Below are 113,311 nucleotides of genomic sequence, written 5' to 3' on the forward strand. Positions count from 1 at the left end.
TTCATAGTGTTTCGGTGGTCATAGCGTGAGGGAAACGCCCGGTTACATTCCGAACCCGGAAGCTAAGCCTCACAGCGCCGATGGTACTGCAGGGGGGACCCTGTGGGAGAGTAGGACACCGCCGAACTCCTTTTACAGCTCCAGCTCTTGGGCACTGCCCAGGGGCCGGAGCTTTTTTGCGTTGAGGTAGGGTCAGGGGGCATCATCGGCTCGTTTCGCACAGGAGGCCCCCGGGTGGAGGTCCAGGAGACGCGTGTCCAGACGGACCGGGTCCTCACCATCCCCAACATCCTCAGCATGGCACGGCTCGTCGGCGTACCCGTCTTCCTGTGGCTGATCCTCAGGCCCGAGTTCGGGGGACCCAAGAGCGACGGCTGGGCTCTCCTCGTGCTGGCCTTCAGCGGGATCAGCGACTATCTCGACGGCAAGCTCGCCCGGCGCTGGAATCAGATCAGCAGTCTCGGCCGGCTTCTCGATCCCGCCGCGGACCGGCTCTACGTACTTTCCACGCTGGTCGGCCTCACCTGGCGGGAGATCCTGCCGCTCTGGCTGACCGCCCTCCTGCTCGCGCGAGAGCTGATGCTTCTGGTGATGGTGGGCATCCTCCGTCGGCACGGGTATCCGCCGCCCCAGGTGAACTTCCTCGGGAAGGCAGCCACCTTCAACTTGATGTATGCCTTCCCGTTGCTGCTCCTTAGCGATGGGAGCGGTTGGATCGCGTCACTCGGTGCTGTTTTCGGATGGGCGTTCGCCGGATGGGGTACAACGCTCTACTGGTGGGCAGGAGTGCTCTACGTGGTACAGGTCCGCCGTTTGGTTCGTGCGGACGCCATGGCCGATTGAGCTCGGCGATTGTCCGGACGTTACGCCTCGATGGCCCGCGGTGGAAAAGTGCGGGACAATCTGAACGGGTGAAGTCGGCTAGACCGTCGTCTCTTAGAGGAGGACGCTTCCGACATGAAGGCCGTCGTGATGGCCGGGGGCGAAGGCACTCGCCTGCGCCCCATGACTTCTAGCATGCCCAAGCCGCTCCTGCCCGTGGCCAACCGCCCGATCATGGAGCATGTGCTACGGCTGCTCAAAAGGCACGGGCTCACCGAGACCGTTGTCACCGTCCAGTTCCTGGCATCGCTCGTCAAGAACTACTTCGGCGACGGCGAAGAGCTCGGAATGGAGCTCACGTATGCCAATGAGGAGAAGCCACTCGGTACCGCCGGAAGCGTCAAGAACGCCGAAGAGGCGTTGAAGGACGATGCCTTCCTCGTCATCTCCGGCGACGCCCTGACCGACTTCGACCTCACGGAGCTGATCAATTTCCACAAGGAGAAGGGCGCGCTGGTCACGGTCTGTCTGACCCGGGTACCCAATCCGCTGGAGTTCGGCATCACGATCGTCGACGAGGAGGGCAAGGTCGAGCGTTTCCTGGAGAAGCCGACCTGGGGGCAGGTCTTCTCGGACACGGTCAACACGGGCATCTATGTCATGGAGCCCGAGGTGTTCAACTACGTCGAAGCCGATGTTCCGGTGGACTGGTCCGGTGACGTTTTCCCGCAGCTGATGAAGGACGGGAAGCCGATCTACGGCTTTGTCGCCGAGGGCTACTGGGAGGACGTCGGCACCCACGAGAGCTATGTGAAGGCCCAGGCCGATGTTCTCGAGGGCAAGGTCAATGTCGACATCGACGGCTTCGAGATCTCCCCTGGCGTGTGGGTGTCGGAAGGCGCCGAGGTGCACCCCGACGCCGTACTGCGCGGGCCGCTGTACATCGGCGACTACGCGAAGGTCGAGGCCGGCGCGGAGATCCGGGAGCACACGGTCGTCGGCTCGAACGTCGTCGTCAAGAGCGGTGCCTTTCTGCACAAGGCCGTCGTGCACGACAACGTGTACGTCGGGCAGCACAGCAATCTGCGTGGCTGTGTCGTCGGCAAGAACACCGACATCATGCGTGCCGCGCGGATCGAGGACGGCGCGGTCATCGGCGACGAGTGCCTGATCGGCGAGGAATCGATCGTTCAGGGCAACGTCCGGGTCTACCCCTTCAAGACCATTGAGGCCGGTGCCTTCGTCAACACCTCCGTCATCTGGGAGTCCAGGGGGCAGGCCCATCTGTTCGGCGCCCGGGGTGTGTCCGGCATCCTGAACGTTGAGATCACACCGGAACTGGCCGTGCGGCTGGCCGGCGCCTACGCGACCACCCTCAAGAAGGGCTCGACGGTCACCACGGCCCGCGACCACTCCCGAGGCGCCCGTGCGCTGAAGCGGGCGGTCATCTCCGCCCTGCAGGCGAGCGCCATCGACGTACGCGACCTGGAGAACGTACCGCTGCCCGTGGCGCGGCAGCAGACCGCGCGCGGCAGCGCCGGCGGCATCATGATCCGGACCTCGCCGGGTGTGCCGGACTCGGTCGACATCATGTTCTTCGACGGCAACGGCGCCGACCTGTCGCAGGGCAGCCAGCGCAAGCTGGACCGGGTGTTCGCGCGACAGGAGTACCGGCGGGCGTTCCCCGGCGAGATCGGCGACCTGTACTTCCCGGCCAGCGTCTTCGACTCGTACACCGGATCGCTGCTGCGGAACGTCGACACGACCGGGATCGCCGACTCCGGCATGAAGGTCGTCGTCGACGCCTCCAACGGCAGTGCCGGGCTGGTGCTGCCCAGCCTGCTCGGCAAGCTGGGCGTGGACTCCCTGACCATCAACCCCGGTCTCGACGAGTCCCGGCCCACGGAGACGGAGGAGATACGGCGCAAGGGGCTGGTGCGGCTGGGCGAGATAGTGGCGTCCTCGGGGGCCGCGTTCGGTGTCCGGTTCGACCCCGTCGGCGAGCGGCTGTCGCTCGTGGACGAGAAGGGCCGGATCATCGAGGACGACCGTGCGCTGCTGGTGATGCTGGACCTGGTGGCCGCGGAGCGGCGCAGCGGCCGGGTGGCGCTGCCGGTGACCACGACCAGGATCGCCGAGCAGGTGGCCGCCTACCACGGCACCCAGGTCGAGTGGACCACCACCTCGCCCGACGACCTCACGCGCGTCGGTGGCGAGGAGGGCACCATCTTCGGCGGTGACGGCAAGGGCGGGTTCATCGTCCCCGAGTTCAGCAGCGTCTACGACGGCACGGCGGCCTTCGTACGGCTGATCGGGCTGGTGGCGCGCACACAGCTCACGCTGAGCCAGATCGACGCGCGGATCCCACGGGCGCACGTCCTCAAGCGGGACCTGGCCACGCCGTGGGCGGTCAAGGGTCTGGTCATGCGGCGGGTGGTCGAGGCCGCAGGGGATCGCTTTGTCGACACGACGGACGGTGTGCGGGTCGTGGAGACGGACGGGCGCTGGGTGATGGTGCTGCCCGACCCGGCCGAGGCCGTCACCCATCTGTGGGCCGAGGGTCCCGACGACGCCTCGGCGCAGGCCCTGCTCGACGAGTGGTCGGCCGTCGTGGACAGCGCCGGACGGTAAGGGAGCACAGGCCGCACAACCCACGCACGCGCGCGTGCCGGACACGTGTCCCCCATGGGGGCCTGTCCGGCACGCCGGTGGGGCCATTCGGAGGTACTCCTCGCGACATGCGACGATGTGCGGCATGCCGCAGCAACCCGTTCGGAGCAGCCCCACCCGGGCACAGCGCCCGGACGCCTCCATGTCGTTGATCACCAACGTCATGGATCACAGCCTCGACGACGGGTACGCCGAGGCCGCCGCCCGCAAGAAGTCCCAGGGCGAGGGCGGGCTGCCCAAGACCCTCAGGGCGAAGCTCGGCCTCGCGGCGGGCCTCGTCCTCGCTGCGCTGGTCGTGACCGTCGGGGCGGCGCAGACGCACGCGGCGGCGCCCGTGGTGGCCAAGGAGCGGCAGGAGCTGATCGACCGCATCGACAGCGAGACCGCGAACGCGGACAAGCTGGAGGGCACGGTCGACAGGCTCCGGGACGACGTCAGTGCACGCCAGCGGGCGGCGCTGAAGTCGAGTGGCGGCAGCGCACAGGCGGACCTGGTGGGCGTGCTGTCGGGCGCCACGGCGGTCCACGGCCCGGGCCTCAAGATCGTCGTGAACGACGCCAAGGAGGCCAGCACCGGCGGCGACGGCACCAACCCGCGGGAGACCTCCGGGTTCTCCGACACCGGCCGGGTGCGCGACCGGGACATGCAGCGCGTGGTGAACGGGCTGTGGGAGTCCGGCGCCGAGGCCGTCTCCATCAACGGGCAGCGGCTGACCGCCCTGTCCGCGATCCGGGCCGCGGGAGACGCGATACTGGTCGACAACAGGCCGCTGGTGCCGCCGTACACGGTGCTGGCGGTGGGGGACGGGCAGCGGCTGAACTCCGGGTTCCAGAACAGCGCGGACGGCTTGTATCTGCACGCTCTGCAACAGAACTTCGGCATCCGCGCCACCATCTCTGCGGAGGGGGACGTACGGTTGCCCGCCGCACCGAGTGTGATCGTACGCACAGCACAGCCGAGCACCGAGAAGACTGAGAAGGGCACATCGTGATCGCCGTACTGGGCCTCGTCGTGGGAGTCGTGGCCGGCCTGTTGGTCCGGCCCGAGGTTCCGGCGGTCGTCGAGCCTTATCTGCCGATCGCCGTCGTCGCCGCGCTGGACGCCGTCTTCGGCGGTCTGCGGGCCATGCTCGACGGGATCTTCGACGACAAGGTCTTCGTGGTGTCGTTCCTGTCGAACGTGGTCGTCGCCGCGCTGATCGTGTTCCTGGGCGACAAGTTGGGCGTGGGTGCGCAGCTGTCCACGGGTGTCGTGGTCGTCCTCGGCATCCGGATCTTCTCCAACGCCGCGGCCATCCGGCGGCACGTTTTCCGGGCGTGACACCGATGAGCGAGCCGAACGAGCCGAACGAGCGGAACGAGCAGCCGGAGAACCCGGAGAAGCCGGAGAACAGGCTGCGCAGGGAACTGCCCGAGGAGGTGCCCGCGCGGTCACCGGAGCCGACGCCGCAGCAGCAGGCGGAAGAGCCGGTGACCGGCCGGCAGCGGCTGGTGAAGGGGCTGTGGCCGCCGCGTTTCACCCGGGCCCAACTCATCGTCGCCTTGCTGCTGTTCGGGCTCGGCTTCGGGCTGGCCGTGCAGGTGGCCTCCAACAGCGACACCGACAGCGCGCTGCGTGGCGCACGTCAGGAAGATCTTGTGCGCATCCTCGATGAACTGGATTCGCGTACTCAGCGTCTTGAGGACGAGAAGCAGGGACTCGAGAAGCAGCGGCAGGAACTGCAGAGCAGCTCCGACCAAGCGGCGGAGGCCCGCAAGCAGACGGCCGAGAAGGAGAAGCAACTCGGCATTCTGGCGGGCACCGTGGCGGCGCAGGGTCCCGGCATCACGATGACGATCGAGGACACGAAGGGGACGGTCAAGGCGGACATGCTGCTCGACGCGATCCAGGAGTTGCGCGCGGCCGGTGCGGAGGCGATTCAGGTCAACGGGGTCCGGGTGGTCGCGGGCACCTACTTCACCGACTCCGGCAAGAGCGTGGGCGTCGACGGGAACAAGATCAACGCCCCCTATCGTTTCAAGGTCATCGGCAAGCCGCAGGACCTGGAGCCGGCGCTGAACATCCCGGGAGGGGTGGTGCAGACGCTGGAGAAGGAGCAGGCCACGGTGTCGGTCCAGCAGTCGGACAAGATCGTCGTGGACGCCTTGCGACAGGCGAAGCGGCCTGACTACGCTCGGTCGTCCTCCCAGTGAACCGGCGGTGCATGGGGGACGTCCGGCAGGGGCATGAGGTTGCGGGGGGTCGGCGCACCGAAGGGGTGGTGCGTGGTGGAAACTGTCTGGTGGTTACGGACGTTGTGAGAATGTCCGGCTCGGCCGGTGTAGGCAATCAGGGTTCGTCCTGCCCCACGGGCGGGTCTGTTTCGGTCAAGGGGAATCGCCCGTGAAGTTGTTTGCGAAGTTGTTCCGCAAGAGCGCGCGAGAGGGTAGCGACAACGCGACCGCTCGTCACCGCGCACAGCCTGACGCGGACGGTCAGCGCCCGCTGTTCCGGGACCAGGTCGCTGGTCCGGGCGGTGACATTTCCGGAGGTCAGGGCGGGGCGTCGGTTGACCCTGCCCAGTCCGGCGGCATAGGTTTCGGCCAACCGTCAACCTCAGGTGCGGGCGGAGGGTTCGCCCCCGGTCCGTACGCGTCCAACGCCCCGGCGGGGCAGCCGCAGGAGGATCCGTCCATGTCGGTCCTGGTGTGTACGAGGTGCGGTAACCGCAATGCGGAGAATGCCCGCTTCTGCTCCAACTGCGGCGCGCCGCTGCGCCCCGGAGTGGCGCCGGAACGTGCCTCCGAGACGACGTCCACGATCTCGATCTCGGGTCTCGAGGCCTACGACGCCGAGGTGACCGGTCAGACGCCGGTGCCGATGCTGTCGCCCGAGGCGCAGGCCGCGGTGGACGCGCTGCCGATGGGCTCGGCGCTGCTGGTGGTGCGCCGGGGACCGAACTCGGGCAGCCGCTTCCTGCTGGACAGTGACCTGACCACGGCCGGCCGCCATCCGCAGAGCGACATCTTCCTGGACGACGTCACGGTCTCGCGTCGGCACGTGGAGTTCCGGCGCCACCCGGACGGCTCGTTCACCGTGGCCGACGTGGGCAGTCTGAACGGCACGTACGTCAACCGCGAGCGGATCGACCAGGTCGCTCTGTCGAACGGCGACGAGGTGCAGATCGGCAAGTACCGGCTGGTGTTCTACGCGAGCCGGCAGGGCATCTGACCCGCCCCCGGACCGGCGTCCGGGGGGACCCCAGGGAAGGTCCATGCTTCAAACACCGAGCGGCGGTGCCGGAAGCGGTACCGCCGCCAGGGACAGTGGGCTGATGAGCATCGGCACGGTGCTGAACGCGCTGCGCGACGAGTTCCCCGAAGTCACCGTCTCCAAGATCCGTTTCCTGGAGTCGGAGGGGCTCATCGAGCCGCAGCGGACCCCTTCGGGGTATCGCAAGTTCAGCGCCGGGGACGTCGAGCGCCTGGCGCACGTGCTGCGGATGCAGCGGGACCACTATCTGCCGCTCAAGGTGATCCGCGAGCATCTGGACGCCATGGAGCGGGGCGAGGCCGTCCAGCTGCCCGTCGTGGGCCGTCAGCGCAGCGCCGAAGACGTGCCGGAGCGGGCCGCGGCGCCCACGGTGGCCCGGGTCGGCAGGGCCGAGCTGATGGCAGCCGCGGAGATCGACGAGGGCGACCTCAAGGAGTGGGAGTCCTACGGGCTCATCGCCCCTCTGGAGGACGGGGCGTACGACGCCGAGGCCGTCACCGTGGCCTCGCTCGTCGCCGAGCTGGGCCGGTTCGGGATCGAGCCGCGCCACCTTCGGGTGATGAAGGCGGCCGCCGACCGCGAGGCCGGACTGGTCGACCAGGTGGTGGCCCCGCTCAAGCGGCACCGCAACCCGCAGACCAGGGCCCATGCCGAGGCCCGTACGAAGGAGCTGGCGGCGCTCACGGTGAAGCTGCACGCGGCACTGGTCAAGACCGCTCTCGGGGTGCGGCTGCCGTGAACCCCCGAGGCCGCCGGCGGCCGGATCGGGCACCTGTTCCCGGCCCGACTACCCAAACGTCCCGAGCACGGCCTAGGGTTGCTGTGTGAACGAGCTCGATGTCGTAGGTGTCCGGGTCGAAATGCCCTCCAACCAACCGATCGTGCTCCTGCGCGAAGTGGGAGGCGACCGTTACCTCCCCATCTGGATCGGGCCGGGGGAGGCGACGGCGATCGCGTTCGCCCAGCAGGGCATGGCCCCCGCCAGGCCGCTGACCCACGACCTGTTCAAGGACGTGCTGGAGGCCGTCGGACAGGAGCTGACCGAAGTACGCATCACCGATCTGCGGGAAGGCGTCTTCTACGCGGAGCTGGTCTTCGCCAGCGGGGTCGAGGTCAGCGCCCGTCCCTCCGATGCCATAGCGCTGGCCCTGCGCACCGGAACGCCGATCTACGGCAGCGACGCGGTGCTGGACGACGCCGGCATCGCCATTCCGGACGAGCAGGAGGACGAGGTGGAGAAGTTCCGCGAGTTCCTCGACCAGATCTCGCCCGAGGACTTCGGCACCAGCAGCCAGTGAGGCCGAACGGGCGATGAGCATCGGCGCCCCGCGCGCGGGCATTTGCCACCGGCCATTGAGAGCGTCCTACGGCTTCCCCCGAACGCATTCGGCTACCCTTTCCCCGCGGTGGGACACGGGAAACCACTCCTAGGGTGATTATCACTCGGCGTGCCGAGTGTGGCGATCGTTGACGCACCCCTGGTGACTGCCTACCGTCGTGAAGGCAGGTCAAGGACGGAGGTCGGCGTGAGAACCAGCGGCGACGGTACGGCTGGGGGTGCTCCTGTGCGTGGTTTCGGGGAGAGCGGGCCGTACCCGGTTCACAACAGCGCGGTGGATCACGCTCCGCAGCGGCCGACGGTCGTGCCGAACGGCGGAGGGGCGGCTTCCATGACGTCGGAACAGATCGGCTACCGGGGACCCACGGCCTGCGCGGCCGCGGGCATCACCTACCGGCAGCTCGACTACTGGGCCCGCACCGGCCTGGTCGAGCCCAGCGTGCGGCCCGCGTATGGCTCGGGCACGCAGCGGCTGTACAGCTTCCGTGACGTCGTCGTCCTGAAGATCGTCAAGCGGTTTCTGGACACCGGCGTCTCGCTGCAGAACATCCGTACGACCGTGCAGCACCTCAGAGAACGCGGTTTCCGGGACCTGGAGCGGATGACCCTGATGAGCGACGGCGCCACGGTGTACGAGTGCACCTCGCCGGACGAGGTCCACGCCCTGCTCCAGGGCGGTCAGGGCATCTTCGGGATCGCCGTCGGCGTGGTGTGGCGTGACGTGGAAAGCGCACTCTCCCAGCTGCACGGCGAGCGCATCGACACCGGGGAGACGCTGGTCGGGCACAACCCCGCGGACGAGCTGGCGCGGCGGCGCAACCGGGCGGTCTGAGGGCGGCCCGACCCCGGCGTGCTCCGGGCGCCGGCATTGTCAGTGCCGTGGTGCAGCATCGGAGGTGTGAGAAACGCGCCCACGATCCTGCATCTCGACATGGATGCCTTCTACGCCTCGGTGGAGCAGGCATCCAAGCCGAGCCTGCGCGGGAAGGCGGTCGTCGTGGGCGGGCTGGGGCCGCGCGGGGTGGTGGCCACAGCGTCGTACGAGGCACGCGTCTTCGGGGTCCACTCGGCCATGCCCATGGCCCAGGCTCGCCGACTGGCACCCAACGCCGCGTATCTGGTGCCGCGCTTCGCCCTGTACCGGGCGATCAGCGAACAGGTGATGGCGCTGCTGCGAGAGCTGTCGCCGCTGGTGGAGCCGCTCAGCCTGGACGAGGCGTTCGTGGACCTGGAGGCCGGGGGGACGGCCTGGGACCGGGAGTCGGCGCGGCTGACCGGGATCAAGCTGCGCGCGGACATCCGGGAGGTCACCGGGCTGACCGGGTCGGTGGGGCTCGCCGCCTCCAAGATGCTCGCCAAGATCGCCTCCGAGCAGGCCAAGCCGGACGGCCTGGTGCTCATCGAGCCGGGGTCCGAGCGGGCGCTGCTGGGGCCGATGCCGGTGCGGACCCTGCCGGGGGTCGGGCCGGCCACCGGGGACCATCTGCGCCGGGCCGGGATCACCACGGTCGAGGAGCTGGCCGAGGCGGGCGAGGACGAGTTGGTCCGGCTGCTCGGCAAGGCGCACGGGCACGCGCTGTACGCGATGGCCCTGGCCCACGACGACCGGCCCGTGGTGGCCGAGCGTGAGGCGAAGTCCGTGTCGGTCGAGGACACCTACGACGTGGACATCCATGACCGGCTGCGGATCGGGCTGGAGGTGCAGCGGCTCGCCGACCGGTGTGTGGGCCGGCTGCGCGGCGCCGGGCTGTCGGGGCGGACGATCGTGCTGAAGGTGCGCAGATACGACTTCTCGACCCTGACCCGCTCCGAGACGCTCAGAGGGCCCACGGACGATCCCGCGGTCGTGCGGGAGGCGGCCGCGCGGCTGCTGGACTCCGTGGACACCACGGGCGGCGTACGGCTGCTGGGCGTGGGCGTCTCCGGGCTCGCCGACTACACCCAGGAGGACCTGTTCGCGCAGGCCATGCCCGCGCGGACGGCGGAGACGCCGGAGGAGATCGGGGCTGAGGTTGTTGTCGAGCGGCCGGAGCCTGCCGAGAGGCACTGGCGCGCGGGGCAGGACGTCAGGCATGCGGAGTACGGGCACGGGTGGGTGCAGGGGAGTGGGCTGGGGCGGGTGACCGTGCGGTTCGAGACGCCGCAGTCCCCTCCGGGGCGGGTGCGGACGTTCTTCGTCGAGGATCCTGCGCTGGAGGCTGCTGATCCGTTGCCCTTGGTCTTGGATCTTGCCCACCCGCCCCCGACCCCCGAGGAATTCGTCGATCAGGTCTCCTCCGACCCCGCCAGCTTGCCGAAGTCGTGGTCCGGGGCCGAGGAAGGCGATGCCACGTCCAGACCGTAGTGGTGGTAGAGCTGGAGTTCCTGCTCGGGGGAGAGATGACGGCCCACGCCGAAGTCGGGGGCGTCCTTGATCAGGGCGCGGTCGAAGGGCACATGGAGGGAGCCCTCGATCAGTTCGCTCGGCTCCAGGGGGACGAAGGCGTCACGGGAGAACAGGCCGGTGCGTATGGCTGCCCACTCGGGCACTCCGGTCGCGTCGTCGAGGTACACCTCGTCGATGGTGCCGATCTTGGTGCCATTGCGGTCGAACGCCTTGCGGCCGATCAGGTTGCGCGGATCGATCTGGGTCTGCACGGTCCCTCTCCCTCCACGTGGTCGCAACACATCCGTAAGCACTACGAAAGAGCACATTCAGGGAGGCGGCCACTCGAGGGCCCGGGCGTTGAGCTCGCTGGTAGGCTGACAGCGGCTGCTGACCCCGTGCGGGAGAGTCCTCCGACCACTTCGGAGGCGCCGAAGGAGCAAATCCTCCCCGGAATCTCTCAGGCCCACGTACCGCACGGACGAGGTCACTCTGGAAAGCAGGGCGGGTGTCGACGGCTCCCGCCCTCACCGACGGTGAAAACCGGCGTCCCACAGGGCGTCCGGTGAAGCTCTCAGGTTGAGATGACAGAGGGGGAGGCCGTCGGGGCACCCGCGCCGTGGTGCCCTTCGAAGGTCGCGTCAGACCAGGAGGCCTCCGCAATGACCGTCCACCGCATTCCGCTCTCGGAGCTCGAAGCGGGCATCCCGTTCGAGCAGCGCCACATCGGGCCCGACCAGGAGGCGCGGGCCAAGATGCTCGCGCACGTCGGCTACGGCTCGCTGGACGAGCTGACCGCCGCGGCGGTCCCGGATGTGATCAAGAACGCCGACGCCCTCGACCTGCCGGGCGCCCGCACCGAGGCCGAGGTGCTCGCCGAGCTGCGCTCGCTCGCCGACCGCAACCAGGTCCTCGACTCCATGATCGGCCTCGGTTACTACGGCACCTTCACCCCGCCCGTCATCCTGCGCAACGTCATGGAGAACCCGGCCTGGTACACGGCCTACACGCCCTACCAGCCGGAGATCTCCCAGGGCCGGCTCGAGGCCCTGCTGAACTTCCAGACCATGGTCGCCGACCTCACGGGCCTGCCCACCTCCGGCGCCTCCCTCCTCGACGAGGGCACCGCCGCCGCCGAGGCCATGGCGCTGTCCCGGCGCATGGGCAAGAACAAGAAGGGCCTCTTCCTGGTCGACGCGGATGCGCTGCCGCAGACCATCGCCGTCATCCAGACCCGGGCCGAACCGACCGGTGTCGAGGTCGTCGTCGCCGACCTCGGCGACGGCATCCCGGCCGACATCGCCGCGCGTGAGATAAACGGCGTGCTGATCCAGTACCCGGGCGCCTCCGGTGCCGTACGCGACATCAAGCCGGTCATCGACCAGGCGCACGAGCTCGGCGCGCTCGTCACCGTCGCCGCCGACCTGCTCGCCCTGACCCTGCTGACCTCGCCGGGCGAGCTGGGCGCCGACATCGCCGTCGGCACCACCCAGCGCTTCGGCGTGCCGATGGGCTTCGGCGGCCCGCACGCCGGCTACATGGCGGTGCACGAGAAGTTCGCGCGCAGCCTGCCCGGCCGTCTCGTGGGTGTCTCCGTCGACGCCGACGGCAACAAGGCCTACCGGCTCGCGCTGCAGACCCGTGAGCAGCACATCCGCCGGGAGAAGGCGACCAGCAACATCTGCACCGCGCAGGTGCTGCTCGCCGTGATGGCCGGCATGTACGCCGTCTACCACGGGCCGGAGGGCCTGCAGGCCATCGCCCGGCGGACGCACCGGTACGCCACGATCATCGCCGAGGGCCTGAAGGCCGGCGGGGTCGAGATCGTGCACGGCGCCTTCTTCGACACCCTCACCGCGCGCGTGCCCGGCAAGGCCGCCGAGGTCCTCGCCGCCGCCCGGCACAACGGCGTCAACCTGCACCTGCTCGACGCCGACCACGTCTCGATCGCCTGCGACGAGACCACCAAGCGGGCACAGGTCGCCGCCGTGTGGTCCGCCTTCGGTGTCGAGGGTGACATCGAGGCGCTCGACGCCACCGCCGAGGAGACCCTGCCCGAGGCGCTGCTGCGCACCGACGCCTACCTCACCCACCCGGTCTTCCACCAGCACCGCTCCGAGACCGCGATGCTGCGCTACCTGCGCAGGCTCGCCGACCGCGACTACGCGCTCGACCGCGGCATGATTCCGCTGGGCTCCTGCACCATGAAGCTCAACGCGACCACCGAGATGGAGCCGGTCACCTGGCCCGAGTTCGGCCAGCTGCACCCCTTCGCCCCGGCCGAGCAGGCCGAGGGCTACCTCACGCTCATCCGCGAGCTGGAGGAACGTCTCGCCGAGGTCACCGGCTACGACAAGGTCTCGCTGCAGCCGAACGCCGGCTCCCAGGGCGAGCTGGCCGGCCTGCTCGCCGTACGCGGCTACCACCGCGCCAACGGCGACGAGCAGCGCACCGTCTGCCTCATCCCGTCCTCCGCGCACGGCACCAACGCGGCCAGCGCCGTGATGGCCGGCATGAAGGTCGTCGTCGTCAGGACCGCCGAGGACGGCGAGATCGACGTCGAGGACCTGCGCGCCAAGATCGAGCAGTACCGCGACGAGCTGGCGGTACTGATGATCACCTACCCGTCCACCCACGGCGTCTTCGAGGAGCACGTCGCCGACATCTGCGCCCAGGTGCACGAGGCCGGCGGCCAGGTCTACGTCGACGGCGCCAACCTGAACGCCCTGGTCGGCCTCGCCAAGCCGGGCCACTTCGGCGGCGACGTCTCCCACCTGAACCTGCACAAGACCTTCTGCATCCCGCACGGCGGCGGTGGCCCCGGCGTCGGCCCGGTCGCGGTCCGCTCGCACCTGGCGCCGTACCTGCCGAACCACCCGATGCAGCCGGCCGCGGGGCCGGAGACCGGCGTCGGCCCGATCTCGGCGGCTCCCTGGGGCTCCGCGGGCATCCTGCCCATCTCCTGGGCGTACGTCCGGCTGATGGGCGGCGAGGGCCTGAAGCGGGCCACGCAGGTGGCCGTGCTGTCCGCGAACTACATCGCCAAGCGCCTGGAGCCGCACTACCCGGTGCTCTACACCGGCCCGGGCAACCTGGTCGCGCACGAGTGCATCATCGACCTGCGCCCGCTGACCAAGGCGACCGGCGTCAGCGTGGACGACGTGGCCAAGCGCCTGATCGACTACGGCTTCCACGCGCCCACCATGTCCTTCCCGGTGGCCGGCACGCTGATGATCGAGCCGACCGAGTCGGAGGACATCACCGAGCTGGACCGGTTCTGCGACGCGATGATCGCCATCCGCGCGGAGATCGAGAAGGCCGGCGCCGGTGAGTGGCCGGCGAAGGACAACCCGCTGCGCAACGCCCCGCACACGGCGGCCGCTCTCGGCGGTGAGTGGAAGCACGCCTACAGCCGCGAGGAGGCCGTCTTCCCGGCCGGTGTCTCGGCCGCCGACAAGTACTGGCCGCCGGTGCGCCGTATCGACCAGGCCTTCGGCGACCGCAACCTGGTGTGCTCCTGCCCGCCGCTGGACGCGTACGAGGACTGAGCAGGTGGCGTCACAGGGCCCCGTCCGGTTTCCGGGCGGGGCCCTCGGCATGTCAGGCCGTCGCCAGGGCCACCTCGGTCGCCTTGATGAGGGCGATCACGTCGGAACCCACGAAGAGGCCGAGATCGGAGACCGCGTCCTTGGTGATCGCTGCGGTCAGCTCTCCGCCGTCGACGGTGATCTTGACGGTGGCCATGACGGCGCCGGTGGTGAGGCCGGTGACCGCGCCGGGAAGCTGGTTGCGGATCGACAGGCCGTGGACCCGTTGGGTGGCCAGGGAGACCTCGGTCGACTTCACCAGCGCGCGCACGGGCGTGCCGGGGGCGAGGGAGAGGTCCTCGGCGGACTCCTTGGTGATGGCCGCCATGAGTTCCTGGCCGCCGTCCAGGCGGAGTCTGACGGTGGCCATGGCCTCGCCCGGGTGGACCTCGGTGACGGTGCCGGGGAGCTGGTTGCGGATGCTCAGGGTCATGGGCACTCACGGTAGAGCGCCCGGCCGTTCACGCCGGGTATGCGTGCGTCTGCGTCGCTTTGACCGTCGCCCAGACAGCGGCGCCCGGATGCAGGTCGAGCTCGGCGGCGGCGACCGTTGTGAGGTCGGCGGCGAGGGGAAGCTCGCCGGTGAGGTCGGCGCGGATCTGGTCGCCGTGCGTCTCCAGGCCGGCCACCTCGCAGCGCCAGAGGTTACGGGCGCTGGCGCCGGTGGGCCGGTCCCGGAACAGGGTGACCGCGGACGGCGGGAACGCCACGAAGGCCGGGCCGGACAGCTCCTCGGTGGTCGTGATCGCCGGGCCCGCGTCGAGTCGTACGGTGTGCCCGTCCGCCTGGCCGCGGTAGAGGTTGAGGCCGACGAGCTGGGCGATGTAGTCGGTGCGGGGGTGGCGGGCGATGTCGGCGGGACCGCCCTCCTGGACGATCCGGCCGTGCTCGATGACGACCAGCCGGTCGGCAAGCACCATGGCGTCCAGCGGGTCGTGTGTGACGAGTACGGCTACGGCCTCGAACTCGGCCAGGTGGCGGCGCAGTTGGGCGCGGATCTCCAGGCGGGTACGGGCGTCCAGCGCGGCCAGCGGCTCGTCCAGGAGCAGCAGCCTCGGGTGGGTGGCCAGGGCGCGGGCGAGGGCCACGCGCTGGGCCTGGCCGCCGGACAGACGGCGCGGCTTGGCGCCCGCGTGGGCGGCGAGGCCCATGCGGTCCAGCCAGGCCGCGGCCTGTGCGCGGGCCTCGGCTTTGCCCGTGCCCCGGCAGCGGGGGCCGAAGGCGACGTTGTCCAGGGCGGACAGGTGCGGGAAGAGCAGATAGTCCTGGAAGACGACGCCGACCGGGCGGGACTCCGGGGGTGTGTGCTCCAGGGCGGTGCCGTCGAGGCGGAGGTGGCCGTCGGTGAGAGGGGTGAGGCCGGCGAGGGCGCGCAGGGCGGTGGTCTTGCCGGCGCCGTTGGGGCCGAGGAGGGCGAGGACGTCTCCGGGGGCGGCGGTGAGGGTGATGTCCAGGCGGAATGTGGTGCGGTCGATGACGAGGTGGGCGTCCAGGCCGGTGGTCTGGTGCGCGTGCGCGTGCGCGTGCGGGAGCGCGTGCGAGTGCCGGTGCGTGTGCGGGTGCGTGGTGGGGCGCCGGCCTTCGGCCGGCTTCGGGTTCCCACCGGCACCACCCGTGGGGCTTTCGTCGTCGGGTGCGCGTGGCCCCTGCGGGGGCTGAGCGCCGGCGGCGGCTGCGGGGGGAGCCGGTTGGGGCTGAGCGCCGTCGGTGGCTGCGGGTGGAGCCGGTTGGGGCTGAGCGCCGTCGGTGGCTGCGGGTTGTCCCTGGGTGGGGCGGGTGTTTGTCATGAGGGTGTCATCCAGCGGTCTCGCAACCCCGCCAGCACCGTGATCGACACCGCCAGCAGGACCAGGCTGAGGGAGATCGCGGCGTCGGGGTCGTTCTGCAGGGCCAGGTAGACCGCGAGGGGCATGGTCTGGGTGCGGCCGGGGAAGTTGCCGGCGAAGGTGATCGTCGCGCCGAACTCGCCGAGCGCACGCGCCCAGGCCAGGACCGCGCCCGCCGCGATGCCGGGCGCGATCAACGGCAGGGTGACCCGGCGGAACGCGGTGAAGCGGGACGCGCCCAGTGTCGTCGCCGCCTCCTCGAAGCGTGGGTCGGCCGCGCGCAGGGTGCCCTCGACGCTGATGACCAGGAACGGCATCGCAACGAACGCCTCCGCGATCACGACACCCGTGGTGGTGAACGGCAGCGTGATCCCGAACCAGGCGTCCAGCCACTTGCCGATCACCCCGTTGCGGCCGAGGGCCAGCAGCAGGGCCACACCACCGACCACCGGCGGCAGGACCAGGGGGAGGGTGACCAGGGCTCGTACGAGACCCCGGCCGGGGAAGTCCGTACGGGCCAGCAGCCAGGCCAGCGGTACTCCCAGCACGAGGCTCACTGCCGTTGCCGCCGTGGCGCTGACCAGCGACAGCTGGAGCGCCTGCCACACCTGCGTGCTGGACAGCTGGTCCGGCAGGCTGCGCCAGGGCGCGCGGACGAGCAGCGCCACCAGCGGCAGCAGCAGGAACGCCAGCGCCAGCAGTCCCGGCAGCAACAGTGGCAACGGCACCCCGTGTCGGCCCCCCGCGCCGACACGGCGACGCCGCGGCCGGTCCGTGCGGGGGCCGGTCGCGGCGCCGGGCTCGTGGAGCGAGGTCACGGCTTGAGGAACCCTGCCTCGCTGAGTACCTTCTGCCCCTCGGCGGACTGCACCAGGGCGATGAACGCCTTGGCGGTCTGGGCGTTCGGCGCGTTCTTCAGCAGGACGATCGGGTAGTCGTTGATCGCCTTGGCGGACTCGGGGAACTCCACGCCCTCCACCTTGCCACCCGCGGACTTCACATCGGTCTTGTAGACGACCGCTGCGTCGGCCTCCTTCAGCTCCACCTTGTTCAGGGCCGCCTTGACGTCCTGCTCGTAGGAGACCGGGGTCAGCTTGAGCTTGGCTGCGTCCAGGGCCTTCTGCGCGGCGGCGCCGCACGGCACGGTCTTGTCGCAGAGGACGACCTTCAGGCCGGACTTGGTGAGGTCCTTCAGGGAGGCCAGCTTGTCGGGGTTGCCCGGCAGGGTGGCGATCTCCAACTGGTTGCGCACGAAGGTGGCCGGGATGCCGGCCGCGTCCTTCTTGTCCGTCACGATCGCCATGGTCTTGGGGCTGGCGGCGGCGAAGACGTCCGCCGGGGCGCCGCCGGTGATGCTCGCGGCGAGGGTGTCGCTGCCGCCGAAGTTGAAGCTGACCTTGGTGCCCGGGTGCTGCTTCTCGAACTGCTTGCCCAGGGTGGTGAAGCTCTCCTTCAGGGAGGCGGCGGCGAACACGGTGATGTCGCCGGACAACTTCGGGGAGGCGGAGTTCGACCTGCCCGACGTCTTGTCCGACGTCGCGTCGGACGAGCCCGAGGACGAGGAGCAGGCGCTGAGTGCCATCAGGGCGGCGGCTCCCGCACCGGCCAGCTGCAGCATCCGCCGGGTCCGGCGCACGGAACGGGTCTTCACGGTTGTACTCCTCGCGTTCTGTGGAACCACTGTCGCGCCCTGTCATGGCCGGGGAAACCGGCCGTTCGGCGATGATACTGCCGCATCTGCCAGCCGTACGTCTCCTGTCGCATCGCATGAGCTGCGAACTTGTGACGTGGAGCTTGCATGTGCGTTTGTACGGCGCACTCCGGCGGGTACCGTCCTGCGGGAGGTGGTCGCAGATGACGCTCGCGCAACTCACCCTGACCGGCGATCTGGCCCGGCCCGCCCGGCTGACCGTCCCGGACCTGCTCCGCTGGCCGCAGCACCGGGCGGATGTCAGCTTCGAGTGCGCGACCAGCGGCATCCAGCACCACCGGTTCGCCGGTCCGCGCCTGTACGACGTCCTCGCCGACGCGGGCCCCGGTTTCGACCCGGCGCGGCGCAAGGACCGGCTCCGCTTCCTCATCGCGGTCACCGGCACCGACGGCCACCACGCCGTGCTGTCCTGGGCCGAGATCGACCCGGACTTCGCTGATGCGCCCGTCCTGCTGGGCGTGCGCATCGACGACACCCCGCTGGACGCGGCCGGGCCCCAGCTGGTGCTCCCGCAGGACCGGTGCGGGGCCCGGCACATCAGCGGCATCACGGCGATCCGGGTCGACGGCGGCTACCGCTGTGGCGGTCCAGCGACCGTCACACCCGGTCACGCAGCAGCGGCAGCTCCGTGAACCGCACGCCCGTCGCGTCCCGCAGGGCGTTGGCCACGGCCGGCGCGAGCGGGCTGAACGGGCTCTCGCTCATCGAATTGGCGCCCAGCGGGCCGATCGTGTCGGCGGTCTCCATGAAGTGCACCTCGGTGCCCGGCACGGCGGCGTACTGCGGGAGCCGGTAACGCCGGAAGGCGGCCGTGTCGACCGCGCCCCGCTCGTCCAGCAGAACCCGCTCGAAGGCTCGAGGGGCGAGGGGGCCGGGGCGGTGGCGTTGTGGCGGGCACGCAGGCCGGCGGTGGTGGCGGGACCGGGAGTGCGCCGGCCCGGAGGCATCCGCCGCGGCGGCCGTCGTGGGAGGTTGCCGGACGGGTGCGCCTTCGCGGTGCCGTCCGGCGCGCCGGCCGGCTGGGCGGAAGACGTGTGGGCCGCTGTCGCCGGCAGCGCGCCCGAGGGCGGGTGGGCCGCGCTCGGGCATGCCGGTGAGGCACCCGGCGCGGAGGTGAGGTCACGTCGGGTGCGCTGTCCGCGGAACGGACGGCACGGTGCGCCCCGTCGTCTGCCGTCCGTCTTCGTCCACGGTCCGTCGCGTCCGCGACCCGGCACCCACGAGATGCGGTGTCGTGCTGCACGGCGGCCTCGGCATGCCCGCCGCGGCACCCGAGGGGCTGGGCGTCGCGCCGGCACGGGCCCGTTACGCCCTCACCTCGGCCCGCACCACGGCGCCCGACGCCTCCCGGCTGACCGACGCCGGTTCCCTCACCACAATCGACGCCCTGCTCACGGGGGTGCCGGCCGACGTGCGTGCCGCCTTCGACCGCAGGGTCCTCGGCCCGTTGCCTGAGGCCGACCGGCCCGCCACCGCAGTCCTGCTGAAGACGCTGGAGACCTTCCTGGCCTGCGACGGCCCCTGCGTGCGCGCGGCACAGGCGCTGCATCTGCACGTCGACATCTGCACGTCAGCACCGTGCACTACCGGGTGGAGCGCATCGAGCGGCTCACCGGCCGCGACCTGTCGCTGCTGCGGGACCGGTTCGACCTGTGGGCGGCGCCGCTGCCCCGGTGACGCCGGCGACGGCGGGGAGGTGACGGGTCAGACGCGGTCGATGTGCACGTTCGTGGACTTCACGCGCGCGGTGGCCTCCATGCCGACCTCCAGGCCCAGATCCTCGACGGCCTCCCGGGTCAGCAGCGACACCAGCCGGTGCGGGCCCGCCTGGATCTCCACCTGGGCGGCGACGTCACCGAGCTTGATCGCCGTGACGATTCCGGGGAAGGCGTTGCGGACGGAGGTGTAGGAGGCGTCCTCCTCGCCGCCGCCCGCTTTGGCCAGCTCCACCGAGAACGAGGCGAGGTCCCTGCCGTCGATGAGCCGCCGTCCGGACTCGTCGCGATGGGTCGCCACCCGGCCCGCGTCGGCCCAGCGGCGGGCGGTGTCCGGGCTCACGCCGAGCAGCCGCGCCGCCTGGCCGATCGTGTAGGACTGCATGCCGGTCACGATAGGGGCACGCCCTGGGAACCGTGGACATGGGGTTGGCCGTTGGATATAACGCGATATAGCGTCAGTCCGAGACGATGACCGCTGCGGGGACGTGCTGAATCGGGGTGAGGGTATGGCGGCCGAGCTGCTGCACACGGAGATGCCGGCCGGGCTGCGTGCCTCGCACGCGGACCGGGACCGGGTGGTGGACCTGCTGACGGGCGCCGCGGGCGACGGCCGGATCACGGCCGAGGAGCTGGACGAGCGCGTCACGGCCGCCCTGTCCGCCCGCACGCTCGGCGAGCTGGCGGCGCTCACCGCCGACCTGCCGGACGCGGGCGGTGCCGAATCGGCCAAGGACGTCGTGCGGATCGAGCAGCAGGGCGCATCGGCCGTACGCGCGGACGGCTGGGCGGTGCCGCGCCGGATGGAGATCGCGTCCGCCTGGGGAGATGTGACCCTCGACTTCTGCAGCGCGGTGATCAGGCACGACACCCTGCGCATCGACCTCGACTTGCGCGGCGGCACCCTTCGGCTGATCACCCGGCCCGGCGTCGTCGTGGACGCCGACGCGCTGGTGATCGGCTATGGCAAGACCAAGGTGCGGGCCGCCGTTGATCCGGGGGCGCCGACCGTGCTCCGGGTGGAGATACACGGCCGGCTCAGCTTGGGGCGGCTGGAGGTACGGCCGCCCAGGCGCTGGTTCGGCCGCTAGCTCGGCCTCGATGCGGCCCGCCTGGCGCCCCCCGTCTCAGCCGGTGTGCACCCGTGGCCGGCGTGCCCGGTTCGGTTCCGCCTCGCGCAGCACCTCTCGGGTGACCGGGGCGACCTCGCCCTGGCCGAAGAGGAAGAAGCGCAGGAAGTTGGCGAAGGGGTTGCCCTCGGTCCACTCGAAGTAGATGTGCGGGGTGCAGCCGGTCAGGTCGCGCACATGGAGCAGGAGCGCGGCGAGGGCGTTGGGGATGGAGGAGGACTCCAGGGTGAGCACCCGGTAGCGGTCGTGCAGGACCTCGCCGCGCACGGTCAGGCCCGCCTCGAACTCGGAGGGGTCGGTGACCGTGACCTCGACGAAGACGAAGTCCTCCTGCTCCGGCATGTCGTTGTCGGCCCGGATCTGCTCGACCTTGTCGCGGTACTCGGCCTTGTCCCGGCGGCCCGGCTCGTTGGCGATGAACCGGATCTTCCGGCTGGCGATGTCGCGGATGAATCGTTCCGCCATGTCGTCCAGCTCGACATGGGTGACGCGCAGCTCGAAGGCACGGGCCAGCCGGGACGCCAGGGAGACCAGGATGATGCCGACGATGAAGCAGGCGCCGATCTTCACGCCGTCCGGGCGCTCGACGACGTTCGCGGCGGTGACGTAGAGCAGGACGGCCGAGACGACCGCGAAGCCGATGGTCCAGCCGCGCTGGCCCGCCCTGCGGGCGGCGATGGTCACGGCGATCGCCGCGGAGGACATCAGGACCAGCACGCCGGTGGCGTAGGCGCCGCCCTGCGCGTCGACGTCGGCGTCGAAGATCCAGGTCACCAGGAAGGCGACCAGAGTGAAGACGATCACCATCGGGCGGACCGCTCGCGCCCAGTGCGGGGCCATGCCGTAACGCGGCAGGTAGCGGGGCATGAGGTTGAGCAGGCCGGCCATGGCGGAGGCGCCGGCGAACCACAGGATGGCGATCGTCGAGAGGTCGTAGACCGTGCCGAAGGCGTTGCCCAGGTACTCGTGCGCGAGGTAGGCGAGCGCGCGGCCGTTGGCCTGGCCACCGGACTTGAACTCGTTCGCCGGGATCAGCACCGTGGTGATGAAGCTGGTGGTGATCAGGAAGACGCTCATGATCAGCGCCGCGGTCGTGAGCAGCTTCTTGGTGTCCCGGATCCGGCCCTTCGGCTTGTCCGCGGTGTCGTCGGGGTCGCCCTGGACGTGGGGCATGACGGCGACGCCGGTCTCGAAGCCGGACAGGCCGAGCGCGAGCTTGGGGAAGACCAGCAGGGACACCCCGATCATGGCGAAGACGTTGCCGTGCTGGGTGGTCAGGGCACTGGACCAGTCGGTGACCACGTGCCCGGCGGTCAGCACATGCCAGAAGCCGACGGCCACGACCACGGCGTTCAGGCTGAGATAGGCCACGACCAGGGCGAACGCGACGCCGATCGCCTCCAGGAAGCCCTTGAGGAACACCGCACCCAGCAGCGCCACCAGCGCCAGCGTGATCACCATCTGCTGCCCGTGCAGCACGTTCGTCAGGTGCGGGTTCTCGATCAGGTGGGTGGAGGCGTCCGCCGCGGACAGGGTGATGGTGATCAGGAAGTCGGTGGCGGCGAAGCCCAGCAGCGTCAGGACGAACAGCTTGCCCTTCCAGAAGGACAGCAGCCGCTCCAGCATCGCGATGGAGCCCTCGCCGTGCGGGCTCTCCTCCGCCACCCTGCGGTACACCGGGAGAGCTCCCGCCAGGGTGACCAGGACGAGGACGAGGGTCGCGATCGGGGAGAGCAGGCCGGCGGCCAGGGCCGCGATGCCGGGCTGGTAGCCCAGGGTGGAGAAGTAGTCGACGCCGGTCAGGCACATCACCCGGTACCAGCGCTGGCCCTGGTGCGGGGGTTCCGGCTCGGCGTGCGGGCCGGTGTGGCCCCCGGCCTTGCCCATGTCGGACAGCCCCTCCAGCATCCAGGCGCGCAGACGGCTGGTACTGGGAGGCTGCTCGGTCGTGGCCATCAGTGGGGCTCCTGTATGCGGCTCAGCTCATTTCCGGCCATCACTCGGACGGCGGGCACCAGCGTATGCAGAGAGTGACGCCCGGGCCCACGGATCAGGGGCCGGCAGGCGTCAATCTTGCGTTAAGAATGGCGCGGGAGCGGCAGGGCCACATCAAGAAGGGGAGGCCGGAGAGGTATCCCGGAAGCACGGCCGTCCGGGGCGCCGGTCGGGCCCCCGACCTGCGGCGGCCACCGAGTGTCATGGTCTCAGGGCTCCGATCGCACCACCTCACTCCATGCCGGACGCCCGGAACACCGCCAGCGCCGTCTCGCGGTCGAGGCGGCGGGCGAGGCGGTGCAGGGCGGCCGTGCCGCACATCAGGGTGCCGGCCGCCTCGGACGCCCGGGCACCCTCGTCGAGCAGGTGCCACAGGCCCGGGTTGCGGATCAGGACCTCGGGGTCGATCTCGACCCGGTTGCCGAGGGCGTCGCGCAGGACCAGGCGCTGCGCGACCCCGTCCAGCGGGCGCACCGAGACCAGCAGATCGGTGCGGACCCGGCGGGTGCGCAGCGGACGGCGCGTGGCGAGCCAACCCGCACCGGCCGAGACCCGCGCCGGCAACAGCACCAGGAACAACAGCAGGGCGATGCCGGCCCACAGCACACCCCGCCACCAGATGAGGGTGCCGGCCACCCAGTCGATGAGGAGCAGCATCCCGAGCAGCACACCTGCGCACCGGATCGAGGTGCGCACGTCCGCTTCCCAGTCACGGTCGTACACCGGGCCGGCGGTGCCGGTCGGGTACGGGCCCGTGCGGCGGGCGTGGATGTCGTCGCGGTGCCTCATGTCTGAGACGGTAGGCAGTCCTGGGGCGGCCGGAGCGCGGCCGCGGTACACCTTGACGGTGTTCTGACGGCCGGCGGGCCGTTCTTGACGCGACACCAGCGGGTCCGGCGCACCGAGAAGTGCCCCGAGCCGAAGGGGATCGGGCTGTCGACGCGCCGGGTCCGGGCTCACAGGCCCCGGATGTCCATGCGCAGATGCCAGGTGTTGCGCCGGTGGACGGACAGCAGTTCCGACTCCAGCGGGGACGGGGGCACCGCGAGCACCGGGCAGACCGCGTGTGCCAGGCAGTGCCGGGAGACGCGGCCCGAGAAGGCGCGCTGCAGCCCGCGTCGGCCCGCGCCCACCACCAGGACGTCGTCCTCCCGGTCCGCGGTCGCCACCAGCGCCGGTCCGGGGGCGCCCCGCACGACGACGGCGTGCATCGGCACACCGGGGACGTCACCGCCGAAGATCTCCTCGAGCACCGAGGCCAGCCGCTGTCCGGCCAGCCGCTGCCAGTCCTCGACGAGCAGGCCGGCGGCGGGGGAGCGGCGCGCGGCGGAGTCCCCTCCCGGCGGCTCCCAGGCCAGCACCGGCCACAGTTCCGCTCCCAGTCGGCGGGCCAGCGCGGTGGCCCGCCGCAGGGCCGTGACGCTGCCCAGGGAGCCGCTCACACCGACCACCACCCGAGCGGGCGCCGAGGCGTCGTAACCGGACATCACTCCACCGTTCCTCGCGGGCGACGCCGGGGCGTCTCGCGCGCGGACGTGCCCGCCCTGCAAGGCCCTTGCTTCCTTCCATCCCACTCCCGTACCGGCGATTCGACCAGCCGGGCGGACGGTGTCTTCTCCTCGTCCTCGCCTCGGCGACCGGCATGCCCCACCGCTAAGATTCGACATCACAGTCGAAACTTTCGAGCATCCTCTTGGGGGCCCACCCGTGCGCACCTACGACAACCCCGTCCTCCCCGGCTTCCATCCCGACCCGAGCGTGTGCCGGGTCGGGGACGACTACTACCTGGTGTGCTCCAGCTTCGAGTACTTCCCCGGCGTCCCGCTGTTCCACAGCCGGGACCTGGTGCACTGGCGTCAGATCGGCAACGTCCTCGACCGGCCCGGCCAGTTGGCGCTGCCCGACGACACACCGGCCTCGGGCGGCATCTACGCGCCGACGATCCGCCACCACGACGGGCTCTTCCACGTCATCACCACGAACGTCAGTGCCGGAGGCACCTTCCTCGTCACCGCCGAGCGCCCCGAGGGCCCCTGGTCGGACCCGGTGTGGATCGACCTGCCCGGCATCGACCCCGACCTGGCCTGGGACGAGGACGGTTCCTGCTGGTGCGCCATGGCCGGGGTCACCGTGGCCCGGATCGACCCGCGCACCGGCGAAGTACTCGAAGGCCCGCTGCCGATGTGGTCGGGCACGGGCCTGAGGGACCCCGAGGCACCGCACCTCTACCGGATCGGCGACTGGTGGTACCTGCTGCTCGCCGAGGGCGGGACCGCGCTGGGCCACGGCGTCTCCGCAGCCCGCGCCCGCACGCCGCGCGGGCCCTGGGAACCGGCCCCGGGCAACCCGCTGCTGTCCCACCGCGGCACCGGTCTGCCGATCCAGTGCACCGGCCACGCCGATCTGGTCCAGGCGGCCGACGGCACCTGGTGGATGGTGCTGCTCGGCACCCGGCCGCGCGGCTACTTCCCCGAGTTCCATGTCCTGGGCCGGGAGACCTTCCTGGTCCCGGTGGAGTGGGCCGACGGCTGGCCCCGGGTGGGCCCGGTGCGCGAGCGGCATCCCGCGCCGGCCGCCTGGGCTCCCCTCGAACTGCCGCCGGTGCGCGACGACTTCACCTCGCCGGTGCTCGCCCCGTACTGGATAACCCCGCGCCGCAGGCCCGAGGGGTGCTGGTCGCTCAGCGAGCGGCCCGGCCGGCTCACGCTGACCGCCACCGGGGACAGCCTCGACCGGCCCGGGCACACCTTCGTAGGCCGCCGCCAGCAGCACCACGACTGCCGGGCCGCCACGCGGCTGGAGGACTGGACGGGCCGGGCCGGGCTGTCCGTCCGCCTCGACGAGGAGCATCACTACGACCTGGAAGTGGCCGCGGGTACCGCGGCCGTGATCGCCCGGATCGGCCCGCTGCGGCAGCGCGTCGCCGAACTCCCGCTGCCTGCGGGCCCGGTCACCCTGAGCGTCGACATCAGCGTGACCCGCGACCCCGGACCCACGAGCGGCCCCGACACCGTCGCCTTCTCCGTCGAAACCCACGAGGGATCCGTCCGCCTGGCCGAACTGGACGGCCGTTACCTGTCGACCGAGGTGGCCACCGGCTTCACCGGCCGTGTCATCGGTATGTACGTCACCGAAGGCCGCGCGGACTTCGACTGGTTCGACTACGCGCCCGCAACCTCCTGCACGACCCCTTGACGCTACCGACGCGCGTTTCTAGAGTCGCGGTTCGAACGATCGATCTTCGCTACGAATGTTTCGAAGCCCACCCCAACGGCTCGTCGACGGCCTCACCGGGGGCGCCACCCAAGGGCTGAAACACCTCTGAGAAACAGGAGTCGCACCATGCCCAGCAAGAGCACGCGTCTCAGACTCGCCGGCGCCCTCGCGGCCGCCCTCATGGCCACCGGACTCGCCGCCCCGGCCGCCCAGGCCCACGAGCGGCAGCCCACCCTCGCCGACCTCGCCGAAGGCCACGGACGCTACTTCGGCAGCGCCACCGACAACCCCGAACTCACCGACAGCGCCTACACGAAGATCCTCGGCAGCGAGTTCGACATGATCACGCCCGGCAACGGCATGAAGTGGTACGCCACCGAGCCCCAGCAGGGCGTCTTCGACTGGACCAATGGCGACCAGATCGTGAACCTGGCCCGGAAGAACCACCAGAAGGTCCGCGCCCACACCCTGGTCTGGCACAGCCAACTGCCCGACTGGCTCACCTCCAGGCAGTGGACCGCGAGCGAACTGCGGGCCGTGCTGAAGAAGCACATCACCACCGAGGTACGGCACTACCGGGGCAAGGTGTACTCCTGGGACGTCGTCAACGAAGCCTTCAACGAGGACGGCAGCTACCGCGAGACCCTCTGGTACAAGACCCTGGGTCCCGGCTACATCGCCGACGCGCTGCGCTGGGCCCACCAGGCCGACCCGCACGCCAAGCTCTACCTGAACGACTACAACATCGAGGCGGTCGGCCCGAAGAGTGACGCGTACTACGCGCTGGCCAAGGACCTCAAGGCCGAGGGAGTGCCGCTCGACGGCATCGGCTTCCAGACCCATCTGGCCCTGCAGTACGGCTATCCCAGCAGCCTGGAGGACAATCTGCGCCGCTTCGCCGGCCTGGGCCTGGACACCGCCCTCACCGAGGTCGACGTACGGATGCAGCTGCCGGCGACCGAGGAGAAGCTCGCCGAGCAGGCGAGCTGGTACGGGAACCTGGTCAAGGCCTGTCTGGCCGTCCGCCGTTGCGTGGGCGTGACCATCTGGGACTACACCGACAAGTACTCCTGGATCCCGGCCGTCTTCCCGGGCGAGGGCGCCGCCCTGCCGTGGGACGAGCAGCTGAACCCCAAGCCGGCCTACCAGGCCCTGCGGGACGCACTGCGATAACCCCCGCTTACGGACCGTAGCCGGCCCCGGACACACGTCGGGGCCGGTGCGCACCGGATGTGTGCGGCCGGCCCCTCAGGTCGCTCAGCGCGTTCCGCTCAGGCGGCCGTCATCACCTGGTCCGCACCGAGCGGGCGGTGCGGGGCGATGATCCGGCCGTCGGGCAGCAGCTCGCCGGTGTCCTCGAAGAGCAGGACGCCGTTGCACAGCAGACTCCATCCCTGCTCCGGGTGGTGCGCCACGAGACGGGCGGACTCCCGGTCGGCGGACTCGGCTGGTGGACACGGCGGCTGGTGCTGGCACATGGGTGGGATCTTTCGCTCTGTCGTGGTCATGGCCGTCCCCCGTGGTGATAAGTCGGTCGGAACCCAGTGTTGCCCTCTCGGCGTCGTTCCGCAGGGATTTCGCAGCACCGCTTCTCACAGGTTCATGACGCGTCACCCGCGCGGACGGTTCAGTCCAAGTGCACTGTCACTTCGGGTGGTTCGCAGTGGCCGGATCGGGCTAGTCCCGGCAGGCCACACCCCCCTGACATGGACGTACCCCGCTTCCCTCCCGGGTAAGCGGGGTACGCGGGCCGCCGGTCAGGCGGGCGAGCCCAGCACGGGTGGGCCGAGCAGGGGCAGCGGAGTGGCGCGATGGGTCAGGACCGGAAGCAACTCGGTGACCCGGCACGGGCGGTGTGCCGGGATGCCGGGCGGCGCCGGCGCCAGCGGGACGAGCAGATCGGTGCCGGCCGGGTGTCCCTCGGCTCCGTCGGCGGTGACGTCGCCGTGCAGCCACAGGGTGAGCATGTACAGACCGGGCACGGACAGCAGTCGGGCCTGGTACGGCTGTTGCAGCGCCTCCGCCTGCTGCAGGGCGCGTTCGGTGGAGGGGACGTACGGGCCCTCGAAGAAGTGCGAGAAGGCCCAGCCGTCGGGGGTGAGCATGGTCTCCGCCGCGGCCACCGCCCGGTCGCCACAGCGGATCAGGAAGCGCCAGCCGGCCAGCCGGGTCGCGGACAGGCCCTGTGCGGTGATGCGGTCCAGTACATGCACGGGCAGCGGGAGTTCGGGTGTCGTCGGCCCCTGCGCGGCGCGCAGGGAGGGGGTACGGGCCTCACGCACCGCGGTGGGGGAACCGAGGGCGGTGAGGACGGAACGCAGGGCAGGCGCGGGGGCAGGGGGCACGTGCAGCGGCATGTGGGTCGCCTCTCTCGTTCGACAGGCGCGACGGCGCGAGGAGGGGTGGGGCGGACGGCGCTGTCTGCTCACGGAAGGCCGGAAGGGTGAAGGCCCGGTCGGTAACATCGGTGCGGCTCGGCCTGCCGCCCGTCACCGGGACGGCCTGGACACGGCAGGGACCAGGACCGAGGCGTCAACCCTCCGCCTTGTGGGCGAAGTTTATATGACGCATGTTCGGCCGTTGTTTCGTCTATCCCATTTCGGGAAGTCGCGCAAGTCGGTAATGCGCCGACGATCTGCGGGGCTCATCCCGGTTTTCGGCCGTCACGCCACCGCTGACCTCGTCATACGCACCGGTAACGGTCGGCCGAATGTCGTCGGCGTTTTTCACGAGGTGCGATGGGAACCCGGTGGTGCGGGCTGACGCATGCCCCGTGAATGTGCCGCGGGGAACATTCCGACAGACTAGCGGGTGCCCGGCTCGCGCGGGGCGTTATCGATCGCTTTCACGGGGCATCATCCCCCCTGCACCCGGGAGAGCCCGGCGGCCGGATCGTCGGCCCGCCCATCCGAGGAGGGACACTTCGATGGGGGAGAAGGTCGTGGCGGGGCAGTTCGACCTGTCCGATCGCCAGCGCTACCGCGAAAAGCTCCAGAAGTGCCTCGCGGGACTGGAGCGACTGTTGCGGGAGAAGCGATTCGATCGTCCCAAGAACCTCATGGGAGTGGAGATCGAATTGAATCTCGCCGGGTCCGACGGTATGCCGAAAATGTTGAACGGGCAGGTGCTGGAACGCATCGCGAGCCGCGATTTCCAAACAGAACTCGCCATGTTCAACCTGGAAGTCAACATAGCCCCACATCGATTGGGTGGCCGGGTATTCGACCGGCTCGCCGAGGAACTGCGCACCTCGCTCGCCTACGCCGACCGCAAGGCCGGCGAGGTGGACGCCGGCATCGTCATGATCGGCATCCTGCCCACGCTGGACCGCGACGACCTGGTCTCCTCCAACCTCTCCGAGGTCGACCGCTACACGCTGCTCAACGACCAGATCGTGGCCGCGCGCGGCGAGGACTTCCGGCTCGACATCGAGGGCGTGGAGCACCTCGTCTGCACCTCCAAGTCGATCGTCCCCGAGGCCGCCTGCACCTCCGTACAGCTGCACCTCCAGGTCACCCCGGCCCGGTTCGCGGACGTGTGGAACGCGGCCCAGGTGGCATGCGCCGCGCAGATCGCCGTAGGCGCCAACTCCCCGTTCCTCTTCGGTCACGAACTGTGGCGGGAGTCCCGGCCCCCGCTGTTCCTGCAGTCCACCGACACCCGCCCGCCCGAGCTGCAGGCCCAGGGCGTACGGCCGCGCACCTGGTTCGGCGAGCGGTGGATCAGCTCCGCCCACGACCTGTTCGAGGAGAACCTGCGCTACTTCCCCGCGCTGCTGCCCATCTGCGACGACGAGGAACCACTGGAGGTCGTCGCGGCGGGCGGCACGCCCCGACTGGCCGAGTTGGTGCTGCACAACGGCACGATCTACCGCTGGAACCGGCCCGTGTACGGGATCGCCGACGGCGTACCGCACCTCAGGGTGGAGAACCGGGTGCTGCCGGCCGGGCCGACCATCACCGATGTGATCGCCAACGCGGCCTTCTACTACGGCCTGGTCCGCGCCCTCGCCGAGGAGCCCCGCCCGGTGTGGACCCGGCTGCCCTTCGCCGCGGCCGAGAACAACTTCGACACCGCGTGCCGGTACGGCATCGACGCGCGGTTCGTATGGCCCCGGCGCGGACGCTACGGCGGCACGGGCGAGGTCGACGCGGTCACCCTGGTCCGCGACGAACTGCTGCCGCTGGCCTCGGCCGGGCTGGACGCGTGGGGCGTGGAGCCGGCCGACCGCGACCTCTACCTGGGCGTCATCGAGGAGCGCTGCCGGCGCCGGGTGAACGGGGCGTCGTGGCAGGCGGCCACGTTCCACCGCTGCCTGGAGCAAGGTCTGTCCCGCGACGCGGCACTGGCCGCGACGACACGGCGCTATGCCGAGCTGATGCATGTGGGAGAGCCGGTGCACATGTGGCCGGTGGGGCTGCCGGAGGCGGTGCCGCTCGGTTGATCATCGGGCTGTACGCCGTCCTCACATCTCCTTCTGCGATCCTTGCCGGGCAGAGGTGGGCCAGGGGCCCATGAGCCGGATGGAGGCAGGGGTGCAGGTGGAGGCTGACTCGGTGGCCGATTCCGGCGCGCGCAGGCGCGACCCGCGGCGCATCCTGCGGGACGAGACGCTGCTCGTCCTGGCGCTGTCGCTGGGCGCGAGCGGGGTGTCCGCGCTGATCAGCTTCATCGGCGCGGTCACCAAGCCCGGGGGCCTGAAGGACCAGGCGGCCACCCTCAACGCCTCGGCCGCGCCCGGCCGCCCCTGGCTCGACCTGGCCTGGCAGCTGTTCGGCATCGCCTCCGCGCTGGTCCCCGTCGCCCTGGTCGCCCACCTGCTCCTGCGCGAGGGCGGCAGTCTGCGCACCCTCGGCTTCGACCGCACCCGGCCCTGGCCCGACCTGTCCCGGGGCGCCGGCGTCGCGGCCGTGATCGGCAGCACCGGGATCGCCTTCTACCTGGCCGCCCGCGGCCTCGGCTTCAATCTCACGGTCGTGCCCGAGGCGCTGCCGGACGTGTGGTGGAAGTTCCCGGTACTGATCCTTTCCGCCCTGCAGAACGCGATCCTCGAAGAGGTCATCGTCGTCGGCTATCTGCTGCGCAGGCTCGGCCAGTTGGGCTGGACCCCGGGGACCGCGCTGGTGGCCAGCGCGGTCCTGCGCGGCTCGTACCACCTCTACCAGGGCGTCGGCGGCTTCATCGGCAACATGGTCATGGGCGTGGTGTTCGTGTACCTGTACCGCCGCTGGGGGCGGGTCGGTCCACTGGTCGTCGCCCACTCCCTGCTCGACATCGGCGCGTTCGTCGGCTACGCCCTGCTCGCGGGCAAGGTGGGCTGGCTGCCGACGGCCTGAGCACCGGCCCACCGCCCCGCTCAGGCGTGCAGTTCGCCCTCGATGACCGTGACCGCACGGCCGGTGAGCAGGGTGCGCTCGCCGCGCAGGCCGGTGCGGACCAGGCCGGTGCGGCGGGAGGCCTGCAGCCCGGTGAGGTCGTCACGGCCGAGGCGTGCCGACCAGTGCGGGGCGAGCGCGGTGTGGGCGCTGCCGGTGACCGGGTCCTCGTCGATGCCGACGTTCGGGAAGAAGCAGCGCGAGACGAAGTCGTAGCCGCGGGACGGGTCGTCGGCGCGCGCCGTGGCGATGATGCCGCGCGAGGAGTAGGCGCCGAGGGACTTGTGGTCCGGCGCGAGGCCGAGGACCGTCTTCTCGTCGGCCAGCTCCACCAGCAGATCCCCGACGTTCGGGCCGGTGTCGAAGGCGGCGACCGGCTCCGCGCCGAGGGCCTCGGCGACCCCGGCCGGGATCACGGCCGGGGTGAGCGGGGCCGTCGGGAAGTCGAGGGTGATCGAGCCGTCGTCGCCGGGCGTGGCGATGAGCACGCCGCTGCGGGTGGCGAACCGCACCGGGCCCTCGTGGGCGCCGGTGGTGTGCAGGACGTGGGCGGTGGCGAGCGTGGCGTGCCCGCACATGTCGACCTCGGCGACGGGGGTGAACCAGCGCAGCGCCCAGTCCGCCGCGCCGCCCTCGGGCAGCCGGTGGGCGAACGCCGTCTCGGCGTGGTTGACCTCCATGGCGATGTTCTGGAGCCAGCCGTCGTCCGGGAAGACGTCGTTCAGGAGCAGGACTCCGGCCGGGTTGCCGGCGAAGGGGCGGTCGGTGAAGGCGTCCACGATTCGAATGCGCATGACGCCGACGCTAGTGCCGCGCCGGCCGCCCGCCCAAGGCCAATTCACGAACCCTGGCATGCGTCGCGCATGGCGGCGGCCCGCACCCTTGCCCACGGGGCGAGTTGGGCGAGGCCGAACGAGACCTCCAGGGAAGCCCCCCATGACGATCAGGGCGAAGGGCGAAGGGCGAAGGTTGAAGGTCAAGTCGAGCCGGCGGCGGGGGAGTGGGGATGCCTCATTCTGGTCGGCATGGAGAAGCTCGATGGTGCCTACGTGATCCGCCATGGCTGGACCCGTGACGGCGTCATGATCGTCGCAGGCATCGTCCTGTTCATCGGGGTGTTCTTCCTTCCGCACATGGAGCCGCCCGGCGACGATCACATCGAGTTGTTCATCAGCCCCATCGCCGTATGGATCGCGGCGATATCCTCCAGTCGCCGCAAGACCGTGCGCGTCGACAAGCAGGGCATCACGCTCTATCGCTTCGTTCGTTTCCGCCGGCCCGAGTTCGTGCCGTGGTCCGAGGTCGAGGCGGTGGAATGGTCGGCCGCGCGTCCGCCCTTCGGGCGCGGAAGCCACCTGGAAGTCCATCGGCGAAACCCCCGCCCGGCCCCCGCTCGGCCCCCGGCCGCTGCCGGGGTGGAGGCGCTCGACACCTACCTCGCCACGCAGGTCGACCCCGACTTCGTCGAGACGTTCCGGAACACCGTCCGGATCAGACGCGCCACGACCTTCTGCCGCCTCGACCCCGCCCGCCTGGCCACCGTTCTCTCCCGCCTCGCTCCCGGCGTCCGGCGCTTCGGCGACCTCGGAGACTTCGGCGATCCCGGAGTCCCAGGCCACTAGGCCGAGCCCCCCCGCGAGCCCCTGCTGCGGCGAAGGGCCTTGTCATGCGATCGGTTCCGATATATCGTTGAGCCATCGCGAAAGATACGCGATGCAGACGTGACAGATCACGATGGAATGGAGAGATCGCGATGCGTACGCACGGATTCGAGCACGGACATCGGCACGAGGGCCCCGGCCCGCGGGGCATGGGTGGATTCGACCAGCGGCGGGCCGCCTTCGGGCCCTTCGGTCCGGGTGGTCCCGGTTTCGGCCCCGGCGGCCCCGGTTTCGGAGCCGGCCCCTGGGGGCCCCGGGGGCGCGGTGGTCCGAGGGGCCGGGCGCGGCGCGGTGATGTACGGGCCTCGATCCTGGCCCTGCTCAAGGACCGCCCCATGCACGGCTACGAGATGATCCAGGAGATCGCCGAACGCAGCGGCGGCGCGTGGAAGCCCAGCCCCGGCTCGGTCTACCCCACGCTCCAGCTGCTGGAGGACGAGGGCCTGATCGCCAGCGAGAGCGAGGGCGGCAAGAAGCTGTTCGCGCTCACCGAGGACGGGCGCACCGCCGCCGACGAGGGACCGGAGGCCCCCTGGGAGGAGGCCTCGCGCGGGGTCGACTGGGAGGCCCTCGGCGAGATCCGCCAGGCCGGCTTCGGGCTGATGGAGGCCTTCAGCCAGGTCTGGAAGACCGGCAGCAAGGAACAGCGCGAGAAGGCGCTGGCCGTCATCAACGACGCCCGCAAGAAGCTGTACCTGATCCTCGCCGACGAGCACTGAGACTCGTACGACGGTCCGGGCGCCCCGCGGAGCACCTCCGTGGGGCGCCTTCCCGTGTCCCGGCTCAGGCGACCAGGCCGGCCAGCTTGCGCAGCGACTCGTTCAGCGCCGCCGTCGCCGAGTCCTTCAGCTTGCCCGCCATCAGCGACACCGCCGCGCCGGTGAACTCGCCGTCGATCCGGACGGACGTCGCGTCGCCGTCGGGGGTGAGGGTGTAGCGGGTGGCGACCGTCACCGCCATCGGGCCCTTGCCCCGGATGGCGAACACCCGCGCCGGCTCCAGCTCCTCGATGGTCCAGTCGACCTCGGCGGGGAAGCCCATCAGCTTCATGTTCTCCTGGAAGGTCCCGCCCACGGCCAGGGTCTCCGGTCCCCCCTTGGGGAAGCTGGTGTGGGTGGCGTTCCACTCCCCGTACGACGACCAGTCGGTGAGCTGGGCCCACACCTTCTCGGCCGGTGCCTGGATGCGTGCCTCCGCGCTGACTTCGGCCATGCGACCACCCTTTCGGATCGGGCGTAGCGGGCTACGGTGTCGCGGAACGTAGCCGCAGGGGCGCGAATATTCAATACTGATGAACCGTCAGAATCGCCGGCGGCGGGCGCGGTCAGCCCACCCGCCGTATCACCGCCGCGTCGAACAGGTCCCAGGCACGCGGGAAGGCGCTCTCGTCGTGGTGGTGCCAGGCCTGCCAGAACACGTCCGCGAGCAGGGCGTCCCTCGGCGCGTACACCCGGTACACGTACTGCCTGCCGTCCACCGCCGGCAGCGCCACCAGCCAGCACTCGCCCACGCCCTCCACGTCGGAGGGGGACGAGCGGGGGAGCGGAGCGGTTGCGCAGGAGGCGCACGGCAAGGCGGCGTGCGCCTCTCGGGCCGGACCGGCCGAATCTCCTCCGTAAGGATGAGATCTCGAACGCCCGGGTCCACTCTGTGTGGGACGCGAAGATGGTTCCGCTCGTGGATGACTCGGCCCGTTGAGGCTGATGGGGTAGGGGTTGTGCAACCCCGTGCAGCCCACTGGGCCGCCCATGACGAGGCGGCCGCGCACCTGGACGACGATGCCGTGCTCGGCGCCGAGCTGGCAGCGGTGGTCGCCGGTGCCCGCCGCAGGGCCGTCCGGGACGGGGACCGCCAGACCGACACCGCCCATCTGCTCCACTCCCTCCTCGAACACGACCCCGAGGTGCGCGCCACCGTCGGCAGCCCGCAGCAGCTCGCCCGGCTGCTCGGCTACCTCGTGCAGCGCAGCATCGGCTACGGGCTGCGCTGGCAGGGCAGTGTCGAGGACTCCGGAGCGCTCGCCGTCGTCCCCGCCGCGGCCGTTCCCCGCGCCCGCGAGCCGAGGGACACCGCCGGCTGGTCGCCCACGGCCGCCGTCGCCCTCGCCGCCGCCCGCGAGCGGGCCCGGCTGCGCGGCGAGCCCCGCGTCACCGGCCTCGACCTCCTCGCCGCGCTCATCGCGGACCCCGGTTCGCGGGCCGTCGAGGTCCTCGAACGCGGCGGCATCCGCGAGCTGACCACCCCGGTCGAACCCGGCCCGGACGACCGCGCCCGCGACGGCGGTCCGGCCCACTGACACCGGCGCACGTCCAGCCCCTGAGACAGGTTCAACGAGGATGACGCTCATGTCGCCGCCTGTCATCATGTGCCGGTGCAGACGACAGAGAGCAGCCAGGGCAGCCGCGGCAGGGGCGTCGGACTGGGCCTCGCACTCGCCTCGGCGCTGGCCTTCGGCGGGTCGGGAGTGGCGGCCAAGCCGTTGATCGAGGCGGGACTCGACCCGCTCCACGTGGTCTGGCTGCGCGTGGCCGGCGCCGCCGTCGTCATGCTGCCCGTCGCCGTACGGCACCGCGCGCTGCTGCGCCGCCGTCCCGCGCTGCTGGCCGGGTTCGGACTGCTCGCCGTGGCCGGCGTCCAGGCCTGCTACTTCGCCGCGCTGTCCCGGATCCCGGTGGGTGTGGCGCTCCTCATCGAGTACCTGGCGCCGGCGCTGGTGCTCGGCTGGGTCCGGTTCGTGCAGCGGCGGCCCGTGACGCGCGCCGCCGCGCTCGGCGTGGTCCTCGCGGCGGGTGGCCTCGCCTGTGTGGTGGAGGTCTGGTCGGGGCTGAGCTTCGACGCGCTGGGCCTGCTGCTCGCGCTCGGCGCCGCCTGCTGTCAGGTCGGCTACTTCGTCCTGGCGGACCACGGCGGCGACGCGGGCGACGAGGCCCCCGACCCGCTCGGCGTCATCGCCTACGGCCTGCTCTTCGGCGCCCTCGTGCTGACGCTCGTAGCCCGCCCCTGGAGCATGCGCTGGGCGGTGCTGACCGGCTCCGCCGACATGAACGGCACCGCCGTACCGGCCCTCGCCCTGCTGGGCTGGATCGTGCTGATCGCCACCGTCGTCGCGTACGTCACCGGGGTGCTGTCGGTGCGCCGGCTGTCGCCCCAGGTCGCCGGTGTCGTGGCCTGCCTGGAGGCGGTCATCGCGACCGTGCTGGCCTGGGTGCTGCTCGGCGAGCACCTGTCGGCGCCCCAGGTGGCGGGCGGCGCGGTCGTCCTGGTCGGCGCGTTCATCGCCCAGTCCTCGACCCCCGCCAAGGGTTCCGCCGAGCCGGTGGCCGCGGGCCTCGGTGAACGCGAGTTGTCGCCCCGTGGCACGACTGCATAAAGTGCCGGTCATGCCGTCGAACGCACTCGTCCTTCCGCCCCCGGCCGCCTGAGGCGGGCCTCCGGGACATCAGCCCCGCGCGTGTGCGCCGGGCCGGACGGTGCTGCCCGCAGACGAAGTCCGCGCGCCCCGCTGAAGCGGGCCGCCCTCGAACTTCCGCACCCTCCGGGTGCGTTTCTGCGGAGAGATTCCCTTGACGACGTCGAACGCTGCTGTCGGCCTGCCCCTCGGGCGGGGCCTGTTCTATCTGATCATCACCGGTGCCGCCTGGGGCACCGCCGGCGCCACCGCCTCCCTGGTCTACCGGACCAGTGACATGGGCGCCTTCGGGCTGTCCTTCTGGCGCTGCGCGCTGGGCCTCGTCCTGCTGCTCGCCGGACGCGGACTGCGCCCGTGGGCCCGCCCGGCCACCGCCGAATCCCTGGCCCGCAGGGCCGGGAAGGTCCTCGCCACCGGCCTCGGCCTGGCGGTGTTCCAGACGGCCTACTTCGCGGCCGTGGAGTCGACGGGCCTGGCCGTGGCCACCGTCGTCACCCTCGGCGCGGGTCCCGTCCTCATCGCGCTCGGCGCCCGGCTGCTGCTCGGCGAACGGCTCGGCACCGGCGGGGTGCTGGCCGTCACCGGGGCGCTCGCCGGACTGGCCGTTCTCACCTTCGGTGGCTCGGCCGCGACCGTACGGCCGGCGGGAGTCCTCCTGGCGCTCGCCTCGGCCGCGGGCTACGGCGCCATGACCCTGCTGACCCGCTGGTGGGGGCGGGCCGGCGGCACCGACGCCTCCGACACCACCGTGGGCGCCTTCGCGGTGACCGGCCTGTGCCTCCTGCCGTTCGCCCTGCACGAGGGCCTGCTGCCGCACACCGCCCACCCGGCGCGGCTGCTGTGGCTCGTGTTCTACATCGCCGCGGTGCCCACCGCCCTCGCGTACGCCCTGTATTTCGCCGGGGCGGCCGTCGTACGGTCCGCCACCGTGTCCGTGATCATGCTGCTGGAGCCGGTGACCGCGGCCGTGCTCGCCGTCTGCCTGCTCGGCGAGCGGCTCACGGCGACCACGGCTGTCGGCACCCTGCTCCTGCTCGGTGCGGTCGCGGGCCTCGCGGTGGGCGAGGCCCGCGGGGGCGGCGGGCGGGAGTCGCTACCGGTGTGACCGTCCGGGGCTCACAGGGACTTCAGATAGTCCGGGAGCTCGACGCCCGGTGCCAGGTCGGCGTTGGGGACCGGCGCGCCGTAGCCCTTCTGCAGCGGGACGACGCCGGCCCAGTGCGGCAGGGCGAGGTCCTCCGGTTCGTCGTTCGCGCCGCCGGTGCGGACCTTGGCCGAGACCTCGTCCAGGTCCAGCCGGATCACCGCGGTGGCGGCCAGCTCCTTCTTGTTCGCGGGCCGGGAGTCGGCGACGCGGCCCGGCACGACGTGGTCCACCAGCGCGTCCAGGGCCAGCCGCCGCTCCTCGGGGTCGGTGACCTGGCGGGCGACGCCGTGCACCACCACGGAGCGGTAGTTGATGGAGTGGTGGAAGGCGGAGCGCGCCAGTACCAGCCCGTCCACGTGCGTGACCGTCAGGCACACCGGCAGGCCCGGGTCGGTGTCGTTCGTCATCCGCAGCGGGCGGGAACCGGTGGATCCGTGCACGTACAGCCGCTCGCCGACCCGGCCGTACAGGGTCGGCAGCACCACCGGGGCGCCGTCGCGGACGAAGCCGAGGTGGCACACGTACCCCTCGTCGAGTATCGCGTGCACCAGTTCCCTGTCGTACGACGCCCGCTCCGCGGAGCGCGTGGGCACGGTGCGGTCGGTCGGGGTGTAGGCGGCGGCCTGGGTTGCCTCGGTCGTCCCCTGCATGACGGTTCCTCCATGGCGAGCATCGGTGATCGATGTCGAGCCGTATCGACATCCGTATCGACATTCACATTGCACTAGTGCATAATGTTCTTTGTGCTAGGAGAGTATCCCATCGAAGGGCGGGGCGCAGCCGAGATCGCGGCCAGCGTCGAGCGCGCGGTCGGCGCCGGTGAGCTGCGGCCGGGCCAATCCCTGCCGCCCATGCGGGAGTTGGCGACCCGGCTCGGGGTGAACCCCAACACCGTGGCGGCCGCCTACCGCACCCTGCGCGAGCGCGGGGTGATCGAGACGGCCGGCCGCCGGGGCAGCCGGGTCCGGCCCAAGCCGGCCACCACCGGCCGTGAGGAACTGCGCGTGGAGGTCCCCGCCGGGGGCCGCGACCTGGCGGCCGGCAACCCCGATCCCGCCCTGCTGCCCCGCCTCGCCCCGGCCCTCGCCGCGGCGGCGCAGGAGGGCGACCGGCGGCCAGTCCTCTACGGCGACGACCCGGTCGACCCGGACCTCGTCCGCGTGGCCCGCGCCGAACTCGACGCCGACGGCGTCCCGGACGGCCCGCTGACCGTGACGTCCGGCTCCCTCGACGCCATCGAGCGCGTCCTCGCCGCACACCTCAGACCGGGCGACGCCGTCGCCGTCGAGGACCCCGGCTGGGGCAGCGTCCTCGACCTGGTCCCGGCGTTGGGCCTGCACACGTTCCCGGTCGGCATGGACGACGACGGGCCGCGCCCCGAAGACCTGCGCCGGGCCCTGGAGTCCGGGGCCCGCGCACTGATCGTCACCGACCGCGCGCAGAACCCGACCGGCGCCTCGGTGACCGCCACGCGCGCGCGTGCCCTGCGCGCGGTCCTGCGCGCGCACCCGCAGACCCTGCTGATCGAGGACGACCACGGCCACGGCATCGTCGACCTCCCGCTGCACCCCCTCGCGGGCGCGACCCGCCACTGGGCCGTCGTCCGCTCCGCCTCCAAGGCCTACGGCCCCGACCTGCGCGTGGCCGTCCTCGCCGGCGACCCGGTCACCGTCGACCGGGTACGCGGCCGCCAGCGCCTGGGCCCCGGCTGGGTGAGCCTGCTGCTGCAGCGGGCCGTGGCCCGGCTGTGGTCGCAGGGCGCGGTGGACCGGCCGGCCGTGGCGAACGCCTACGGCTCACGCAGGGACGCGCTGGTGGACGCGCTCGCGGAACACGGGGTCGTGGCCCACGGCCGCAGCGGCATGAACGTATGGGTACCGGTCCCCGACGAGACCGGCGCGGTGGCCCGCCTGCTGCAGGCGGGCTGGGCGGTGGCCCCGGGAGCCCGCTTCCGCGTGGCTTCGGCGCCGGGCATCCGCATCACCATCTCGGCCCTCACCGAGGAGGACATCAGCCTCCTGGCCGACGCGGTGGCAGCAGCGGTACGACCGTCACCGGCGCGCGTCTATGGCTAGGGGACGCATCAAAGGGGCGCGGGGCCGTATCGATATGCGGCTGGGCCCCGTGGGCGCGACAAGCCCCAACGGACCCGGCCCCGCACTCGCTGACGCGCCCAACGCCCCTCCCCTCAGGCGCTCTTCCGCCGCACCTGAGTAAGCGCGGCCCCCGCGAGAACGATCACCGCCCCCACCGGCGTGGTCCACCGCAACGACTCCCCGAGAATGGCCACACCCGCACCCGTGGCGATGACCGGAATGAAGTACGTGACCATCTGCGCGGTCGTCGGACCGACCTCGGCGACGAGCCCGTACTGGATCAGCACCGCCAGCCCCGTGCCCAACGCCCCCAGCGCGGCGATCGCGAGCAGCGGAACCAGCGGGAAACGCGCGGGGAAGCTGGTGAACAACGGCGTCACGACGGCCAGTTGAAGCGCGGCAAGCATCAGCTGCGCCCCCGTCATCGACAGATGGGAGTTGCCCGTGCCCGCGAGCGTCCGCCGGACATAGATCCAGCCGACCGGGTAGCTCAGCGACGCCAGCAGCGCCATGGCCGTACCCGTGGCATCCAGACCGTGGAAGCCCTGCCACGCCCCCAGGACCGTCAGGACGCCCAGGAAGCCGAGCCCGAGCCCGGCCACGCGGACCCGGGTCGGCCGGTCCTCGGAGAGGGCGACCAGGGACAGGGCCATGCCCCACAGGGGCGACGTGGCGTTGCATATGCCGGCCAGCGTGGACGGGATCGTCAGCTCGGAGTAGGCGAAGAGGGAGAACGGCAGGGCGTTCAGGAAGAACGCGGCGACCGCCATGTGGCCCCACAGCCGGGCCCCGCGCGGCAGCTTCTCCCGCTTGAAAGCCATCGCTGCCGCCAGTACGGCCGTACCGAACACCAGACGCCCGAGGGTGACCTGGAAGGGCGCGTAGCCCTCCGTGCCCACCTTGATCAGCAGGAAGCTGAAGCCCCAGATCAGGGACAGGGCGCCGAAGCGGAGTCGCCAGTCGAGGCGGGCGCGGGGACGGGTGGGGGCCGGGGACTGGGTTCGGGGTGCGGTGACCGTGCTCATGGTCTCAAGGATGCTGGGGGCAACCTCGTAGCACAATCGAGATTTCCCACCGGATACCTCTTAGAATCACTTACATGTTGAACCTGGAGCGCCTGCGCACCCTGGACGCCCTCGCCCGGCACGGCTCGGTGAGCGCCGCCGCGGACGCGCTGCACGTCACCACGTCCGCCGTCTCCCAGCAGCTCGGCAAACTGGAACGCGAGATCGGCCAGCAGCTGCTCGCCAAGAACGGCCGGGGGGTGCGGCTCACGGACGCCGGCCGGCTGCTGTCGGAGCACGCGGCACGCATCCTGTCGCAGGTCGAGCTCGCCCAGTCCGACCTGGAGGCACATCGCGGGCAGGTCGTCGGCGAGCTCAGGCTGTCCGCGTTCCCGACCGCCGCACGCGGCCTCTTCCCGGTCGCGCTCGGCGCGCTGCGGGCCGAGCATCCCGGGCTGCGCGTGCGCTCCAGTGAGCTGGAGCCGGAGCAGGGCATCGCGGCCGTGGTCCGGGGCGATCTCGATCTCGCCGTGGTCCTCGACTGGTACAACAAGCCGATGCCTGTGCCGGACGGCCTGGTCAAGGCGCCCCTGCTGGACGACCCGGCTGACGTCGCCATGCCCGCCGGGCACCGGCTCGCCGGCCGGGACGAGGTGGACCTCACCGAGTTCGCCGAGGACGAGTGGATCACCTGGGGCGAGGGCGAGTTCTGCCACGAGTGGCTGATGTTCACGCTGCGCTCCAAGGGCGTCGAGCCGATCGTCGGCCACCGCGCCGGCGAGACTCACACCCAGCTCGGCCTCGTCGCCGCGGGACTGGGCGTGTGCATCGCGCCGCTGCTGGGCCGGCACCCGGTCCCGGAGGGCGTGGTCCTCGTACCGCTCAGGCAGCGGGTGCGCCGGCACGTGTACGTGATCTGGCGAGCGGACGCCGACCGCCGCCCGTCGATCCGGGCGGCGGTGGAGGCCCTGCGCGCGGCGGCACGGAAGGTCGGCTGAGCGCCGGACCCTACGCCCCGCCCAGCTTGCGGAAGTCCCAGGAGACGATCTTCTCCGGCGTCAGCCGGACCCAGGCGTGGCGGCCGTCGTGCGGCATCTCGTCCAAGGCGAAGTTCTTCCGCGCGAACAGCGTCTCGGCCGTGTCGAGTTCGGCGCACAGCTCCCCGGTGCGCGGCGCCTCGCCCACGAACTCCACCCGGCCGGACAGCTCGACGCCGCGCAACTGGTCGTACTCCTCGCCCGAGTCGACCACGACGGCCACCCGCGGATCGCGGTGCAGCTGCGCCCAGCGCCTGCTGCGCACCACCGAGTACAGCCACAGCGAGGTGCCGTCCCAGGCGAACCACAGCGCGCTGACATGCGGAGTGCCGTCCGGCGAGACGGTCGCGACCCGGCAGGTGCGCTGACTGGTGAGGAACTCGTCCAGTTCGCCGGGCGTCATCATGATCTTCCGGCCCCGGCGCTGCTGAGTGACGGTCATGCGGCCCCCTCTTCTCCCACGTCGTGCCAGAGAACTATGGTGTCCTGGTGATCCTCTGACATCACGTCAGAAAAGTGAATGGGTCGGCTGCGATACGGCCCGGCTTCGAACGGGTCGTCTTCGAAGGGGGCACGCGCCATGCCGTCGTACGCACAGCTCAGCGAACTCCTCGACCCCGCGCACACCGTCCTGCTCACCGTGGAGTGCCAGCAAGGGGTCGTCGGCCCGGACAGCGCCCTGCCGGAACTCGCCCGCGAGGCCCGATCCTCCGGTGCGCTGCGCAATGTGGCCCGGCTGGTCGCCGCCGCCCACGAGACCGGCGTCCAGGTCGTCCACGCGATCGCCGAGCGCCGTCCGGACGGGCGGGGCTCGAGCCGCAACGCCCGGCTGTTCCGGGCCGCCGAACGGCTTCCTGTGCGGCAGCTGTCCGGCACCACCGCGGTCCGTGTCGCGCCCCCCATCGAGGTCTCCGAGGAGGACCTCGTCGTACGCCGGCTGCACGGCCTGTCCCCGATCCACGGCACCGACGTCGACGCCCTGCTGCGCAACCTGGGCTGCCGCACGCTCATCGTCACCGGCGTCTCGGCCAACGTGGCGATACCCAACGCCGTGTTCGACGCGGTCAACCTGGGCTACACCGCCGTCGTCCCGGCCGACGCCATCGCGGGGGTGCCCGCCGACTACACCCCCGCGATGATCCGGCACACCCTCGCGCTGGTCGCCACGGTCTCGACCACCGACGAGGTGCTCCGCTGTCTCGAGCGGCCGCGCGGACGGGGCTGAGACGGCTCAGGCCAGCTTGATCTCGTCCCCGGAGACGCTGATCTTCGCCGCGGGCAGCGGCTGGGTGGCGGGGCCCTGCTTCACACTGCCGTCCTCGGCGGAGAAGTGACTGTTGTGGCACGGGCAGACGATCACGCCGTTCGCCACGCTGCCGACCGCGCACCCCTGATGGGTGCACTTGGACGAGAACGCCTTGAACGTGCCCGCCGCCGGCTGCGTGACGACGACACCCTGGTCCTTGAAGATCTTCCCGCCGCCCTCGGGGATGTCGGCGGTCCTGGCGAGCGCGGCGCCCCCGGCGGAGCCGCCGCTGTTCTGCGAGGCTCCCGTGGAGCCGGTGGTCCCTGTCGATCCGGCCGAGCCGGACCCGGTGTTGACCGTGTTCGACGAGTTGTCGCCCGAACCGCAGGCGGTCAGCGCGGCGGCGAGCCCCGCCGCTCCGGCCGCCGCCACGACGGTACGGCGGGCCGGTCCGGCATGGGGCTGGGACGATGCGCTGGTCATGTGGGGTTCCCTTCCGCGGAGTTTCTCGTGATCCGTCCAGGGGTACGGCGCCCGGGCGCCACCCGTTCAGACGGGCACCCAGATCCTTGCCGTCCGGGCATGAGACGGCCGTAAGCCACAGCTGTCGGCTCGCTGTCGACCCACCCCACCGGGCCCGCCGGCCCCACCTCGCCGAGCCCGCCGCCCCCACCTCGCCGAGCCCGTCGGCCCCACCCGCTGAAGCTGTCCGCCCCACCCCAGTAACCTGGGGCGATGCTCAAGGAAGTCATCGCGACCCGCTATGTCACGCCCCTGCGTGAGGGCGGCTCGCTGCCGGGGCTCGTCGAGGCCGACGACTTCGGGACCTACGTCCTGAAGTTCACCGGCGCCGGACAGGGCCGCAAGACACTGGTCGCCGAGGTGGTGTGCGGCGAACTCGCCCGCCGCCTCGGATTCCGGATGCCCCGGCTGGTCACCGTTCAGCTGGACCCGGTCCTCGGCCTCGGCGAACCCGAACAGCAGGTGCAGGACCTGCTCAGGTCCAGCGGCGGCACCAACCTCGGCATGGACTTCCTCTCCGGCGCCCTCGGCTACGACCCGCTCGCCTTCCCGGTGAGCCCGGAGGAGGCCGGCCGGATCGTCTGGTTCGACGCGCTGATCAACAACGTGGACCGGTCCTGGCGCAATCCGAATCTCCTGCTGCACCGCGGCGCGTTGTGGCTCATCGACCACGGCGCGACGATGATCTGGCACCACAACTGGCCCTCCGCCGAGGCCTCCGCGGCCCGCCCGTACGACGCCTGCGACCACGCCCTCGCCCGCTTCGCCCCGGCCGTCGCCGCCGCGGCGGCCGAACTGGCTCCCCGGGTCACCGAGGACCTGCTCGCCGAGGTCACCGCCGAGATCCCCGACGCCTGGCTCACCGACGAGCCCGGCTTCGACACCCCGGACGACCTGCGCCGGGCCTACACACGGCCGCTGCTCGCGCGGGCGGCCGTCATCGCCGAGCGCATCACCGGCATCGAGGGGGCGAAGTGAGCGAGACCCACATCCACATGGCCGGCCATGTCACCGAGCGGCACATCACCCGTGCGGGCCAGGGCGGCGACCGTGACGTGTTCGAGTACGCGCTGCTCAGGGTCGTACCGCGGGTGGAGCGCGGCGAGTGCATCAACGCGGGCGTCGTCGTCTACAGCCGTGCGCGGGCCTACGTCGGCGCCCGTACCCATCTGGACGAGTCCCGGCTGCTCGCGCTGGACCCGGAGGCGGACGTGGCCGGGATCCGGGCGGCGCTCGGTGCGATCGAGAGCCACTGCGCGGGCGGTACGGAGGCCGGGCAGGCCGCCGGGGACGACGCCGGCCGGCGCTTCCGCTGGCTGATCGCGCCCCGCTCCACGGTCGTGCAGCCCGGTCCCGTGCACACTGGGCTCACCACCGACCCGGCCGCCGAGACGGAGCGGTTGCTCGACCTCCTGGTGAGGTAATGGATCACATGCACCCGGTGTGCCGTTGACACCGGGTGCCAGGGCTTCTAGCGTCACGTGTGCTGAAGGTACTAAGCGGTCGCTCACCGCACGAGGGGCTCGGTTCCGAGGCCCCGACAGGTTCTCTCAAGGGCGAGGAGAAGCAGCAATGTCCACCACTGAACAGCGGGTCGCGGTCGTCACCGGCGCGGCGCGCGGCATCGGCGCCGCCACCGCCGTACGACTGGCCGCCGAGGGTCGCGCGGTCGCCGTGATCGACCTGGACGAGGCCGCCTGCAAGGACACCGTCGAGAAGATCACCGCCGCCGGCGGCAAGGCGATCGCGGTCGGCGCCGACGTCTCCGACGAGGCGCAGGTCCAGGCGGCCGTCGCCCGGATCGTCGAGGAGCTGGGCGCCCCGACCATCCTGGTCAACAACGCCGGCGTGCTCCGCGACAACCTGCTGTTCAAGATGAGCGTCTCCGACTGGGACACCGTCCTGAACGTCCACCTGCGCGGCTCGTTCCTGATGACCAAGGCCGTCCAGAAGCACATGGTCGACGCGGGCTTCGGCCGGATCGTCAACCTGTCCTCCTCCTCGGCTCTCGGCAACCGCGGCCAGGTCAACTACTCCGCCGCGAAGGCGGGCCTCCAGGGCTTCACCAAGACCCTCGCCATCGAGCTGGGCAAGTTCGGCATCACCGCCAACGCCGTCGCCCCGGGCTTCATCGCCACCGAGATGACCAAGGCCACCGCCGACCGCGTCGGCATGGGCTTCGAGGACTTCAAGAAGGCCGCCGCCGGTGCGATCCCGGTGCAGCGGGTCGGCGAGCCCGAGGACATCGCCAACGCGATCGCCTTCTTCACCGCCGAGGCCGCGGGCTTCGTCTCCGGCCAGGTGCTGTACGTCGCCGGCGGTCCGCTCAACTAAGGGAACGGGTACATGACTTCCGCTGAACTCCCCGAGCTCTCGGGCAAGGTCGCCCTGGTCACGGGCGCCAGCCGCGGCATCGGCTACGGCGTCGCCGAGGCGCTCGTCGCCCGTGGCGACCGCGTGTGCATCACCGGCCGCAACGAGGACGCGCTGAAGGAGGCCGTCGAGAGGCTCGGCGCGGACCGGGTCATCGGCGTCGCCGGCAAGGCGCACGACCTGGACCACCAGACCGAGGCCGTCGAGCGCACCATGGAGGCCTTCGGCCGCGTCGACTTCCTGGTCAACAACGCGGGCACCAACCCGGTCTTCGGCCCCATCGCCGACCTCGACCTGAACGTCGCCCGCAAGGTCTTCGAGACCAACGTGATCTCCGCGCTCGGCTTCGCCCAGAAGACCTGGCACGCCTGGCAGAAGGACAACGGCGGCGCGATCGTCAACATAGCGTCGGTCGCGGGCCTCGCGCCCTCGCCGTTCATCGGCGCCTACGGCGTCAGCAAGGCCGCGATGATCAACCTGACCCAGCAGCTGGCCCACGAGTTCGCGCCCGGGGTGCGGGTCAACGCGATCGCCCCGGCCGTCGTCAAGACCAAGTTCGCGCAGGCCCTGTACGAGAACCGCGAGGAGGAGGCGGCCGCCGCCTACCCCCTCGGCCGGCTCGGCGTGCCCTCCGACATCGGCGGCGCCGCCGCCTTCCTTACCTCCGGGCAGTCCGACTGGATCACCGGCCAGACGCTCGTCGTGGACGGCGGCATCTTCCTCAACGCCGGCGTGGGCTGAGCAACCTTCCGGGCGCCGATTTTCGGACGGATCGGCGCCCGGAACACCGCATGGAGTCCGCACAGCGGACTGACAACGTCGTCATAGCGAAATCGATCAAGAAGCCCTTTTTCAGGGGAGGTTCAGGGCGCCGAACGCTGCGGTATGGTCTGCCGACCCTTGGTATGGCAGATCGAGGAGCGTGCGCGTGTTCAACCGGAACCGATTCCTGCGGAGAGTCGCGGCGATCGCGTCCATATCCCTGGTGGCCGCCGGTTGCGGCCTGCTGTCCGACGGCGGCGGCGACAAGGGCCCCATCGTCGTGGGCACCACCAGCGCGCCCAGCACGCTGGACCCCGCCGGCGCCTGGGACGGCTCCTGGGAGCTGTACCGGAACATCTTCCAGACGCTGGTGGCCTTCCCCAGCGGTGCCGCCGCCCCCCAGCCCGACGCCGCCGAGAACTGCTCCTTCACCGACTCGTCGAGTCGCACCTACCGCTGCACACTCCGCGCGGGCATGAAGTTCGCCGACGGCGACCCGCTGAACGCCCAGGCCGTCAAGCACTCCATCGACCGCATCCGCACGATCAACGCCCCAGGGGGGCCCGCAGGTCTGCTCGGCAGCCTCGACCGGGTGCAGGCGCTCGGCGACCGCGAGATCGTCTTCCACCTCAACCAGCCCGACGCCACCTTCCCGTTCGTGCTGGCCACGCCCGCCATGTCGATCGTCGACCCGGACGACTACCCCGCGCGCTCCCTGCGCAAGGACGACAACGTCTACGGCTCCGGGCCGTACAAGGTCCAGTCGTACGAGGAGGGCAAGGAGGCCGTCCTCGTCTCCAACGGCAACTACCAGGGCTTCGCCAAGCGGCAGAACGACGCGGTGACCATCCGCTACTTCCAGGACTCGGCCCAGATGGTCAAGGCCTTGCGGGACAAGCAGATCGACGTCACCTACCGCGGCCTCGCCGCCGACGACATCCTCGCCCTCCAGCAGCACGGCGACAGCAACCTCCAGCTGGTCGACGGCGCCGGCATCGACATCAGCTACCTGGTGTTCAACCCCAAGGACCCCTGGGCCAAGCAGCCCGCCGTACGCAAGGCCGTCGCCCAGATCGTCGACCGGGGCGCCATCGCGCACAAGGTCTACAAGGACACCGTCGACCCGTTGTACTCGATGGTCCCCAGGGGCCTGACCGGCCACACCACCGGCTTCTTCGACGACTACGGCGACCCCAGCGTGCCCAAGGCCCGCACGATCCTCTCCGACGCGGGCATCCACCAGCGCGTCCCGCTCACCCTCTGGTACACCACCGACCGCTACGGCTCCGAGACCGCGCTGATGTTCCAGGAGCTGAAGCGGCAGCTGGAGGCCTCCGGGCTGTTCACGGTCACCCTCAAGAGCCGCCCCTGGAAGACCTATGTGGTCGGCTACCAGAAGGGTGAGTACCCGGTGTTCGGTCGCGGCTGGTTCCCGGACTTCCCCGACGCGGACAACTTCATCGCCCCGTTCGTCGGCGAGCACAACGCGCTCGGTACGCCCTACCCGTCCAAGGAGATCACCGGCAAGCTGCTGCCCCACTCGCGTGCGGAGAGCGACCGCGCCCAGACGGTCAAGGACATGGAGGCGGCCCAGCAGATCATCGTGAACGACACTCGGTTGATCCCGCTGTGGCAGGGCCGGCAGTTCATCGCCGCCAGCGACGACATCTCCGGAGGCGAGCAGGCCCTCGACCCGTCGACGATCATGATGATGTGGACGCTGCACCGCAAGACCAGCTGGTGAACCGGCCGAACGGTCCTTCACATGCCGGTTGTCAGTGGTCGCCTGTAGGTTCTGAAACCTGGACGTGACCGCACGCCGGTAGTTGAACGACATTGTGAGGACGTTGACGTGACCGACATCGCCATGCTGCCCGGGTCCTGGCGCGGGGTTCTGGGCGACGAGCTGCAGCAGCCCTACTTCAAGGAGCTGACCGAGTTCGTCGAGGAGGAGCGGGCGAAGGGTCCCGTCTACCCGCCGCGCGAGGAGGTCTTCGCCGCGCTGGAGGCGACGCCGTACGAGCAGGTCAAGGTCCTCGTCCTGGGCCAGGACCCGTACCACGGCGAGGGCCAGGGCCACGGCCTGTGCTTCTCGGTCCGCCCCGGCGTCAAGACCCCGCCCTCCCTGCGCAACATCTACAAGGAGATGAAGGAGGAGCTGGGCCTGCCCATCCCCGACAACGGCTACCTCATGCCGTGGGCCCGGCAGGGCGTGCTGCTGCTCAACGCGGTCCTCACGGTCCGCGCCGGCGAGGCCAACTCGCACAAGGGCAAGGGCTGGGAGAAGTTCACCGACGCGGTGATCCGCGCGGTGGCCTCCCGCCCCGACCCGGCGGTCTTCGTCCTCTGGGGCAACTACGCGCAGAAGAAGCTGCCCCTGATCGACGAGAAGCGGCACGTGGTGGTCAAGGGCGCGCACCCCTCCCCGCTGTCCGCGAAGAAGTTCTTCGGCTCCCACCCGTTCACCCGGATCAACGAGGCGATCGCCCTGCAGGGGCATGAGCCGATCGACTGGCGGATCCCGAATCTGGGCTGAGGGCAGGGAGCGCCTCCGCCGGCCCACCCCACGACGGCGCCGCCTGCCGAGGAATCCTGGCGGCGCCGTTTACCGTCAGCACCACACAACGGTCGACAGCCCGGAGGGCACCCGTGGCGGAGCAACAGGAGCAGGCGGCACCGGATGCCCTGCTGACGCGGATCGGGCAGGTCGTGATGCTGCACCACGGCGGCGACCGCGAGGAGGCCCGCAGCCGCTTCCTGAGCCTGTGGACGGAGGTCGGCGAGGACGGCGACCCGCTGCACCGCTGCACCCTGGCCCACTATCTCGCGGATACCCAGGACGACCCGGAGGACGAACTGGCCTGGGATCTGAGGGCGTTGTCCGCGGCGGAGGAGCGGGGCGCTCCGCTGAGTGTGCGCGGGTTGTTCCCCTCGCTCCATCTCAATCTCGCCGCCGACTACGTGAAGCTGGGCCGGGACGAGGCTGCCCGCAGCCATTTGTGCCGGGCCCGCGAATTCGCCGCCGCTCTGGCCGACGACGGGTACGGCGATGGGGTGTGGGCCGCGATCGGGCGGCTGGAGTCGTGGCTGGGGGACTGACGCCTTCAGCGGCCGTAAGTCTGTTCGCAGATCCGGGTCTCCGGGCTGTCCTCGCGCCAGCCGCCGTACTGCCTGCCGAGGGCGCACACGTCCGGCGTCCTCGGGGCCGCGTTCGACAGGTCCGGGACGGTGGTGCGGGAGCGCCGGGGCTGCTCGGGGCGAGCCCGGTGGCTCGCCGGAGCCGGTGGGCGGTGTACGGCCCGGGGCGCCCCGGTCGGGTGGTGCGGGGCCGCCGCAGGCCTGGGCTTCGGGTGCCGGGACGGGCCGGTCATCTCGAGTGCCTCCTGGGCCGGTGCCTGCACCGCGCGGGGCTGCGCGCTGCCGTCCGGCCGGGGTGCCGTCGGGAGCGAGGGTGCCGTGTCCCTCGGCGGCACGGATGCCGCAAGGGGCTGCACCGTCACACAGCCGGAGAGGGCCGAGACGGCCACGGTGACCAGGAGCGCTGCGGTCGTCGTCGTTCGATGCACCCGGGCAACTCTGCTGGTTCGGCGCCCGGGTTGGCATCAGGGAGCCGAGGTCGAGGCCTCCGTGCGGGTGATCTCGTGCCCCGTACGGAGGGTTTTTGGGTGCCGGGGGTGACGTTCAGTCGCCGGTGACGCCGTCTATCCGCTCGCGGACCAGGTCGGCGTGGCCGTTGTGCCGGGCGTACTCCTCGATCATGTGGGTGTAGATCCAGCGCAGGCTGAACGGCTCGTCGCTGAACCTGCTCTTCCCTCGGGAGAGATCGTCGAGCTCGAAGCCGGCCGCGTTCCGCCGTGCGGTCTCGATCTCGGTCTGCCAGGTCGCGTACGCCTCCTGCCAGGTGTCGGCCTCGGTGAGGTGGAACTCGCCGTCCGGGTCCCCGTCGGTGAAGTAGATCGGGCCGGGATCGTCGCCCACCAGGACCTTGCGGAACCAGCCCCGTTCCACCTCCGCCATGTGCCGCACCAGGCCCATGAGGGACAGCTCGGAGGGCGGCACGGACGCGGTCCGCAGCTGCTCGTCGGTCAGCCCCTCGCACTTCCAGGCCAGCGTCCGGCGGTGGTAGTCCAGCCAGCCCTCCAGCATGGCGCGTTCACCGGCGTTGAGGGCGGGCTCTCGGCGTTCGGTCGTCATGCCCCGTATCCTTGCCCAAGATCACGCCTCCCACCAGGTGTTTTTCACCGGCCCAGCATCCCCGCGAGCAGTTCGCGCAGGCCCTCGCGGATCTCCTGCGGGCCCGGCACCTCGGCGCTGAACGAACCCGCCGCGCAGGAGAACATCAGCCCGTCCGCCCAGGCGACCAGGGACAGCGCATGCCGGGCCGGGTCGGGTGAGCCCACGGCGGTGAGCATCGCGGCCAGTTGCTCCTTGAAGACGGCACCGGTCCGGTCGTAGAAGGCGCGCAGCTCGGGGCGGCGGGTGGCCTCCAGGGCGAGTTCGTAGCGGGCGATCAGCAGGGAGCGGCCCCGGGTCAGGGAGCGGTGCACGGCCAGGGCCAGCCCGTCGGCCAGCGCCTCGACGCCGCCGCTGGGATCCGGCATCTCGGCCAGGTCCAGCACCCGGGCCTCGCGCTCGGCATGCCGTCGTACCGCGAGTTCCAGCAGGGCCTGCCGGGTGCGCGCCACGTTCGACGTCGAGCCCAGCGGCAGCCCCGCCGCCTCGTCCACCGCCCGGTGTGTCAGCCCGCGCATCCCACGTTCGGCGAGCAGGGCGAGGGCGGCGTCGGCGACGAGATCGGCACGCGAGGCGCTGGGGGTGCGTACGGACATGAGGCGACCCTATCTGTCCTCACTACGGCCGTAGTAGAGTCGTACTCACTACAGGTGTAGTCCGCAGGGATTCGGGAGGAGCCATGGCTCGGTCGGCGCACGCGATCGTCATCGGCGGCGGCATCGGAGGTCTGGCCGCGGCGGCGGCCCTGCACCGCAGAGGCTGGGACGTGACCGTGCTGGAGCGGGCCCGCACCCTGGAACCGGTCGGCGCGGCCATCTCGCTCGCCCCGAACGCCCTGCGCGCCCTGGACGTGCTCGGCATCGGAGAGGAGATCCGGGATCTCGCCGCCTGGCAGGGGGACGGCGGGCTGCGCACACCCGGCGGGCGGTGGCTGTCCCGGACCAGTGCCGAGACGGCCGCCGCCCGCTTCGGCGGTCCGCTGGTGCTGCTGCCGCGCGCCACCCTCGTCGACCGCCTCGCCGCCCTGCTCCCGCCTGGTGCCGTCCGCACCGCGGCCGCCGCGAGCCTCACCGACCCCGGCGACGGCCGGCGGCCCGCGCGGGTGAGCACCGGCGCCGACGAGCTGGAGGCCGAGCTGGTGGTCGGCGCGGACGGCATCAACTCCCGTGTCCGCAGTGCCCTGTTCCCGGACCGTCCCGGCCCGGTGTACGCGGGGTTCACCACCTGGCGGGTGCTGATCCCGGTGCCCGGCGTGGAGTTCGCCTCGCACGAGACCTGGGGCCGGGGCCGCATCTGGGGCACCCATCCGTTGAAGGACGGCCGCGTCTACGCCTACGCGGCGGCCATGACCCCGGCCGGCGGGCGGGCAGCCGACGACGAGAAGGCCGAACTCCTGCGCCTGTTCGGCGACTGGCACGATCCCGTTCCCGCCGTGCTCGCCGCCGCCCGCCCCGAGGACGTGCTCCGGCACGACGTCCACCACATCACCACGCCCCTGCCGGCCTACCACTGCGGCCGGGTGGCCCTGCTCGGCGACGCCGCCCACGCCATGCCGCCGACCCTCGGCCAGGGCGGCAACCAGGCCGTCGAGGACGCCGTGGTGCTCGCGCACCACTGTGACGACCTGGCCGCCTACACCGCCGCCCGGCTGCCGCGCACCACCGCGATCTCCCGCCAGGCCGTCCAGGCCGCCCGTGTGAACATGGCCCGCAACCCCGTCGCCGTCGCCGTACGCGACACCGTGATCGCGGCCCTGTCGAAGGCCGGGCCCGGGCTGCTCCTGCGCGGCTTCGACGGCATCGCCGACTGGCGGCCCCCGTATGCTGCCGGAGAGGCAATCGAGCGGTAGGGGAGAGCACGTGAAGATCGGCTGCATCGGACTCGGGGACATCGCGCAGAAGGCGTACCTGCCGGTGCTGGCCGTGCAGCCGGGCGTCGACCTCCACCTCCAGACCAGGACGCCCGCCACCCTCGACCGGGTCGCGGAGGGCCTGCACCTGCCGGCCGGCCGCCGCCACACCACCCTCGACTCCCTGCTCGGCGCCGGTCTCGACGCGGCCTTCGTGCACGCGCCGACCTCCGTCCACCCCGAGATCGTCACGCGACTGCTGGAGGCGGGCGTACCGACGTATGTGGACAAGCCCCTCGCCTACGAACTCGCCGACTCCGAGCGACTGGTGGGCCTCGCCGAAGAGCGCGGGGTCTCCCTGTCCGTGGGCTTCAACCGCCGGTACGCGCCCGGGTACGCACAGTGCCTGGAGCACCCGCGCGAACTGATCCTCATGCAGAAGAACCGGATCGGGCTGCCCGAGGAACCGCGCTCGATGATCTTGGACGACTTCATCCACGTCGTCGACACCCTGCGCTTCCTGGTGCCGGGAACGGTCGACGACATCACCGTGCGCGCCCGCGTGGAGGGCGGGCTGCTGCACCATGTCGTGCTCCAGCTCGCCGGGGACGGCTTCACAGCGCTCGGCGTGATGAACCGGCTCAGCGGCTCCACGGAGGAGATCCTGGAGGTCTCCGGGCAGGACACCAAGCGTCAGGTGCTCAACCTCGCCGAGGTGATCGACCACAAGGGCCAGCCGACCGTGCGCCGGCGCGGGGACTGGGTGCCGGTGGCCCGGCAGCGCGGCATCGAGCAGGCGGTCCTCGCCTTCATCGACGCGGTGCGCGCAGGAAAGGTGCTCAGCGCCCGGGACGCGCTGGCGACCCATGAGCTGTGCGAGCGGGTGGTACGAGCGGTTCGGGACCGCTCCGCCGCATCCTGAACGCCCGCATCCCCTCCGTCGCACACAGCGCCGCGAGCACCAGCAGCGCGCCGTGCACCGGCCAGTCGCCGTAGCGGACGTACGGCGTGATGCCGTGCGCGAGCGGTACGTCGTACACGCGGGCGGCGCTCGCGTCCGTACCGAGCCACGGCCCGAGCCGCCGGCCGCCCGGACCGTACACGGCCGAGACGCCGGTGAGGGTCGCGTGCACCATCGGGCGGCCGGTCTCGGCGGCCCGCAGCGCGCCCAGCGAGGCGTGCTGCTCCGGCGCCCAGCTGTCCTGGAAGGTGGAGGTGGCGGACTGCCCGAGCAGGACATCGGCGCCGTCCTCGGCCAGATGCCTGCTCATGTCGGGGAACGCCGTCTCGAAGCAGATCAGCGGCCCGATCCGCAGCCCGTGCCCGACGTTCATCACGATCTGCTCGGTGCCGCGCCTGCGGTCCTCGCCGGCCGCCTTGCCCACCGAGGTGGCCCAGCCGAGGAGCGAGCGGGCCGGTATGTACTCACCGAAGGGCACGAGCCGCATCTTGTCGTACCGGTCGCCGGTCAGGCCGTCCGGGCCGACCAGCACCGAACTCTTGTAGATGCCGGGCCGGTCGGAGCGACGGGCGTCCACGTTCACCAGGATGTCCGCACCGGTCTCGTGGGACAGGGCGGCGATCCGCCGGGTCAGGTCGGGCCGGTCGCCCAGGTCGTAGCCGACGCTGGACTCGCCCCACACGACCAGGTCGAGATCCTGCCCGGCGAGCCGTCGGGTCAACTGCTCCTCGCGGTCGAACCGCATTTCGCCGCTGTCGTGCCCGTCCACGATCCCGGGCTGTACGACGGCGATCCGCACCCGCCCGTCGATCTCCGGGCGCGGTGCCCAGGCCCACGCGGCCGAGGTCGCGGCGGCGGTGGCGACCAGCGAGGCCACGGCCGGGACGCGGGCCTCGCGCACGGATATCAGCACGGCAACCGCCACGTTGACGGCCACCACCAGAAAGCTCAGCAGCCACACTCCGCCGACCGAGGCCAGCCGCAGCGCCGGCGACACCTGCCACTGGCTGGCGCCCAGCATGCCCCATGGCCCGCCGAGCCCCTGCCAGGACCGCACCAGCTCCACCATCAGCCAGCCGGACGGCAGCACCAGCACCGCTGCGGCGCCCCGCCCCGGCGTCGGCTGCTCGCCCAGGAACCGGCGCACCAGCCAGCCCCAGGGCGCCCACAGCACGCCCAGCAGGGCGGCTATCAGGAAGATGAACACGGTCAGGCTCGGCAGCAGCCAGTGGTGCACGGCCACCAGGAAGCCGAAGCCGCCGCACCAGCCGTCGTACGCCGCGCGGCGCCCGGTCGGTGCCGAGCGGGCCAGCAGGATCCAGGGGACCAGAGCGACGTAGGCGAACCACCACAGGGCCGGCGCGGGGAAGGCGAGCACGGGGAGGGCGCCGGCCACCGCGGCCATGCCGGAGCGCCGCCAAGGGGAGGTCAGCCAGTGGTCGAACGTCCTCATCCGGGCCCTCCCTACCCTGTGCCTCTTCCAGTGTGCGCGTCTGCAGCGATCTAGGACAGGGGGCGTGGGGGTGCGCCTAGGGGGTTGCAGTCGCCTTGGCGGGAAGGCGCCGCCATTTCTCCTCGACCGTCACCTTGCGCAGCCGCCAGCCGTCCGGGGTGCGCAGGAGGGCGAAGTCGTAGCGGCCGCCGCACACCAGGTCGGGCTCGGTGGGCGCGCCGTTCGCCGCGAAGCGCATCGGGTTGAGGTAGTCGGCCCGTACCGAGGCCGTGTCTCCGGTGTCGTGTTCCAGGAAGCCGAAACGGACCTGGCGGTTGACGATCAGGTGCTGGCGCATGGCGAACAGCGCCAGGCTCTCCGCGAGCCAGCCGGCGACCTGTCCCGCGTCGCCCTCGATGCCGCCGGCCGAACGGTAGTCGGCCCGCCCGTCCGTCGTGAACAGCATCCGGTACCCGGTCCAGTCCCCGTCGTCCACCGCCACCGCGTACGCGGTGATCAACTCGTCCACGGCCAGCCGGTCCATCACGGTCGCGAGCTCAGCGCGCTGCGTCATCGGCACAGTGTTGGGCATGGCGGGCGCGGAGCCAAGAGGCGCGCCGGGACAATCGGTGGTGCAGGGGTATTCGGTGGTGCGGCGATATTCGGTGGTGCGTGCGGGCCGTAGCCCCCGAACCTGGTGCGATGAACGATCAGTCCATCGAGCCCGAACCGAAGTTCCGCATCCGAGCCCGGTACACGGACGCAACGGTCACCGTCTATCAGGCCTACCGCCCGCAGATAGCCCGCCCGGCCGCCCGCACCGGACGCTTTCCGTCCTCCTGGAAGCGGGACCGGATGACCTGGATCAAGCCGTCCTTCCTGTGGATGATGTACCGCTGCGGCTGGGGCACGAAGGAGGGTCAGGAGACCGTGCTCGCCGTGGAGATCGACCGGGCGGGATTCGAGTGGGCCCTGCGGCACGCCTGTCTGTCGCACTACGTGCCCGCCCTGCACGAGGACCAGGCGTCCTGGAAGCGGCAGTTGCATCGGTCCCCGGCCCGTGTGCAGTGGGACCCGGAGCGGGATCTGCACCACAACCCGCTGCCCTACCGGTCGTTGCAGCTCGGCCTGGCCGGGGAGGCGGCGGCGCGGTACGCCGATGAATGGGTCGTGGGCATCGAGGACGTGACCCCGCTGGCCACCGAGGTGCACGACCTGGTGCGGGCGGGCGAACTGGAGCGGGCGTCAGGGCTGTTGCCCGAGGAGCGGCCGTATCCGGTGGCGGACGAGGCGCTCGCGCATCTGCGGGCGTAGGCCGCCGGCAGTGGCCCGCCGCCCGGGTCAGGCCGCCTCGACGACCTCACCGCGGATCGCCTCGGCCCACTCGACCACCAACAGCTCGTACTCGGCGCGCTCCTGGACCGACAGGGTGCCGCCCGCACGCAGCCACAGCGCCCGGATCTGCTCGTTCACCTCGGCGGCAGACCGCACGGAACCAGAGAGCGGGAAATCGGGGGACATGCGGACAGCCTAGGGGCAAGGACTGACACTGCGCTACCGCCCGGCTACACAGAAGGTATGCGGTTGGTCACCGTCGTCGGCCGCAGCGTCCTGAGCCGAGCCGGAGTCAGTCGGTCCGGACCACCACGCACATGCCCTGCTGGGCCGCCACGCGGAAGAACGCGCGGGTGGCGGTGAAGTGCCGTGCCAGGTAGGCGCGTACGTCCCCGGTGAACCCACCGAACCCGCAGACGGAGGCCGCCTCGGAGACCGTCGCCGGCAGCCCCCCGAGCGCGCCGTCCAGGTCGACACCGCCCAGCGCCCGGGAGAGGTGCGCGACGGCGGCGGGGGACAGCAGCCGGGGCGGGTCACTGAAGCCGTCGCAGACCTCGGGATGATCGAGGAAGCCGACGTCACCGCCGGGGTCACCGCTGGTCACGCGGTCGAGCAGCGCGGTCAGGGCCACGTCCCCGAGCCGGTCACGGGAGTACCTGAGCAGGCCCCACAGTGCCCAGTCCGCGTCCAGCGTGTCACTGTCCGGCGGCTCCCAGTCCGGCCCGGCGTCAGGGGAGTCGAGCGCCGACGCCCGGCACCGCTCCAGATACGTGGGGGTGACGCGGGCGAACTGCTGGGTGAGGGGCATGTGGGGGAGCGTAGCCAGGCGGCGGTCCCGTCAGCTCGCGGATTCCGCCGCGTGCGGGCTCAGGACGCCCGCCGACACCAGCGCGAGGATGACGATCCCGAGGGCCACGCGATACCGGACGAACGGCATGAAGCTCTTGCTCGAGATCCACTTCATGAACCACGCGATGACGGCGTAGCCCGACGCGAACGCGATCGCCGTGGCGAACAGGGTCGGGCCCCAGGCCACGTGTCCCTCGGTGACCGAGTCCTTCACCTCGAACGCGCCCGAGGCGAGCACCGCGGGGATGGCGAGCAGGAAGGAGTAACGGGCGGCCGCCTCCCGCTTGTAGCCCATGAACAGGCCGCCGCCGATGGTCGCGCCGGAGCGGGAGACGCCCGGGATGAGCGCGCAGGCCTGGCACAGCCCGAAGACCAGGCCGTCCTTGACGCCCAGATTCTCCAGCGTCTTGTGCTGCTTGGGCGCCCGGTGCCGGCCGCCGGTCTCGTCGCGGGCCGCCAGGCGGTCGGCGAGGCCGATGACCAGGCCGACCACGATGAGCATGGTGGCGGTGACGCGAAGATCGCGGAACGGGCCCTCGATCTGGTCCTTCAGCGTCACGCCCAGCACCCCGATCGGTATCGAGCCGATGATCACCAGCCAGCCCGTCTGCGCGTCGTGGTCCCGCCGCATCGCCCGGACGAACAGCGAGCGGAACCAGGCCGCGACGATCCGGCCGATGTCCTTCCGGAAGTAGATCAGCACCGCGCTCTCCGTGCCGATCTGGGTGATCGCCGTGAAGGCCGCCCCCGGGTCCTTCCAGCCCGAGAACGCCGCGGTCAGCCGCAGATGCGCGCTGGAGGACACGGGCAGGAACTCGGTCAGACCCTGGACGAGCCCGAGGACGAGGGATTCGAACCAAGACATGGCGGTACGGCGTCCCAGTGCTGTCGGGTAAAGAAGTGATCAAATGACGAGGCCAGCGTAGCGGGCCGGAGGCACTGCGCCGAATCGGCGGTTGAACGGTTCAGCGGTTCCCCGGTGTTGACCGGTCCCGGCGCCGCCGCATACGTTGCAGCGCAGGAGAAAGCGCTTGCTGCACATGCTCGCCGCATCGTCGGCCCGCGCGCCCGCCGTACCGGAGGAGTGCTGAACCCGCCCATGCCGCCCTCTCCCCTCCTGCCCAGGACCGACCGCCCTCGTCCGACAACTCCGTTCACCGGCCGGCGCATCCGGGTCGCCGTCGTCGGCACCGGCGCCATCGGGCGCGGCTCCCATCTGCCCGCGCTGGCCCGACTGGCGCGGGAAGGCGAGACCGAGGTCGTCGCCGCCGTCGACATCGACCAGGGCGGCGTCGAGGCCTTCTGCGCCGAGACCGGCATCCCGCACGCCTACACCGACCTCGACCGGATGCTGGCCGAGCAGCGGCCCGACCTGGTCAGCATCTGCACCCCGCCGACCCTGCACCGCGCGCAGACCGTCGCCGCGCTGCGCGCCGGGGCCTGGGTGTGGTGCGAGAAGCCGCCGGTGCCCTCGCTCGCCGACTTCGACGCGATCGAGGCGGAGGAGGGCGCGGACGGCGGGCCGTACGCGGCGATCGTCTTCCAGCACCGGTTCGGCTCCGGATCCCGGCATGTGCGTGAGCTGCTCGCCGAAGGCGCCCTCGGGCGGCCCTTGGTGGCGCACTGTCAGACCACCTGGTACCGGGACACCGTCTACTACGCCGTGCCCTGGCGGGGCCGCTGGCACACCGAGGGCGGCGGCCCGGCCATGGGCCACGGCATCCACCAGATCGACCTGCTGCTGGATCTGCTCGGGCCGTGGAGCGAGGTGCGGGCCATGGCCGGGCGGCTGGTGCACGACGTCGAGACCGAGGACGTCTCCACCGCGCTGGTCCGCTTCGCGAGCGGCGCCCTCGCGACCGTCGTCAACAGCGTGCTGAGCCCCGACGAGGTCAGCCGCATCCGCATCGACTGCGAGCGTGCGACCGTGGAACTGACCCACCTGTACGGGCACGCGAACGACAACTGGCGCATCACCCCGGCGCCTGGCGTGCCCGCCGAACGGGCCGCGCGGTGGCGGGACTTCGGCCCGGACGTGCCCAGCTCGCACCTGGCCCAACTGCGCGAGCTGGTCGCGAGCATGCGCGCGGGCGAGCGGCCGCGCAGCAGCGGCGCGGACGGGCGGACGAGTCTGGAGCTGATCACGGCCCTGTACAAGTCGGCCTTCACCGACACGACGGTCCGCGCCGGCGGGATCGGCCCCGGCGACCCGTACTACACCGCCCTGCACGGCGGGGCCCCCGGCTGGGCGCCCGTGACCGCCGAGGAGGTCCCGGCATGACGGACGGACTGCGGGTGGTCCACGCGTACGGCGACCGGATCACCGTCTCCGAACCGGCCACCGGCGTCGAGCTGTTCGCCTACGTCTACCGCCCCGAGGCCGCCTGGGAGGCCCCCCGGCCCTACCTCCACCCGGTTCGCACCCTCTCCGGCGCCGTCGTCACCGGCTACCGCCCGAACGACCACCGCTGGCACAAGGGCCTGTCCCTGACCGCTTCGCACCTGTCCGGGGCGAACCTGTGGGGCGGCAACACCTATGTGCACGGGCAGGGGTATGTCGAACTGCCCGAGCGGGTCGGCTCGATGCGGCACACCGGCTTCGGCCAGGTTTCGGCAGCCGGAGACCGGGCGGTGATCACCGAGCGGCTGACCTGGCATCCGTACGACGGCGCGCTGTGGGCCGAGGAGGAGCGGCGCATCGAGGTCCACGACGTCGACCCGGACTCCGGCTCCTGGGCGCTGACGTGGACCAGTGCGATCACCAACCGGCGCGCCGAGCCGCTCCGTTTCGGCAGCCCGACCACCGCCGGCCGTGAACTCGCGGGCTACACCGGTCTGTTCTGGCGCGGTCCGCGCGCCTTCCGGGAGGGGAGGATCATCGGGCCCGAGGGGGAGGGGCCCGGTCTGATGGGCACGCGGGCTCCCTGGCTCGCGTACTGCGGCGAGCACGACGGCGTCGACGGCCACGCCACCCTGGTCTTCGCGCACGCCCCGGAGAACGACCACTCCGGCGCGGGCGGAACCCACCCCGCCCACTGGTTCGTCCGCAACGAGCCCTTCGCCGCCGTCGCCCCCTCCTGGTCCTTCTTCGAGGAGCTCGAACTCGCCCCCGGCGACACGCTCCGCCGCCGCTACCGGGTCGTCGTCGCGGACGGTGCCTGGCAGCGGGAGGACGTCGTGAAGCACCTGGAGACACATCCATGGTGAGCACCGGGGAGCACCCGTTCACGGGGCTGCCGGGCGGGGTCGCCGTGTCCCGGCTGTGCGTGTACGACTGGCCCGCCGCCGACGGGGTGCGGAGCGGAACTCCCCATGTGCACCTGGCCTGTTCGGAGGGGTACGTCGTCACCGGCGGCCGGGGCTCGGTCCAGACGCTGACCGTGTCCGGCTACGAGGTCACGCCGCTCGCGGCCGGCACGGTCGCCTGGTTCACGCCGGGCACCGTCCACCGGCTGGTCAACGAGGACGATCTGCGCATGACCGTCCTCATGCAGAACAGCGGGCTGCCGGAGGCCGGGGACGCCGTGCTCACGCTCCCGCCGCAGTACCTCACCGACCCGGAGACGTACGCCGCCGCCACCGCGATCCCGGCCGACGCCCCGGAGGACGAGCGGGAGCGGGTCGCTCGCGCTCGGCGTGACCTGGCCTTGGAGGGGTACCGGTCGCTGCGCGAGGCTTCGGGGCCGGAAGCGCTGGCCGCCTTCCACCGGGCCGCCGCCGCGCTCGTACGGCCCCGGGTCGCCGAGTGGCGCAGGCGCTGGCGGAGCGGTGCGCTCGCGGCGGCCGAGGCCACCGGGCGACATCTGGACCGGCTGGCGGAGGGTGATACGGCCCACCTCGCCGAGGCGGTCGTACGGGCCGAGCGGCCCGTCGAGCGGGGGCGGCTCGGGATGTGCGGGCGGCTGGACGTGTACGGCACGCCGCTGTGAGTGCCGCGACAGGCCGTCGGGCGGCTGCGGCTCCGTTGCGGGTGGTCGCGCCCCCGCTTCGGAGCCGCATGTCGATACAGCCCCGCGCCCCTTCGGGGGCGCTCTACGCCGCTGTGGGGCCGGTGAGCGTCCACCCCGGCGCCTGCGGATGTGCCGTGAGGTCCTCGTGGCGGACCTCCCCACCGCATGCCCGGCAGGTCACGACCGGGACCAGTTCGTTGCCGCAGATGTGCTCGACGGCCATGGGCAGGTCGGCGCCCTTGCGGATGTGCCGGTCGCCCCACTCCTTGAGTGTCATCAGGACCGGCTCCAGTTCCAGGCCCGCCTGTGTGGCCCGGTACTCGAAGCGCTGCGGGCGCTCGCTGTAGACGCGCTTGGTGAGGATTCCGGCGTCCACGAGCCGGCGCAGCCGGGTGGCCAGGATGTCGCGCGGGGCGCCGATGTTGCGCACGAGCTGGTCGAAGCGGCCGTTGCCCAGGCACACCTCGCGCAGGACGAGCAGGGAGTACTTCTCGCCGACCAGCGCGAGGGCGTCGGCGATGGAGCAGGGGCGCGAGTCTTGCGGGGTCTTCCGTGCGGCCATGAGGGTCAGTCTAGAGGAGGGTTTGATTTTCCAACCCATCGAGCTATGGTGGGTTCGGATTTCCTACTCACTGGTAGCTGCCGCAGCCCGCCGCCCGGCCCGCTGCGGACAGCCGGGCGGCCAAGGAGGCCCCGCCATGCGCGACGCAGTGATCGTCGAAGCCGTACGCACCCCCATCGGCAAGGGCAAGCCGAACGGCTCCCTCGCCCACGTGCACCCCGTGCAACTGCTCGCCCACACCCTGCGCGCTCTGGTCGAGCGCTCCGGCGTCGACCCGGCGCTGATCGACGACGTCATCGGCGGCACCGTGGACCAGGTCGGCGAGCAGGCCATGAACACCACCCGGTACGCCGTTCTGTCCGCCGGCTTCCCCGAGACGGTCCCGGCGACCACGGTGGACCGCCAGTGCGGCTCCTCCCAGCAGGCCGTGCACTTCGCCGCGCAGGGCGTCATGTCCGGGGCGTACGACCTGGTGATCGCCTGCGGAGTGGAGTCGATGAGCCGAGTGCCGATGTGGTCCAACGTGCCCGCCGGCAAGGATCCGTTCGGGCCCGGCGTCGCCGAGCGCTACCCCGAGGGCCTGGTCCCGCAGGGCATCAGCGCGGAGCTGATCGCCGCCAAGTGGTCCCTCACGCGCGCGCGGATGGACGAGTTCGCCGTCTCCTCCCACCGCAAGGCCGCCGCGGCCTGGGACAAGGGCCTGTTCGACGCCGAGATCGCGCCGCTGGACGGCGTCGCCCGCGACGAGTGCGTCCGCCCCGGCAGCACCCCGGAGACCCTCGCCGGACTCAAGCCCGCCTACCACGACCCCGGCTTCGCCGAGCGCTTCCCGCAGATCGAGTGGAACGTGACCGCGGGCAACGCCAGCCCGATCAACGACGGTGCCTCCGCCGTGCTGATCACCTCCAGCGACACCGCGGCCCGCCTCGGTCTGCGCCCGCTCGCCCGCCTGCACAGCTTCGCCGTCACCGGCTCCGACCCGCTGCTGATGCTCACCGGAGTCGTCCCGGCGACCGAGAAGGTGTTGCGCAAGGCGGGCCTGGCGGTGGCCGACATCGACCTCTTCGAGGTGAACGAGGCCTTCTCCAGCGTCGTCCTGGCCTGGCAGCAGGAGACCGGTGCCGATCTGGCGAAGGTCAATGTGCACGGCGGCGCGATCGCCCTCGGCCACCCGCTCGGCGCCAGCGGCACCCGGCTGACCACCACTCTGGTCCACGCCATGCGCGAGCGGGGTGCCCGGTACGCCTTGCAGACCATGTGCGAGGCGGGCGGACTGGCCAATGCCATGATCCTGGAGGCCGTCCGACCGGTGTGACCCCCTGGTCCCTTACCGGCCGCGCAGATGGTGACGCTTGCGCCAGGCCACCACCGCGCCCAGCAGGGCCGGTGCGGCGATGGCGGCCATCGCGATCAGGAAGGCGGGAGACGTCGGCGCGGAGGCGCGGGCACCGGCGACCGCGTAGGCGGCGGTGTTCGGGATCGAACCGACGGCCGTGGCCAGTAGAAACGGCCACCAGCCCATGCGGGAGACGGCCGCGCAGTAGTTCGCCGCCCAGAACGGCACACCCGGGAAGAGCCGGGCAGCCAGCATGGACCGGAACCCGTGCCGGCTCAGCTGACCGTCGGCCGCCTTCAGCCAGCGGCCCCGCAGCAGCGGGCGCAGCGCGTCCTGCCCGAGAAGCCGGCCGAGCCCGAAGGCCACGCCCGCCCCGAGCACCGTGCCCGCCAGCGCCGTGGTCAGCCCCAGCTGCGAGCCGAACAGCGCGCCCGCCGCCAGGTTGAGCAAGGGGCGGGGCACGAACGCCACGGTGCACAGCCCGTACGCCACGCCGAACACCGCGGCCGCCGCGGCCCCGCCCAGCTGCGGCGGCCAGCCGTGCGTCAGCAGTCGCTGCGGCTCGAAGACCAGCACGCACGCGGCGGCACAGGCGAGCAGAGCGAGCAGCAGCGACAGCCGGGCATAGGGATGCGCCAGCGCCCGCGCACACCGCCCGGCGAGCCCGGCGCGGGGCGGGGGTGACACGGGTACGACGAGCTCCGTGGCGGCGGCCCGGGGAGGGGCCGTGGCGGTGCCAGAGCGGTTGGCATCGAGCATCCGGTGACATTAACCGACGAACGCGTGTGATCGCCGTCAAGCCTGGCGCACCGAGCGGGTCCGGGCACCCGTGGAACCCGGACCCGTGGACCCGTGTCTCACGCGGCGAGCGCGTGACCGGGGTGCAGCACCACCTTGGTGTAGCCCTCGACCCGTTTGTCGAACTTCTCGTACGCCTGCGGCGCCTGGTCCAGCGGCAGCTCGTGGGAGACCACGAAACTGGGCTTGGCGCGCCCGGCGATGATCAGGTCGCGCAGCTGGCGGTTGTACCGCTTGACGTTGCACTGACCGGTGCCCATCTGCTGGCCCTTCTCGAACATCTTGCCGATGGACACCAGTAGCTGGCCGTGCCGGGCGTGGTCGTCGGGACCGCCCGGGTCCGAGGGCACGTACAGGCCCGGCACGCCGAGCATGCCCGTCGGCCGTACCGTCTGGACCAGCGCGTTGAGGACGATGGCGGGTTCCTCGTGGCTGGCGTCGTGCGCCTGGGCCTGGTAGCCGACCGCGTCGACACCCTTGTCGGTTCCCTCACCTCCGGTCTGTTCCTTGATCTGCTCCGCCGGGTCGTCCTTGGTGAAGTCGATGGGGATCGCCCCGATCTCCTCCGCCTTGGCGAGCCGCTCGGGCACCCGGTCGACGGAGAACACCTTCGACGCACCGCGCAGCAGTGCCGAGTAGGCGGCCATCAGCCCCACCGGACCGGCGCCGTAGACGGCCACGCTCTCACCGGGGGTCACCTGGGCGAGTTCACAACCGTGGTAGCCCGTCGGGAAGATGTCGGCGAGCAGCACGAAATCGGTCTCGAACTCGTCGCCCGGAGGCAGTTTCAAGCAGTTGAAGTCGGCGAACGGCACCCGCAGCAGCTCGGCCTGGCCGCCCTTGTACGGGCCCATCGCCACATAGCCGTAGGCCCCGCCCGCGAAACCGGGATTGACCGTCAGGCAGAAGCCGGTCTTCCCGGCGAGACAGTTCTTGCAGAATCCGCAGGCGACGTTGAACGGCATCACGACCCGGTCACCCTGGGACAGGGACGTGACGCCACTGCCGACCTCCTCGACGATGCCGAGGTTCTCGTGCCCGAAGACGATGCCCGCCTCGGCCGCCGTGCGGCCCTCGTACATGTGCAGGTCTGAGCCGCATATGGCGCTCGACGTGACGCGTACGAGCACATCGTTGGGATGCTGGATCCGGGGATCCTGGACGTCCTTCACCACCACGCTGAAGGGCTCTTCGTAGACGACGGCCTTCACCTCTGTCACCTCCGCCGCTTCACCGCCAGTACTTCCAGGTAACGCCGGTGCGGAAGGGGGTGCAACCGCGTCGGGAGGGGCCGCCTCGCTGGGCCTTCAGGCCGGTCGGATGAACATGCATTCGATAGTATGGTTCCTCCATGACCGTCACCGGCGCGGCCCCGCCGCACGTGCCGCGCAGCGCCCTCGCCGACACCGTGCTGGACCGTACGACGGCCGTGTTCGCGGCCGCAGCCGACCCCGGGCGGGCCGCCCCGATGCGGGCGTACATGAAGGACGTGGCCCCCTTCCTCGGCATCCCCACCCCGGACCGCCGCGCCCTGTCCCGCACCGTCCTCGCGGGCACCCCGCGCCCCGACGAGGCCGACTGCACCGCGGTCGCGCTGCGCTGCTGGGCGCTGCCCGAGCGCGAGTACCACTACTTCGCGGTGGACTATCTGCGCCGGCACGCCGGACGGTGCTCCTCCGGCTTCCTGCCGGTGACCCGGCACCTCGTCACGACCGTCCCCTGGTGGGACACCGTCGATCCACTCGCCGCGCACGTGGTCGGACGCCTGGTCGCCGCCGACCCCGCACTCACCGCCGACATGGACGCCTGGATCACCGACGCCGACCTGTGGCCGGTGCGCACGGCCCTGCTCCACCAGCTGGCCCGCAAGGAAAGCACCGACACCGACCGGCTGTTCGGCTACTGCCTGCTCCAGTCCGGGCATCCCGACTTCTTCGTCCGCAAGGCGATCGGCTGGGCCCTGCGCGAGTACGCCAAGACCGACCCCGAGGCCGTACGCGCCTTCCTGGCGCGGGAGCGGGGCCGGTTCGCGCCGCTGACCGTCCGGGAGGCGCTGAAGAACATCGGCGCCTGAGCGGGCTTCAGCTCGCCGACCGCCGAAAATCGTTCGACGCCGGACCTCCGCTCGGCGATGATCGACCACATGTTCCGGCACGCCTTCCTCCTCGCAGCATCCGCCGTCGCGGATGCGCCGAAGGCTGCCGTCCTGCTCCTCGTAGCCGCTGTCGACGGCGCCCGAAGCTGACCCTCTCCGGAACGTCCGGCGGACCCCGCAGGGGGAGGGTCGGCCAGTCCTCGGGGTCCCGCACTTCTTCCTGCAGCTGAGAGGCTTCGAGGTACAACCATGTCCAAAACGGCCTACGTGCGCACCAAGCCGCACCTGAACATCGGCACCATGGGTCATGTCGACCACGGCAAGACCACCCTGACCGCCGCCATCACCAAGGTCCTCGCCGAGCGCGGCACCGGCACCTTCGTGCCGTTCGACCGCATCGACCGCGCCCCGGAGGAGGCCGCGCGCGGCATCACCATCAACATCGCGCACGTCGAGTACGAGACCGACACCCGGCACTACGCCCACGTGGACATGCCGGGGCACGCCGACTACGTCAAGAACATGGTCACCGGCGCAGCGCAGCTCGACGGGGCGATCCTCGTCGTTTCCGCGCTCGACGGGATCATGCCGCAGACCGCCGAACACGTGCTGCTCGCCCGGCAGGTGGGCGTCGACCACATCGTCGTCGCCCTCAACAAGGCCGACGGCACGGACGACGAGGAGCTGATCGACCTCGTCGAGCTGGAGGTCCGCGACCTGCTCACGGCGCAGGGTTACCCGGGCGACGCCGTACCGGTCGTACGGGTCTCGGGGCTGCGGGCGCTGGCGGGCGACCCGCGCTGGACGGCGTCCGTCGAGGCGCTGCTCGACGCGGTGGACACGTACGTGCCGATGCCGGAGCGGTACCTGGACGCGCCGTTCCTGCTGCCCGTGGAGAACGTGCTCACCATCACGGGGCGGGGCACGGTCGTCACCGGTGCCGTGGAGCGGGGGACGCTCCGCCTGGGGGACCGGGTGTCGGTGCTCGGCGCCGATGTGGAGACCGTCGTCACCGGGCTGGAGACCTTCGGCAAGCCGATGGACGAGGCGCAGGCCGGGGACAACGTCGCGGTGCTGCTGAGGGGCGTGCCCCGGGACGCGGTCCGGCGCGGGCATGTCGTGGCGGCGCCGGGGAGTGTCGTGCCCGCACGGAGGTTCTCGGCGCGGGTGTATCTGCTGTCGGGGCGCGAGGGGGGTCGTACGACGCCGGTCGCCACCGGGTATCGGCCGCAGTTCTACGTCCGGACCGCGGATGTGGTGGGGGACGTGGACCTCGGGCCGGTGGGCGTCGCCCGGCCCGGGGAGACGGTGGAGATGAGCGTCGAGCTGGGGCGGGAGGTGCCGTTGGAGCCGGGCCTCGGGTTCGCCATCCGTGAGGGCGGACGGACCGTCGGTGCCGGCACCGTGTCCACTGTGGAGTGAGACCGGGGGCGTGGGGGAGTGCGGGCTCCGTTGTCGCTGGTCGCGACCACGCGGCGGAGCCGCACACCGATACCGCCCCGCGCTCCCAGGCGATGCAGCCACCCACAATGGATGAGTGAACGAATCGATACCCGTCACCCGCACCACCGACCACGGCACCGCCAAACTCATGCCCGACGTCGATCGCGACCGGGCCTGGCTGCTCACCGTCGACGGGGCGCCGCAGTCGTACGTCGATCTCGACGATCCGGCGTATCTGGAGTTCGAGTACGCGCGGCGGCTCGGGTATGTGCTGGATGTCGTGGCCGAGGCCGGGCGGCCGCTGGATGTGCTGCACCTCGGGGGAGGGGCGCTGACGCTGCCGCGCTATGTGGCGGCCACCCGGCCCGGCTCGCGGCAGGACGTCGTGGAGGCGGACCGGGGGCTGCTGGACCTGGTCGCCGAGTACCTGCCGCTGCCGGAGGGCTCGGGCGTCGCGGTGCACGCAGCCGACGCCCGGGCCTGGCTGGAGGCGGCCCCGGACGATCACGCCGATGTGCTGATCGCCGACGTCTTCGGCGGGTCCCGGGTGCCGGCGCATCTGACCACGCTCGCCTACGCGCGGGAGGCCGAGCGGGTGCTGCGGCCGGGCGGCGTCTATCTGGCCAACCTCGCGGACGCCGCGCCGTTCGGGTTCCTGCGGTCCCAACTGGCGACGCTCGCCGCCGTTTTCGAGCAGCTGGTGCTGATCGCCGAGCCGGCGGTGCTGCGTGGCCGGCGGTTCGGGAACGCGGTGCTCGCCGCCGCGCACCGTCCCCTCGACACCGCCGCGCTGGCCCGGCGTACCGCGGCGGACGCCTTCCCGGCGCGGGTCGAACACGGGGCGGCGGTACGGGAGTTCACCGGTTCCGCGCGGCCGGTCGAGGACGCCGACGCCGTGCCGTCACCCGAGCCCCCCGGCGGGGCGTTCGGCATCGGCTGACGCGGCCGGCGAGCCGGTGACCGGCCGGCTGCGGCGGGGCAGCGTGCGGACGTCCGGGCGCCCGAGACCCGTATCCCGGACGTCGCTGAAGGCTGCCCCTTGACAGATCGGCCCCACATATCAGTGCCAGGCGCAGGGGCAGTGGCGCGCTGATTTTTATAAGGCAGGTTGATAAGGTAGGTTGATTACATGAGTGAGGAGCTGGATGTCGGTGAAATCGCCACCGCCCTGCTGGCCAGTGTCGGTGCGCTGCTGAGGCGTGTGCGTCAGGTGCGGGTCGAGGGCGAGCTCGCAATGCCCGAGCGTGTCGCCTTGTCCCACTTGGACCGTATCGGCCCGACAACGTCCGCGGAGCTGGCCCGGCAGGAGCAGATCACCGCGCAGGCGATGGGGGCCACACTCGGCGGTCTCCAAGCGCGCGGACTGGTCGAGCGCGGCGCCGATCCGCGGGACGGCAGGCGCGTGCTGCTGGCGCTGACCGACGCAGGTAGACAGGCGCTGGCGGACAAGCGCAGTGCCCGCACCGAGCAGGTCGCGCAGGCCCTTGCGGACGGCTTCACGCCGTGGGAGCTGGAACAGCTCGCGGTGGCCGCGCCGTTGCTCGATCGGCTGGCACAAAGGATCTGATCCCTGACCGAATGGGAAGCGGGGCGGTCGTCGCGCTCCTCCAGGACTGGCATCCAGTCCCAGTACGAGAAGGAGAGGCAGGGGCCGCCGTGGCCAAGGCAACCGCAGGGGATCGCATCGATCCGAAAGTGATGAAAGTTGCCGTCGCGCTCATTGTGGGCTCGTTGGCCGTGGTTTTCGACACCACGATCGTCAGCGTCGCGCTGCAGACCCTCTCGCAGGAGCTGCACGTGCCGATCTCCACGATCCAGTGGGTGAGCACCGGCTACCTGCTGGCGCTCGGCGTGTCCATCCCGCTGGCGGGCTGGGCACAGTCCCGATTCGGCGGCAGGCGGGTGTGGATGTTCGCGCTGGCGGTGTTCCTCGTCGGCTCGGTCCTGTGCAGTGTGGCCTGGAACGCCGGGAGCCTCATCGTTTTCCGGGTCATCGAGGGGCTCGGCGGGGGACTCATGCTCCCTCTGTTCTCAACGCTGATCATGCAGGCGGCAGCGGGCAAGGCTCTGGGGCGCACGATGTCGATCGTGACCCTGCCGTTCGTGATAGGGCCGATCGCGGGCCCGGTGATCGGCGGCGTCCTGTTGGACTGGCTCGATTGGCGGTGGTTGTTCTGGGTGAACGTCCCCTTCTGCGCAGTCGGATTCGTCCTCGCCTGGCGGATGCTGGACCCGGACGCCACCGACGCGCGGCCGCGCTTTGACACCCTCGGCTGGCTGCTGCTCTCACCCAGCCTGGTCGCGTTCCTGTTCGGACTGGCCAACTCCTCGAAGGGCGGCGGCTTCGGTCGAACGGACTCGTTCGCCCCGCTGTTGGCCGGCGCCCTTCTGCTGCTGGTCTTCGCCCTGTATTCGGTCCGTCGTTCCGGCGACGCCCTGGTCGATGTCCGGCTGCTTGCGCACCGCCCGCTCGCCTCGGCGTCCGCGTCGATGTTCCTGTCAGGGGCCGCGCTCTACGGCAGCATGGCGCTGCTGCCGCTGTACTGGCAGCAGGTGCGCGGTGCCGACGCGCTCCACGCCGGCCTGCTGGTCGCACCACTGGGCCTCGGCGCGCTCCTGAGCCGCCCGCTGGCCGGCGGACTCAGCGACAAGTTCGGGGCCAGATGGGTCGCCTTCACCGGATTCGCCGTCGTGGGACTGTCCACCGTGCCCTTTGCCCTGGCCACGACCACGACGAACAAGTGGCTCCTGATGGCGGTGCTGGTGGTCCGCGGCTTCGGCCTCGCCGCCGTATCCATCCCCCTGCAAGCCGCCGCGTTCGTCGGCCTTCGGCGCGACCAGATACCGCACGCCGGCATCATCACCCGCATCACCCAACAGATCGGCGGGTCCTTCGGCGTCGCCGTGCTCGCCGTCATCCTGGACATCGCCCTGCGCCACCACACGGGGTCGGCGGCCCAGGCAGCCCACGCCTTCGACCAGGCGTTCTGGTGGGCAGCCGGCTTCACCGCTCTCTCACTCGTCCTGAGCCTGCTGCTGCCAGGCCGCACCCCGACGGAAACGCCCAAGAAGCCAGAGCCAGCAACCACCAAACCACCTCAGACCGTCTGACGTGCCAGTGAGGGACAGTCGACGTGCGTGGCGTCCGCACCCCGCCACACACGTCGACCCCACCAGCACCGGCACCGGCCCGGACACCGAGACACGCCGCCGCACCGAACCGCGTCTTCCTCAACGCGGCGAAACCGCAACCCACGATAAGACCCTCGACATGCTGGGAGCACAACCATGCCCATCCTCGGCCGACTTCTGAAGAACCGCAGGTCAGGCGATGCCCACGCCGCGTGGAATCGCCCGAACCTCCACGGGCCCGAACTCCTGGACCTCAGCAGCCGCAGCTTCGACCACCTCGGCACGATGCCGCCGGAGCACCACGCCAAGAACGCAGGCGGCCAGAACATTTCCCCCCACCTGGCCTGGAACCCACCGCCGACCGGCACCGCCCAGCTCCTGCTGGTCGTAGAGGACACCGACGTCCCCACCCCCAAACCCGCGGTCCACTGCGTCGTCCTGATCGACCCCGACGTACGCTCCCTCGCCCCCGGCGCCCTCGCCGCGAAAGAGCCAGCCCCCGGCGTCACGATACTGCGCTCCGTCATCGGACGCGGATACCAAGGACCCGCACCCATCAAGGGCCACGGCCCCCACCACTACACCTTCCAACTCTTCGCCCTTGCCACCCCACTGGGCGCGACCGCGGGCAAGACCGCACTGGACAGCGCAAGGCCCAGCGTCCTTCTGCCCTCCATCACTGCGCCTGTTCTCGCCCGCGGCCGACTCATCGGCACCGTCGAACGCTGACCCCTCCTTCACGACGGCCTGCGACACGGCTCCCCGCAGTCACTCTGAGTTCTGGGGCCGCACGCCGTCCGCCGCCCGTCAGACACTGCCCGTCACTTCCTGACCGCTCCCGTCGTCGTCCTCGTCCACCTCCGTCGCGTCTGGGTCGCGCAGCGGGCGCAGGGCGCCGGCGGCCGGTGTCGAGGCGGTGAAGCTGTAGCGGCCCAGCAGGTTCAGGTTGCGGTGCTTGAGCGGGGACAGGCGGGCGATGTTCTTGTTTCGGATCTCGTGGCCCTCGGGCGCGGAGCTTTTCCACGGCGGCGTCGATGTACTTCGTGGTCCACAGCACGATGGCGTTGAGGACCAGGCCGAGCGCGCCGAGCTGGTCCTCCATCCCGTCGCGGTACGCCTGGTGGATGGTGCCGCGTTTGCCGTGGCACACGTCCCTCGCCAGCTTGTGCCTCGATTCCTGCACGGTGAGCCGGCGGTTCATCTGCCTGCGGTAGGTGTCGTCCACCGGGTCGACCACGCGCAACAGGTGCTCGGTCTTGGCGATCCGCCCGTACTCCGCGAACGCGGCGCCCAGCGGGGCCGGGCGGCCGTCGCGGCCGAACATGCGCAGCAGGTCGTAGGCGCGGACCTGGTTGGTGACCAGGGAACCGGCGACTTTCAGCATGTCCGGCCAGTGCGTGATCACCTTGTTCAGGTTCACCCGGTTGCGGGCCAGGCCCTCCACCACGCCGTAGCTGCCGGTGGCGACACCGCGCCGCCCATCGTCCTGCACCTCGATGGAGACCTTCGCCGCCGGCCCTGCCTCCTGAAGGCGCATCGCGAGCTGCTTCCATCCCGCGTCCAGGCCGCGCACCAGCTCCGCCAGATGCTGCTCAACGGGCATGTCCAGGCTCAGGGCCGCCAGGACGTCCTCCTCGACCGCATCCCGGTCGGGCCCGTCCAGCAGGCGGGCGCACGGGTTGGACCAGCGGTGCGACGGGGCGGCGAAGATGTCGCGGTTGTTCAGGGCCCGGTGTAGCTGCTCCAGCACGCACACCACGTACGCGTCCCGGTCCACCGCGCCCTGCGGCAGGCCGGGGTTGGCGTACACCGCCTTGCGCCACGCCGGCGGCATGAGCTTGTCGTCCACCTCGCGCGGCAGCAGCGGCTTGACGCCCACCTTCCGCCGCGCCAGGGCCGGGAGACCACGCACCCCGGCCAGGACCCGTTTGCCGGCGCTCACCGCGTCCAGCGCCTTCGACTCGCCCAGCAACGCGAGGAACGGGCGCACCGTGGCGTACCGGTTCGCGAGCACGGCCCGCATGGCGACCTCGGCCGGACCTCGGCCGAGTTCTCGTTCTCGGGCACCAGCGAGACCACCGTGGCCGCCGCGGTCATCACGGCGGCGCGCGGGGGCGACCTCCTCCACCGCCGCCCACAGCGCGGCCACGTCCAGGTCCGCCTTCAGCTCCTCGAACAGCACCTTCGCCGCCCGCGCGAGCACCCGAGACGCCTTCTCCAGCTGCGGCAGCGTCGACAGCCGCTCCTTCTCCGTCTTCCGCTTCGCCGTGTTCAGCAGCCGGGGCCCGCCGCAACCGAAGTCACGAACTCCCGACCTGACGGCCCATCAACCCAGTACACTCACGAACACGCCCCTGACCAGCAGGAATCGCGAACTCAACTGGAGTACCAGCCAGCGGGTACGACTGCCCCCGTCAGCCACCCTCGCTGAACGAGGCTGAGCCCTGAATCCAAACCCGCTCGACGTGATCGACTGTCTCACCTCACCGCCACCCCGTACGGCTGGGCGCCCACGGTGACCGTCGCGACGACCTTGCGGGATGCAGAATCGACGACGGCCAGAGTGCCCGCCCCCTGGTTGGTGACGTAGATCGCGTCGTGGGTCACCTCCAGGTTGAACGGGTCGGTGCCCGGCGGGCCGAGGGCGATGGTCGCCGAGACGTGCTTGCTGCCGGTGTCGATCATGGAGATGTTGCCGGGGCCGAGGTTCGCGGAGTAGGCGTAGCGGCCGTCCGGGCCGATGGCCACGTCGAAGGGGCCCGTGCCGACGTTCACGGCGGTCGCCTTGCCGCTGTCGGTGGCGATGACGAGGACGCGCGTCCCGACCTCGTCGGCGACGTAGGCCGTCTTGCCGTCCTTGGCGACGGCGACGGCTACCGGGGACTGCCCCGCGGGGAGCTGCCGGGTGACCTGGTGGGTGCGGGTGTCGATGACCGACAGGGTGCCCGATCCGGCGTTCGCGACGTACGCCCGGGCGCCGTCGCGGCTGAGGGCCACGTTCACCGGGGACCTGCCAACGGGGATGGTGGCTGAGGCCCGCTGGGTACGGGTGTCGATCACGGAGACGGTGTTCGAGGTGCCGTTGGTGACGTACAGTGACCCGCCGTCCGGGCTCAGGGCGACTCCGGTGGGGCTCTTGCCGACGGGCACCGCGGCGACGGTCTTGTAGGTGTGGGTGTCGAGGACCGAGACGCGGGCCGAGCCGCTGTCGGCGACGTACAGGCGTCTGCCGTCCTTGGCGACCGCCACGCCCTCGGGCGCCGTGCCGGCCGGTACGGTCGCGACCACCTTGTGGGTGTGGGCGTCGATCACCGAGACGGTGTCGTCCTGCTGGTTGGTGACGTAGACGCGGCTGTCCGCGCGGGCAGCCACGGACGGCAGGCCCGCGGCCACCGAGTGCACGGAGACGGTGAGGGAACAGGACACCAGCAGCGCGGCAACGCCCACCGCGAGGGCCCGCCGTGGTGCCATGCCGCGGCTTCGGCGGCTCGCTGCTGGGGTCCGCGCGGCAGACAACATCTCGCCTCCTGTGCACAGTGCCGTGGTCCGGTCCGGTGGTTCGGCCAGGTATCAGGTCAGCAGCCCGCGGGCGTAGTAGTCCTTGTTGTCCCGAACGCCCGGGAGCGCGAAGAAGTAGCCTCCGCCCCGAGGGCTGATGAAGGGCACGAGTGCTTCGCTCTGCAGCCGGGTCTGCATGGCGATGTAGGTGTGGAGTTCCTGCTGGAAGCAGTTGAACGCGTGTCCCATGTCGAGTTCGGGGAGGTTGGGACTGCGGTCGTAGTCGAAGCTCCGGCGCAGGATGGTGCTGGTCGCCGCGGTCTCCGGGGTCTGGGGATTGGCAAGCCGGATATGGCAGTTGAGCGGGGTGATGACTCCCTGGGGGTCGTTCGTGTAGATGGGGTCGAACTTGTCGTTGTCGTTCTCGCCCAGCGCGTACAAGGGGGCGCCGCTCGCCTTGCGACGGCCGAAGATGCGCTCCTGCTGGGCGACGGGCACCTTCTGCCACGCCTCGATGAAGAAGTGCACGATACGCACCACGTGATAAGTGCCACCCGCGGTCCAGGCCGGTTCAGCGCTCTTCGGCTGGACCCAGACCGCCTGGTCCATCTGGGAGGCGCTGGTGGTGTCAGGGTTGGAGATGCCGTCCTTGAAACCGAACCAGTCGCGCCGGACACCGACAGGGCGGTGCGGATTGCGTTGGCCGTCGATGCGCCAGCGCAGCTTCGCCACCGATTTCGTGTGCATCAGGATGTCGAGCAGGGCGTTCACCGTCGTGTCCCGGTTATCGGCGCAGATCTGGAGCAGCAGGTCCCCCTGACTCAGCGCCGGATCCAGATCGTCATGCTCGAATGCCTTCATCGTGACGAGCTGGACCGGCTTCCGGGCGCGCAGACCGTATCGGTCGTCGAAGAGAGAGGCGCCGACGCCCACGGTCACCGTGAGGCCGTCTGCCACGACCGTGGGTCCCAGGATGCCCGAGCTCGACGGTGCCGCGGTCGAAGACGTTTCGGGCGGTCTTCCGCCCGCCGTGAGGAAGCGGGCGCGCGCAGTCAACGTGCGGAAAAGCTCGGTGAGTTCCTTGCGGCCGGACGCGGTGACGTCGAGCGCGACAAAAATGGCGACCCGTTGTGGGTGAGGAGGAAGGCTAATGCCCGCCTGGTGGTAGCCGTGGAATGGAATCGTCCGGGACGTGGGTTCTGCGTCGGCCTCGGGCGCCGTTGTTGCGGCCGCTGTACCGTTCCCGAGGACGCTCTCGCCCGCCGTTCCGACCACGAGTCCGGCAGCGGTGCCCTGCAGAAACGTCCGCCGGGCGAACGCCCCCATCGGGCAACCCGCCGCGCTCCATTCTCCGTCCGGAGACGTCTTGTCGGCCATGACATCCTCCATTGACCGAACATTCGCCAAACACCCCTTCATACGCTATTTCGGACGCGTTGGTCCCACCACTCGGAGTACGACGGCAAGGCGAGGTTGCGCCGCGGAGATTCGGGTGAGCCGGCGCGACCTCACCATGCGGCAGCTCGCCCCGCTCTTCGGCTGCTCACCTGCCACCGTCTGCCGGGTCATCCAGCGTCTTCGGCCGCTGCTTGCACTGGAGCCGGCGCCCGGGCCGGTGCCGGGCGTCGAGCGGTTATGGATCGCGGACGGCACCCTGATCCCGGTCCGGGACCGTAAGGCCGCAGCCTCCTCACGCAACTGCCGGTTCTCGGCGAATGTGCAGGTCATCATCGATGCCGACACCCGCCTGGTGGTGGCCTCGGCTCGGCACCCGGCAACAAGGCAGACGCACACGTCTGGCGCGAGTCGGACCTGCCGGCCGTGGCGGCGGGCACGACGGTGATCGCGGACGGTTCCCGTTCGATCTGAGGCCGCAATGTCGTTCGCCTGGTGCGAGGCCTTCCGGGCGCCGAGTGCGGCGAGTCCCCTGAAAGCGGCTACAGCGGCCACGATGGGTGTGTCTGTGATGCCCGTACGTAACTATTGCCGACCGAGGCACCAAGATCTGGGGAGTTCCGGTGGCCAGCTGGGCGTCGAAGGCGTGGACTGCGGCCTCCTGGACCTGATGACGCGCCACGGCACCGCTCGTCGTCGGGACGTCGGAGTCTCCCCACCATGTCCAGCGGTCCATCGCAGGACCTGCGGCTCGCAGGGCGGCGATCAGTTCCTGGGTGGCTGCGGCCGAACGGGCGAGTAGGTCGGCTGAGAGCGTGTCTTCGGCCGGTGCCACGGTCGGGGGCTTCTCGCTGGGGTCGGCCACGACCGCTGCCGCCCAGAACCGGTGTACCTCGGCAAGGCGCTCAACGAGGTCGGGCCTGGCTGGTTCTGAGCACGCGTCGCCCCGGCTCTCATAGGGTCCCTGGCCGTGACAGTGTCTTCGGTTGGGGCACGACTGTGGCGCGACCGGCAGTTCGTCCTGCTCGTCTGCGCACGGGTCATTTCCGTGCTGGGCAACGGCTTTGCTCGGGTGGCACTGGCATTCGCGGTGCTCGCTCTACCAGGGGGCACTGCCGGGCGGTTGTCGCTGGTGCTGGCCTGCCAGGCCGTGCCGCAGTCGGTGTTCATCCTGGCGGGTGGTGTGATCGCGGACCGTATGTCGCGGTCGCGACTGATGGTCCTGGCCGATGTACTGGGGGCTGGGGCATATGCGGCTCTGGCCTCCATGGTGCTGTCCCGTCATGCGCCTGTGGCGGCTATGTGCCTGCTGGCGGTGGTGGCCGGAACGGCGACATCCCTGTTTGCTCCGGCGATGGACGGCCTCGTGCCACTGGTCGTGGCTGCAAACCGTTTGCAACAGGCCAACGGGCTGCTGCGGGTGGGCACCAATGCGGCCCTGCTGTTGGGCCTGGCGCTGTCCGGGATGACCGTGGCGCTGGTGGGCGCCGGCTGGGCGCTGGCGCTCGACGCGGCGTCCTTCATCGTCAGCGCGGCGCTGACGAGTCGCCTGGGGGTGGACGCGCGGCCTCGCAGGAGAGCGTCTGGCTGGGCCGACCTGCGCGAGGGCTGGCACGAGTTCGCTTCCCGGCAGTGGCTGTGGGTAGTGGTCGCTCAATACGCGGTGGTCGTTGCCGCGCTGAATGCCAACGTCGGAGTCTTGGGCCCGCTGACAGCCGAGCAGCACCTTGGCGGGGCGCGGGCATGGTCGGTCATCGTGGCGGCACAGGCCTTGGGCACCGTCGTTGGCGCGGGACTCGCTGCCCGTGTGCGGGTGAACCGTCCCCTTCTGGCGGCCGTGGTGTGCACCTTTCCTGCCGCTGTACCGATTGCTCTGCTCAGCGCCGAAGCTCCTGTATGGCTGATCGCCACAGCCATGTTCGGCGCTGGTATCGCGAGTGATGTCTTCGGTGTTCTGTGGGCGACCACGGTCCAGCGGGAGGTCCCGGAGCAGGTCTTGTCCCGCGTCAGTTCCTACGACTGGTTCGGCTCGCTGGCCTTCGCCCCGCTCGGACTGCTGATGGCCGGGCCCGTCGCCGCTGCCGTGGGCACCAGCCGAGCCTTGGCCGGCTGTGCAGCTTTGGTTGTCCTGGCGACCGTAGCCGCCCTTCTGGCGCCGCAGGTGCGCAGCCTGCATACAGAGGCCGATGCACCTTCCGGCGCGGCATCTTCGTCAGAGGTGGCGGAGCATCGGGCTGGGGAGGAACCGGCAGGCTGAGTTGCTGTCACAGACTACTCAGTCCTCATCGCTTCTGCGGGGAACCGTTCAGTTCACTCAGCAACTCCCCGGGACTGCTCGCCCTTCTGTCACGAGACGAGTGCTCCAACTGGGCAAGGACCGAGAATGCCGCGGACATTGGCCGGAGCGCGCCGAACCTAACCCTCGACGAACGTGACAGTCTCGTCGAGCGGCGCCCGGCCCGTACGGCTGTAGCCCACCGTGACGTCCTCGAACCCGATCGACATGCCACAGAAGAGGATGAGCTCGTCCGGGGGTGACAGGATCTGCGCGACGGTCTTGCGGTACACCGACCACGCCATCTGCGGGCAACTGTGCAGTCCTTCTGCGCGGAGCAGCAGCATGACGGTCTGCAGATACATGCCGACGTCGGACCATTGCGGCCGTCCCAGGTCGCGGTCGATGTAGCAGAACAGGGCAGCGGGCGCGCCGAAACAGTCCCAGTTCGCCGAAGCGGCCCGCTGGCGCGCCTCCCAGTCCTCATGCGAGATGCCGAGTGCGCTGTAGCGCTCATGGCCGAAGGCGGATCGGCGCTCCTGGTACGGGGACTTCAGTGCGGCCGGGTACATCTCGTACTCCCGCTCGTCCCAGGGGTCGCCCGTGGCCACGCGCTCGCCGGCGTGCCTCTTGAGCTCGGCCAGAGGCCGGCCGGTCACCACGTAGGCGTGCCACGGCTGGAGGTTCGATCCGGACGGCGCCCAGGCCGCGGCGGAGAGAACACGCTCCAGCACCTCCCGCGGGACTTGTTGGTCGGTGAACCCGCGAACCGCCCGTCGGCTCCTGACCGCCTCATAGACGTCCAAGATCATCTACCTCCCTCATCTGCTCCGAGTGACCGGTCGTGGACAGTCCTGGGCACAAATTCATCGAGGTGCCCAAAACTCATGAGCAACAATCGCACCGGGACGCTGTGCACCTCGGAGAATGCGAGCGGGTCAGGAGAGCCAGTCGGCGTAGCGGGTGGGCGCGAGGTGGGCGTTCTTGTCGGTGAGGACGTCACCCTTGACGACGGCGAACATGCCGGCAGCGGGGTCGGTGACGACGGTACGGTTGTCGCCCTTGTGGGACAGGGTGATGCGGCCCAGCTCGTCCAAGCTGAAGATCTCGGGGCCGGCGATGTTGTGAATGCCGTTCAGCGGAGCGCCCGCCGCGACCTGCGCCACCGCGTTGGCCACGTCCTCGGCGGCGATCGGCTGGATCGGCGTGGCGGGCAACCGGACGGTGTCGCCGTCGGCGGTCCAGGACAGGACGGCCTCCATGAACTCCATGAACTGCGTCGCCCGGACGATCGAGTAGGGGACGGGCCCGGCCGCGAGGATCTTCTCCTGGAGCACCTTGGCCTGGTAGTAGTCCAGCTCCGGCACCTGGTCCGCGCCGACGATCGAGAGGATGACGAAGTGCCCGACGCCGCCCTTGTGGGCCGCGGCCAGGAGGTTGTCCATCGACGTCTGGAAGAAGGCCGGGGAGGCTTCGTCGAAGGTCGGGGAGTTCGTCAGGTTGACGACGACGTCGGCCCCCGCCAGAGCCTGGTCGAGTCCCTGGCCGCTGATGACGTCGACACCGGTGGACTTCGAGTGGGGTACTGCCTCGTGCCCGGCGGCGGTCAGGTCGTTGACCACCTGTGATCCGATCAGCCCGGTACCGCCGATGACTGCGATCTTCATGGGGAGCCTTTCATCGGGATTATTTGCGTAAATGTGGCATATTGCCCCCTCGGTGAGCGCGGCGACAGGCGCCTCAAGGGGCTGAGGAGGGGGTGTGTCAGAGACCGTCGACGAAGGTGACCGTCTCGTCGAGTGGGGCCCGGCCCGTACGGGCGTCACGTACCGTGGCGTCTTCGAACCCGATCGACATGCCGCAGAAGAGGACGAGGTCGTCCGGGGGTGACAGGACCTCCGCGACGGTCTTGTGAAACTTCGCCCAGGCCATCTGCGGACAGCTGTGCAGTCCTTCTGCGCGGAGCAGCAGCATGACGGTCTGCAGATACATGCCGACGTCGGACCATTGCGGCCGTCCCAGGTCGCGGTCGATGTAGCAGAACAGGGCGGCGGGCGCGCCGAAACAGTCCCAGTTCGCCGAAGCGGCCCGCTGGCGCCCTTCCATGTCCTCGCGAGCGATACCGAGTGCGCCGTAGCGCTGCTCACCGAAGGCGGACCGGCGCTCACGGTACGGGGACTTCAGTGCGGGCGGGTACTGCTCGTACTCCGGCTCGTCCCAGGGGTCGCCTGCGGCGAGGCGCTCACCGGCGCGCTTCTTGATCTCGGCCAGTGGCGCGCCGGTCACCGCGTAGGCGTGCCACGGCTGGAGGTTCGACCCGGAGGGCGCCCAGGCCGCGGCGGAGAGCACGCGCTCCAGCGCCTCCCTCGGAACATCCCGGTCGGTGAATCCGCGCACCGCTCGTCGGCTCCTGACCGCCTCATAGACGTCCATGACCGTCCGGCTCCTCGTCTGCTCAGCACTCTTCTTCCCGTTACATGCGAGATAGTATCACTCGATACCATCTCGTGTTTAACTATCGTCGAGCATGAATCCCCAGCCCTGGGTCTCCCCCGCCTCGGGCACTGCACTTTGGAGAAGGTCAATGGCCACGCTGCTGCACATCGACTCGTCCGTGTTTCCCGGCGAGAGGTCCTCGTCCCGCTCGGTCACGGCCGCCTTCCGCAGGACCTGGGAGGAACAGCATCCGGAGGGCACGGTGATCTACCGCGACCTCGCCGCCGACCCTGTCCCGCACATGACTGCCGACGCCTGGTCCGCCGGATACGCCGCCCCCGCCGAGCGCACCGCGGAGCAGTCCGCCGCGTTCGCCGCGCGCGTGAAGCTCATCGAGGAGCTGGAGCAGGCGGACGTCGTCCTGCTCGGCGCCCCCATGTACAACTTCTCGATCCCCTCGACCCTCAAGACGTGGCTGGACAGCGTGCTTTTGCTCGGCCGCACCGCCGGCGAAGCCCCCTCCGCCCAGGGCACCCCGGTCATCGTCGTCGCCAGCCGCGGCGGCTCCTACGCGCCGGGGACCCCGCGTGAGGGCTACGAGTTCGTACAGAACTACCTGGAGGCCGTCCTCAAGGACACTCTCGGCCTGGACCTCGACTTCATCGTCCCGGAACTCACCATGGCTCCCCGCAACCCGGCCATGTCCGAACTCGTCCCCCTCTACGAGGCCTCCCGCGAGCGCGCCTTCGCGCAGGCGATCACCAGGGCCAAGGAGCTCGCACAGCGCCTCACCGTGTGACCCGCTGGCCACGGACGCCGTGTGACGCCCTGGGGCGAGGCGTCACACGGCATCCTGGACGGTGAGTGGGGCTCTGTCCCTGGAAGCCGGTGACCCGGCTCTGGGGTAGCCGGGGTCCCGGTGCACGCCGGTGGGGGGCGCACCGGGACGACGGCTATGCGTGCGGGGGTGAACAGCAGACCGTCAGCCAGGTGTGCCGGGCGACAGCGGTGCGAACGGCGAACAGCCTTGTCCCTGTCGGCGACGCCTGACCGCCGCCCGCGGCCAGGGCCTGCGCATGGCGACGATGCCTGCGGCCCTCAAAGCCGGGTTCGTCGCGAAAGCCGCATGGGGCGAAGTGTGCCCACGTGGCAGGCAACCAGTGCCCAGGCGCGCCTACGCCTCACCGTCTGCGGGATGGGCGATCCGGGTCAGCAGATCCGTCAGCTTCTCGGGCTCGCCGGGACTCAGCTCGGAAACCAGACGCTCAGCCAGCGGCTCCGCCGCCACATGGGCTGCATCGAAAAGTTCCATGCCCTGAGGCGTGATCTCCACCGCCCGCACCCGCCGGTCCCCTGGAACGTTCTTGCGTACGGCCAGCCCCCTACGCTCCAGATCGTCCACAATCCTCATGATGCCCGCCTTGTCGGACCCTGTCGCTGCCGCCAAGTCCCGCTGCACGGTGGGCCCACGGTCGACGAGCACGATCAGCACGGCAAAGTGCCGCAACTCGATGCCGAGCGGACGAAGCGCCTCCTCCATCACGGCGGCCGCGCGCCAGTGCGCCCGGCGCAGCAGCAAGCCGAGAGCGAAAGGTGAGGTATCCCCGGGGCGGTCGGTCACACGCGAGGGCGTGGTCCTGGGAGGAACGTCGGCGGTCATGAGGCCAACTTTACGCTACCCGCTCATTCGATACGGTATCGCCTGAAACCAAATGCAGAGTTGCGTCAGCTTGGAGTGCCAGGCCTGCAACGCCATGGAGCGAGTTGTGGCTCCCTGCTCGTATCGTGAAAAGACAGACAATGGCGGCAAGGCAGGCACGTCATGACGGAACCGGAAGTCGACTATACGGCGGTGTTCCGGGCCCTCCCCGGGGCGGTGGCCTTGGTGACCCCGCAGCTGATCTACGCGGACGTCAACGCGGAGTTTTCGCGCATCCGGGGCGAAACCCGCGAGCGATTGGTAGGTCGCTTCCTGCCCGAAGACCGCCACGAGAACGACCCCGCCGGTCCCCTCCTGCCCAAAATTCTGACGTCACTACGCAGGGTGGTGGACACCGGCGAGCGCGAGACCGTAGCGCTGCAGCGCTACGACGTGGAGGACCCCGAGCAGCCTGGGGTGCGGCAGGAACGGTATTTGGACCTGACCAACGTTCCCGTCTTCGGCCCGGACGGGCGAGTGGCGCTGCTGCTGCAACGGGTGGAGGACGTCACCGAACTCATCTGCGCCCGTGAGGTCGCGCTGACCTTTCAAGAAGCCATGCTGCCCGCCCCCCGCCCGGTCGGCCGGCACCCGGCGGCCGTACGCTACCGGCCCGCCGCCGAAGCGCTGAATGTGGCCGGGGACTGGTACGACCTCGTCGACCTGCCAGGCGACCGTATCGCCGTCACCGTCGGCGACGTTGTCGGCCATGGCCTGCCCGCGGCCTGCGTCATGGGACAACTGCGCAGTGCCCTCACCGCCGCCTCTCTCGTCGCCGACGGCCCCGGCCGCGCCCTGGAAGTCCTCGGGATGTACGCCCGCACCATCGACGGCGCAGAGAACACCACCGTGGCCACGGCATTCATCGACTGGGAGACCGGCACCATCACCTACAGCAGCGCCGGCCACCCCCCACCTGCGCTCCTGCACAGGGACAGGACCGTCGAGTTCCTGGACCAGGCCACCGACCCACCACTGGCCGCCCGCCCTCAACACGCCCCCCGGATCCAGGCTGCCGCGGCCTTCCGCGAGGGCGCCGTGCTGGCGCTCTACACCGACGGCCTCATCGAACGCCGCCGCGAAGACATCGACACCGGCCTCGCCCGGCTTGCCGACTCCCTGGCCCGCCACCAGGCAGACGCTCCCGAAGCCCTCGCCGACGCCGTGCTCACCGATCTGCTCCCAGCCGGTACCGCCACCGACGACACCGCCCTGGTCATCGTGCGCCTATGAACCCAGCCCGCCGCTTGCGTTCCCTCGGTCCGGCCTCGCCGACGACAGGCGGCGCGCCACCGCGCCCGGTCCAGACATGGGGCAGTTTTGTTCTGAGCAGCATCATCTGCCACAGCCGGGGCTCGCCGGCCAGGACGAGAGAGGCGAAGGCGCGTCCTGGGAGAGGCAGTTGAGGGCGTTGGCGGCGACCATCACCGGTGCCGGGGCAGCCGGTCCGCGAACGCACCGCCGATGAGGAGGAACACCACCAGCGGCACGGCGCGGGAGGCGGCGACCGGTCCCACGTCTGCGTCGTCGCCGCCCGCGTCCAGCACGGCGAACGCGGCGGCGACGAGCGAGCCGTTGGCGCCGAGGCGCCGCAACACCACGTCGTCCCGGCCCTCGGAAGGGGGCCGTCACCGACGTCGAAGAAGCGCGCGGCGCGGCGAGTTGGACGGGCCGGCCGCAACTACGCTCTGCTGACCGTGGCTGCCGTCGTGACCGCCAGTCCGCCGGCGGGCCGGAACACCCGGCGGGTTCAGTCGTTGGTCGGGGTTCCGTGCAGCCGGACGGTGTGCAGGATCTTCAGGATGGTCGCCTTGGGCACCTCGCCCTTGACGCCCGCGGCCCCGTAGAAGTCGAACGACACGAAGTCGTTCTCCGAGTTCTTGAAGCCGAAGGCGAAGCCCTTGCCCTCGGTCACGCACTTGCCCTTCTTCGGCGTGTTGACCGACCAGGCCCAGGCGTAGCTGCCCTTGACGCCCGAGTCGGTGGTGAAGGGGGTCGGCTTCTTGTCCCAGGAGACGTGCTTCTTGTCCGGCTGGGTGTAGCCACCGTAGACCCATGTGGCCGCCGACCCGGTCGCGATCTCGTCCGTGTCCTTGGCGCCGCTCTCGCCCTTGGAGCCCACGACACCCAGCGCGGTCTCCTCGGTGTAGCCGTCCTTGTCGTCGTCCGAGGTGCACCACGAGGGCTTGTACTCGGCGGTGCCCGACATGCTGTAGCCCGTGGTCTTCTCGGTCTTCGGGAACTCGAAGCCGATGCTGAGGCCCGGCTTCTGGACCTCGAAGTCCGGGGGCACGTCGAAGGCGACGCCGTATCTGGGGTTCACCACGACCTTCCAGCCGGGGACGGTCGGCTTCTCCGACGTGACGCCGCGCGGGTCGTCGGTCGCCGACGGGCCGGCGGAGGGCTGGGACGTGGGCGAGTGGCTCGCGTGCTGCCCGCCCTTGCCGTCGGCCTGGTCGTTCTTGTCGTCCTTGCCGCCGAGGACGAGATAGCCGGTCACGCCGGCGGCCACCACGACCGCCGTGGCCGCGACGATCGCGATCAGCTTGGTGCGGCCGCCGCCTGGCTGCGGCGGCTGCGGGGCGGGCCCGGTGGGCGGCTGAGGCTGCCCCCACTGCGGCGGCTGACCGTACGGCCCGGCCTGCGGATACTGCTGGTATCCGGGCTGCTGGTACGGGTTCGGCTGCTGGTAACCCGGCTGCTGGTACGGATTGTGCTGCGGGTTGTTCTGCGGGTTCGGCGCGCCCCCTGGCGGCTGCTGATCTGGCCACATGGCCAGTAACCCTAGTGCCGCCAGGGACACGGTTCGGTCACCGGCCCTCGTCAGGCTCGTAGCGAAGCGGCGCGGACGACGGTCCGGTGCTGGCCAGTTTCGGCTACTCGTGAGTAACATGACGCCATGAGCGCAGACCAGATGTCGATCGGCGAGATGCTCGCCGCCACCGTGCCCATGGCCCGGACGCTGAACCTGGAGTTCCTGGAGACCTCTCCGGACAAGGCCGTGGTGTCCCTGCCGGACCAGGGCGCGTACCACAACCATGTGGGCGGGCCGCACGCCGGCGCGATGTTCACCCTCGGAGAGTCGGCCAGCGGGGCCATCGTGCTGGCCGCCTTCGGGGACCAGCTCTCCCGCGCGGTGCCGCTCGCCGTCCGTGCCGACATCGCCTACAAGAAGCTCGCGATGGGCGCCGTCACCGCGACGGCCACGCTGGGCCGTCCGGCCGCCGAGGTTGTCGCCGAACTGGACGCCGGGCAGCGGCCCGAGTTCCCCGTGGCGATCGAGATCCGCCGCGCCGACGGCCCCGTCACGGGAGAGATGACCGTCGTCTGGACGCTGCGTCCCAACGGCTAGGAAATGCCAGGCATTTGGGGGAGGGGCCCGCAGAAGGCCCCTCTTCTTGCGTGTGCGTTGACCTACGCGGCCCGTCGCTCTACGCGGCCCGGCGCAGGCGAGCCGGACCACCGCGCGCAGATAGTCGGCCTTGTCGCCGGTGTCGTAGCGCAGACCGTCGAAGACGACCCCGTGCACGGTGCCGTCCGCCGCGAGGTTCTGAAGGGCGTCGGTCAGTTGGATCTCGCCGCCGCGGCCCGGCGGGGTGCGCTCCAGGACGTCGAACACGGCCGGGTCGAGGACATGGCGGCCGATCACCGCGTACCGGCTTCTCCACCAGTCCGGTGACACGTACGACCCCGTCCGCGCCGGCCGGTTCCACCGCCGCGCAGCCGTAGAGGTGGACCTGCGCCGGGTCGACCTCCATCAGCGCCACCACGCTGCCCGCGTAACGCTCGCGGACCTCGAGCATCCGGCTCAGCAGGGTCTCGCGCGGGTCGATCAGATCGTCGCCGAGGAGCACCGCGAAGGGCTGGCCGCCGACGTGGCGGCGGGCGCACAGCACGGCGTGGCCGAGGCCGAGCGGGTCGCCCTGGCGGATGTGGTGGATGTCGGCGAGCCGCGCCGGGCCGCGCACCGCGTCCAGCCGCACGGTGTCGCCCTTGGCCGCCAGCGCCTGCTCCAGTTCGAAGGCGTGGTCGAAGTGGTCCTCGATGGCCCGCTTGTGCCGGCCGGTGACCATCAGGATGTCGTCGAGGCCGGCCTCGGCCGCCTCCTCGACCACGTACTGGATGGCCGGCTTGTCGACGACCGGCAGCATCTCCTTCGGCGTGGCCTTGGTCGCGGGCAGGAAACGGGTGCCGAGTCCGGCGGCCGGTACGACCGCCTTGCGGACCGTACGGGACGAGGCGGGGGTCGCTGGGGAGCGGGGGGCGATCATGCGGCCCATGCTCGGGTACGCGGATGAGAGCGCGCCCGGAGAAACATGGGAACCGGCTGTGGACATGATACCGGCGGTAACTCCTGTGCAATTCACTGACTTTGCCGACCGGGGCAATCGAGCTTCTTGTTTCCTGTGAGTCGCGTGTGCGAAGGTGAGCCTTCCCGCGGGAGGGCAAAGGCAGGCGTCGAACGCCAAGGCCGGCCCATGAGATATGCACCAATCGGCACTGCTTTCCGACAGGACGGCATTTCGTGTGCGGTCCTGCGGCTGGAAGGAAATGGTTCCGTGCAGTCCCCTTACCCCCCACGCCCGCCGTATCCGCCGCTGCCCGGTTCACCCGGGGAGTCCGACCGCAGTCTCGCCGCCCTGCTCGGCGGCCCGCACCACGCCCGCCATCACGCCGTCGCCCTGCTGCTGGCCCGCCACTGGCGGGCCGCCCGCGACTACGCCGTCGTCTGTCTGGCCTCCGCCGGTCCCACGCCCCAACTCGTGGCCACCGCCGCCTTCCACGAGGTCCTCGGCCGGATGGCGGGCGGAGCGGCCGGCGGCGCCCTGCGACCGCATCTGCTCGCCGCCGTCCGTGACACCGTCCGCGCCTGGGCGGCGGACGACGCGGCCTGCGCGACTCTGCCGGAATTGCGCAAACCTGCCGGAGGCCGCGGGCTGCGTGCGACAAAGCCCGGAACACCGGAAAGGCGACAACTCGCCGAACGCGCGTTCAGGGCCCTTCCCGGCGCCTCGCAATGCCTTCTGTGGCACACCGAGGTGGAAGCGGAACCCATAAACATACCCGCCGGTCTGCTGGGCATCGACCCCGCCACCGCGACGGCCGCCCTGGAGCAGGCACGCGAGCAATTCCGGGCGGGTTGCGTACGCGCCCACCGGGAACTCGCCCCCTTCCGTGAATGCCGCTTCTACAACCGGCTCCTGGACGTCCCCCTGCGCCGTGGCGGTGACCTGCTGCCGGACGTACGACAGCATCTGTCGGTCTGTGCGCACTGCCGGCACGCCGCCGAGACCTTCGGGCTCTTCGACGGCGGTCTGGGCCTGCTGCTCGCCGAGACCGTGCTCGGCTGGGGCGCCCGCCGGTATCTCGACTCGCGCCCCGGACGCGGCGCCGCCGAGGAGTTGCCGTGTGCGCCCGTGCCCGAACCGGCGGGAGGCAGACACCGCACCGGGGCCGGCAGCCGGCACCGCAAGGCTGTGGTCATCGGCGTCGGACTGACCTCGCTCGCGCTGCTCGCCACCGTCCTCGTGGTCAGGAGCTGGTCCGACGACAACGGTGTCCCCACGCCCGGCGCCACCTGGGGTGCCCCCGCCGGCCAGACCACGCACCCCGGCGGCGCCGGCGCCCGGGCCGCCACCTCCCCCTCCGCCGCCTCGGCCGGCAAACCCGTCGAGGTGGCCCACGGCGGCCTGCGCGGCCTCACCTCCGGGCGCTGCCTCGACGTGCGCGGGGGCGGCGTGCGGGAGGGCGCGGGCGTCCGGCTCGCGCTGTGCTCCTCCGTCGCCTCGCAGCAGTGGTCGTACCAGGACGACGGCTTGCTGCGCAGCGCCGCCGACCCCTCCCTGTGCCTGGCTGCCGACCTCGGGACGAAGAGCGTCGTGCTGGCCGGATGCGTCGTGCACGCCGGAGAGGTGATGTACGACATCACCGTGCGCGGCGAGATCCTGCCTCGCCGGTACGAGGGCCTCGCGCTCGCTCCGGGGTCCGGCGTTGCGTCGGGCCGGGTCCGGCTGGTGCCGCGTGACGGTTCGCCGGAGCAGCGTTGGGTGGTGGAGCGGCGCTGGGTGGTGGAACCGGGGGGCGTCGGGGGGTCGGGGCGGCCGGACGTGGCGTCGGGCGGGGCGGGGGCGCCGGGGGTTGCCGGTGTTCTGGGGGGTTGTGGTGCGCATGGTGGTGCGGCCAGTGTGCGTGGTGGTGCCAATGCGCCTGCTGCCGGTGCTGATGGGCCTTGCGGTGCCAATGGTTCCGCCGGCGCCGGTGGTTCTGGCGCGCAGGGTGTTTTCGGCAGTCACGGTGCTTGCGGCGAGGACGGGGTGCCCGGTGGGGCGGAGGCGTCAGGGGGCCGGCAGCCGAGATCCTTGCAGGGCGGCGGGCCCTCGACGGGGGATGCCGAGGGCCCGCCGCGCGGGCCCGCCTCGCGCGGGAAGCCGGCGGGCGCGGGCGGCCGGCCGGGGGAGTCGGCGGATCCGGGACGGTCGGGGGATCCGAGGGATCCGGCGGATCGGCGGTGGCCGGGGAATCCGGGGCAGTCGGGCCACACGAACGAGACCCGGATCGCACAGGTCCGCGCCGGACACGACCAGCGGCGTACCGGGGCCGTGCCGCCGGCCCGGGCTGTGCGTGCGGCGCACCGAGCCCTTCCGCCGGGCGCCGGCGCGGTCGGCGCCGTACCCGCGACCGTGGGCACACTGCTGCGCTGACGAGTGCCGCGGGACGTCCCCCGAGCCCGGGCAGCGATCGAGCCACGGCACCGAAGTCATGCGGAATTTACAGACTTCGAGGGGATGTCCCGCCGCATTGCGGCCGGGTGAGCGCCCGGTGACGCAGACGGGTGCTTTGCCGGGGTTGTGGTGGTGTGGTGCGAGGGATCCGGGTGGTCCACCGCCCGCACCGGGGAGGGGAATTGGCGTGTTTTCCGGTTCTTGCGCGGAATTCGACCCACTGGCCGAATCGATGTCCCCGGGCACGAAAAGGAGGCGACGTTATTGACCCGTGAGTAGGCCGAGGCTAGTTTCCGGTGCCCTCGCACCAGAGCGTTCCGCCGCACACCCCCCACCGTGCTGTCTCGCCGATCGTGCCGGAGCATCATGACCTCGCCTGTGCGCCCCCATGACCTCGTCCTGTGCCTCACCCCCTTCGGAGAACCCGATGCCGGCCTCACCGCCGCGGCCTGCGCCGCCGGCGCGCTGGGCATCCTCGACCTCGGCACCGGAGACCGGAGATCCCGCGAGGCGCTGTCCCGGCTGAGACGGTCCGCGCCGGGCCCCTTCGGGGTGCGGGTGACCGGACGCTGCGCGCTGACCCCGGCCGAGGTCGGCGACGGCCCCGACGCCGTGGTCCTGACGGCCGACGCAACCTGGAAGCGGGCCGAACTCCCCTCCGGATGCCGAGTGTTGGCGGAGGTCACCGACCTCGGGCAGGCGCACGCGGCCTTGCGCGCAGGTGCCTGGGGGCTCATCGCCCGCGGTGCGGAGAGCGGCGGCCGGGTCGGCGAACTGAGCACCTTCGTGCTGCTGCAACAGCTCCTGTCCGACGAGGAGTCGAGCCGCGTCCCGGTCTGGGCCTGCGGGGGCATCGGCCCGCGTACGGCGGCGGCCGCCGTGGCCGGCGGTGCCGCCGGGGTGGTCCTCGACAGCCAGCTGGCCCTGCTCGCCGAGTCGGGGCTGCCCGAAACCGTCCGGTCGGTGCTGCGCTCCCTGGACGGCTCGGAGACCGTGGTGCTGGGCGGCCACCGGGTACTGCGGCGCCGGGGACCGGACTCCGTCCCACGTCCGCCGGCCGACGACCCCCGGGCGGTCGCATCCCTCCTGGGCGCCGGCGACCAGCGCGGCCGGCTGCTGCCGGTGGGTCAGGATGGCTTCCTCGCCGCCCGGTTCGCGGAACGGTCCGGGGACGTACGGCGGTCGGTGCGCGAGGTGGCGACGGCGATCGACGGAGTGGCCCACGGCGATGGGGCCACGGCGCTGCGACCCGGATCGGCCATGGGCCGGGCGCTCGGCACCCGGCTCCCCGTCGCTCAGGGGCCCATGACCCGGGTCAGCGACCAGGCCGGCTTCGCCGCGGCCGTCGCCGCGGACGGAGCGCTGCCGTTCCTGGCGCTGGCCCTCGCCGACGCCGAGCGGACCAGGTCGATTCTCACCGAGGCAAGGGCCGTGCTGGACGGACGGCCCTGGGGCGTGGGCGTGCTCGGCTTCGCACCCGAGGAGATCAGGAACGCCCAGCTGGACGCCGTACGGGAACTGCGGCCCACGCACGCGATCATCGCCGGCGGACGGCCCGCCCAGGCGGAGACGCTGGAGCGGGCCGGGATCCACACCTTCCTGCACGTGCCCTCGCCGGGACTGCTGCGGCAGTTCCTGGACGCGGGTGCCCGCCGGTTCGTGTTCGAGGGGTCCGAGTGCGGCGGTCACGTGGGGCCCCGGGCCTCCTTCCCGCTCTGGGAGGCCCAACTCGCCGTACTGCAGGACTTCCTGGACGACACCGGCACAGACCCCTACGCCGCCGACGGCGGCGCGGCCGCCCGGCGGCTGGAGGTGTTCTTCGCGGGCGGCGTCCACGACGAGCGGTCGGCGGCGATGGTCGCGGCCCTGGCCGCACCCCTCACCACCCGGGGCGCCGCCGTCGGCGTGCTCATGGGCACCGCCTACCTGTTCACCGAGGAGGCCGTCGCGCACGGCGCCGTCCGGCCCCTCTTCCAGCGGCAGGTGCTCACCGCCACCACGACCACCCTCCTGGAGACCGCACCCGGCCACGCCACCCGCTGCGTGCCCAGCCCCTTCACCGCCGACTACCGCGGACGCGAGGCCGCCTTACGAGCGCAGGGGCTGACCGACCGCGAGGTCTGGGAGGGGCTGGAACGGCTCAACGTGGGCCGGCTGCGCATCGCCAGCAAGGGCGTCGAGCGCGGAGCCGACGGTGCGCTGGCGGCCGTGGACGAGGAACGGCAGCTCGCGGACGGGATGTTCATGGCCGGCGAGGTCGCCGTGCTGCGCTCGGCGACCACCACCCTGGCCGACCTGCACCGCTCGGTCACCGACGGCGCCGCCGATCTCCTGACGCGGCGGGCCGCCCACCCGAGTGCGGCCCACCCGAGCGCGGCTTCCGTCGTCGAGCCGGAGCCGCCCGCACCGCTGGACATAGCCATCGTCGGCATGGCCTGCATGTTCCCCGGGGCCCCCGATCTCGCCGCCTTCTGGTCCGCCATCGTCACCGGCCGCGACGCCGTCACCGAAGTGCCGCCCGAGCGCTGGGACCCGGCCGTGCACCACGCGGCCGGCAGCACGGCGTCCAAGTGGGGCGGATTCCTGCCGCGCATCCCCTTCGACCCGCTGCGCTACGGCATCCCGCCCGCCTCCCTCGGCAGCATCGAACCTGTCCAGCTGCTGTCCCTGGAGGCGGCCCGCCGGGCGCTGGAGGACGCCGGATACGGCGAACGGGGGCGGGAGTTCGACCGCGCGCGGACCTCGGTCGTCTTCGGCGCCGAGGCGGGCAGCGACCTGTCGAACGCCGTCACCCTGCGCGCCGTCCTCCCGTCGTATCACGGCAAGGTGCCCGACGGCATCGAGGAGCAACTGCCCCGGCTCACCGAAGACTCCTTCCCCGGCATGCTCGCCAACGTCATCTCCGGCCGGATCGCCAACCGGCTCGACCTCGGCGGCGCCAACTTCACCGTCGACGCGGCCTGCGCGTCCTCCCTCGCCGCGCTCGACGTGGGCTGCAAGGAACTCGTCTCCGGCACCAGCGACCTCGTGCTGTGCGGCGGTGCCGACCTGCACAACGGCATCAACGACTTCGTCCTGTTCTCCTCCGTCCACGCGCTCTCCCCGACCGGCAGCTCCCGCGCCTTCGACGCCTCCGCCGACGGCATCGCCCTGGGCGAGGGCGTGGCCTGCCTGGTGCTCAAGCGGCTCGCCGACGCCGAGCGCGACGGCGACCGGATCTACGGCGTGGTCAAGGGTCTCGGCTCCGCCAGCGACGGCCGCTCCCTGGGCCTGACCGCACCCCGCCCCGAGGGCCAGCGGGCGGCGCTGGAGCGGGCGTACCGCAACGCCGGTGTCTCGCCCGCGGACGTCGGCCTGGTCGAGGCGCACGGCACCGGCACGGTCGTCGGCGACCGCACCGAACTCACCGTCCTCGCCGAGGTGTTCAGTGAGGCGGGAGCGGGGACGGGCGGCTGTGCGCTCGGCTCGGTCAAGTCGCAGATCGGACACACCAAGTGCGCCGCCGGCCTCGCGGGCCTGATCAAGACGGCCCTCGCGCTGTACACCGGGGTCACCCCACCCACTTTGCACCTGGAGCGCCCCAACCCGGCCTGGGCGGAGGACGACAGCCCGTTCGTCTTCCACACCCGCGCCCGGCCCTGGCCGGCACCGGCCGCAGAACGCCTCGGCGGAGTCAGCGCGTTCGGCTTCGGCGGCACCAACTTCCATGCCGTGCTGGCCGCCCACGCCGACGCCGTACCGCCCCGGCGCTCACTGGACGCCTGGCCGGCCGAGCTGTTCCTCTTCCGGGGCCGGGACAGGGCGGCGGCCCACCGACACGCCGTGGAGATCCTCCGGGCCGCCGAGACCGACGGCCACCCCTGGCGCCTCCGCGACCTCGCCCTCGCCGCGGCCCACCGCGCCGACACCTCACACGAACCGGTACGGGCCGCACTCGTGGCCCGTGACACCGAGGAACTCATCGGGCACCTGCGACGGCTGCTCGCGGGGGAGCACGATCCGGGTGCCGGGATCCATGTCGCGGACCAGGTGACGGAGTTGGAGGGGCTGGGACTGGGGCTGGGGGAGGGGAACGGTGCCGGGGGTCCGGTGCGGGGAGAGGCTGCGGATCCGGTGCGCGCAGAGGCCGCGGATCCGGTGCAGGACGGTGTGACGGACCGGGTGAGGGGTGGCGGGACGGGCCGGGTGGAAGGCGGGGGCGCGGGGCCGGCGCGCGGCAAGGTCGCCTTTCTCTTTCCCGGTCAGGGCAGTCAGCGTCCAGGGATGCTTGCCGAGCTCATGATCCACCTTCCCGAGCTGCGGTACTACCTGGACCTCGGACGCGCGTACGCCGACATCCTCCACCCGCCCGCCGCCTTCGACGACGCCGCGCGGGAGCGTCGGCGGGCCGCGCTCACCGACACCCGGGCTGCGCAGCCGGCCCTCGGCGTCACGGGCCTCGCCGCGCACGCCTTCCTCACCTCGGCCGGGGTCCACCCCGACCAGGCCGCCGGGCACAGCTACGGCGAGCTGGTCGCCCTCGCCGCGGCCGGTGCCCTCGACCCCGAGACACTGCTGGAGCTGAGCGCCGAGCGGGCCGGCGCGATCCTGGCGGCGGCGGGCGACGACCCCGGCACCATGGCCGCAGTCGGCGCCTCCGCCGAGACCGTCGTACGCACCCTGCGCACGAGCGGCGCACCCGCCTCCGTCGTCGTCGCCAACCTCAACTCACCCGATCAGACGGTGATTTCCGGACCGACGGCGGATGTCGAGACGGCCGTACGGCTGCTGCGCGAGGCCGGGCTCGGCGCGCGGCGCATCCCCGTGGCCTGCGCCTTCCACGGCCCGCTCGTGGCCGCGGCGGGGGAAGGGTTCGGCAAGACCCTCGTGGACACGACGGTGCGGGCCCCCGAGTTCCCCGTCTGGGCCAACCGCACCGCCGCGCCCTATCCTCTGGACCCTGACGAGGTGCGCGCCGAACTCGCCGCCCAGATCGGTGCCCCCGTCGCGTTCGCCGCCCAGATCGAGGCCATGTACGAGGCGGGCGCGCGCGTCTTCGTCGAGGCGGGTCCCGGCACGGTCCTCACCCGGCTCGTCGCACGGATCCTCGGCGACCGCCCGCATCACGCGGTGGCCTGCGAACCGGACGCCGACAGCGGTCTGCGGGGCTGGCTGGACGCCCTCGCCCGGCTCGCCGTCGCCGGACAGCCGGTGCGCACCGCCTGGCTGCTGCGGGGCCGCGACGCCGTCGACGCGCTGCGCGGCCCGGCGCCGAAGCGGCCCGGCTGGACGGTCGACGGACACCTCGTCCGCACCGCCGACGGGGCATTCCTGCCCGGTGCCCTCGCACCGGCCCGACGAGTCGTGGAGACGACCGTGACCACCGACCAGCCGTACGGCGCCCCGGCCGACCGGGACGCGCTCGTCTCCGAGTTCCTGCGCACCAGCCGGGAGATGATCGCCGCGCAGCGTGATGTCCTGCTGACCTACTTCGGCGCGGCGCCCGGAGCCGCCGTACCGCCGGCGCCCGTCCCGACCGCACCGCTTCGTGTCGAACTCACGTCGGCTGACTCGGAATTGACAATGCCGGAGGGCGAAGCGCCGGGTGACGACGTCGAGCGGGTCGTCCTGAAGATCATCAGCGAACGCACCGGTTACCCCGTCGACATGATCGAGCCCGACCTCGACCTGGAGGCGGACCTCAGCATCGACTCGATCAAGCGGGCCGAGATAGCGGGCGAACTCGCCAAGCGGCTGGGCATCGCGGGCGGCGCCGACGTGCTCGACGACGCCGAACTGGAGGAACTCGCCAAGGCGCGCACCGCTGCAGCGGTGACGGGGTGGCTGACGGCGCGGGTGGGGGCCCAGCCCGGCGACGGAGGAGAGCGACACGAGGAGTCCCGCACCGGCGGCCAGGCGGAGTACGCGGAGGAGCGAACCGAGGAAGCCTTCACCGGCATGGCGGCCGGGCTGACCCCGGAAGCGGCTGGGTTGACTCGGGAAGCGGCCGAGCGGATCGGGGAAGTGGGTCGGCGGACCCAGGAACCGGCTGGGCCGGCGCCGGACGCGGGCGGACCGACTCAGGTGTCGGCCGGGCAGACGCGGGAAGTGGCTGGGCTGGTTCCGGAAGTGGGCGCGCGGACTCAGGAAGTGGGCGTGCGGATCTGGGAAGTCGGTGCGCGGACTCGCGAACCGGCCGAAGCGACTCACGCCCCCGCTCCCACCTCCGCGCCCGTCCCCACCTCCGCTCCCCTCCTCGGCGTACCGCCCCGGCGCTTCGAGCTGCGTCCCGTACCCCTCCCGGACCCGGGCCCGTCAGCCCCCGACGATCGCGACCGCGCCCTGTCCGGCCGGCGTTTCGCCCTCCTCGGGGACGGTGCGGGCGCGGCGGCGGAGGTCGCGGCGCGGCTCGCTGAGCACGGCGCCGAAGCCGTGCTGCTCGACGCGAGCCACCTGCTCACCGCGGCGGATGGTCCGGTCGACGGCGTCGTGTACCTCGGCGCTCTGCCCGGCCCGGACCTCCCGGTGCTGCCCGACGCCTTCCCGGTGCTCCGCGCGGCGCTCGCGTGCGGCCCCCGCCGGCTGCTCGCCCTCCGGACCGCCGACCGCGCGGACGCTCTTGGGACCGCCGACCGTGGGGGCGCAGCTGGGACTGCCGCCCGTGGAAGCGGGCTTCGAGCCGGCGACCATGCGGACGCTCTTCGGGCCCCTGACCACGCGGACGCTCCACGGGCTGCCGGCCGTGGGGATGCTCCTGGGCCCGCCGACCGTGGAAGCGGGCATCGGGCCGCTGACCGCGCGGACGCTGTCCGGGCTGCTGACCGTGGCGGCGTTCCTGGGGTCTCCGACCGTGGAAGCGGGCTTCCGGTCGGCGACCATGCGGACGCTCTTCGGGCCGCCGACCGCGCGGACGTTCTCCAGCCCGCCGACCGCACGGACGCTCTTCGGACCGCCGACCCCGGGGGCACTCCTCCGCCCGCCGACCGTGGCGGCGTCCAAGGGGCCGGCGATCCTGCCGGCGGTCTCCGGGCGGCCGGGCTGGACGGTCTGTTCCGCAGTGTCGGGCATGAGTACCCGGAGTTGCTCGCACGGGTCGTCGCCGTCGCGGACACCGCTCCGGTGGCCGTCGCCGATGCCGTGCTCGCCGAGCTGCGGGCGCCCGAGCCGGCCCCCGTCGTCCTGCGTACGGCCGCCGGCGTCAGGCATGGCCTCGCGCTGGTGCCCGCGCCCCTCGGCCCGCTCGCCGCCACCGGCGCAGGACCCGCCGGGGACGGCGCCGCCGAAGCGGCCGCGCTCGGTCTCGACCGCGATTCCGTGGTCCTGCTCGTCGGTGGCGCCCGGGGCATCACCGCGAGGTTCGCGGCGACACTGGCCGGTGCCTGCCGGTGCCGTGTCGAACTGCTGGGCCGTACCCCCGCGCCCACCGCACCCGAGGCCCCGCACACCGCCGCCGCACGTACCCCCGTCGAGCTGCGGGCGGCACTCGCGGCCGGTCCCGGCGCGGCAGCCGGCCCCGCCGAGATCAACCGGACCGCCGAACTCATCCTCGCCCAGCGGGAGATCGCGTCGACCCTCGCGGAGCTCGGCGCGCTCGGAAGCGAGGCGCGCTACCGCTCGGTGGACTTCCGGGACCGGGACGCCGTCCGGCGGGCGGTCAAGGAGATCCACGCCGAACACGGCCGACTCGACGGGGTCGTCTTCGCCGCCGGGGTGGTCGAGGACCGACTGATCGCCGACAAGACCCCCGAGTCGTTCCAGCGGGTCTACGGCACGAAGACGGCCGGAGCCGCAGCGCTGTTCGCCGCCCTGGACGACCTGCCGGGCGCCCCCGCGTTCACCGTGTTGTTCGGCAGCATCGCCGCCGTCACCGGCAACCGCGGCCAGGCCGACTACGCCGCCGCCAACGACGCCCTGGAAGCCCTCGGCGCCGACTGGGCCGCCCGCACCGGCGCTCGCGCGCTGACCGTCCACTGGGGGCCCTGGGCGCCGTCCGCGACGCACGGCGGCATGGTGGGCGCGGAACTCGGCCGCGCTTACGCCAGGCGCGGGATCGAGCTGATCGACCCCGACGAGGGCACCGCGGCCCTGCTGCGGGAACTCGCCTGGGGCGAACCGTCCGTCCGTGCCGTCGTCTACACCGCGTCGGGCTGGTGACATGACGGAACGTCGAACTCCCGTGGCGACAGCCATCGTCGGGATGGCGGTGCTGCTGCCCGGCGCCCCCGGCCTCGACGCCTACTGGCGCAATCTGCGCGACGGAGCCGACGCGATCGGCGACGTCCCGGCGGACCGCTGGGACGCCGACTACTACCGGGCCGGCGCGGCCAACGGACCCGCCGCCCCCGACCGGATCTACTGCCGGCGCGGCGGATTCGTGGACGGGCTCGCCGAGGTGGACGTCACCCGTTACGGCATCATGCCCGCCTCGGTGCCCGGCACCGAGCCGGACCAGCTGATCGCCCTCGACGTGGCCGCCGCCGCGCTCGCGGACGCCGGCGGCGAGGAACGGCTCCCGGCTCGGGACCGGATAGGCGTGGCCCTCGGCCGCGGCGGTTACCTCACCCCTGGCCTGGTCCGCCTCGACCAGCGCGTACGCACCGCCGGACAACTGACCCGCACCCTCGGCGAGTTGTTGCCCGACCTGTCCGCAGACCAACTCGACCGCATCCGCACGACGTTCACCGAACGGCTCGGCCCCGACAGTCCGGAGTCCGCGATCGGCCTGGTCCCCAACCTGGCCGCCTCCCGCATCGCCAACCGGCTCGACCTGCGCGGACCCGCCTACACCGTGGACGCGGCCTGCGCCTCCTCCCTGGTCGCCGTCGACCAGGCGGTCACCGAACTCACCACCGGCCGCTGCGACCTGATGCTGGCCGGGGGAGTGCACCACTGCCACGACATCACGCTCTGGAGCGTCTTCGCCCAACTGCGCGCCCTGTCCCCGAGCCAGCGCATCCGCCCCTTCCACCGCGACGCCGACGGCCTCCTCATCGGCGAGGGCACGGGCGTCGTCGTACTGAAGCGGCTGGACGACGCCGCACGCGACGGCGACCGCGTGTACGCGGTGATCCGCGGCACGGGCGTGGCGAGCGACGGCCGTACGGCGGGCCCGGCCGCACCGGACCCGGGCGGGCAGGCCAGAGCCGTGCGCCAGGCCTGGCGGGCCGCCGGGCTCGACCCCGCCGCACCGGACTCCCTCGGCCTGCTGGAGGCGCACGGCACCGCCACCCCCGCCGGTGACACAGCCGAACTCGCCACCCTCGCCGAGGTGTTCGGGCCCGCCGCAGGGCAGGGCTTCCGCCCCGTCCTCGGCTCGGTGAAGTCCATGATCGGCCACACCATGCCGGCCGCCGGGGTCGCCGGACTGGTCAAGGCCGCCCTCGCCGTCCACCACCGCACCCTCCTGCCCACCCTGCACTGCGACGACCCCCACCCCGCCCTCGCCGCCACCCGCTTCCGCACACTGGAGCAGGCTCGCCCCTGGGAGACGGACGCCCGGCAGCCGGTCCGCCGGGCCGCCGTCAACGCGTTCGGCTTCGGCGGGATCAACGCCCATGTGGTCCTGGAGGAGGCGCCGGGCCTCGGTTCCGCGCCGGGGGAGGCCGGGAGCGCGTCGTCCGCCCCGGCGGGGGCCGCGCCTGCCCGCTCCCGGCGTGCGGAGGCAGCGCGAGGTGGTTCGGGGAGTGCGGGGGCCACGCGTGGCGGTCCGGGGAGTAAGGGGTCGGGGAGTGCGGGTTCGGGTTCGGGGGCGCAGGGCGGCGTGCCGGGACGGCTGGTGCCGGACGTGGCGTGCGGTGCGCGTTCGGCGTCCGCTTCCGCGCAGGTCACCGAGCCCGAGCGGATCCTGCTGCTCGCCGCCGGGGATGTGCCGCGCCTCGCGGCCGTACTCCGCGCCGAGGACTCCGGCGTCCTCGCCGCCGGTCTCGATCCGGGCCGGCCCCGCCCCGATGCGGGCCCGGTCCGGCTCGGCATCGTGGATCCGACCCCGAGGCGGCTCGCCCTGGCACGCCGCGCCGTCGCCAAGGGACGTGGCTGGCACGGCCGGAGCGATGTGTGGTTCCGGCCGGGCCCGCTGCTCGGCCCGGCCGGCGGCGGCAGGCTGGCGTTCGTCTTCCCCGGCCTGGAAGGCGACTTCACGCCCCGCACCGACGACATCGCCGCCCACTTCGGCCTCACCGCGCTGCCCGGCACGGACGTCCGGGTCGGTGACGTCGGCCGGCACGGTTTCGGGGTCGTCGGCGTGGGCCGCCTGCTGGACCAGGCCCTGCGCCGCATGGGTGTCGTGCCCGACGCGGTTGCCGGGCACAGCGTCGGCGAGTGGACGGCCATGGCGGCGGGCGGTCTGTACGATCCGGACCAAGTGGACGCGTTCATGGCCGAGTTCGACCCGGACACCGTCACCGTCCCCGGGCTCGTCTTCGCCGCCCTCGGCACCTCCGCCGCGCACGTCCGCGCCCTGCTCGCCGAGTCCTGGGCGGACGCCGGGATCGTGCTCTCGCACGACAACGCGCCCCGCCAGTCCATGGTCTGCGGACCCGGCCCGGCGGTCGCGGAGTTCGTACGGTCCCTGCGCGCGCAGGGCGTGATCTGCCAGGTGCTGCCCTTCCGCTCCGGCTTCCACACGCCGATGCTGGAGCCGTACCTCGCGCCCATCAAGGCGGCCGCCGACCGCTTCCGGCTCCACCCGCCGACCGCTCCGGTGTGGTCCGGGACGACCGCCGCGCCCTTCCCGCACAGCGAGCGGTCGGTGCGCGAGCTCTTCGTACGGCATCTGCTGGAACCCGTCCGCTTCCGCGAGCTGACCGAGGCCCTGTACGCCGCCGGGCACCGCGTCTTCGTCCAGGCGGGCCCCGGCAGGCTCACCTCCCTGATCGGCGACACCCTCGGCGACCGCGACCACCTGACCGTGGCCGCCAACACGCCGGAGCGCGGCGGGATTCCCCAACTGCGCCGCGTGGGCACGGCGTTGTGGGTCGCGGGAGCGACCGTGACACCGGCACTGCCGGCCTGCGCCACTGCGTCCGGGCCCGCCGCGCCGCCACCCACCTCGCCGCCACCCACCTCGGTGATCGCGCCCGCCGCGCCGACGCGCACCGCAACGACCCCGGATCCTGTGCCACCCCCTACCGCAACCGCGGCGCAGGCATACCGGCGCCGCCCGCCCGTCCGGCTCGACCTCGGCAGTGCCCTCGTCTCGCTGGACGGACCGGTACTCGACGCACTCCGCGCCGAACTGCGCCCCGGACCGTCCGTGGCACGCCCCGCGCCCATGAACCACCCGGACGGCGCCCCCGCACCCACCCTCGACCAACTCGACGACCTCGCCCCGCACCTCCCGGCAGCCGCCGAACTCACCGCCCTGCTGCGCGAGACCGCCGACACAGCGGCGGAGTTGATCGCGGCAAGCGTCCGGCGTGACCGCACAAGCGCCGCAGGCACAGCCGCAGCCGCAGCCACGGCCCCCGCGCCTGCCGCCCCGTGCCCTCAGTCCGCCACGGCTGTCCCAGCGCCGCGGCCTGCCGGGACCTTCGCGCGCACCGCCCCCCTCCCAGGGCCTGCCCCGGCGCCCGTTCCCGCCACCCCGTCCCCCCGGCCCGCCATCACCTCTGAGCCCGCCACCCCGTCCCCCCGGCCCACTCGGCCTCCCGCACCCGCCGCCCCGACCCCTCATCCCTCCTCGCCCCCCGGACCGACCACGTCGCCCCCCACCCCCACCACACCCCCGACCCCGACCCAGCCCCCGACGACCACCACTCTCCACATCTCCCCCCACGCCATGCCCCACCTCCTCGACCACTGCTTCTTCCCGCAGCGCCCCAACTGGCCAAATCTTGAGGACCGTTGGCCGGTCGTCCCGGCCACCACGATCGTCCGGCACATGATGGACGCGGCGGAGGCGGCGGCCCCCGGCCTGCGGGCGGTCGCCGTGCACGACGCCCGATTCGACCGCTGGCTCACCGCCACACCCCCCGTCGACGTGCCGGTCACCGTCACGCCGACCGCCGGCCACCCGGACCGCGTCACCGTCGCCTTCGGTCCCACGGCCCGTGCCACGGTCGACCTCGCCCCGCGCCACCCCGCACCGCCGCCGCCCAGCCCCCTCCCGGACGCCTCCGAGCGCCGCCCCGAGCACACCGCCGCCCAGCTCTACCGGGACCGCTGGATGTTCCACGGTCCCGGCTTCCAGGGCCTGACCGACCTCACCGCGATCGGCGAACGGCACATCCGGGGAGTGATCACCGCGCCCGCCGCCCCCGGCGCGCTGCTGGACAACGTGGGCCAGCTTCTCGGGTACTGGATCATGACGACCCGTACCGAGCGGACCGTCGTCTTCCCCGTGCGGATGCGGCACCTGCGGTTCCACGGACCGTACCCGGCCCCCGGCGCCGAGGTCGGCTGCGTGCTGCGCATCACCGCCCTCACGGACACCGTCCTGGAGGCCGACGCGGAACTCACCGTCGGCGGCCGGGTGTGGGCGGTGATCGGCGGCTGGCAGGACCGCCGCTTCGACAACGACCCCACCACCCGCCCCGTCGAACGCTTCCCGGAGCGCAACACCCTCTCCCAGGCCATGCCCGGAGGCTGGACGCTGGTCCACGAGCGCTGGCCCGACCTCGCCTCCCGCGAGCTGATCATGCGCAACTCGCTCGGCGGCGCCGAACGGGCCGAGTACGCCGACCGCCCGCCGCGCGGCCGCCGGCAGTGGCTGCTCGGCCGGATCGCCGTCAAGGACGCCGTACGGCAGTGGCTCTGGCAGCACGGCGAAGGCCCCGTCTACCCTGCGGAACTTCGGGTGCACAACGACGACTTGGGGCGGCCGTACGTCTCCGGTGTGCATGGCCGTACCCTGCCCCCGCTGGACGTCTCGCTCGCCCATCGCGCCGAGGCGGCCGTGGCGATCGTCCGGCCGCACACCTCGCGGCCCGGCCCCGGCATCGACATCGAAGAGGTCACCGAGCGGGACCCGGCGACCCTCGCCACCGCGCTCGGCCCGGCCGAACTGCGCCTGCTGCGCGCCCATGCGGCGAACGGCGGGGAGGCCGTGTGGTTCACCCGGTTCTGGGCCGCCAAGGAGGCGGTCGCCAAGGCCGAGGGCGCCGGATTCGGCGGTCGCCCACGGGACTTCGCGGTACTGGAGACCGCGCCGGACGGCGGCCGGCTGCTGGTCTCAGGCCGCCTGGAACGCCTCTACACCGTGCACTGCGCCCTGGTGGCCAACCCGCCCGCCCTGCCGCAGCGCACCTACGTCGGGGCCTGGACGACCGGGCATGGAGCCGACCCCGGACACCCCGACGAAACAACCGAGGAGCACCCCCGATGAACGCCATCCAGCCGGCCCCGGCGCAGCCAACCGCCGACACCGTGCTCGCCGATCTCACCGGCATGCTCCGCACGGTGCTCGCGGAGTACGGCGACGACGACGTGGCCATCGGTATGTCCACCACCTTCAACCGCGACCTGGAGCTGGAGAGCATCGACCTGGTCACCCTGGCCGGGCTGCTGGAGGAGCGCTACGGGCGGCGGGTCAACCTCGCCGAGTTCCTGGCCGGCATGGAGTTCGACGAGATCATCGAGCTGACCGTGGGCCGGCTCGTGGAGTACGTGGTGTGGAGCCTGAAGACCGCGCAGGCGGGCTGACCCGTGGCCATGGCCGACGCCGGCGGGGTCCGGCTGCACGTCCAGCGCATGCGACCGGCGGACGGCCGTGTCCGGCACGCCACTGTCGTCCTGGTGCACGGGCTGCTCACCGACAGCCTGGCCAGCTACTACTTCACCGTCGCGCCCCGCTTCGCCGCGGCCGGACTCGACGTCGTCATGTACGACCTGCGCGGCCACGGCCGCAGCGAGCGCCCGCCGCACGGCTACACCCTCGACCACAACATCGACGACCTGGAGGCCCTCCTCGACCGGCTCGCCGTCACCGGGCCCGTCCATCTCGTCGGCAACTCCTACGGCGGAACGATCGCCTTCGGCTTCGCCGCCCGGCACCCGGAGCGCACGGCCAGTCTGACGCTGATCGAGTCCGAGCCCGCGACCCCCGCCTGGGCGGCGAAACTCGGCCAGATCCTCGACCGGGTCATGACCGAACTCGCGCACAACGAGCCCGGCGCCCTCGCCTGGATCACCGCCCACCGCGGCCACAACACCGCCCGGCTGGCCAAGGGCGCGGCCCGGCTCGCCCGCGAGACCACCCTCGCCCGGGACATCCCCGCCAGCCGGGTGCTGACCGAGGCCGCGATCAGGACCGTACGCCGCCCCGTCCTCGGCGTGTACGGCGGCGAGTCGGACCTCGCGGACCTGGTGCCGTGGTTGCGGACGCTGCTGACGGACTACCGGGCGGTCGTGCTGCCCGGGCACGAGCACTCGGTGCTGGTGGAGGCGTCGGCGGCCGTCGGCGGGCACGTCCTGGACCTGATCCGCGCCGGGGCGGGGGTGCGATGAGCGCCTTCCTCTTCGTCGTGCCGCCACTGACCGGGCACATCAACCCGGCCGTCGGTGTCGCCGCCCGGCTGGCCGCGCACGGGCACCGCGTGGCCTGGGTGTGCGCGGACCCGGCGCTGGTGCGGCGCCTCGCGGGCCCGGACGCCGAGGTGTTCGGCTGCGCCGGTCCGGTGCCGGGCGCCGAGGGCGCCGTACGGCCGCCGGACCTGCGCGGTGCGGAGGCGCTGAAGTTCCTGTGGGAGTGGTATCTGCTCCCGCTCGCGGACGCCATGGCACCGGGGATCCGGGCGGCGGCCGAGGCGTTCCGCCCGGACGTGGTGGTGGCCGACCAGCAGGCCTTCGCCGGCGCCCTGGTGGCCGAACGCCTCGGACTGCCGTGGGCCACCTCGGCCACCACCTCGGCGGAGTTCACCGGCGCCTACGACGGCCTGCCGAAGGTCGCCACCTGGCTGCGGCACCGCCTGACCGACCTGCGCGCCCGCATCGGGGACCCGTCCGGCACCGCCGACCCACGCTCCTCGCCGCACCTGCTGCTGATCTTCAGCACACCCGAACTCATCGGCCCTCAGGCGCCGTTGGCACCGCACATCCACTACGTCGGCCCCTCCCTCGCCGACCGCCCGGCGGGCCCCGGTTTCCCCTGGGAACTGCTGGACCGGGCCCGGGCGAAGGTCCTGGTGACCCTGGGCACGGCGAACGCCGACGCGGGCGGCCGGTTCCTCGTCGAGTGCCGCACCGCACTGCGCGAACGCGCCGACCGGGTGCAGGCGGTGGTCGCCGACCCGGGCGGCGCCCTCACGGTGCCGCCCGGCGACAAGGACGTCCTGATCCTTCCGTCCGTGCCCCAACTCGCGCTGCTGGAGCGGATGGACGCCGTCGCCTGCCACGCCGGACACAACACCGTGTGCGAGGCCCTCTGGCATGGCGTTCCGCTCGTCGTCGCGCCCATTCGGGACGATCAGCCCGTGGTGGCCGCACAGGTCGTGGACGCCGGCGCCGGCGTCCGGGTCCGCTTCGGCCGGGTCCGCGCGGACGGGCTGGGCGCGGCCCTCGACACCGTCCTCACCGATCCCGCCCACCGGGCCGCCGCCGCCCGGATCCGTACCGCGTTCCGCGCGGCGGGCGGCGCCCGGGCCGCGGCGGCCCACCTCGAACGACTCGCAGCGGAGTGCCGATGACCGAGAACGATCACCACGACAGGACGGCCCGCATCGCCGCCCTGCGCCCCGCCTACCAGAGGGATCTGGCGGCCGGCACGCAGCGGTTCTTCGCCGCCCGCCGCCCCGACTGCCCCTGGTGCGGCTCGGACCGGCTCGCCACCCGCCTGCGCACCACCGACCTCCTCCAGCACAAGCCCGGCCGCTTCACCCTCGACCGCTGCGCCGACTGCGGCCATCTCTTCCAGAACCCCCGACTCACCGAAGAGGGCCTGGAGTTCTATTACCGGGACTTCTACGACGGCCTCGGCGAACAGCGCATGAGCGGCACCTTCGGCGGCCGTGGTGCCATGTACCGGGCCCGCGCCGAGGCGATGCTCCCGTACGACCCCGCTCCGAAGACCTGGCTGGACGTCGGCACCGGCCACGGCCACTTCTGCGCGAGCGCCCGCGCCGTCCTGCCGGGCACCGTCTTCGACGGGCTCGACTTCACCGACGGCGTCGAACTCGCCGCCCGCGAGGGCCGTGTGGACCAGGCCCACCGCGGCGCCTTCCCCGATCTCGCCCCCGAACTGGCCGCGCATTACGACGTGGTGAGCATGTTCCACTACCTGGAGCACAGCACCGACCCGGACCGCGAACTCCGTGCCGCCCACGACGTCGTACGCCCCGGCGGCCATCTCCTCATCGAGGTGCCGGACCCGGAGAGCCGTTACGCCCGGCTGCTCGGCCGCTGGTGGCTGCCCTGGCTCCAGCCCCAGCACCTGCACTTCGTGCCGGTCGCGGGCCTGAGGCGACGGCTGACCGAGCTGGGCTTCACGGTGGTCGCCGAGCAGCACGCCGAAGCGCACGATCCGGTCGACCTGCTCGCCGCGGTCTGGCTGGCCCTCGACCACGCCGCCCCGCGCGAGGACGCCCCCTGGCTGTCCGAGCCGCCCGGTGCCGCGCGCCGCATCGCCCGCACCGCACTCCTCCTCGCGGGGGTGCCCGCGCTCCTCACGGCGACGCTCCTGGACCGGTTCGCGATGCGCCCCCTGTCGAACCGCCTGGGCCTGTCCAACGCCTACCGCCTGGTGGCGCGCCGCGAGTGACCCGGCTCACAGGACCTTCGCGCGGATCAGCGCGGACAGCGTCAGGGTGCCCGGCAACAGCGGCACCCAGTCGGTCAGCACCCGGTAGCCGATGACCGTCGCGGTGGCCGCCGCCGGCGCGGTGCCGAAGGTGACCAGCGTCCACACCAGCGCCGCGTCGACCGCGAACCCGCCCGGCGCCGGAACCGCCCCGACGGCCGTGCCCGCCGCGAGATAGGCGAGCACCACGTGCTCCCAGGACAGCCCCAGCCCGAGCGAGGCCCCGACACAGGCCAGCGTGCTCCCCTGCACCAGCGGCATCGCGACCGCCCCGCCCCACAGCGCGGCCACCCGGCAGGGCCGCGTGTGCACCTCCCGCGCATCGGCGAGGGCCGAGCGCAGCAGCCCGGCCACCGGCCGCCTGAGCGGCCGTACGACCGTCAGCAGCACCCCCGCGACCGCGACGGCCCCGCCCACGACGGCGGCGACCGGGACCGCCAGCCGCCCGTCCGGGACCAGGTCCCCGAGGCGCCGCCAGGCCGGCGACGCCGCGAGGAACACCAGCAGCACAAGGGTCTTCGCGCCGGACTTGGCCAGCGAGTACAGCCCGATCGACGCGGTCGCCCGGGCCGGCGGCACTCCTTGGCCCCGCAGAAAGCGCAGGGTGACGGCGTGGGCGCCGAGCCCGCCCGGCAGCGCGTGGTTGGCGGCACCGGCGGCGAACTGCGAGGCCAGCAGCAGCCCCGGGGGCACCCGGTCGGGCAGGGCGCCCTGCCGGACACACGCGGCCGCCACACAGTTCAGACAGGTGAAGCCGGCCCCGGCCAGCAGCCACCCCGGATCGGCCGCGACCAGCCGCCGTACGCCCTCGTACATCACCGGCCGGTTGGCGGCGGCCCAGCCGACGGCGAGCAGCAGGGGGGCCAGGCACAGGGCCAGCCGTATGTGCCGGGCCGCGAGGGGGGACGCGGGCCGGGGAGCGGCCTCGGCGGCGGGGTCCGGCAGGGCAGCGGAGTCGACGGGGAGCGGGTCCGCCGTGCGGGGACACGGCGGGGAGGAGAGCGAGGGGGACGGAGACGGTGAGGACACGGGGACGTCGTCCTTCCGCAGCGGGTCCCGCGGCGGGGACCTGGGGGAGGCGGGGTCGGGCGATACCGCGGGGAGCCTTCCCCTCCCGCGTGACACGGGGATGTCCGAAAACCGAAGGCGCGAGGGCGGGACGGTGCCGCCGGGCGGGCGCGCGCAAGCCGCCGTTCACCGCCGACCAGGTAGCCTTCCCGTGGGGCGCGCTTTACATGCGGCAGCCCGGAAGGCAAGGACAGCGACAGGGGAGGATCCCGCGGTGCACGTCCAGGAATGGCTCGACACGGTGCCCGCGGCCGCCGTCTACGCCGTGGTGGCCCTGGTGATCGGACTGGAGAGCCTGGGCATCCCGCTTCCCGGAGAGATCATCCTGGTCTCGGCGGCGCTGATGTCCTCGCAGCACTCGGGCATCAACCCGGTCGTCCTCGGCGCGTGCGCGACCGCGGGCGCCGTGATCGGCGACTCCATCGGCTACGCGATCGGCCGCAAGGGCGGCCGCCCGCTGCTGGCCTGGCTGGGCGACAAGTTCCCGAGACACTTCAGCGAGGGCCATGTGGCCACCGCCGAGCGGTCCTTCGAGAAGTGGGGAATGTGGGCCGTCTTCTTCGGCCGCTTCATCGCCCTCCTGCGCATCTTCGCCGGCCCGCTCGCGGGCGTCCTGCACATGCCGTACTGGAAGTTCCTCATCGCCAACGTCCTCGGCGGCATCTGCTGGGCCGGCGGCACCACGGCCGCCGTCTACTACATCGGCGTGGTCGCCGAGGGCTGGCTGAAGAAGTTCTCCTACGTGGGCCTGGCGGCGGCGGTGCTGCTCGGCCTCGCCACCATGCTGATCATCAAGCGCAAGGCGAAGAAGGCCCAGACGGCGGAACGAGAAGCCGAGCCTGTCAGCGCCGGCGAATGAGGCGCCCCGACCGGGGCGAGGGGCTGCAACGACATGCGGCTCCGCCGCGTGGGCGCGACAAGCCACCCGCAGCCGCGAACGCGCCTACTGATGCACCCCGCGATGCGCCTTCGCCAACTCGGCATACATCGTGCCGTTGAGGGTGACCCCCTGCCGCTCCTCCTCGGTGAGCTCCCGCCTCACCTTTGCCGGCACCCCGGCCACCAACGACCCCGGCGGCACCACCATCCCCTGCGGCACCAAAGCCTGAGCGGCCACGAGCGACCCGGCGCCGATCACGGCCCCGTTCAGCACGGTCGCCCCCATCCCGATCAGACAGTCGTCCTCGACCGTCGCCCCGTGCACCACCGCGTTGTGCCCGATGGACACCCGCTCCCCGATACTGACCGGAAACCCGGGATCCGCATGCAAAGTGACGTTGTCCTGCACATTCGCCTGCGCCCCCACGGTGATCCTCTCGACATCCCCGCGCACCACAGCCCCGTACCAGACACTGGCCCCGGAGCGGAGCGAGACGTCCCCGATCACGGAAGCCGTGGGCGCCACGAACGCCTCGGGATCGACCTGGGGGTCCCTGCCGCCGATGCCCACGATCAGCGCCTGCTGTGTCATCACCGTCTCCTCGTATCCGTACGTACCCCGCACGGTACGACAAAGGGTGGGGCAAAGATCACAGCAGCCCACCCTCTCGCCGAAGGCAACCGCTGAGTAACGTAAGCCCGTGCCGAAGCCCAAGAACACGTTCTCGTCCTGGCGCCGCCGCCTCGCCCAACGCGCGGTGCACGCGGCCTGGGCCTGGGCCCAGCGCACGGGTTCCGTCACCGCCGACCACCCCGGCCGCCTGCACTTCGGCGCGATCGGCGAAGCCACGCGGCTCGCCTTCCCGCTCGGCACGGTCTTCGGGGAGCCCTGGATCCACCTCGGCTCCCACTGCATCATCGGCGAACAGGTCACGCTGACCGCGGGCCTGATGCCGGACCTGGACCTCGGCCCGGACCCGATCCTGCGCATCGGCGACGGCGTGGTCCTCGGCCGCGGCAGCCACGTCATCGCGGACACCGCGGTCACCATCGGCAGCGACTGCTACTTCGGCCCGTACGTCTACGTCACCTCCACCAACCACTCCTACGACGACCCGCACCAGCCCATCGGCAGGCAGTGGCCGCGCATGGAGCCCGTGGAGATCGGCCCGGGCTGCTGGATCGGCACCGGCGCGGTGATCCTGCCCGGCGCGCGGATCGGCCGGAACGTGGTCGTCGCGGCCGGCGCGGTCGTACGGGGCACGGTGCCGGACCATGCCGTGGTGGCGGGCGCACCCGCCCGCGTCGTACGGCGCTGGACGTCCGAGGGGGGCTGGCAGCCCCCGCTCAGGACACCCGCCCCGGTGCCCATCCCGGAGGGGGCGACCCCGGAGCAGCTGCGGGCCCTGGCGGGCCTGGACGAGGACGGGGCGGCCCGACTCGCGCAACTCGAGACGGAGGGCTGACTCGGCCGGGCCTGGGAGGCCGGATCCGGCTCGGCCGTTACGGGAGGCCGGGGGCGATTCGCCTGGGGCTGCAGGTCGAGGGTTGACCCGCCGGTGCTGGAAACCGAAGGCCGACCCGGCCGCGACTGGCGGCTGAGGGCGCCTCGGCCGGGTCTGCAGACCGGGGGTGGCTCGGTCGGAGCGGGGAGGCTGGGGCGGTTCGGTCGGGACTGCAGGTCGGGGGTTGGCCCGGCCGGGACTGGAAACGGAAGGCCGTCCGGGTCGCAAGTGGCGATTGAGGGGGGCTCGGCCGCAATGGGGAGGCTGGGGCGGTTCGGCCGGGACTGCAGGTCGAGGGTCGGTTCGGTCGGGACTGCAGATCGGGGGTTGGCCCGGCCGGTACTGGAAGCGGATGGCCGATCCGGTCGTAAGCGGTGATTGGGGTCGGCTCGGTCGGAACGGGGAGGCCGGGGGCGGTTCGGTCGGGACTGCACGTCGAGGGTCGGCTTGGCTGGGGCTGCAGGTCGGGGGTTGGCCCGGCCGGGACTGGAAACGGACGGCCGTCCGGGTCGCAAGTGGCGATTGAGGGCGGCTCGGCCGCAATGGGGGGGCGGGGGCGGGGTCGAGGGTCGGCTCGGGCGGGAATGGAAACCGAAGCCCCACCCGGCCGGGGCTGGAAGCCGAAGGCCGACCCGGTCGCAACCGGCGACTGGGGGCGGCTCGGCCAGGACTGGAGGCCGGGGGCGGCTCAGCCGGTCGCCAGCAAGACCGTGCCGAGCAGTGCCAGCCCCGCGCCCGCCGCCTGGATCGCCCGCAGCCGTTCGCTGAGGAAGCCGCGCGCGGCCAGCGCGGTCACCACCGGATACAGCGAGGCGAGCACGGCCGCCACGGTGACCGGGCCGTGCTGGGCGGCGATCGCGTACGTGCCGTTGGCGGCCACGTCGGCGAGTCCGACGAAGGCCAGCGCGGGCAGTGAGGCCCAGGGGAAGCCACCCTCCGGCACCGCCCGGCCGCCCCGCCGGACGGAGACGGCGAGCGCGGCCCCGCCGACCGCGACGTTCGTCAGCCGCTGGACGAACAGGGCGAGGAACAGGCCGGTGACCGTGGTCGAGGCCTCCGTGATCAGGGCGAAGACCGTGCCGAATCCCAGCGCCGCGACCAGCGTGAGCAGGATCGTCTGCCGCTGTACGGGCGCGCCGCGCAGCTGGGGACCGCCGGCGAGGACGACGCCGGTGACGGCGACCGCGATGCCCGCGACCTGGAGCAGCCCGGGCCGCTCGCCCAGGACCAGCCCCACGCCGACCGGCACGGCCACGCTCAGGGTCGCGAGCGGCGACACGACCCCCATGGGGCCGAGCGCCAGGGCCTTGTAGAAGGAGAGCAGCGCCACCGGTCCCACCAGCCCGGCGGCGAAGGCGAACCACAGGCGGGGCCCGGCCTCGCTCCAGCCGCCGGTCGCGACGACGATCGCGCCGAGGACCGCCGCCGCGATGGCCTGCGAGACGACCACGACCGTCAGCGCGGGGGTACGCCGGGTCAGCAGTCCGCCGCCGAAGTCGGCCAGCCCCCACAGGAGGCTGGTGGTCAGGGCGAAGAATGCTGTCACGGCCGGCCTCGCAGTACAGTTCGATGAACGATCGGGTACACCCCACCGTAGTTCAGTCAAGTGAACTCTGTCATCCCGTATATTGAACCCTCATCGATGGACGTGATGTGTCGGACCTCGACCTGCTGACCCAGTCCCTGGCGCGCAACGTCAAGCGCTGGCGCACCGAGCGCGGCTTCACCCTGGACGCGCTCGCCGCCCGCGCGGGCGTCAGCCGCGGCATGCTCATCCAGATCGAGCAGGCCCGGACGAACCCCAGCATCGGCACCGTCGTCAAGATCGGCGACGCGCTCGGCATCAGCATCACCACCCTGCTCGACTACGAACAGGGCCCCACCGTCCGCATCGTCCCCGCCGACCAGGCCGTACGGCTGTGGCACACGGACGCCGGCAGCTACAACCGCCTCCTCGCCGGCACGGAGGCGCCGGGACCGCTGGAGATGTGGGACTGGCGGCTGATGCCCGGCGAGCAGAGCCCCTCCGAACCGCACCCGGTGGGCACGGTGGAACTCGTCCATGTCACCGCCGGCGAACTGACCCTCACCGTGGACGGCGTGAAGCACCTGGTGCCGACCGGCGCGAGCGCCACGTTCGAGGCCAGTACCGCGCACACCTACGGCAACGAGGGTGACGTACCGATGGAGATGGTCATGGCCGTCTCGGTGCCGCCCGTGCGCTGAACCGTGCCTCGGCGGGCTGTTAACGTGCGGACATGCGCGCACCCATCGGAGACTTCGACACCGCCACCCCGGTCACGGACTGCCTGCAGGAGCTGACCGCCCCGGTCGCCGACGCCGTACGCGCCTGGCGGGGCGGTGTCCCCGCCGACCGCGTCCTCTACGTCGAGACGGACCCGCGCTGGGCCGACACGGCCGTCTTCGTGCAGCACTACGGCCGGGACCTGCTGGAGCAGTCGGCGAACTGCGTGGTGGTCGCGGGCAAGCGGGCCGGCGAGACGACCCTCGCGGCGTGCGTGGTGCTCTCCACCACCCGGGTCGACGTCAACGGCGTCGTCCGCCGCCAACTCGGCGCCCGCAAGGCCTCGTTCGCCTCGATGGAGACGGCGACCGGCGAGACCGGCATGGAGTACGGCGGCATCACTCCGGTCGGACTGCCCGCCGACTGGCCGCTGCTGATCGACTCGGCCGTGGTCGACCTGCCCTACGTCCTTGTCGGCAGCGGCCGCCGGCGCGGCAAGCTCCTGGTACCCGGCAAGGCCCTCACGGAACTGCCGGGCGCCGTGGTGCTGGAGGGCCTCGGCGTCGCCTGAGGCCGGGGCATGGCAGACCTGTTCCGGGGGCCCTGGTGAGAACCACAGGTCAGGCGAGGGTCGGGGCGGCCCGCGGTGGAACAGATCTGCCCATCGCGTCGTCAGCCGGGCGAGCCACGCTGCCCGCCCACGCCGCCGCCGAAATCAGTAGGCGGGCGCGGTGCCGAGGTACTGTTCCGCGAAGGCCGCCGCCGCGGCCGGTGAGGTGAACAGGCGGCGCAGTCGGGCGAGTGTGGTGCCGGCGCGGAACGGGTCGCCGGACGCCACACCGTGGTAGATGTCCGACAGCCACTGCGAGAACTCCTGGTAGTCCCACACCCGGCGCAGACACGCCGCCGAGTAGCCGTCCAGCCCGGTGCCGTCGCCCTTCGTGACGTGTGCCGCGAGCGCGTCGCCGAGGAGGAAGGCGTCGTGCAGGGCGAGGTTCATGCCCTTCGCGGCGATGGGTGCGACCAGATGACCGGCGTCGCCGGCCAGCAACAGCCGTCCGTGGGCGAGGGGTTCGACGACGTAGTGGTGCATGTCCAGGACGCGCTTCTCGACCAGCCGGCCCTCGGTGAGCGGAGGTGCTCCGGCCGCACCGAGCCGCTCGCGCAGCTCGGTCCAGACCCTGTCGTGCGGCCAGTTCTCCGGATCGTCGCCGGGCGGGCACTGGAGGTAGAACCGGGTCAGCTCCGGGCTGCGGGGCATCTGGCCGGCGAAACCACGCGGGTGGACGCCGAACAGGACGCAGTCCGTCGACGGCGGGACCTGCGCGAGCAGCGCCAGCCAGCCGATGCCGTCGTCCTGCCGTGCGATCCGCCGGCGCTCGACGGGTATCGCGTCCCGCGTCACCCCACGCGCCCCGTCGCAGCCCGCGACGAAGTCACAGCGCAGCAGCCGCCGTTCACCCGTCCGCGGGCACCGGTACGACACCGCGGGCCGGTCCGAGTCCAGGTCGTGCAGCGTGACGTCGCGCACGCCGAAGCGGATGTCGCCGCCGCGTACGTCGGCGTACTCCCGCACCAGGTCCGTCACCAGCAACGGCTGTGGGTAGACGTAGTGATGGCTGCCGGTCAGGTCGGCGTAGGGAAAGCGGTACCGCTCGCCCTCGAAGCGGAACTCGCAGGCACTGTGCGACTCGGCGCGCTCCGGCAGCCGTTCGGACAGTCCGCGTCGGCCGAGCTCGCGCACGGCCCATTCCTCGATGACACCGGCCCGGGGCCGGGTCTCGATGAACTGCCTGCTCTCGGTCTCCAGGACGACACAGTCGACGGATGCGGCCCGCAGGATGCCGCCGACGGTGAGCCCGGCCGGCCCGGCGCCCACGACGACGACCGTACGGCGTTCCTCGGGCGCGGAGTTGAGGTGGGGGGAAGGGAGGATCACCCCCGCATTATGACGGTGTCCCGTCAGCCGGGGTCGGCCGACGGGACACCAGGGGAGAGGCGGGGTCAGTGCGCCGGAGCGTCGGTGACCACGACCTCCTCGATGTCACGCTCGATCTGCTCGGGCGCGGAGGCGGTCGCCTTGGCCCAGTAGTAGATGCCGAGCGAGAAGGCGGAGACGACCAGGATGTCCCACCACAGCGGCAGGTCACCGGTACCGCCGAAGGTGCTCAGGTACGAGATCACACCGATGCCCGCCAGGTAGGGGAGCAGCCACTGCGCGGCCTTGAAGTCCAGGCGCGGCGCGTTGGGCAGGTTCTTGCTGATCGCGTACCAGGCGTAGGAGCCGAGCAGCACGTAGCCGATCAGGATCGCGAAGCCCAGGCGCCACAGGGTGTCCCAGCCGGACCAGAAGATGATCAGGTTGGCGACCACGAACGACAGCGGCGAGATGATGTTGCCGAAGGGCAGCTTGTACGGACGGTCGTGGTTCGGCAGCCGGTCCTTGAAGACGCCGTAGGCGAGCGGGGCACCCGCGTACATCAGCACGCTCGCCGAGGTGATGAAGCCGACCAGCGTCTGCCAGGACGGGAACGGCAGGAAGCAGATCACACCGGTCACGAACGACATCGCCAGGCCGAACCACGGCACACCGCGCGCGTCCGTCTTGGCGAAGACCTTCGGCGCGTAGCCGTTCTTGGCCAGGCC

At 71.8% G+C, this 113,311-nt stretch carries 102 protein-coding genes, 1 rRNA gene, 6 pseudogenes and 1 riboswitch (1 of these 110 cut by a window edge); of the genes and pseudogenes, 63 read left to right on the top strand and 46 right to left on the bottom strand.

Annotated elements, in window-relative coordinates; all coding sequences use genetic code 11:
- Positions 1–10: 10 nt before the first annotated feature.
- The 11 genes from rrf (at position 11) to SRB17_RS25220 (ending at position 10,427) form a co-directional block, all read left to right on the top strand.
- Positions 11–127: ribosomal RNA gene (gene rrf / locus SRB17_RS25170) — 5S ribosomal RNA — on the top strand.
- A gap of 107 nt (positions 128–234) precedes the next feature.
- Positions 235–843: a CDP-alcohol phosphatidyltransferase family protein gene (locus tag SRB17_RS25175; RefSeq protein ID WP_323376212.1), complete on the top strand. Its 609-nt coding sequence runs from the start codon at positions 235–237 to the stop codon at positions 841–843.
- A gap of 114 nt (positions 844–957) precedes the next feature.
- Positions 958–3,453, top strand: coding sequence for a mannose-1-phosphate guanyltransferase (locus SRB17_RS25180; RefSeq protein WP_153542460.1), 2,496 nt, complete (start codon positions 958–960; stop codon positions 3,451–3,453).
- Between the two features lie 115 nt (positions 3,454–3,568).
- Entirely contained in the window at positions 3,569–4,483 is a 915-nt protein-coding gene (locus tag SRB17_RS25185; protein WP_153542461.1) for a DUF881 domain-containing protein, read from the top strand.
- On the top strand, positions 4,480–4,812 hold the full coding sequence (locus SRB17_RS25190; RefSeq protein ID WP_003988855.1) for a small basic family protein: 333 nt from the start codon (positions 4,480–4,482) through the stop codon (positions 4,810–4,812). Before SRB17_RS25185 ends, SRB17_RS25190 begins: the two co-directional genes overlap by 4 nt.
- 5 nt (positions 4,813–4,817) lie before the next feature.
- Complete coding sequence (locus tag SRB17_RS25195; protein ID WP_153542462.1) at positions 4,818–5,684, top strand: DUF881 domain-containing protein; 867 nt, start codon at positions 4,818–4,820, stop codon at positions 5,682–5,684.
- A gap of 190 nt (positions 5,685–5,874) precedes the next feature.
- The gene (locus SRB17_RS25200; RefSeq protein ID WP_323376213.1) at positions 5,875–6,702 is read left to right on the top strand and encodes an FHA domain-containing protein; all 828 of its coding nucleotides are present in this window, start codon (positions 5,875–5,877) and stop codon (positions 6,700–6,702) included.
- A 43-nt stretch (positions 6,703–6,745) separates the two neighbouring features.
- Positions 6,746–7,483 carry a MerR family transcriptional regulator gene (locus tag SRB17_RS25205; RefSeq protein ID WP_153542464.1) on the top strand — a complete coding sequence of 246 codons (738 nt, stop codon included), beginning with the start codon at positions 6,746–6,748 and terminating at the stop codon, positions 7,481–7,483.
- Between the two features lie 85 nt (positions 7,484–7,568).
- Complete coding sequence (locus SRB17_RS25210; RefSeq protein ID WP_053666762.1) at positions 7,569–8,042, top strand: bifunctional nuclease family protein; 474 nt, start codon at positions 7,569–7,571, stop codon at positions 8,040–8,042.
- Between the two features lie 228 nt (positions 8,043–8,270).
- Complete coding sequence (locus SRB17_RS25215; RefSeq protein WP_323376214.1) at positions 8,271–8,915, top strand: MerR family transcriptional regulator; 645 nt, start codon at positions 8,271–8,273, stop codon at positions 8,913–8,915.
- Between the two features lie 66 nt (positions 8,916–8,981).
- Complete coding sequence (locus SRB17_RS25220; protein ID WP_323376215.1) at positions 8,982–10,427, top strand: DNA polymerase IV; 1,446 nt, start codon at positions 8,982–8,984, stop codon at positions 10,425–10,427.
- Here the strand turns inward: SRB17_RS25220 and SRB17_RS25225 are convergent.
- Positions 10,349–10,720 carry a PRC-barrel domain-containing protein gene (locus SRB17_RS25225; protein WP_323376216.1) on the bottom strand — a complete coding sequence of 124 codons (372 nt, stop codon included), beginning with the start codon at positions 10,718–10,720 and terminating at the stop codon, positions 10,349–10,351. The two genes, SRB17_RS25220 and SRB17_RS25225, sit on opposite strands and share 79 nt — an antisense overlap.
- A 119-nt stretch (positions 10,721–10,839) precedes the next feature.
- Positions 10,840–10,934: riboswitch (glycine riboswitch) on the top strand.
- Between the two features lie 176 nt (positions 10,935–11,110).
- Between SRB17_RS25225 and gcvP the strand changes: the two genes are divergently transcribed.
- Positions 11,111–13,996: an aminomethyl-transferring glycine dehydrogenase gene (gcvP, locus tag SRB17_RS25230; RefSeq protein WP_153542466.1), complete on the top strand. Its 2,886-nt coding sequence runs from the start codon at positions 11,111–11,113 to the stop codon at positions 13,994–13,996.
- 52 nt (positions 13,997–14,048) lie between these two features.
- On the opposite strand, the gene SRB17_RS25235 is transcribed toward gcvP, so the two are convergent.
- From SRB17_RS25235 to modA, 4 genes are read right to left on the bottom strand one after another with little or no spacing between them, the layout of a single operon-like run.
- Positions 14,049–14,468: a TOBE domain-containing protein gene (locus tag SRB17_RS25235; RefSeq protein WP_153542467.1), complete on the bottom strand. Its 420-nt coding sequence runs from the start codon at positions 14,466–14,468 to the stop codon at positions 14,049–14,051.
- A gap of 28 nt (positions 14,469–14,496) precedes the next feature.
- A complete protein-coding gene (locus SRB17_RS25240) occupies positions 14,497–15,822 on the bottom strand; it encodes an ABC transporter ATP-binding protein (RefSeq protein WP_228396296.1) in 1,326 nt (441 codons plus the stop codon).
- Positions 15,819–16,679, bottom strand: coding sequence for a molybdate ABC transporter permease subunit (gene modB / locus SRB17_RS25245; RefSeq protein ID WP_323376217.1), 861 nt, complete (start codon positions 16,677–16,679; stop codon positions 15,819–15,821). The genes SRB17_RS25240 and modB overlap by 4 nt, the downstream gene beginning before the upstream one ends.
- Positions 16,676–17,479, bottom strand: a complete 804-nt coding sequence (modA, locus tag SRB17_RS25250) for a molybdate ABC transporter substrate-binding protein (protein ID WP_153542943.1) — start codon at positions 17,477–17,479, stop codon at positions 16,676–16,678. The genes modB and modA overlap by 4 nt, the downstream gene beginning before the upstream one ends.
- A 236-nt stretch (positions 17,480–17,715) precedes the next feature.
- On the opposite strand from modA, the gene SRB17_RS25255 reads away from it, so the two are divergent.
- Complete coding sequence (locus tag SRB17_RS25255) at positions 17,716–18,204, top strand: molybdopterin-dependent oxidoreductase (protein WP_153542468.1); 489 nt, start codon at positions 17,716–17,718, stop codon at positions 18,202–18,204.
- On the opposite strand, the pseudogene SRB17_RS25260 reads toward SRB17_RS25255, so the two are convergent.
- Positions 18,170–18,424: pseudogene (locus SRB17_RS25260) on the bottom strand (hypoxanthine oxidase); the annotation flags it as partial. The gene SRB17_RS25255 and the pseudogene SRB17_RS25260 sit on opposite strands and share 35 nt — an antisense overlap.
- Before the next feature lie 726 nt (positions 18,425–19,150).
- Here SRB17_RS25260 and SRB17_RS46610 point away from each other — a divergent pair.
- Positions 19,151–19,249, top strand: a complete 99-nt coding sequence (locus SRB17_RS46610; protein ID WP_323376218.1) for a helix-turn-helix domain-containing protein — start codon at positions 19,151–19,153, stop codon at positions 19,247–19,249.
- Between the two features lie 27 nt (positions 19,250–19,276).
- Here the strand turns inward: SRB17_RS46610 and SRB17_RS25270 are convergent, their stop codons facing one another.
- The gene (locus SRB17_RS25270; protein ID WP_153542469.1) at positions 19,277–19,672 is read right to left on the bottom strand and encodes a TOBE domain-containing protein; all 396 of its coding nucleotides are present in this window, start codon (positions 19,670–19,672) and stop codon (positions 19,277–19,279) included.
- Positions 19,673–19,796: 124 nt separating this feature from the next.
- Here SRB17_RS25270 and SRB17_RS25275 point away from each other — a divergent pair, with 124 nt between their 5' ends.
- Entirely contained in the window at positions 19,797–20,378 is a 582-nt protein-coding gene (locus SRB17_RS25275) for a DUF1707 SHOCT-like domain-containing protein (RefSeq protein ID WP_153542470.1), read from the top strand.
- A 36-nt stretch (positions 20,379–20,414) separates the two neighbouring features.
- Here SRB17_RS25275 and SRB17_RS25280 read toward each other — a convergent pair whose 3' ends face one another.
- The 3 genes from SRB17_RS25280 to SRB17_RS25290 all read right to left on the bottom strand — a co-directional run bounded on the left by SRB17_RS25280 (position 20,415) and on the right by SRB17_RS25290 (position 23,899).
- Positions 20,415–22,373: an APC family permease gene (locus SRB17_RS25280; RefSeq protein ID WP_153542471.1), complete on the bottom strand. Its 1,959-nt coding sequence runs from the start codon at positions 22,371–22,373 to the stop codon at positions 20,415–20,417.
- A 270-nt stretch (positions 22,374–22,643) separates the two neighbouring features.
- On the bottom strand, positions 22,644–23,201 hold the full coding sequence (locus tag SRB17_RS25285) for a hypothetical protein (protein WP_153542472.1): 558 nt from the start codon (positions 23,199–23,201) through the stop codon (positions 22,644–22,646).
- Positions 23,202–23,368: 167 nt separating this feature from the next.
- On the bottom strand, positions 23,369–23,899 hold the full coding sequence (locus SRB17_RS25290; RefSeq protein WP_153542473.1) for a universal stress protein: 531 nt from the start codon (positions 23,897–23,899) through the stop codon (positions 23,369–23,371).
- A 220-nt stretch (positions 23,900–24,119) separates the two neighbouring features.
- Here SRB17_RS25290 and SRB17_RS25295 point away from each other — a divergent pair, with 220 nt between their 5' ends.
- Positions 24,120–25,607 carry a glycoside hydrolase family 43 protein gene (locus SRB17_RS25295; RefSeq protein ID WP_323376219.1) on the top strand — a complete coding sequence of 496 codons (1,488 nt, stop codon included), beginning with the start codon at positions 24,120–24,122 and terminating at the stop codon, positions 25,605–25,607.
- Positions 25,608–25,754: 147 nt separating this feature from the next.
- On the top strand, positions 25,755–26,801 hold the full coding sequence (locus SRB17_RS25300) for an endo-1,4-beta-xylanase (RefSeq protein WP_153542474.1): 1,047 nt from the start codon (positions 25,755–25,757) through the stop codon (positions 26,799–26,801).
- Between the two features lie 98 nt (positions 26,802–26,899).
- On the opposite strand, the gene SRB17_RS25305 is transcribed toward SRB17_RS25300, so the two are convergent.
- Entirely contained in the window at positions 26,900–27,106 is a 207-nt protein-coding gene (locus SRB17_RS25305) for a DUF5999 family protein (protein WP_059248121.1), read from the bottom strand.
- 279 nt (positions 27,107–27,385) lie between these two features.
- A complete protein-coding gene (locus SRB17_RS25310) occupies positions 27,386–27,985 on the bottom strand; it encodes a hypothetical protein (protein ID WP_153542475.1) in 600 nt (199 codons plus the stop codon).
- Between the two features lie 569 nt (positions 27,986–28,554).
- Here SRB17_RS25310 and SRB17_RS25315 point away from each other — a divergent pair.
- The gene (locus SRB17_RS25315; RefSeq protein ID WP_153542476.1) at positions 28,555–30,072 is read left to right on the top strand and encodes a glutamate--cysteine ligase; all 1,518 of its coding nucleotides are present in this window, start codon (positions 28,555–28,557) and stop codon (positions 30,070–30,072) included.
- A gap of 79 nt (positions 30,073–30,151) precedes the next feature.
- Positions 30,152–30,964, top strand: coding sequence for a type II CAAX endopeptidase family protein (locus SRB17_RS25320; protein WP_153542944.1), 813 nt, complete (start codon positions 30,152–30,154; stop codon positions 30,962–30,964).
- A 20-nt stretch (positions 30,965–30,984) separates the two neighbouring features.
- Here SRB17_RS25320 and SRB17_RS25325 read toward each other — a convergent pair whose 3' ends face one another.
- A complete protein-coding gene (locus SRB17_RS25325) occupies positions 30,985–31,797 on the bottom strand; it encodes a PhzF family phenazine biosynthesis protein (RefSeq protein ID WP_153542477.1) in 813 nt (270 codons plus the stop codon).
- A 69-nt stretch (positions 31,798–31,866) separates the two neighbouring features.
- Here SRB17_RS25325 and SRB17_RS25330 point away from each other — a divergent pair, with 69 nt between their 5' ends.
- Positions 31,867–32,625 (top strand): hypothetical protein, encoded by a 759-nt coding sequence (locus SRB17_RS25330; protein ID WP_153542478.1) that lies wholly within the window; start codon positions 31,867–31,869, stop codon positions 32,623–32,625.
- Between the two features lie 131 nt (positions 32,626–32,756).
- Positions 32,757–33,383: a PadR family transcriptional regulator gene (locus SRB17_RS25335; protein ID WP_153542479.1), complete on the top strand. Its 627-nt coding sequence runs from the start codon at positions 32,757–32,759 to the stop codon at positions 33,381–33,383.
- Between the two features lie 64 nt (positions 33,384–33,447).
- Here the strand turns inward: SRB17_RS25335 and SRB17_RS25340 are convergent, their stop codons facing one another.
- Entirely contained in the window at positions 33,448–33,876 is a 429-nt protein-coding gene (locus SRB17_RS25340) for an SRPBCC family protein (RefSeq protein ID WP_153542480.1), read from the bottom strand.
- A 112-nt stretch (positions 33,877–33,988) separates the two neighbouring features.
- Entirely contained in the window at positions 33,989–34,174 is a 186-nt protein-coding gene (locus SRB17_RS25345; RefSeq protein ID WP_194294171.1) for a hypothetical protein, read from the bottom strand.
- 207 nt (positions 34,175–34,381) lie between these two features.
- On the opposite strand from SRB17_RS25345, the gene SRB17_RS25350 reads away from it, so the two are divergent.
- From SRB17_RS25350 to SRB17_RS25360, 3 genes are all read left to right on the top strand, one after another.
- Positions 34,382–34,960, top strand: coding sequence for a Clp protease N-terminal domain-containing protein (locus SRB17_RS25350; protein WP_416237086.1), 579 nt, complete (start codon positions 34,382–34,384; stop codon positions 34,958–34,960).
- 69 nt (positions 34,961–35,029) lie between these two features.
- Entirely contained in the window at positions 35,030–36,034 is a 1,005-nt protein-coding gene (locus SRB17_RS25355) for an EamA family transporter (protein WP_323376220.1), read from the top strand.
- A gap of 193 nt (positions 36,035–36,227) precedes the next feature.
- Positions 36,228–37,178, top strand: coding sequence for a DMT family transporter (locus SRB17_RS25360; RefSeq protein ID WP_153542482.1), 951 nt, complete (start codon positions 36,228–36,230; stop codon positions 37,176–37,178).
- A gap of 11 nt (positions 37,179–37,189) precedes the next feature.
- On the opposite strand, the gene SRB17_RS25365 is transcribed toward SRB17_RS25360, so the two are convergent.
- Positions 37,190–37,870 (bottom strand): pyridoxamine 5'-phosphate oxidase family protein, encoded by a 681-nt coding sequence (locus SRB17_RS25365; RefSeq protein WP_153542483.1) that lies wholly within the window; start codon positions 37,868–37,870, stop codon positions 37,190–37,192.
- A gap of 93 nt (positions 37,871–37,963) precedes the next feature.
- Here SRB17_RS25365 and SRB17_RS25370 point away from each other — a divergent pair, with 93 nt between their 5' ends.
- Positions 37,964–39,295, top strand: a complete 1,332-nt coding sequence (locus tag SRB17_RS25370) for an aminotransferase class I/II-fold pyridoxal phosphate-dependent enzyme (protein WP_323376221.1) — start codon at positions 37,964–37,966, stop codon at positions 39,293–39,295.
- 113 nt (positions 39,296–39,408) lie between these two features.
- Here the strand turns inward: SRB17_RS25370 and SRB17_RS25375 are convergent, their stop codons facing one another.
- The gene (locus tag SRB17_RS25375; RefSeq protein ID WP_194294138.1) at positions 39,409–40,341 is read right to left on the bottom strand and encodes a DMT family transporter; all 933 of its coding nucleotides are present in this window, start codon (positions 40,339–40,341) and stop codon (positions 39,409–39,411) included.
- Between the two features lie 74 nt (positions 40,342–40,415).
- Here SRB17_RS25375 and SRB17_RS25380 point away from each other — a divergent pair, with 74 nt between their 5' ends.
- Entirely contained in the window at positions 40,416–41,318 is a 903-nt protein-coding gene (locus SRB17_RS25380; RefSeq protein ID WP_153542486.1) for a LysR family transcriptional regulator, read from the top strand.
- A 10-nt stretch (positions 41,319–41,328) separates the two neighbouring features.
- On the opposite strand, the gene SRB17_RS25385 is transcribed toward SRB17_RS25380, so the two are convergent.
- The gene (locus tag SRB17_RS25385; RefSeq protein ID WP_153542487.1) at positions 41,329–41,799 is read right to left on the bottom strand and encodes a pyridoxamine 5'-phosphate oxidase family protein; all 471 of its coding nucleotides are present in this window, start codon (positions 41,797–41,799) and stop codon (positions 41,329–41,331) included.
- Positions 41,800–41,937: 138 nt separating this feature from the next.
- Here SRB17_RS25385 and SRB17_RS25390 point away from each other — a divergent pair, with 138 nt between their 5' ends.
- Positions 41,938–42,582, top strand: coding sequence for a cysteine hydrolase (locus SRB17_RS25390; RefSeq protein WP_153542488.1), 645 nt, complete (start codon positions 41,938–41,940; stop codon positions 42,580–42,582).
- A gap of 6 nt (positions 42,583–42,588) precedes the next feature.
- Here SRB17_RS25390 and SRB17_RS25395 read toward each other — a convergent pair whose 3' ends face one another.
- Complete coding sequence (locus tag SRB17_RS25395) at positions 42,589–43,086, bottom strand: Rieske (2Fe-2S) protein (RefSeq protein ID WP_153542489.1); 498 nt, start codon at positions 43,084–43,086, stop codon at positions 42,589–42,591.
- A gap of 252 nt (positions 43,087–43,338) precedes the next feature.
- Between SRB17_RS25395 and SRB17_RS25400 the strand changes: the two genes are divergently transcribed.
- The 7 genes from SRB17_RS25400 (at position 43,339) to SRB17_RS25430 (ending at position 49,359) form a co-directional block, all read left to right on the top strand.
- Positions 43,339–44,103 (top strand): HipA family kinase, encoded by a 765-nt coding sequence (locus SRB17_RS25400; protein ID WP_153542490.1) that lies wholly within the window; start codon positions 43,339–43,341, stop codon positions 44,101–44,103.
- Positions 44,100–44,549 (top strand): DUF3037 domain-containing protein, encoded by a 450-nt coding sequence (locus SRB17_RS25405; protein WP_323376222.1) that lies wholly within the window; start codon positions 44,100–44,102, stop codon positions 44,547–44,549. The genes SRB17_RS25400 and SRB17_RS25405 overlap by 4 nt, the downstream gene beginning before the upstream one ends.
- A 148-nt stretch (positions 44,550–44,697) precedes the next feature.
- Positions 44,698–45,459, top strand: a complete 762-nt coding sequence (fabG, locus tag SRB17_RS25410) for a 3-oxoacyl-ACP reductase FabG (RefSeq protein ID WP_153542491.1) — start codon at positions 44,698–44,700, stop codon at positions 45,457–45,459.
- Positions 45,460–45,471: 12 nt separating this feature from the next.
- Positions 45,472–46,239 (top strand): SDR family oxidoreductase, encoded by a 768-nt coding sequence (locus SRB17_RS25415; protein ID WP_153542492.1) that lies wholly within the window; start codon positions 45,472–45,474, stop codon positions 46,237–46,239.
- A 187-nt stretch (positions 46,240–46,426) separates the two neighbouring features.
- Positions 46,427–48,004 carry an ABC transporter substrate-binding protein gene (locus SRB17_RS25420; RefSeq protein WP_323376223.1) on the top strand — a complete coding sequence of 526 codons (1,578 nt, stop codon included), beginning with the start codon at positions 46,427–46,429 and terminating at the stop codon, positions 48,002–48,004.
- A 108-nt stretch (positions 48,005–48,112) separates the two neighbouring features.
- Positions 48,113–48,796, top strand: a complete 684-nt coding sequence (locus SRB17_RS25425; RefSeq protein WP_323376224.1) for a uracil-DNA glycosylase — start codon at positions 48,113–48,115, stop codon at positions 48,794–48,796.
- A gap of 113 nt (positions 48,797–48,909) precedes the next feature.
- Complete coding sequence (locus tag SRB17_RS25430; RefSeq protein WP_323376225.1) at positions 48,910–49,359, top strand: hypothetical protein; 450 nt, start codon at positions 48,910–48,912, stop codon at positions 49,357–49,359.
- A 5-nt stretch (positions 49,360–49,364) separates the two neighbouring features.
- On the opposite strand, the gene SRB17_RS25435 is transcribed toward SRB17_RS25430, so the two are convergent.
- The 3 genes from SRB17_RS25435 to SRB17_RS25445 form a co-directional block, all read right to left on the bottom strand.
- Entirely contained in the window at positions 49,365–49,826 is a 462-nt protein-coding gene (locus SRB17_RS25435) for a hypothetical protein (RefSeq protein ID WP_323376226.1), read from the bottom strand.
- Positions 49,827–49,941: 115 nt separating this feature from the next.
- Complete coding sequence (locus SRB17_RS25440) at positions 49,942–50,454, bottom strand: DinB family protein (RefSeq protein WP_153542494.1); 513 nt, start codon at positions 50,452–50,454, stop codon at positions 49,942–49,944.
- A 44-nt stretch (positions 50,455–50,498) separates the two neighbouring features.
- Positions 50,499–51,089, bottom strand: coding sequence for a TetR/AcrR family transcriptional regulator (locus SRB17_RS25445; RefSeq protein ID WP_153542495.1), 591 nt, complete (start codon positions 51,087–51,089; stop codon positions 50,499–50,501).
- 83 nt (positions 51,090–51,172) lie between these two features.
- On the opposite strand from SRB17_RS25445, the gene SRB17_RS25450 reads away from it, so the two are divergent.
- Positions 51,173–52,342 (top strand): FAD-dependent monooxygenase, encoded by a 1,170-nt coding sequence (locus SRB17_RS25450; protein WP_153542496.1) that lies wholly within the window; start codon positions 51,173–51,175, stop codon positions 52,340–52,342.
- A 10-nt stretch (positions 52,343–52,352) separates the two neighbouring features.
- A complete protein-coding gene (locus SRB17_RS25455) occupies positions 52,353–53,264 on the top strand; it encodes a Gfo/Idh/MocA family oxidoreductase (protein ID WP_323376227.1) in 912 nt (303 codons plus the stop codon).
- Here SRB17_RS25455 and lnt read toward each other — a convergent pair.
- Entirely contained in the window at positions 53,182–54,756 is a 1,575-nt protein-coding gene (lnt, locus tag SRB17_RS25460; RefSeq protein ID WP_153542498.1) for an apolipoprotein N-acyltransferase, read from the bottom strand. The genes SRB17_RS25455 and lnt overlap by 83 nt on opposite strands.
- A 76-nt stretch (positions 54,757–54,832) precedes the next feature.
- A complete protein-coding gene (locus tag SRB17_RS25465; RefSeq protein ID WP_153542499.1) occupies positions 54,833–55,309 on the bottom strand; it encodes a nuclear transport factor 2 family protein in 477 nt (158 codons plus the stop codon).
- A gap of 128 nt (positions 55,310–55,437) precedes the next feature.
- Here SRB17_RS25465 and SRB17_RS25470 point away from each other — a divergent pair, with 128 nt between their 5' ends.
- Complete coding sequence (locus SRB17_RS25470; RefSeq protein WP_153542500.1) at positions 55,438–56,049, top strand: DUF4291 domain-containing protein; 612 nt, start codon at positions 55,438–55,440, stop codon at positions 56,047–56,049.
- A 27-nt stretch (positions 56,050–56,076) separates the two neighbouring features.
- Here SRB17_RS25470 and SRB17_RS25475 read toward each other — a convergent pair whose 3' ends face one another.
- The 3 genes from SRB17_RS25475 to SRB17_RS25485 all read right to left on the bottom strand — a co-directional run bounded on the left by SRB17_RS25475 (position 56,077) and on the right by SRB17_RS25485 (position 57,784).
- Positions 56,077–56,256, bottom strand: coding sequence for a hypothetical protein (locus SRB17_RS25475; RefSeq protein WP_153542501.1), 180 nt, complete (start codon positions 56,254–56,256; stop codon positions 56,077–56,079).
- A 106-nt stretch (positions 56,257–56,362) separates the two neighbouring features.
- A complete protein-coding gene (locus SRB17_RS25480) occupies positions 56,363–56,878 on the bottom strand; it encodes a DUF1877 domain-containing protein (protein ID WP_153542502.1) in 516 nt (171 codons plus the stop codon).
- 30 nt (positions 56,879–56,908) lie between these two features.
- On the bottom strand, positions 56,909–57,784 hold the full coding sequence (locus tag SRB17_RS25485) for an undecaprenyl-diphosphate phosphatase (RefSeq protein WP_153542503.1): 876 nt from the start codon (positions 57,782–57,784) through the stop codon (positions 56,909–56,911).
- Between the two features lie 234 nt (positions 57,785–58,018).
- Here SRB17_RS25485 and SRB17_RS25490 point away from each other — a divergent pair, with 234 nt between their 5' ends.
- Genes SRB17_RS25490 through SRB17_RS25500 form a run of 3 tightly spaced genes read left to right on the top strand, consistent with a single transcriptional unit; the run spans position 58,019 to position 60,848 of the window.
- Entirely contained in the window at positions 58,019–59,200 is a 1,182-nt protein-coding gene (locus tag SRB17_RS25490; RefSeq protein ID WP_153542504.1) for a Gfo/Idh/MocA family protein, read from the top strand.
- Complete coding sequence (locus SRB17_RS25495) at positions 59,197–60,126, top strand: PmoA family protein (protein WP_153542505.1); 930 nt, start codon at positions 59,197–59,199, stop codon at positions 60,124–60,126. Before SRB17_RS25490 ends, SRB17_RS25495 begins: the two co-directional genes overlap by 4 nt.
- Positions 60,120–60,848: a cupin domain-containing protein gene (locus SRB17_RS25500; protein WP_153542506.1), complete on the top strand. Its 729-nt coding sequence runs from the start codon at positions 60,120–60,122 to the stop codon at positions 60,846–60,848. Before SRB17_RS25495 ends, SRB17_RS25500 begins: the two co-directional genes overlap by 7 nt.
- Before the next feature lie 103 nt (positions 60,849–60,951).
- On the opposite strand, the gene SRB17_RS25505 is transcribed toward SRB17_RS25500, so the two are convergent.
- Complete coding sequence (locus SRB17_RS25505) at positions 60,952–61,431, bottom strand: winged helix-turn-helix transcriptional regulator (RefSeq protein ID WP_153542507.1); 480 nt, start codon at positions 61,429–61,431, stop codon at positions 60,952–60,954.
- A 136-nt stretch (positions 61,432–61,567) separates the two neighbouring features.
- Here SRB17_RS25505 and SRB17_RS25510 point away from each other — a divergent pair, with 136 nt between their 5' ends.
- A complete protein-coding gene (locus SRB17_RS25510) occupies positions 61,568–62,746 on the top strand; it encodes a thiolase family protein (protein ID WP_153542508.1) in 1,179 nt (392 codons plus the stop codon).
- A 12-nt stretch (positions 62,747–62,758) separates the two neighbouring features.
- Here the strand turns inward: SRB17_RS25510 and SRB17_RS25515 are convergent, their stop codons facing one another.
- The gene (locus tag SRB17_RS25515; protein ID WP_153542509.1) at positions 62,759–63,526 is read right to left on the bottom strand and encodes a TVP38/TMEM64 family protein; all 768 of its coding nucleotides are present in this window, start codon (positions 63,524–63,526) and stop codon (positions 62,759–62,761) included.
- A gap of 98 nt (positions 63,527–63,624) precedes the next feature.
- Positions 63,625–64,776, bottom strand: coding sequence for a glutathione-independent formaldehyde dehydrogenase (locus SRB17_RS25520; RefSeq protein ID WP_323376345.1), 1,152 nt, complete (start codon positions 64,774–64,776; stop codon positions 63,625–63,627).
- Positions 64,777–64,916: 140 nt separating this feature from the next.
- Between SRB17_RS25520 and SRB17_RS25525 the strand changes: the two genes are divergently transcribed.
- From SRB17_RS25525 to SRB17_RS25555, 6 genes are all read left to right on the top strand, one after another.
- Positions 64,917–65,639, top strand: coding sequence for a DNA alkylation repair protein (locus SRB17_RS25525; RefSeq protein ID WP_153542510.1), 723 nt, complete (start codon positions 64,917–64,919; stop codon positions 65,637–65,639).
- Positions 65,640–65,909: 270 nt separating this feature from the next.
- Complete coding sequence (gene tuf / locus SRB17_RS25530) at positions 65,910–67,082, top strand: elongation factor Tu (RefSeq protein ID WP_153542511.1); 1,173 nt, start codon at positions 65,910–65,912, stop codon at positions 67,080–67,082.
- 115 nt (positions 67,083–67,197) lie between these two features.
- On the top strand, positions 67,198–68,043 hold the full coding sequence (locus SRB17_RS25535; RefSeq protein ID WP_323376228.1) for a fused MFS/spermidine synthase: 846 nt from the start codon (positions 67,198–67,200) through the stop codon (positions 68,041–68,043).
- A gap of 189 nt (positions 68,044–68,232) precedes the next feature.
- Positions 68,233–68,670, top strand: coding sequence for a MarR family winged helix-turn-helix transcriptional regulator (locus tag SRB17_RS25545; RefSeq protein WP_153542513.1), 438 nt, complete (start codon positions 68,233–68,235; stop codon positions 68,668–68,670).
- A gap of 11 nt (positions 68,671–68,681) precedes the next feature.
- On the top strand, positions 68,682–70,214 hold the full coding sequence (locus SRB17_RS25550; RefSeq protein ID WP_153542952.1) for an MDR family MFS transporter: 1,533 nt from the start codon (positions 68,682–68,684) through the stop codon (positions 70,212–70,214).
- A 177-nt stretch (positions 70,215–70,391) separates the two neighbouring features.
- Complete coding sequence (locus SRB17_RS25555) at positions 70,392–70,964, top strand: YbhB/YbcL family Raf kinase inhibitor-like protein (RefSeq protein ID WP_153542514.1); 573 nt, start codon at positions 70,392–70,394, stop codon at positions 70,962–70,964.
- Positions 70,965–71,042: 78 nt separating this feature from the next.
- Here the strand turns inward: SRB17_RS25555 and SRB17_RS48565 are convergent.
- The 3 genes and pseudogenes from SRB17_RS48565 to SRB17_RS25570 form a co-directional block, all read right to left on the bottom strand.
- Positions 71,043–71,712: pseudogene (locus SRB17_RS48565) on the bottom strand (Tn3 family transposase); the annotation flags it as partial.
- 1,001 nt (positions 71,713–72,713) lie between these two features.
- Positions 72,714–73,706: a cytochrome D1 domain-containing protein gene (locus SRB17_RS25565; protein ID WP_194294139.1), complete on the bottom strand. Its 993-nt coding sequence runs from the start codon at positions 73,704–73,706 to the stop codon at positions 72,714–72,716.
- A 99-nt stretch (positions 73,707–73,805) separates the two neighbouring features.
- The gene (locus SRB17_RS25570) at positions 73,806–75,110 is read right to left on the bottom strand and encodes a Dyp-type peroxidase (protein WP_228396298.1); all 1,305 of its coding nucleotides are present in this window, start codon (positions 75,108–75,110) and stop codon (positions 73,806–73,808) included.
- 121 nt (positions 75,111–75,231) lie between these two features.
- Between SRB17_RS25570 and SRB17_RS25575 the strand changes: the two are divergent.
- Positions 75,232–75,590 (top strand): annotated as a pseudogene (locus tag SRB17_RS25575) (transposase family protein); the annotation flags it as partial.
- 181 nt (positions 75,591–75,771) lie between these two features.
- On the opposite strand, the pseudogene SRB17_RS25580 reads toward SRB17_RS25575, so the two are convergent.
- Positions 75,772–76,143 (bottom strand): annotated as a pseudogene (locus SRB17_RS25580) (maleylpyruvate isomerase N-terminal domain-containing protein); the annotation flags it as partial.
- On the opposite strand from SRB17_RS25580, the gene SRB17_RS25585 reads away from it, so the two are divergent.
- A complete protein-coding gene (locus tag SRB17_RS25585) occupies positions 76,099–77,385 on the top strand; it encodes an MFS transporter (protein ID WP_323376231.1) in 1,287 nt (428 codons plus the stop codon). The pseudogene SRB17_RS25580 and the gene SRB17_RS25585 sit on opposite strands and share 45 nt — an antisense overlap.
- Positions 77,386–77,543: 158 nt before the next feature.
- On the opposite strand, the gene SRB17_RS25590 is transcribed toward SRB17_RS25585, so the two are convergent.
- The 3 genes from SRB17_RS25590 to SRB17_RS25600 all read right to left on the bottom strand — a co-directional run bounded on the left by SRB17_RS25590 (position 77,544) and on the right by SRB17_RS25600 (position 79,836).
- A complete protein-coding gene (locus SRB17_RS25590; RefSeq protein WP_153542955.1) occupies positions 77,544–78,209 on the bottom strand; it encodes a nitroreductase in 666 nt (221 codons plus the stop codon).
- A gap of 132 nt (positions 78,210–78,341) precedes the next feature.
- On the bottom strand, positions 78,342–79,070 hold the full coding sequence (locus SRB17_RS25595) for an SDR family oxidoreductase (RefSeq protein WP_153542516.1): 729 nt from the start codon (positions 79,068–79,070) through the stop codon (positions 78,342–78,344).
- Positions 79,071–79,167: 97 nt separating this feature from the next.
- Complete coding sequence (locus SRB17_RS25600; RefSeq protein ID WP_153542517.1) at positions 79,168–79,836, bottom strand: nitroreductase; 669 nt, start codon at positions 79,834–79,836, stop codon at positions 79,168–79,170.
- Positions 79,837–79,987: 151 nt separating this feature from the next.
- Between SRB17_RS25600 and SRB17_RS25605 the strand changes: the two genes are divergently transcribed.
- A complete protein-coding gene (locus tag SRB17_RS25605; RefSeq protein ID WP_153542518.1) occupies positions 79,988–80,638 on the top strand; it encodes an FMN-dependent NADH-azoreductase in 651 nt (216 codons plus the stop codon).
- 375 nt (positions 80,639–81,013) lie between these two features.
- On the opposite strand, the gene SRB17_RS25610 is transcribed toward SRB17_RS25605, so the two are convergent.
- Complete coding sequence (locus SRB17_RS25610) at positions 81,014–81,499, bottom strand: MarR family winged helix-turn-helix transcriptional regulator (RefSeq protein WP_153542519.1); 486 nt, start codon at positions 81,497–81,499, stop codon at positions 81,014–81,016.
- Between the two features lie 162 nt (positions 81,500–81,661).
- Between SRB17_RS25610 and SRB17_RS25615 the strand changes: the two genes are divergently transcribed.
- The gene (locus SRB17_RS25615) at positions 81,662–82,771 is read left to right on the top strand and encodes a PP2C family protein-serine/threonine phosphatase (protein WP_153542520.1); all 1,110 of its coding nucleotides are present in this window, start codon (positions 81,662–81,664) and stop codon (positions 82,769–82,771) included.
- Positions 82,772–82,865: 94 nt separating this feature from the next.
- Here the strand turns inward: SRB17_RS25615 and SRB17_RS25620 are convergent.
- Together SRB17_RS25620 and SRB17_RS25625 are read right to left on the bottom strand one after the other, a co-directional pair.
- A pseudogene (locus tag SRB17_RS25620) lies at positions 82,866–83,139 on the bottom strand (MFS transporter); the annotation flags it as partial.
- A gap of 149 nt (positions 83,140–83,288) precedes the next feature.
- A complete protein-coding gene (locus tag SRB17_RS25625; RefSeq protein ID WP_153542956.1) occupies positions 83,289–84,311 on the bottom strand; it encodes a hypothetical protein in 1,023 nt (340 codons plus the stop codon).
- Positions 84,312–84,437: 126 nt separating this feature from the next.
- Between SRB17_RS25625 and SRB17_RS25630 the strand changes: the two genes are divergently transcribed.
- A complete protein-coding gene (locus tag SRB17_RS25630; RefSeq protein WP_194294166.1) occupies positions 84,438–84,890 on the top strand; it encodes a DUF4442 domain-containing protein in 453 nt (150 codons plus the stop codon).
- A 90-nt stretch (positions 84,891–84,980) separates the two neighbouring features.
- Here the strand turns inward: SRB17_RS25630 and SRB17_RS25635 are convergent.
- Positions 84,981–85,809: pseudogene (locus SRB17_RS25635) on the bottom strand (UTP--glucose-1-phosphate uridylyltransferase); the annotation flags it as partial.
- Between the two features lie 288 nt (positions 85,810–86,097).
- Between SRB17_RS25635 and SRB17_RS25640 the strand changes: the two are divergent.
- The 7 genes from SRB17_RS25640 (at position 86,098) to SRB17_RS25670 (ending at position 104,929) form a co-directional block, all read left to right on the top strand.
- Positions 86,098–88,239, top strand: coding sequence for an RICIN domain-containing protein (locus tag SRB17_RS25640; protein WP_323376232.1), 2,142 nt, complete (start codon positions 86,098–86,100; stop codon positions 88,237–88,239).
- A 387-nt stretch (positions 88,240–88,626) separates the two neighbouring features.
- A complete protein-coding gene (locus tag SRB17_RS25645; RefSeq protein WP_153542521.1) occupies positions 88,627–96,393 on the top strand; it encodes a type I polyketide synthase in 7,767 nt (2,588 codons plus the stop codon).
- A 1-nt stretch (position 96,394) separates the two neighbouring features.
- Entirely contained in the window at positions 96,395–101,560 is a 5,166-nt protein-coding gene (locus SRB17_RS25650; protein ID WP_153542522.1) for a type I polyketide synthase, read from the top strand.
- The gene (locus SRB17_RS25655) at positions 101,557–101,877 is read left to right on the top strand and encodes an acyl carrier protein (protein ID WP_153542523.1); all 321 of its coding nucleotides are present in this window, start codon (positions 101,557–101,559) and stop codon (positions 101,875–101,877) included. The genes SRB17_RS25650 and SRB17_RS25655 overlap by 4 nt, the downstream gene beginning before the upstream one ends.
- Before the next feature lie 9 nt (positions 101,878–101,886).
- Positions 101,887–102,681 carry an alpha/beta fold hydrolase gene (locus tag SRB17_RS25660; RefSeq protein WP_153542958.1) on the top strand — a complete coding sequence of 265 codons (795 nt, stop codon included), beginning with the start codon at positions 101,887–101,889 and terminating at the stop codon, positions 102,679–102,681.
- Entirely contained in the window at positions 102,678–103,859 is a 1,182-nt protein-coding gene (locus tag SRB17_RS25665; protein ID WP_153542524.1) for a glycosyltransferase, read from the top strand. Before SRB17_RS25660 ends, SRB17_RS25665 begins: the two co-directional genes overlap by 4 nt.
- Positions 103,856–104,929 carry a class I SAM-dependent methyltransferase gene (locus SRB17_RS25670; RefSeq protein WP_153542525.1) on the top strand — a complete coding sequence of 358 codons (1,074 nt, stop codon included), beginning with the start codon at positions 103,856–103,858 and terminating at the stop codon, positions 104,927–104,929. Before SRB17_RS25665 ends, SRB17_RS25670 begins: the two co-directional genes overlap by 4 nt.
- Positions 104,930–104,935: 6 nt before the next feature.
- Here the strand turns inward: SRB17_RS25670 and SRB17_RS25675 are convergent, their stop codons facing one another.
- Positions 104,936–105,997, bottom strand: a complete 1,062-nt coding sequence (locus tag SRB17_RS25675; protein WP_416237087.1) for a lysylphosphatidylglycerol synthase transmembrane domain-containing protein — start codon at positions 105,995–105,997, stop codon at positions 104,936–104,938.
- A 253-nt stretch (positions 105,998–106,250) separates the two neighbouring features.
- Here SRB17_RS25675 and SRB17_RS25680 point away from each other — a divergent pair, with 253 nt between their 5' ends.
- Complete coding sequence (locus SRB17_RS25680; protein ID WP_323376233.1) at positions 106,251–106,895, top strand: DedA family protein; 645 nt, start codon at positions 106,251–106,253, stop codon at positions 106,893–106,895.
- 84 nt (positions 106,896–106,979) lie between these two features.
- Here the strand turns inward: SRB17_RS25680 and SRB17_RS25685 are convergent, their stop codons facing one another.
- Positions 106,980–107,507 (bottom strand): gamma carbonic anhydrase family protein, encoded by a 528-nt coding sequence (locus tag SRB17_RS25685; protein WP_153542527.1) that lies wholly within the window; start codon positions 107,505–107,507, stop codon positions 106,980–106,982.
- Between the two features lie 109 nt (positions 107,508–107,616).
- Between SRB17_RS25685 and SRB17_RS25690 the strand changes: the two genes are divergently transcribed.
- A complete protein-coding gene (locus SRB17_RS25690; RefSeq protein ID WP_323376234.1) occupies positions 107,617–108,381 on the top strand; it encodes an acyltransferase in 765 nt (254 codons plus the stop codon).
- Positions 108,382–109,108: 727 nt separating this feature from the next.
- Here the strand turns inward: SRB17_RS25690 and SRB17_RS25695 are convergent.
- Positions 109,109–109,966, bottom strand: a complete 858-nt coding sequence (locus SRB17_RS25695) for a DMT family transporter (protein ID WP_323376235.1) — start codon at positions 109,964–109,966, stop codon at positions 109,109–109,111.
- Between the two features lie 107 nt (positions 109,967–110,073).
- On the opposite strand from SRB17_RS25695, the gene SRB17_RS25700 reads away from it, so the two are divergent.
- Together SRB17_RS25700 and SRB17_RS25705 are read left to right on the top strand one after the other, a co-directional pair.
- Positions 110,074–110,646 carry an XRE family transcriptional regulator gene (locus SRB17_RS25700; RefSeq protein ID WP_323376236.1) on the top strand — a complete coding sequence of 191 codons (573 nt, stop codon included), beginning with the start codon at positions 110,074–110,076 and terminating at the stop codon, positions 110,644–110,646.
- Between the two features lie 32 nt (positions 110,647–110,678).
- Entirely contained in the window at positions 110,679–111,236 is a 558-nt protein-coding gene (locus tag SRB17_RS25705) for a YbaK/EbsC family protein (RefSeq protein WP_153542529.1), read from the top strand.
- A gap of 144 nt (positions 111,237–111,380) precedes the next feature.
- Here SRB17_RS25705 and SRB17_RS25710 read toward each other — a convergent pair whose 3' ends face one another.
- Together SRB17_RS25710 and SRB17_RS25715 are read right to left on the bottom strand one after the other, a co-directional pair.
- Complete coding sequence (locus SRB17_RS25710; RefSeq protein ID WP_323376237.1) at positions 111,381–112,604, bottom strand: 4-hydroxybenzoate 3-monooxygenase; 1,224 nt, start codon at positions 112,602–112,604, stop codon at positions 111,381–111,383.
- Positions 112,605–112,669: 65 nt separating this feature from the next.
- Positions 112,670–113,311 carry the final stretch of an APC family permease gene (locus tag SRB17_RS25715; RefSeq protein ID WP_153542531.1) on the bottom strand. 1,002 nt of this gene lie beyond the right edge of the window, so the window shows 642 of its 1,644 coding nt (coding positions 1,003–1,644); its start codon lies off the right edge, out of view — the gene reads right to left on this strand; the stop codon is at positions 112,670–112,672.

It is taken from the genome of Streptomyces sp. RB17, assembly GCF_009604455.1.
Lineage (GTDB): Bacteria > Actinomycetota > Actinomycetes > Streptomycetales > Streptomycetaceae > Streptomyces.

Excerpts from the sequence above, each read along its gene's own strand:
- SRB17_RS25550 (WP_153542952.1), top strand. The coding sequence starts at position 68,682 with ATGGGAAGCGGGGCGGTCGTCGCGCTCCTCCAGGACTGGCATCCAGTC.
- SRB17_RS25685 (WP_153542527.1), bottom strand. The coding sequence starts at position 107,507 with ATGACACAGCAGGCGCTGATCGTGGGCATCGGCGGCAGGGACCCCCAG.
- SRB17_RS25205 (WP_153542464.1), top strand. The coding sequence starts at position 6,746 with ATGCTTCAAACACCGAGCGGCGGTGCCGGAAGCGGTACCGCCGCCAGG.
- SRB17_RS25670 (WP_153542525.1), top strand. The coding sequence starts at position 103,856 with ATGACCGAGAACGATCACCACGACAGGACGGCCCGCATCGCCGCCCTG.
- SRB17_RS25395 (WP_153542489.1), bottom strand. The coding sequence starts at position 43,086 with ATGACCAGCGCATCGTCCCAGCCCCATGCCGGACCGGCCCGCCGTACC.
- SRB17_RS25475 (WP_153542501.1), bottom strand. The coding sequence starts at position 56,256 with ATGTCCCCCGATTTCCCGCTCTCTGGTTCCGTGCGGTCTGCCGCCGAG.
- SRB17_RS25195 (WP_153542462.1), top strand. The coding sequence starts at position 4,818 with ATGAGCGAGCCGAACGAGCCGAACGAGCGGAACGAGCAGCCGGAGAAC.
- SRB17_RS25705 (WP_153542529.1), top strand. The coding sequence starts at position 110,679 with ATGCGCGCACCCATCGGAGACTTCGACACCGCCACCCCGGTCACGGAC.
- SRB17_RS25650 (WP_153542522.1), top strand. The coding sequence starts at position 96,395 with ATGACGGAACGTCGAACTCCCGTGGCGACAGCCATCGTCGGGATGGCG.
- SRB17_RS25290 (WP_153542473.1), bottom strand. The coding sequence starts at position 23,899 with ATGTCCGGTTACGACGCCTCGGCGCCCGCTCGGGTGGTGGTCGGTGTG.
- modA (WP_153542943.1), bottom strand. The coding sequence starts at position 17,479 with ATGCTGCAGCTGGCCGGTGCGGGAGCCGCCGCCCTGATGGCACTCAGC.
- SRB17_RS25565 (WP_194294139.1), bottom strand. The coding sequence starts at position 73,706 with ATGGCACCACGGCGGGCCCTCGCGGTGGGCGTTGCCGCGCTGCTGGTG.
- SRB17_RS25320 (WP_153542944.1), top strand. The coding sequence starts at position 30,152 with ATGGAGGCAGGGGTGCAGGTGGAGGCTGACTCGGTGGCCGATTCCGGC.
- fabG (WP_153542491.1), top strand. The coding sequence starts at position 44,698 with ATGTCCACCACTGAACAGCGGGTCGCGGTCGTCACCGGCGCGGCGCGC.
- SRB17_RS25470 (WP_153542500.1), top strand. The coding sequence starts at position 55,438 with ATGAACGATCAGTCCATCGAGCCCGAACCGAAGTTCCGCATCCGAGCC.
- SRB17_RS25340 (WP_153542480.1), bottom strand. The coding sequence starts at position 33,876 with ATGGCCGAAGTCAGCGCGGAGGCACGCATCCAGGCACCGGCCGAGAAG.
- SRB17_RS25300 (WP_153542474.1), top strand. The coding sequence starts at position 25,755 with ATGCCCAGCAAGAGCACGCGTCTCAGACTCGCCGGCGCCCTCGCGGCC.
- SRB17_RS25660 (WP_153542958.1), top strand. The coding sequence starts at position 101,887 with ATGGCCGACGCCGGCGGGGTCCGGCTGCACGTCCAGCGCATGCGACCG.
- SRB17_RS25495 (WP_153542505.1), top strand. The coding sequence starts at position 59,197 with ATGACGGACGGACTGCGGGTGGTCCACGCGTACGGCGACCGGATCACC.
- SRB17_RS25450 (WP_153542496.1), top strand. The coding sequence starts at position 51,173 with ATGGCTCGGTCGGCGCACGCGATCGTCATCGGCGGCGGCATCGGAGGT.
- SRB17_RS25645 (WP_153542521.1), top strand. The coding sequence starts at position 88,627 with ATGACCTCGCCTGTGCGCCCCCATGACCTCGTCCTGTGCCTCACCCCC.
- SRB17_RS25325 (WP_153542477.1), bottom strand. The coding sequence starts at position 31,797 with ATGCGCATTCGAATCGTGGACGCCTTCACCGACCGCCCCTTCGCCGGC.
- SRB17_RS25515 (WP_153542509.1), bottom strand. The coding sequence starts at position 63,526 with ATGCTCGATGCCAACCGCTCTGGCACCGCCACGGCCCCTCCCCGGGCC.
- SRB17_RS25665 (WP_153542524.1), top strand. The coding sequence starts at position 102,678 with ATGAGCGCCTTCCTCTTCGTCGTGCCGCCACTGACCGGGCACATCAAC.
- SRB17_RS25480 (WP_153542502.1), bottom strand. The coding sequence starts at position 56,878 with ATGCCCCTCACCCAGCAGTTCGCCCGCGTCACCCCCACGTATCTGGAG.
- SRB17_RS25600 (WP_153542517.1), bottom strand. The coding sequence starts at position 79,836 with ATGGACGTCTATGAGGCGGTCAGGAGCCGACGAGCGGTGCGCGGATTC.
- SRB17_RS25505 (WP_153542507.1), bottom strand. The coding sequence starts at position 61,431 with ATGGCCGCACGGAAGACCCCGCAAGACTCGCGCCCCTGCTCCATCGCC.
- SRB17_RS25445 (WP_153542495.1), bottom strand. The coding sequence starts at position 51,089 with ATGTCCGTACGCACCCCCAGCGCCTCGCGTGCCGATCTCGTCGCCGAC.
- SRB17_RS25440 (WP_153542494.1), bottom strand. The coding sequence starts at position 50,454 with ATGACGACCGAACGCCGAGAGCCCGCCCTCAACGCCGGTGAACGCGCC.
- SRB17_RS25380 (WP_153542486.1), top strand. The coding sequence starts at position 40,416 with ATGTTGAACCTGGAGCGCCTGCGCACCCTGGACGCCCTCGCCCGGCAC.
- SRB17_RS25365 (WP_153542483.1), bottom strand. The coding sequence starts at position 37,870 with ATGCAGGGGACGACCGAGGCAACCCAGGCCGCCGCCTACACCCCGACC.
- SRB17_RS25655 (WP_153542523.1), top strand. The coding sequence starts at position 101,557 with ATGAACGCCATCCAGCCGGCCCCGGCGCAGCCAACCGCCGACACCGTG.
- SRB17_RS25280 (WP_153542471.1), bottom strand. The coding sequence starts at position 22,373 with ATGGCCACGACCGAGCAGCCTCCCAGTACCAGCCGTCTGCGCGCCTGG.
- SRB17_RS25390 (WP_153542488.1), top strand. The coding sequence starts at position 41,938 with ATGCCGTCGTACGCACAGCTCAGCGAACTCCTCGACCCCGCGCACACC.
- SRB17_RS25625 (WP_153542956.1), bottom strand. The coding sequence starts at position 84,311 with ATGTGGCCAGATCAGCAGCCGCCAGGGGGCGCGCCGAACCCGCAGAAC.
- SRB17_RS25310 (WP_153542475.1), bottom strand. The coding sequence starts at position 27,985 with ATGCCGCTGCACGTGCCCCCTGCCCCCGCGCCTGCCCTGCGTTCCGTC.
- SRB17_RS25305 (WP_059248121.1), bottom strand. The coding sequence starts at position 27,106 with ATGTGCCAGCACCAGCCGCCGTGTCCACCAGCCGAGTCCGCCGACCGG.
- SRB17_RS25285 (WP_153542472.1), bottom strand. The coding sequence starts at position 23,201 with ATGAGGCACCGCGACGACATCCACGCCCGCCGCACGGGCCCGTACCCG.
- SRB17_RS25610 (WP_153542519.1), bottom strand. The coding sequence starts at position 81,499 with ATGACCGCCGACGTTCCTCCCAGGACCACGCCCTCGCGTGTGACCGAC.
- SRB17_RS25595 (WP_153542516.1), bottom strand. The coding sequence starts at position 79,070 with ATGAAGATCGCAGTCATCGGCGGTACCGGGCTGATCGGATCACAGGTG.
- SRB17_RS25415 (WP_153542492.1), top strand. The coding sequence starts at position 45,472 with ATGACTTCCGCTGAACTCCCCGAGCTCTCGGGCAAGGTCGCCCTGGTC.
- tuf (WP_153542511.1), top strand. The coding sequence starts at position 65,910 with ATGTCCAAAACGGCCTACGTGCGCACCAAGCCGCACCTGAACATCGGC.
- SRB17_RS25500 (WP_153542506.1), top strand. The coding sequence starts at position 60,120 with ATGGTGAGCACCGGGGAGCACCCGTTCACGGGGCTGCCGGGCGGGGTC.
- SRB17_RS25605 (WP_153542518.1), top strand. The coding sequence starts at position 79,988 with ATGGCCACGCTGCTGCACATCGACTCGTCCGTGTTTCCCGGCGAGAGG.
- SRB17_RS25465 (WP_153542499.1), bottom strand. The coding sequence starts at position 55,309 with ATGACGCAGCGCGCTGAGCTCGCGACCGTGATGGACCGGCTGGCCGTG.
- SRB17_RS25335 (WP_153542479.1), top strand. The coding sequence starts at position 32,757 with ATGCGTACGCACGGATTCGAGCACGGACATCGGCACGAGGGCCCCGGC.
- SRB17_RS25630 (WP_194294166.1), top strand. The coding sequence starts at position 84,438 with ATGAGCGCAGACCAGATGTCGATCGGCGAGATGCTCGCCGCCACCGTG.
- lnt (WP_153542498.1), bottom strand. The coding sequence starts at position 54,756 with ATGAGGACGTTCGACCACTGGCTGACCTCCCCTTGGCGGCGCTCCGGC.
- SRB17_RS25315 (WP_153542476.1), top strand. The coding sequence starts at position 28,555 with ATGGGGGAGAAGGTCGTGGCGGGGCAGTTCGACCTGTCCGATCGCCAG.
- SRB17_RS25485 (WP_153542503.1), bottom strand. The coding sequence starts at position 57,784 with ATGTCTTGGTTCGAATCCCTCGTCCTCGGGCTCGTCCAGGGTCTGACC.
- SRB17_RS25400 (WP_153542490.1), top strand. The coding sequence starts at position 43,339 with ATGCTCAAGGAAGTCATCGCGACCCGCTATGTCACGCCCCTGCGTGAG.
- SRB17_RS25235 (WP_153542467.1), bottom strand. The coding sequence starts at position 14,468 with ATGACCCTGAGCATCCGCAACCAGCTCCCCGGCACCGTCACCGAGGTC.
- gcvP (WP_153542466.1), top strand. The coding sequence starts at position 11,111 with ATGACCGTCCACCGCATTCCGCTCTCGGAGCTCGAAGCGGGCATCCCG.
- SRB17_RS25275 (WP_153542470.1), top strand. The coding sequence starts at position 19,797 with ATGGCGGCCGAGCTGCTGCACACGGAGATGCCGGCCGGGCTGCGTGCC.
- SRB17_RS25375 (WP_194294138.1), bottom strand. The coding sequence starts at position 40,341 with ATGAGCACGGTCACCGCACCCCGAACCCAGTCCCCGGCCCCCACCCGT.
- SRB17_RS25545 (WP_153542513.1), top strand. The coding sequence starts at position 68,233 with ATGAGTGAGGAGCTGGATGTCGGTGAAATCGCCACCGCCCTGCTGGCC.
- SRB17_RS25330 (WP_153542478.1), top strand. The coding sequence starts at position 31,867 with ATGGCGGCGGCCCGCACCCTTGCCCACGGGGCGAGTTGGGCGAGGCCG.
- SRB17_RS25185 (WP_153542461.1), top strand. The coding sequence starts at position 3,569 with ATGTGCGGCATGCCGCAGCAACCCGTTCGGAGCAGCCCCACCCGGGCA.
- SRB17_RS25255 (WP_153542468.1), top strand. The coding sequence starts at position 17,716 with ATGACGCTCGCGCAACTCACCCTGACCGGCGATCTGGCCCGGCCCGCC.
- SRB17_RS25510 (WP_153542508.1), top strand. The coding sequence starts at position 61,568 with ATGCGCGACGCAGTGATCGTCGAAGCCGTACGCACCCCCATCGGCAAG.
- SRB17_RS25555 (WP_153542514.1), top strand. The coding sequence starts at position 70,392 with ATGCCCATCCTCGGCCGACTTCTGAAGAACCGCAGGTCAGGCGATGCC.
- SRB17_RS25570 (WP_228396298.1), bottom strand. The coding sequence starts at position 75,110 with ATGGCCGACAAGACGTCTCCGGACGGAGAATGGAGCGCGGCGGGTTGC.
- SRB17_RS25240 (WP_228396296.1), bottom strand. The coding sequence starts at position 15,822 with ATGACAAACACCCGCCCCACCCAGGGACAACCCGCAGCCACCGACGGC.
- SRB17_RS25385 (WP_153542487.1), bottom strand. The coding sequence starts at position 41,799 with ATGACCGTCACTCAGCAGCGCCGGGGCCGGAAGATCATGATGACGCCC.
- SRB17_RS25615 (WP_153542520.1), top strand. The coding sequence starts at position 81,662 with ATGACGGAACCGGAAGTCGACTATACGGCGGTGTTCCGGGCCCTCCCC.
- SRB17_RS25270 (WP_153542469.1), bottom strand. The coding sequence starts at position 19,672 with ATGCAGTCCTACACGATCGGCCAGGCGGCGCGGCTGCTCGGCGTGAGC.
- SRB17_RS25180 (WP_153542460.1), top strand. The coding sequence starts at position 958 with ATGAAGGCCGTCGTGATGGCCGGGGGCGAAGGCACTCGCCTGCGCCCC.
- SRB17_RS25490 (WP_153542504.1), top strand. The coding sequence starts at position 58,019 with ATGCCGCCCTCTCCCCTCCTGCCCAGGACCGACCGCCCTCGTCCGACA.
- SRB17_RS25525 (WP_153542510.1), top strand. The coding sequence starts at position 64,917 with ATGACCGTCACCGGCGCGGCCCCGCCGCACGTGCCGCGCAGCGCCCTC.